Below are 102957 nucleotides of genomic sequence, written 5' to 3'. Positions count from 1 at the left end.
ATCAAAACAAAAAAAGATGGACGAGCTCCTGTTATGTCAATGTGGCGATTGTGGGAAACGATTCAAATCTCAATATTTTCTTGCTCGGCATCAAAATAAAAAAAGACCATGCATTGTAAGGAATCTGTAGGCTTCCACATTAATAATTCAAGATGAATGCTTATCCTCAGGCGAACATGAGGCGGATATGGATGCGTTGGCGCGCAGCTGGAGGCTTGCGCGTTTAATGGCGCGCATCGGCGGGCAGAAAGTGCGCGCGAATCCGTGAAAAAGTTGGTGGACAGGTCCGGATTTTTTAAAATTTAGGACCCATGAAAAAGAATAAAAACTGCCGGGATGTGGGGAAATGAACACCGCCGAAAGCCAGAAAAGAGGCTAAAACGCTGCTGCATGATGCAGAACGGGAAAAATCACTAAAACAGCGAAAATGGATGAATATTCGCGCGAATGAAGATACTAAAAATGAGAGATTTGCCCCTGAAACTCTGCGGAATCCTGCGCGAAGATGAGAATTTGTCGCGAATGAAAAACATGATGAAATATGAACCTCATTGGATTGCAAGGAAAAGCAAAATAGAATACTTTTTCGCTGATTCGCGCAAGATGAAAGGAATAGTCGCAAAAAATAAATGGATTAATGCGAATTTCGGCTATTTGTTCGCAAATGATGCGCAAATCCGCGAAAAGCGCGCGTTGTCGCTGAAATTTATTCTTGTGTTTTTCTTTTTTGCTGAGGATATGACTGGATGATAATTGAATATTAGTAAGTAATCTATTCTTCTTGATTAAGCTGGCTGATTGTTGGATAAAAGAGCAAAAATAGAAAAAATGGATAATATTTGGCGATTGACGCGCGAATTGATGCGAAAAAGAATGTGTGATTTCGTGAAAAAAAGTTCAGACTCAGCCGGGGTTTTTTAAAATTTCGGACCCATGAAAAAGAATAAAAACTGCCGAGAGGGTAAGTAAATGAACACCAATAAAAGCCGAAAACACTGTGGCGCGATGCGGAGTGGGAAACACATGCCAAATGATGAATATTCGCGCGAATGAAGATACTAAAAATGAGAGATTTACCCATGAAACGCTGTGGAATCCGCATTAACCGCAAGAATTCGTCACGAATGAAAAACATGATGAAATATGAAAGGCAATGAATTGGCGATGAAAAGCAAAAAGAAGCGAAAATAGAATACTGCTGAAAGATTCGCGCGAGAAGAATATGGAAATTAGAAATTGGCGCGAAAAATAAATGGATTAATGCGCGCAATCATCGCAGAGTGCGCTCAATTGCGCGTTAGTCGCCTAAATTTATTCTTGTTTTTTTATTTTGCGAGAGAAAGGACTGAGATGATAATTGATTATAGTAAATAGTTATTCTTCTTGATTAATGTTTGCTGGATGCTGAGTAAAAGAGCAAAAAAAGAAAAATGAGAATAATATTTGGCGATTGATGCGCGAAAATGCAGATGAATTGCGGATAAAAAAGATAATTGATTATTGTGAAAATTATGCTTGAGGCGCTTCATTTTGCGGATCTATTGCAGTTTGGATTACTGATGGTTCAATTGCTTCCTCTTTCGCTACGCTAAGAATAGTGTGTTTACTCACACAACTCGTATCACACCCATCGTAGCAAATGTAGATAACTTCTATTGGCTGAATATCTGCAATATCGCGTTTTATTTCAGCAGCCAGTATGTTAATAAGTAATTCGTGGCGAACTTTCGGAGTCATTTTTTTAGCGGTAGAATATTCGGCAGAATATTTATAATCGTCCGGATTATAGCGAATAAAAATTGTATGCATTCCTAATCCATTGGCAATATTAACCATTCTGGCTTGCTCGCATTCGCAAGGATAAGAGTCATGTTGATGTTCATCACATTCGACAATTACAAAATGTGTATCAGCATCAAATAGAAAATCGGGACGCTCTCTTCCACATACTCCATGGTCAATTGTTGTGTCAGTGGATTTCCATTTTTGTTGAATATCGATTGGCAAGTTTGCTTTGAGGTAATCTTCTACTTCTTTTTGTTTCATAAGATGAGTAGATTTGACGCCGCTGCCGCAAAATCGGCAAAGATTTTGTTCATTAAGAACGAATGATATGTTGCAGGATTTACAAACTCTCTCGGCTAAATTTACCTCAGTTGGAATTTTGTGCTGCTCACAATGCGATGGAATGTCATCCGTTGGATTACCATATTCGGCAAGATTATGATGGCAAATATCACATTGTTTCATCGGTTGATTAACCATTCCGGGTTTACGATGTTTTGCACAATATTGCGGCAAAATCCCGCGGAAATTAAAATTCGCACGAGTCGAACATTCTGGGAAAACGCAAAATCCATGTCTTAAATCAATCATTGCTGCATTCGCATGAACCTTGCACTTCGTTGGATGTTTATCCAAAATTAGACCAAAGGTCGGCTGCTTGCTACATCCTGGAAAATCACAATGTTTACCAGCTATGTAAATCATCATTGCATCAGCATGGGCTTTGCACCTCGATGCTCGTTTGTCTATCGGTAATCCGAAACTGGGTTGCGTGATACATCCCGGAAAACCACAATGCTGACTTTTTACATCGCCCATTGCAGCATCGGCGTGAATTTTACATTTCGTCGGATGTTTATCATTCAATAAGCCAAATACAGGTCGTGTCGTACACCCAGGAAAATCGCAAAACGCATGTGTGATATCAATCATCATAGTACTGGCATGAATTTTACATTTCGTCGGACGTTTATCAGTAAACAATCCAAAACTGGGCAGTATATTACACCCTGGAAAATCACAATGTTTATGAGCGACATCAATCATGGCGGTATCAGCGTGAGTTTTACATCTTATCGCTCGCTTGTCACATATCAATCCGAAACTTGCCCGTTTTTTGCACCCTTTTACATCACATTGTGGCATAGCTTTATAATGAACTAAAGCGAAGTTCAAATTTGTAGAGCTATGGCTCTCTTTTGACGCATAATGAGTCACGTTATACAATCCAAAGAAAGCTTAACAATTATAAACTGTAACAAAGAAAAGACACTGAAAATAGAGAAAAAGAATTATCGTAGAATGATATTCTATCCTTTTGAAAAGCTGATACCACTTTCAATAAGGATGACAAATTTTAACGGATTGTTCGCAAATGACGCGAATTGGCTGTATTTTATCGCCGAGAATTACATATATATTTTTTTATTTTGCGAGAGAAATGACTGAGATGATAATTGAATATCAGTTAACTATTATTTCTCCTCGATTAATATTTGCCAATTGCCGAATAAAAGAGCAAAAAATAGAAAAAATGAGTAATATTTGGGCAATTATGCGCACAGTGGCGCGAATTGTGCCATGAGAATAAATCGAAAATTATGCTTGGGGCGCTTCATTTTGAGGATCTATTACAGTTTGGATTATTTGCGGTTCTATTTCTTCTTCCTTTTCAGTGCTAAGGATGGTATGTTTACTCACGCAACTTACATCGCATCCATCGTAACAGACATAAATAACTTCTATCGGTTGAATATCTGTAATATCACGTTTCATTTCATCGGTTAGCGCACTGATAAGCAAATCGCGGCGCACTTTTGAAGTCATTCTTTTAGATGCAGAACATGCCGCAGCATATTTGTAATTATCCGGATTGTAACGGATGAAAATTGTTGGCATTCCTAAACCATTAGCAATATTAATCATTCTTGCTTGCTCGCATTCGCATGGATAAGCATTATGCTGATGTTCATCACATTCAATAATCACGAAATGGGAATCTGCATCAAATAGAAAATCTGGACGTTCTTTACCACACGTTCCATGGTCAATCATCGAATCCGTCGATTTCCATTTCTGTTTGATTGTTTCTGATAAATTGGCTTTGAGGTAATCTTCTATTTCTTTTTGTTTTACGAGATGAGTAGATTGAACTCCACTGCCGCAAAATTGACAAAGACCTTGCTCGTCGAGTACAAATGATATCTTGCATAATTTGCATATTCTTTGGGCGAAATTTACTTCGATAGGAAGTTTATGTAACTCGCAATGAATCGGGACCTCGCTTTTTGGATCTCCATATTCTGCAAGATTACGATGGCAATCATCGCATCGTTTCGTTGGTTTATAGACCATTCCTAATTTACGATGTTTTGCACAATATTGTGGACGAATTCCGCGAAAATTAAAAGTCGCCATTGTCGCGCATTCTGGGGAAATACAATATGCGCTCGATATATCAATCATTTTTGCGTCAGCATGTACTTGGCATCTCGTCGGATGTTTATCACTTATTAAGCCAAAGTGTGACTGAGTGGTACACCCTTGAAAATCACAGTGACGACTCACGATGTCCAACATCGAAGCATCGGCATGTAACTTACACTTCGTTGGACGTTTATCGGTTATTAAGCCGAATGATGGCACTGTTGTACATCCCGGAAAATTACAATGTTTACATGTAGTATTAATCATCAACGCGTCAGCATGCCTTTTACACTTCGTCGGACGTTTATTTCCTGGATGACCAAAATTAGGATGCTTGGTACAGCCCGGAAAATCACAAAGGCGACCCCTTAAATCCACCATCGCTGCAGTAGCATGAGTTTTGCATTTATTAGGACATTTATCGCCAGGTTTACCAAAATTCGGATGCTTGACACAGCCTGGATAATCGCAACGTTGGCTGGCGATATCTGACATCGAAGCATCTGCATGCGCCTTGCATTTTGTTGGGTGTCTGTCACCCGGTTGCCCAAAATAAGGATGCTTAACACATCCCGGGAAATTGCAATGTCTGCATGTAGTATTAATCATAGATGCATCAGCATGGGTCTTACACCGCAATGGTCTCTTATCGCTTGCATGCCCGAATGAAGGTATTGTTGTGCAACCCGGAAAATTACAATGAGGACTTGCAATATTAACCATTGTTGCACTTGCATGTGCTTTACACTTTGTCGGATGTTTGTCCATTAACAAACCGAATGCGGGACGCAATTTGCATCCTGGGTGATCGCAATGTCGACTGGCGATGTCCAACATTGGCGCATCCGCATGCTCCTTACACTTCGTCGGATGGGGATCACCCATTAATCCAAAACGCGCGTGTTTTAAACATCCCGCTGCTTCACATTTGGGCATCTCTCTATAATTGTTGGAAATGAATTTCAAATTTATAAGGCAACGTTATCTGCCGATAATTCACGTGCTAACGATATATCGTTAGATTGCGCAAAATAGTGAACAGGACATAGCTTGCATCCTTCTTTTGAAATTCTTATATGCCATTAATATGGAATGACTGAAACTGCGAAAATCCAAAGTCCCAATACTGAGCAATTCAAGGCACTCCAGCAATATATCATCTCAAAATCGCAACAAAGAGATAATCTTCAGCCGCCATTAACATTTGCCGAATTAGAATCATATTTTACAGATGCGCCGCATTTGCTTCAAAATGTCCACTATGAACCGCTCCATTTATCTCACGCAACACTGCATTTGGGTCAATTGAAATTATTTCTAAACGAATTGAGATTTATTTCCCATGAAACGAAAATAACTCGGCAAAATCGCGATTATGATTTTATATTCTATGTTGGCAGCAGTCCGGGCACGCATTTAAAAATGCTTGCCGATTTATTCCCAGACATTCGCTTTATTTGCGTCGACCCGGCAGAGCACAATATAAAATATTCGCGCAGCTATAACAGTTTACCATATTGGCGCGCTGATGTTAATGATCCGCAAATTTGGCGTGATAGAGCATCCGCAGAAAATCCGCTCTTTTTGCGAGAATCTCTTTATTTTCGCGTATCGCAAAAAACAGCATTTCCAAATGCATATATTCGCATGGTTAACGATTGTGGTAAAATAGTGAATATTCAAAAAAGAGATGCCATATCTTCTTCGCAATTATCGATCGATTTAATCGGTAAATGGATCGTTGCTAATATTTCTCTATTGCGCGATTTTCGCTTTCTTATAATCGAAATGCCTTGTGATGAACAGCTTGCCAAATCGCTCGCTTTCATTTCACAACAACCAAGAATAAATACTCTTTATATATCCGATATTCGCACGAATCTATCTTCGCAGTGGATTACTGAAATGATTGCCGCCGCGGAACCAATCGCAACATCTGCCGTTGATATTGCAGAACGAATAAAAGCGCTAAATCTCCTAAAAACCGGAAAGAATGCTTTGGAAAAAGTCTCATTTCCTTCTGAATCCGATATTTTGCTAAACAACATCCAGCAGCGTTTATGGCTCATTCAAATACAGCCTCGCGTTGCTATGCTTAAATATCATCCGCCTTATTTTACGAAAGAAACTCATGAATTAGACGCACTTCATTTGAGACAGTTTTTCACGCAATTCGCTCTTCCGCGACAACTATTGCAAAAAGCAATGGAGCAGATTCCAAATTATGATCCTCTTGCTGATTTCGATGCTGCGCAAGATACGCAGCCATTTTTCCATTCAATCGACCTTCAGGCATTTGCCGGCGCGAATTCGGGAGAGACTCGCTTAATTCTTCATCGCGACGAATGCGATAATTACAAAAAAAGTATTACAATTTCATCTGCGAAATTCGAAGGCTATCTTTACGCCTTTAACCGGATTCGCGATATGGCGTATTTCTCTTCTAACAAACCGTATATAGATTTATCTTTAGGAATCTGCTGTTGTGCGGATTGCACGAATATGGTGCGTATATTTCGCGAATATTTGACTGCACATTGGAATATTTCTTCTGACGAAATGGCAGACACAATAAAATCACTCATATACGACCTAATTGTTGGCGACATGCATCGCTCTTTATCCGCCGATAATCATCCATTCGCTTTTCGCGCATTTAATTCGCCGACTGAATATTTCCAAAGAATAACCGCATTGCGATCTATTGAATTAATTCGCCGCTCTCCATGAATATTTCCGAAGAAGAATAATCAAAAGGAATAGGTTTTTCTCTCGCAGTGCGCGGAATATATGGCGATTGTGGAAGTGGCGGAATTTTAATCGTTTCATCATGCAATAATTGCTTCTTTTTTGTTAATTTTGCGATCTGCACGGCAAGTGATGTATTTTCGGCGCCAAAGACACGAATGGATGGGGCAAATATACTTTCTGCGAATTCTTTTTCTTTATTCGCGGCGGCATATCGCGTTTCGGCGGCGTTGATAATTTTCAAAATGCCCAAATAATAGTTTAAATAAACATTTGCCGACGTGCTCTCGAAATCGCCTTTCCAAGCGAGATATTTTCGCCGTACATATTCCGCAATGAAATATTTCAGTATTCCTTGGATTGATGCGAATCTCACCTTTTTTTCACCGATAGATACCGAGCATTCGCCCATTAGGCGCTTATCCAATTCATGCGCGACAATTCGTGTTTTACGATTCGCGCTGGTTTTTCCGAAGAATTGAAGGAATGCTTGTCTGTTAATTGATGCATCTTCTTCAACAAAACGCGCGAAATTCATCGTCACAATATCTGCACAAGGAATACCACTGCGCAATTTCAGATGCACATCATCTTCTCGCGCGATATCCGCGGCAATATTCGCGAATTCCTCGGCAAATTCGCTTTTGCCGAATTCATTTTTAATTTCTTCTTGTGCTGCGATTTTCCACAATGCGAGGGCAAACACTCCGTATGCGATCGAGTCTCCCATTAATGCCCGTGGAATGAGAATAGTTGTCATTTTCTGTTGCGATTCCGCAAGAGAAATAGTACTAATCGGAAAATATCTATTAAGGATATTAAATCTCTCTATGTCTTTCGCCCAACGATGGAAAACAACTTCTCTCGGAGCTTCATCGAAAGGGTATGTGAGACTACTATGTTGGTCGATCCTGTGAACGATTGGAGCGATCACCCGAATGCCGTCATATTCAATTGTCGGATAATTGTCGAATAATGTTTTCGGCATATATGCAATATCGGCGACCCATAAATTGTCTCCTATGTCGATTTTCATTGCGCGCGTATACAACGCGCGAATGACGCGAACTCGCTGGTATCCGCGCATAAATAAAATGTCAGCCAATTCAATTGCATCTGCAAAATGAGCTGGACTAAAAAAGTCAAAATCAGGAAAAGCACTATCTTCATATAATTTTGTGCCTTTCGTTCGCAACGCGTAATCCATTGCTTGCCCGCCGTAGAGAATCAAGCCTTTTTCCCGAATGAATGTTTTTACTACGTCAAGAGCATCAACCCATTCTTTGTAATATGTTCTGTGAATCCAATCTATATTCTCGATACTCTTTACTCCAGCCGATTTTAATGCTTCGTAGCAATTTTCGATTGAGCCGCCAGTTATTACTGCACATGATTCATCATCCATTATATTAATGCCGAATACGCGTTAATCCAATTACAAAAAAATATCACGAGAAGAATTACGCTTGTGGTGCTTCATTTTGTGGATCTGCGGCAGTTTGAATGACCGGCGGTTCAATTTCTTCCCCTTTTGCGGCACTAAGAATAACGTGTTTGCTAATTCCGCTCGTATCACACCCATCGTAGCAAATGTAGATAACTTCTATCGGCTGAATATCCGCAATATCGCGATTTATCTCGGTAATCAGCGCGCGAATGAGCAAATCACGGCGTACTTTTGGAGTGAAATTCCTCGATGCCGAATATTCTGCTGAATATTTATAACCATCAGGATTATAGCGGATGAAAATTGTATGCATTCCTAATCCATTGGCAATATTAATCATTCTGGCTTGCTCGCATTCGCATGGATAAGCATTATGCTGATGTTCATCGCATTCAACAATTACGAAATGGGAATCCGCATCAAAGAGAAAGTCCGGGCGTTCTCTTCCACATGCGCCATGATCGATTTGTATATCAGTGGATTTCCATTTTTGCTGAATATCAATTGGCAAGTTTGCTCTAAGATAATCCTCTATTTCTTTCTGTTTAACAAGATGAGTGGATTGAATTCCACTGCCGCAAAATTGGCAAAGATTTTGTTCATCGAGGACAAATGAGAATTTACAGGATTTACATACTCTCTGGGCAAAATTTACTTCGGTTGGAAGTTTATGCAATTCGCAGTGAGATGGAATTTCATCTTTTGGATCGCCGTATTCGGCGAGATTGCGATGACAAATATCACATTGTTTCGTCGGATGACAAACCATTCCAGGTTTACGATGTCTTGCGCAATATTGCGGTTTGATTCCGCGCAAATTAAACGACGCGTGAGTTTGGCAATTGGGAAACAAGCAGCGTTTGCTGACAATATTTAACATTCCGGGCAATTTATGAACACCACACATAGTTGGTTTTTTATCGGTTGGCATACCGAACGTCGAATGTGATTGGCAATTGGAAAACGAGCAGTGTTTGCCAACAATATATATCATTCCTGATAATTTATGAATACCACACATAGTTGGTTTTTTATCCTCGCGCATTCCAAATGATGGCTGCGTTCGACAATTGGGAAATGAGCATTGCCGGACGGCAATATTTACCATTCCCGGTAGTTTGTGAATAGCACACATTGTCCGTTTTTTATCTATGGGCATACCGAACCCCGGTTGAGTTTGACAATTCGGAAACGAGCATCGCTTACTGACGGTATCCAACATTTCTGGTAATTTATGAACAGCGCACATGGTTGGTTTTTTATCTACGAGCATACCGAATGATGGTCGAGTCTGGCAATTAGGAAAGGAACATCGGTCATGTTGAATATCGATCATCCCCGGTAATTTATGAACGCCGCATCTGGATGGCTTCAAATCGGTTGGTAAACCAAAGCATGAACAAGTTTTGCATCCTTCCGCATTGCATTTGGGCATCTTTCTATAATCATTATAAATGAAATTCAAATTTATAAAGAGGCATAATTTTCATTATTCACATATTTGCGCGTAATTCTTACAATTTTTGTACCAACAATTGTAATCCGTGCGAATTATTCCTGATAATTTCCCCATCCATCACGAACAATATGCAAATACCGACGCAACAGAAAAAACAATCTTCCTCGCGTATTTGGCATAAATTTGCCCAATTGTGTGCACATGCTAATGGCTCGCCAATTCTCGCACAAATCAAATAAATCAGCAAGAGAAAAACCACAATCTGTATCGTAGCATGTTTTTTATCGCGCAAAAATGTGGAAAAATAATCGCGCTCACACATTATTTTCTTTTTGGATTAAGATACTCTCACCCGAGAAATATTTAAATATTTTATATTTTCCTATTAGCGGTGATGGTCTTTGGTTGTCGCAGGAATTATTTATTTTTTTCCCCAGAGTTATGCGTTTTGGGAAATGTTCTACAAATCTGAGAAATGCAATATATCACTTTTTGGTACACTTTTCATAAATGTATTTTGTAAGGCTCCCTGCCCAAAATCCATAAAAATAATTGTTGCGAATATTTTCACAAATCCAAAAAAAATATCATGAAGTACCAAAAGAGTCAAAAGAAGATTAATCATTCTTCCACTCAAATGTGTGTTTTCTAATGAGATTCATTTCCATTATATAATTGGTGGATGCGTTCCGCTACACTTAATCCTAATTTTCGACTCGCACTTATCTGAATTCCAGCAAGAACACTTGCCGGCGCGTCCGCCAATAAGTCATATTTATCTTTAGTCGCGGCAACAATTGCCTCAGCGCCTTTTGCTGAAATCCCACGTACTCCTGCTGCAATGAATATCGCATGATTCGGGATTGTAATTAATCCATCACGTAGCATCTCTCGAATTGTTTTCTTTGTTGCGAGTAACTTATCGGCAGATTTCGTGCCAATTCGCGGCAGCGAGCATAGAGCTTCTCTAAATAAAACAGTCTGTTCCACGCGATGCGCTGCGCCAATTTTTTTCGAATCGATATTTCCGATATAATCGTGCACATTTCGCAACGGCGTTTTGCACAAATTCGCAACGCTCTGCATCATGCGGAATAATTTTGCCGCGGTATCCGCAATATTCAAAGAATATATTGCGCCTATATCATCGCGCAATGCCATATGGAAAATTGCCGATTCAATGGTTTTCCATTTAATTCCACTAATCATGGTCTCAGGATCCGATGGCAACACACCTTCAATCAGAATAAACGCCCGCGTGATAAATTCCGATTTACCCGTGTAACTCTCGCGAAACGCGATTAACTTTTCGCGATTTTCATATCTTCCATCTTTGAACGAATACGCGAAATCAATGAGCGATTTTCTTTCGATAATTGCGATCGGAAAATTTCCGACCACAATTATGAAATCTCCGGCGTATAATCGCTGAGCAACTGTCGGACAATCAGTAATCGAGCCGAACGCGTTTTGAATATCTCTTTCTCTTGTATCGATAATTAAATAAACTCCCGTTCCATTCTCATCGAAATTTATTGCCGAGGTTTGCGCACTCGCAGTTGCTGCCATTTCCTCTTTCTCAAGAATATATTGTATTTCTGCTTGATATATACAAAATATGGAATATACTCCAAATTATGAAGAGAGAGACATTCATCAAACTGTTTCCGATGAACCAAAGATGCGCGATGGCGCGTATGTCGGCAGTTTGCCTTCATATCGTCTTACAGATAAATTCGAATTCACTTCCATACCAGACGCATATGAATTTAGCGATTACGCACGCCGTACTGTAGCTGATCGTCGTCCGGATGCCCCGCTTTTCGAAGATGAAGCCCCGAGAACGCGCGCTGGAGTTACACGAGGATTAATTGACATTTACGCTACAGGATTTCGCAATGGTGGTGATGCGCCAGCACATCCGGAAGTAAATCTCTATGAAGTAGATCGCGATGAACGAACTACTACAGGCGATCCAAATATGTTTATGATGGCACAACAATCCAAAATTCGCTCCCAATATGCGCGCCTCGATTTTCAAGACGAAACCACGCCACAAACATCAGAAGCGCATCGAGGAGAATGCCGTGAAATTGCAGACCGCGTTGAAGCCGGAAAACGCGCCCATAAAACGCTCGTCGTATTTTCGCCGGCAAAAATCAATCAGCAGCGTTCCTATCGCCCCGCTGGAGTTAAAGAAGCGTTAGAATTAAAGCATTCACTTCGTGATGTATGCCGTTTCGGTGGTCTTCCCGATGCGCCGAGCCAAGGAATGCGCGCGGATGGACTCCCGGGAAAAATTCATAGCGCACTAACCGGCGTAGATGGTGAAATAATGATTTCTGATGTCGCAGAGGAACAAATCAGCCCCGCATCTGCAAAAGATTCGCTCAATAAGATGATTGCCGCCTACGCAATCGCCAATGAATCAGAATTCGGTGGTCAAATCACCACGCAATCGCGCAAACACGCAATCGCGCGGATCATGCATTGCACTGCATTAGGTATTCCGCCTGTTTCTGACCAACCTGCCGCAGAAATAGACCCAGATGCGCAATTATTCCACAAAAAATCAATTCCTCTTCCTCGCGATATTACATCAACAGCGCGCCTTGCAGCGACAGATGCTCAATTCGCGCAACAGCAATTTCTTTCGAGACAAGTAAAATCCAGCGCGCCACCAGAAGATGTCACCGCAGTTCAACAACAAGGAGAAAGAGATGGTTTAGTCGCGAATTATTATGACGAGGCGAGATTAATGTACAGTCAATGCCACGACCCTTCAATTGCCGATGCGTCAACAATCGCGCAACAAACTGCGCGCGATACGCCGCTCGCCTCTCCATTCGAATCGCGCGAATTGCCAAAAACTGCATTGCCGAGCCGCAATCCAACAGAACTCGCAATTGCGCAAGAATTAGATGCAATCGCGCAGAGCGATTATCAGATATTTTCATATTCCGGCGCGAAATGCCCGCGCTTTACTCCGGCATCTCAACAGCCAGTAGATTTCGACAAAGATGCGTTTGGCGATGATTCCACTTATTCCGCGCGAACAACATCTAAGCAAAAGCCGCGTCACGGCTTCGAAAGCCATCTCGCAAAGGGCGGCTGCTCAACAGAAGTTGAATTTCTCGATTTCGACACAAAAAAAGAAAGACACATTGCGCCGCTCGGCTCAAAATATACGCCGCGCCACACTCTGCGCGAAACGCAGGAAACCGCCATTTTCGCCAGCGACGCATAATCGCGCGCGAATCAGCAATTCTTTTTTTGCGCATCCACATCCAAACAGCGGACATTTTTAAGCGACGAAATCCGTTTATTATAAAAATGTCAGCGCCTCCAAATCCGCAATCATACAATTTGAATCTTCGTTTGCGCATTATCGCCGCATATTTCGCCGATAATTACTATAATGATATTTATCTTAGCGCAAAGAGAAGAGTCGAAGAAGGGAAATACGATTCATTAACTGACTCATATACGACTCTTATCGGGTGTTATATGCGCGGAATCGCAGATATTAAGAATTACAACTCTATTGCGAAGAATTTTCTTTCGTTCTATCACGAAAAGTTGCGCTTTGAATCCGTTTCACTTTCGGATGTCATACATAGCACTATCGTGTATTTCGTGCCGGCAGAATATCATGAGAGTTTGACAACTGCGCACAAAGATAAACTTTTTTGCAGTATGTTCACCAGCACCGCATTATTTCTTGGTAAACTTATTATCGATACGAAAAGCATTCTCGAGTCAATCATCGACGACCATAAAAACGCCGCGAATATAGACTTTCTGACGCAAAAAGGAGTCGAACATCTCCAGATATATCGCTCGAAAGTCTATTCTGATTTTGTAAAACAAAACTTACCGCCAAAACTCCAAGAGAATCGCGTCATTCCTGTGGAAATGTTCGAGAAACTCAGAAGCGAATTAGTCGCTGTTCTTAAGTCAAAAACTGCAACAGAAGTTAAATACGAAACACTTCTGCGACAATTTGACGCCGTTCGTCCTTTGATTCGCACGCAACAGGATTTAGATGACTCCATGCGCCGCACTGAGAAAATCGAACAAGAGAATAAAGCACTCAAACGCGCGATTGAGGATAATCGCCGCGAAATTGAGGCGCTTCGCGGCGAACGCGATGCATTGCAATTGAAAATCGCAACTGCAGAAGAAAAAATACAATCCGCCGAAAAATCGGCAAATCGCCACGATAGTGAAACGAAATCTCGCCAAAAGCGCACAAATGCCGCCGCGCCGCCAGAAAACGTCAATCCTCCACAAAAAGAAGATTCCGCGCAAATCGAAGAATCGCATTCTCCTCTCGAACCAGAAATTCCCCGCGGCAGTGTTTCCAAAGAAGAAATTTCCGAAACGCCGAAGGATATTTCAATAAGCGATATTCCGCCAACGCTCGACGATGCCATCCCGCAGAGTAAAACGCCGCAAAGAAGGCGCCGTGGTCGTGCCGCCAAATCTCAACCAGAAATTAAACAAAAAGAAGAAGACTCCGCAGATTCATCGATTATTGCGGCAGAAGAAGAAAATCCACCGCCGTCATCGCCACAGCAAATCAGCGATAAAAACGCGCGAGATGATGAATCTTCATCGAGTAGCGACGGCAGTGATACAGAAGAGTAAAAAACATTTCTCTGTGCCTTACATATATAAAAAATGAATATCCCTGCATTTTTCGGCGGCGCAATAGATACAATTTCGCGCATCAATGTCGCATCGAAAATATTCGACAATCCGATTTATGTTGCGCTACTCATCACAATAGTTATAATTACTATCTTATATTTCACTCTTCAGCCCAAGGATTCACGCAATAATGGCGGCGAGTGGGTTATCGGCGATTCGCGCTATTCGCCGCGATTATTGGGTTTACGCGCGTTCATCTATTCATTCATTTCGTGTGTTGCGATTTTCTTCTTGTATCATCGCTATCAAATGAAGAAATCCGACTCATCATCGCTGAGTTCAATGGAGTCTCAATTATTCACTGGCGGAAACGCGACCTCGCGCAGTACTGCTCCCGCTGATATTATTGTACCGGTAGAAATTCGCCAATCGCCGAATTTAGTTATATAAACTTTCCGCGCTTGAAATTATAAAAATGGCGGCGAATGAACAGATAACTCCGATGATTGAGGACTTTTTTTTAGATAGACTTAGCACAATTTACGGTATAACTGGCAAAGGCAAAACAACAATGATAGTCCATATCTTGAAAATACTCCAACCATTTATCTACACTGGCGTTGTATTTTCTCCAACCGACGTCGATAATGGCAATTATTCGCGCTCTCTATTTCCGCCAGCTCTCATACACAAAACACTCTCAAGAGAAGCCCTCGAGAGCATTTGGAAGCGCCAAACAGAATCGATGGAGATTTATCAGATAGTTAATAATTTATCTATTCTTGATGGATTCGCGCGCAAATGCGGCATCACGGCGCAAGAATTGGCAGCAATTCGTGAATGCGACGTGCAATTGGAAAACGCGCTTCGAAAATTAGACAAGAAGGATACAAGTTATTCGGCAACATCCGATCGATTGCGCGAACATGTGAATAACGCGAAAATCAAAATATATAAAAACGTAATTCGTTCTCGCGCGCGAATGTTGCCGCAAGAAGTAATACAGCAAATGACGAATGATGAACGCATTGTTGCGGATTTTCTCGATTTCAATCCGCGAATCATCATTGTCTTTGATGATTGCTCTACTGAGTTGCAGCATCTTCGCAAACTCGAAGTTGTTTCCGATTTATTCTTCAAAGGAAGGCAAAAAAAGATAACAGTTCTTCTTGCGCTTCATAGCGATAAATGCATCGAATCCGAACAAAGATTAAACACTGGCGGAGCGAAGATTTTCATTGATGATGCAACTGCGCGGCGTTTCGTCGACAAAGAAACAAATGCAGTTTCGCCTGAAATCGCGCGAGAAGTGTTGCGCCTCTGCAAAATAAATTTCGTAGAAGGCAGTTATAAGAAAATCCTCATAACGCTGGATGGGCGAGTTCTCACTGTGCAAGCGAATACGTATGAACCATTTTCTTTTGTTTCGAACGAAGTGCGCCAAGCGATAGAACAAATCCAAAAAAAAGGCGATGAGCGAAAATCATCTGGCGCGATTTATCGCTATTTGCAGCAGCGCAAAAGATAAATTTGCACGCGAATTCGCAGAGAATTATTTTTTAGCAATTTGTTCGTATGAAGCACTTGCGCTTTCGGCGTGCTCTGCGGCGATTTGCCGCGCTTCACTCATTGCCTCAACGATTGCAGCGCAATGCGCAGGCGCAGAAACTGCAGCCGGTGTTTCTCCAGGCTTATCTGCTTCAGTGAAGAATTGCGAGCGCTCCAAACATGGATGCCCTTCTTTTCCGACAGCGCTCTGATACACATCCACTGCAATGGCGTCTTCCGGCACTTCGAATTGCTCTTTCACGCGCGTTGCAGCGTAAAGTTGCTCTTTTTCTTCGCGCGTTAGTATTGATTTTGCCCCGAGTGCCTGCACATCCTTCATCGCCTTACGATATTCATCCAATTCCTTTGGCGAAAGTCCTTCTTCGCGAATATTCTTGCGAACTGCTTTTTTGACACTTTTCTTCATCAATTCTTCGCCAACGCGGTGGTCTTTTTCGATTTGCGTCACCAACCGCTTTAGCACTTCTGTATTCTTGTTGTAGAAATCCAATCGTTCGCGATTTTGCTTAAATGGTCCAAGAAGAACGACTTTTCCACTCGGAATAATAAACGCATCGGATGTGAATTCCGCATCATGGCGAATGATAAATTCTCTCGCTTCTTTATCGGACTTGAACGCATCGTAGAAATTCACAATAAATTCAATATCCGGCGCGTCAGTGTAAAGTGCGGATGTTGCGGCGCGCAATTGTTCGTAATGATTTGTCAGATAGCGGTCGTAATTATAGAACGCTTCTACTGGCGGATGTACCTCATTTGCCGCAGTTAAATCATCTTCTATTTGAGGCAAACACCAAGAAAGAGAATCAACAATCCGCGTTATCTCCGGCAATGTGTTTTTCGCGCAAGGAATATCAACGCCTGCCACTATTTGTGAGCGCATCCACGCACTCATTCCACTTGCTGCCTGATAAACGCATTTCGCCTTCGAAACAATTTCTGCACTATCGTGCACGCGCACCGCATCAGCGATTTTCGCCGCAGTTTCGGGCGATTGCGCGATTGGCTTCGGCTTATCAGCCGAATCTTTCCCAGCTGATGAATCATCTGGCAATTGCGCCGCCGCGACAGTCATTCGCTCGCGAATCTTTTCATTTGTATCGTCTTTTGGCGCGCTTGAGCCAGTTGCCGCGCGAACATGAATATCAGGATTAAAGTTGAAATAATTATCTAAGAATCCCTTTACGATTTGCTTCGCCCCATTGGACAACAGCGGAATCTTCTTGTCACGCTCTTCGGTGAGTTGCCGCTTTATTTCTGGGTCGTCGCATTTATTGATGCGTGCGTTCATATCAGTTTCCATCTCACTAATAGAAACAGGAACATATTCATCAGCAACACGATAAAGATAGCCAATCAGTGCCGTCATCAACAATCGCCGCATGTAACTTTCTTTCATGTTAGTGATGCTCATCACGCCGAATTTTTCTTGCACAATCGGAATTGTGTACGGATTGATAAGCTTTTTTCTCACTGCTGAAATATCTTCGGCACTCATTTCTTGGATTTTGCTCGGCTGCGCAATGATTTCGCGCGCCATTGCCGTTAATTCTTCTACTGATTTCTGCTGCGGTGCCGCCATTTTTCCTCGAAGTTATAGTTAAATCTTTCTTCAGCTTTAAAAATAGATTCGGCGAAAAATTATACGAGAGGAATACTCGCGCGCGAATGGGAACACTTAATGCTTCGAGTATATCAGTATGTGATAAATATGTCAGCGAGCGAATTCTCCTCATTATCGCGCTGGCATCGCTCGTAGATATGCTGTGGAAAGAACTTTTGCGCATCAGCGAGATAGATATTATTTATTCTTTGATTCTATCTCCGAGAATTTCCGCTCTTCTTGAACATACGCAGCAACTTCGCAATGAATATCAGTTCGCACAACTCGAAATCATGGAAATGGAAACGAACGAATCGCTGCAGGAAAACAAATTCAGCGAATCTTGTGCCAGTTCGCGCGATTTTGTTGTATCATACACGAACTACATGTCTCGCCTCAACTTTGACGCGCTTTCCTTCGAATGCACGAATATCGCAGAAGAAGTCCTAAAAATAGCAAACAAACTCATCGCGCAAAAGCAACTTCTTCCTGGCAATATAGACCACTTCATTCGCGGCATCACAGATAGATTAGAAAGTCTTACAAAGGTGAAACATTCTCCGCAAATGGTAATCCGCGATAATCCGACCATTTGTATCAATTGCGGTTCTGCACTTCAAGTTATGCCAGATACGAGCGAAGCTGTTTGCCTTAATTGCCATCGCATCACTCGCATTGTTGGGACAATTTTCAAAGAAGAACAGCTCGCCCAAATGGAAACGCCGAAAATGAGCAGTGGGCGTAATTTCATATATTTGCGCCATCTGAAATTCTGGCTGGACCATCTGCAAGCCACAGAACGCTTTGATTGCCCGATTGCCGATATCCGGCGTATTGACGCTCTTGTCGCGAGTGAATACGATAATCGCATCTATCTTTCTTGTGAAGCAGTGCGCAGATATTTGAAACTTCTCAAACTCACGCATTATAATGACCACGCGCCATGGATTACGAAGAAATTAGGCGGACAAGCCCCGCCAATTCTATCTATGGGCGAAATTGAGACAATAACGGCGGATTTCATTGTGATAATGAGTCTATATGATAAATTATATGCAACTCGCCGAAATCGCCCATATTATCCGTTTTTCATCGGCGCAATCATCGAAATGCGTTTTTCGCCGCATTCCAGCGCGTATCGCATTTTAGATTACATTCATCATCAAGATGCGACAACTACGGCGAAGAATGATCATTGTCTGCGGCAGATATGCGAAAGTGCACCAAAAGAATATGATTTTCATTATCAGCCGTGTATTTAATCAATACAACACCCGCGCAGAATAAATATATAGACTTCTATTTTTTGATGTCGACTCTACCATCCGGGCTTATAAATCCAATTCTCGTAATAAGTCGCGATCAAAATGGGCAGCCGTATGTTAGCGGCATTATAGTGGAATCCATTTTGACAAACTCCTCAACAACAGACACTCTTACTATTCGAAATGAGATAAAAGAAGTCGTGCGTTTCGCGGATGAAGCGCTTTTGCCTCAAACGCTCCCGAATGGAACTCTTTATGCTCTTGGTTTTCGTAGCGACCCCACAAGTGGATTAAAATGGACTGCTCCTGGCATTTATACATTTTACGCAGGAAATATTCAATCGCTGCAAATTGTTCCTGGCGGCATTAGGACAAATCTAATTGAATCATTTGACCCAGCAATCCCTATTGTGATTCATGGCGACCTTGACTTTACTGGCAGTGATATACGAAAACTCGGATTACTTTCATTCGGCGCTTCTGAAAATGTCGTGCAGAGTACATTCGCCGGCACTTCAATCGCGCAAGCAGAAATAGAAATTCTCGAAATAACGCCAGCGATTGGAGTTATAGTCATTTTCTTCGTAGATGCGACTGTAGCTTTCGCGAAGGATTCTACAACGAGTGGCAGAATATCAGCAACTTATCGCTATGATTCGCGGATTGTCGTTACGCCGAGCACATTATCCGCATCAGTGCTTTCTACTGTTGGAGTTGTCACTGATACTCTTCTTGAAGCGCGCGTTGATGCTCTCGGCGTATTTCGCATTTTCGCAAAAAATAATGGAGCAGAAGCCGCAACAAGTTGGTCTGCTGATTTTCGCATTATGCATGCTGATTTGCCCTTGCCGGCACCGTAATGCAATATATTGCAATTCCTCTTCTTTTTTTGCGCCAGCGAAGCGATTCGCTCACTGCGTGAATGCGCGAAATTCATCCAATTTCTCGCGCTCTATGATATTGATGGCGCAATGGTCGATTGCCGCATATAAATCCGCTATCTTTCCATCATTTGCGATAATATTATTCCAAAGAATACTCGCATCTGAATTTCTTTCGAGCCAGGCATCATCTTGCGAAGAAACAACCCCTCGCTGGATTTTGATAAGATATCCGCCGGCACTATTAAAATCGTCTACCGCGCGAAGTCCGCGTTCCGCTGCATCAATTTCGGATTTCGGGGCGAATAAATCGGCATCCCAAAATGGAAAACCGCAATTTGATATATATTCTATTTCGCTTCTTTGCAGTACGTCACTAAAAATAAATCCACATCTTCCTTGATTTTCACGCACTTTGAATGATACAAACACATGCGCACATTTAATCCACACATATTGGTCGAGGAATTGCTGTGTTGCAGTTTTTATAAGTTGCATAAAATGCCCTCTCGTGGCAGCACTGATTGTCGGCGCTAATTGCGCCAAATAGCCAATCAACTCCGGAATATGCGCGTATTTCGCGAATATGCGATTTAATAGACTCAAATCCAGCGTAGAAACGTCGAATTGCGCATCGTTTTCTTCGAAATATTTAGAACTCGACGAAGTCTCGACCGCGCAGCGGGAACTGTGGCGGCATAAAGTCCCGCATACTGCGCGTAAACTATCGTCAAATGATACTGAATACCATGTGATATTTGGCGCGTGCTGCGTGAGGAACTCATAAAGATGTTTCGCCGCCGTAGCTTTTCCGCTTCCAGCTTTACCGCTAAAGCCGATAAACACTGGCAATTCGTATTTTCTAAAGAAAGACTCAACCATCGGCGTGATTCTACGCAAAAGATGCCGAACTATAAAGAGAGTCACATTATTTCAAAAGAGAGAATCGGCGTCATTCGCCAAAGGCACGAATTCGCGACTTTTCTCTTTTGAAATACCAGCCGTAAGAGTATAAGGGGAATCGGGCGAGCCATGCGCGATAATATTCACCCCTATATCGAAGTTTAATGTTAACCAAACCAACGTCGCTTTCGCGCCAGATAAGAGAGTACGAAGAGAGATTAAATTCAGAACAGCCAAATATTCAAACATCCGATGCAAGCGACGAAATTGAGAAACAGATTCTTATTATTCAAAATCAATTTGATGCAAACATTCAGCGCAAACGCCGCATCGAATTAAAATGCCAGCAAATCGCCGCTAAATTTCTATTCCTTTGCGAAAATGGTGATCCAGATGGCTTACTGCCAATTATTTGCCAATTCGAAGACCGTTCTGGCATCGATTTCAATGCGGGACTCAAATTAGCGGCACGCGGTGGCTATCGCAATATTGTCGTGTTATTGATTAACAACGGAGCAACGGATTGGCTCGGCGCGATGATTGAAGCGCAATGCGCTGGAAACACTGATATCGCAATGCAACTCGCGGAAGGATTCGGTTCGCGCTGGAAAACTCTTTGCCCACAAGGAATGAATGTCACAGAACATTTCGCCATGTTGAGTCATCAAAAAAAATGAATTTCATCGCGTAATGCGAAATGCAATTTCGAAAATATCCCCAGTTTCGCAGTTAATCACTGGAATTTTGCCAATAAATACGAACTGCTCTTCAATACGAATAATTTGCGGGTTCGACCAATCGAAAATAAATCCCCGATTTTTTTCTTCGTAATATTGAGTTAATTTCACAGTTATGTATGTCCAAGGCGATAAAGTCTCATCAATAGAGATTTTCCCGACGCGCCCCGAGTGATGATATTTTTTCGTCGCCATTTTATATTGTTAATTGTAGGCGTATGTAATTCAATTTTCCTTCAGCCTGTCTGCGCGCTTGCGTTTCGGCATCCTCAACAAAGCCGATTTTCTTAAATGCCGCGAGAGATGCATGATTCGCAGTATTGATATCCACGATAAAGCGCGAAATCGATTCATCGAAAAACCGATTCTCGGCGACCCATTGCGCGAATGCGCGAACCAATTCCGCGCCAATACCGCGTTGGCGCTGTGATTTTTCGACAATTACATGCGCTAAATAAACGATTCCGCTTTCTTCTTTGCTAAATGCGTTTGCCGTCAAGAAGCCCGCAAATGTGTGCGCATTTTCCGAATCAAGAGCGAATACGAACAACATTTTATCCCAATACTTTCGCGCTTCTTTTGCGAATATGTCAAAGGAAAAGCGAATCCGCGGATAAAATTGCTTATAGTATTCATTCATATTCTCGAATAACTGCCGCGCGAGAGACGGATTTTCGCGAATAAAAGCGATAAATTCTGGCAGATTGAAAATCTTGTATTGCATGGGCAGAACGCGACTTCTCTATTTTTTCAACTTCGATTAATTCAATTTGTTGCTTTCAATATAGTGAGTATGGCGGCAATCGTTATTATACTTGTTATACTTATTATCTTAATCTTATTCTTTGCATCGCTCAATTACAAGAAAAAGCGAACCATTGGTAAATTGATTCACGCGTGCGATTCGCGCGATGGGCGGCGACAGTTTATTCATGATTTTCGCGACACACGCGAGCGCGACGCGCGTTTTATTCGCGCTGCTGCATTGGCACGCGAAGCTGATGATGCCGAAGATGCGCTCGCAATAATTCGGCAAGAAAATCGGCATCATACCGCATTTGCCGCGCCGGAACGCATTGCCGCAGAACAAAATATCGCGCATACTCTTGCAAATATTGTCGCTGCAGCGAATGGCGCGTATGAAGAAGCAGTGGAATTGCAGCCGCAAGAAGAAGCTCGCCTTTGGCTCGACCCCTTTGGGGGAGATAATTTGTTCGATGAAGATTTTATTGCCCGCGTAACGATGGATTTTCGCGACCGCTGGGGAATTGCACAAAATGAAGATTGTGTTCCACCGCCAATTACAGATGAAAAGGCTCGCCGGTGGCATGCAGACCCGCAAAATGTCCATGATTCTTGTGTTGCCAATGCAATGGCACAAAATACAGAATATATTCTCAAAACAAGCCCACATTCGCTGTCTAATGACCAAGCTGAAGCGCAAATCCATGGAATAATCGCGCAAGAAAAAGATGCGCAAACTCGCGATAAAGCGCTAAAAACTCTTACCATTGCGACAACGAATACCTATTGCCATAAATTTGCCGCGCAAGAAATGGATTTACTATCTGCGATTTACGAGCGCTCAAAATTGCCAGAAAATAGCGCGCAATCGGTGGAAATGCAATCGGCGCTTGTCGGCGCGATGGCGGATTGCATTGAAAACGGCGATTCGAGTGTTTGCCAAATTGGACGAATGGAACGTTATATTTCTTCTCTTGATGTTCTCGACCCAAATATAAATCTCGCAGTTCCGCTTGATGCATATCGCAAAGAAATATTTGATTCCGCCGCGAAAATTGTAGCGGATATCGATGCGAAGACGGCGAATCCGGCGGCGGATTCGCCAACAAATTCCGGCAATGAATCCGCCGCAGAAGAACAAAAAAAGCAAGCGATGAACGCGCTTGTTGATAGTTATGCCGACAAAATTCCGCAGATGCATCTCTCAAAACTGCGGAAAGACTGTTTGGCAGGAATCTGAGATTTCTTCTTTGTATCGAATCATTTCATCATGCACTTTGATAAAGAAATCGCCGAAGGCTCCCCCGGAGGGGTCGCTGCTTCGCAGTGCTCGAGCGCTCCGCGCGAAATCTGGCGATACTAAACCACCTTTATCGTCTATCATCTCGAGAAGACGTTTTCGCACAGATTTGCCCATTTGCGCGAAAACTTTTTTTGTTGCCGATTCGTCATGCTCAAAGATAGATTTAATTATATGAAATTCAGTAATTGTTTGCGTCGTATTAAAACTCACTATCAGATACGGGCTGATGAGCCAATCCAGCGTGTCTTTAACGAATTCTTCCGGCGATTTTCGCGTAACTCGCAGCCAAATATTTATCGCGATGTGAATAAAATGCTCTTTTCGTTGATAATTTTTCATCTCATCGATTACTCTAATGTATCCACGAAAATTGAGCGTGAAACTATCGTCATTTTGCGGCGCCGTCTCATTTTCGTAAGTGCGCTCCAGGAATTTCGCCAGAATTTCATCACAAAAAGGAATAAATTTATCCAGCGCTTTATCCAGCAAACATGCAAGCATTTTATTGCCAATGGGGTATCGAACCTCCAAAATTAATTCAGCAATACTTGCAACGCGCTCTGTTCGTTCATTTTCGCTTGTTATTATTGGATAATGTCCGTAGCCGATATTCCGCAATAGAATTTTTAATGATTTTTGCCGCGCGTGGTCAATATGCCATAAATCGTCATGTAAAATTTGAACCCCGTGAAATGAATTTCTCTTTTCGAGTGTGGTGAGGAGTTTGACTGCAAACCCATTATCCGTCGGCGATTGCGCCATTGTATATACTGCACTGCGAAGTTTCACTTGGCTTCGCAAATCCAGTGATTATCTCCGCGATTTCCTGATTTCCTGCGATTAGTGCAAATGGACTATCCTCGGAGCATCGCAAAACGCATGCGCAGCGAAATAGTTCTACTGCGATAAAATAAGTCTCATATTTTGCAAATTCTTCATAATACCATCGCCGTTTGTTCATACCTTTCATTATCTCAAACGCGCTTTTATCGCTGTATTCAACTTTTTTGAAGGGCGAATATTTTCGCATTATCTCAAATTCCACAACACTGCCGCATGCCAAATTGGATAATATGACACTCCATAAATTAAAAGGCTCAAATGAAAGACAGCGTATTAAATCCGGAAATAATGGCGATTGCTCATTACCAAGCAAATTCAGCGATGCAAGTAAAAGATGGAGTTGGTCGTTTCGAAGAATAAATAGTCCACGTCTATCGCGCGGTAAAAATTGTATAATTGCTAAAAGAAGATGTTTATGAATCACAGATTTCATTCTGTTGATACGCGCGAAAATAATATCTAAAATAGAAGTCTGCGCAACGATACACGCGCATTCCGCGACATCATAATTAAGAATGAAATTAAATTCCGCCACAATATCGCCTTCATCTTCATCTTCTTTCTGAAATTCAAGGATGATAAAATATTTTATCACATAATCAAGAATAACACGATAGAACGAATTTTGCAGAACCCACACGAATATAAATGCTTTTGCGATGTTCGGTGACTTTTTGTAAAAATGACTGATATAATATGGAAATGTATACTGAGGCGCATCATGATTTAATAAACTTTTGCAATACGAAATAACCGCTTCTTCTTTGTGTGCGGCGATACATTCGATAATATTCTCGTGGAATAAAAAACCGCCTATAACTGTTTTCGCTATTATTTCAAGCGTGACAATTGGAATGGCGTTTTCCTCTACGAGACGAATAATTATCGGTAGAATAATTCCGTGATCCTGATGTAGCGCGCGTTCCAAGGCATGTGCATTTTCTTGCGCAGCAAAAATCGCCGTTTTCAAATCTGGCAAGCCATCTTCCGGTTCTGGAAGAATATTTATTGCTTCTTCATCATTTTCTGATGTAATGACGAATTCCCCCATATTCTATAAAGAAGGAAGAACATCATTTCAAAAAAACTTCACTGGCGGCTCAAATTATAGCGAAAAGAGCCATTATTCGCCGCCGAAAAAGATACTTTTGCCATACGTTTCGCGCAACATTCGCGCCATTCGCGCAGATTGCGCAATGAGCGCAGGGTTGCCAAAATCCGCGAATGATGCGAATTTGCCGCCGAGGTGTCGCATTCGCCCGCGCGTTAATCCGCTTTCGCGCAATAATTCGCTTATCTTTTTTTCGATTTCCCATTTCTCTGCGAATTTATCGCCATTCACGCGCCAAACAAGATATGCAGCGAGAAAAGATGGATAATTCCTCGGAAATTTGCCAACATCCATCATTTGCTCGAAAGCGCGAATTGAATCGGGAATAGTCATCCATCCGAATAACGCAGGATGAATAAATCTAAGAGAAGCGCAGATTATTGACCACAACACGCACGTTCCGCTATCCCAAAATGAATAATCAGCGCGTTGCATGGCGTGTTCGGCGGAGCCTCGCTCGCTGCGCGAGTGTTCAGCGCCATCATGCGAATCATTGCCCAAAATATCGCAAAGAGAAAGAAATTCCGCACCCTCGGCAACATTTCGCGCTAATTCGCGCACAATTTCGCGTAATGCGCGGTATGCGTGCGAAGTGATAAGCGGATCAATATGTATAATAGTAAATGCGCGTGATGATGAAGTGTCGTTTCGCCGCAAATAGATGGAAGTCATATGCCCAGCATTATGAAGATGCCCAGCGAGAAGAATGCACTCCTCCCTCGTATCTTTATCCGCGATAAATTCATCAATCGCCGATTTAAGGTCTCGCGTAGCGCTCGAGCCTTTGGCGAGCTCCCGCGTTGTGGGTGATGGCGCGAAAATGGCAATATCTATGACTTTTGGATGAAAATATCCACTTGGGATTCCGAGATTTTCATATATCGCCGGCAAAAATTCATCAAGAGATGGAGTCATTTCGGCATATTCATTTTCTTGAAAGAAACGCAGAAATCCCGCCGGCAATTTATCTGTAAATCCGGGAATAACAATATCATCACTCGGCGAAAATTGTTTCGCCATTTCAATCGAGGGATAGGAAGATTTTGCCATCGGCTCGAATAATGCTTCGCGTGAGTTTTATATAATATGGATCTGTTATTTCGCGGTGGCGCGAATGAAATAAATACTGCTATAATCGCCGCTGCATTTGCACTGGGTCGCGAATTGCCGGAAATCGCAGTTCAGCGAGAATCGGGCGATAAATTGCTGCGCTATCGCCCAGAGCGCGGAATTGCGCTCGATAGATATGAAAAAATTCAATTAAATAGCACGTGGTATCCAATATCGCTGACTAATCCGCTTTCTCATCGCGATATATTTCGAAAATACACCCCTGTGAAAAAGTCGCGCACAGATGCGTCGCACGACGATAAAATTCGCATCGATGAATGCATGCGCGCAATTGGCGAATTTCGGAAGCGATTCGAGAAAAGCGCTGATTGGCAACTTTTTCGCAATGAAATGCGTTTGCTCGCCGATTCGGCGCAAATGAAAAGCGCGATTGTGAATACGGTTTTATGCGCATCACTTGCAACGCAGACAGCATTATTCGCGCCGTTATTCGTCTGCGGAAATTGCAGTGGAATTTTGCAACTTTCTAATTCGCTGGAAGATTTCTTCGCATTAGCGCCTGATCGCATGCGATATGCGCGATTATTTGGCAGTGATGCAGCGAAAAAAAGACAGCTCATTGCATCCGCGAATCAGGCGTTTTTCTTGATGAGTGCTGGCGGATTCGCGACATGCGCGTGAATTATTGGATTTTATTCGCCGTTTCGCCCGAAAAGAAGCGGAATGTGCCACTTATTATTTTTTGAGCAAAATACTCGAATTTCTTCTCTTGTTCATCATTTTGCGTCATCGGCGGATAACAGAACATCCAGTTATCCACTCCGAAATAACTCGGTGCGAGTTGATTTCTTTCCAATGTAACCACGCTATTATTCGTTGCGTCCATATCTAAAATAAAGACCATTGCCGCGACTAATAGCCAATATTCTTCGCGAAAAAGCGGCAAGAAAAATTGCCAGTTCTGGTTCATCATGCATGAAAGTCTGCAAAACGCACTAATAGCTGGGTATTCGCTCGTTGTTTGGCAAATCACGATATCAGGCGGTAGTTTGATTTTAAAATTGCCGCAGTGGACGCAATCTGCGGGGAGAGAAACGCCGACATATACGTTAATAGTAAAGTCTGTCGGATTGAACCATACGCAAACATATTGAGAGAATTTGCCATAAGCACAAAGAAGAGTTTTTGACAAATGCGTTGATTCGCGCGATATTTCATTCACCCTTAAATCCCTCGGCGGAAGATGCAAAACGATATGCGAGTAATTCGGCGAGAAATCGGCATCCGCGGGAATAGAGAATCCGTAGGATGTCATCTTTTTTTATAGGATGTATTCTTTTCATCCAATTATTTCAAAAAAAAGAATTCCTCGCGAATCGGCACAACTACAAAGTGGCGAAAATAGCTTTCACGCAGCCTTCTATGTGCCGAGGATGATATTTCTCTGGGCGGGAAATACTGCCGCTATCTGGATTACATGCAAGAACCAGTTGCAAATTGCGCATATAGCGCGCATCATCGCGCAGAGCATTCCCCATTTTCGCGCCGATAACCGCGCCAACAACTGCCGCATTTGTATCAGAATCCGTTGATGGAAATGAGACAACCCAATCCATTGCGTCACTCATCGAATTGAAATACAGCGTTGCATATATCGCACAATAAATAGCATGCGCATAGAAGCTTTTATTTGATACCATATCGCGATTTGCGCGCGCTGTAGCCTGCACATATGCGACATCAATGGCATTATTGCCAGTTTTCGCGAAACACGCGGCGATAATCGTTTCCATTCCGGCTGTAATGTGATCGCCTCGAAGAAGAGATTTTAAAAATAATGTATACGCTTGTTCAGCAGCGATGCATTCTGGCGCTGGATTTGTTATTGAACAATCTTGTGCCGCAATAGAATCGCTGTCGCGCAAGAGCGCGATTGGTGCGCATCTGGCAATCGCCGCATTCGATAACACTCTTTCTGGCGCGAATTTTGCGCATCGCCGATTGTATCCGCCCACCGTTTTCACTCTTTGAAATAAATTTCGTGCATTTACATCGACAAAAGGCGTTTTGCTATTTGCCCATTCCATATATGCGCTAATTGCATATTCGCGCGAATATATTCCTCCTCGTTCTGCAATGCCGCTCAATAATATTATCATTTGTTCTGTTTCATCGGAAACTTGCCCACCAGCGATTAGCCGATTTCCTTGGAAATGCGAGTGTAAATCAAATCCACCTTCATCTATATCTATGAGTACTGGGCGAATTCGCTGTCTATCGTGTTCAAATGGCAATCCTATTGCATCGCCAACAGCTAATCCATAAAGCATATGAAGGCATCTTTCATAGTTCGGCATTGAATCGCGCGAGCTCATTTTATATTTTCGTAACACTCTACTTTCAATTTTAAAAATACAATCGTACGCCATATATAAACTCTCTTAAAGAATGAGCATTGCTCAAGTCGAACGGTGGCGTGAAATCGCGTCGGAAGTCATCAGGCAGCTATTGAAGCCAATATTCAAGCGCGCGCCTGATGCAGAAAATAAGCCGCAATTGGCAATCGATGACAAGCGCGATGTTCTCTATTTGGGCGAACGCATGCAGCATTCTTTCGCATTGTTGGGTATGCCGCCGCATTTGCGCAAGGAGTTGGCAGCATTCCATTTGCCATCAATGGAATCCACTACGACAGCTGATTTAATGGCTTTTATCGATGATAAGCACACTCCACTTTATCTTATCGCGCAGGGAACGATGGCTGCGATGGCATCGATGTACAGTGAGCGCGAAAACATTTTCAATCTTTGGCGTTCCATTGTTAGTCCGGCGATTGCTTATTTATCGCAATTCCCGCTCGACCCCACTGCGCCAGCGTATAATGAAGACGCGCTTGCTGGTGTTGTGCTTCCCGGCGATAAGAAGCCAAACGAAGAAGCAAAAAGGAATTAAGAGAAAATTAACACGAAGAAAAGGACAAAAAATAACACTGCGAAGATTGATTATTTTTTTTCATTATGCCGTTTTCGGCGAATTACCGCCACTGTTTCGCCACAAGAGAATCGCCGCCGTAATAATTACAATGATGACCAAAATGAAGATGATTGCGAAAATCGCGATTTTCTTTCGTTTCGCAGATGCCGCATCCGCATCCGCATCCGCATTAATCGCATCATCTGGCGATGTTGATGGGCTCGGATCGATTATTTGCGGTATTGGAGTTGGATCTGTTGGGGTTCGACCGCGGTTTTGCGATGGCGGTGGTGGGTCTAAATATGATGGCATTGAGCCGGAATCTTCATTGCCGGTGTCCACTGGAGGGTCTACGGTATTTTCCGCGTTTCTTTTTGCGATTGCGTTGTCGATATTTTGAGTACATTCCATTACGCTTGACGATGTTGTGTTTACTTTTCCTGCCGCGATAATGTCCTGTGTTATCGTTTCCTGTACGCAGATTTGGCAATTCATCGAAGGCGGCGTAATTAATTCTGGCTTCGGAATTGTTTGTTTCGGCTCTGGGTCTGCTTTGCGTTCATTGTCTATTTGAGCCTGAACCAAGAAATATGGATCCGTTTTCCATTGATACGTTTGGCAAACAGATGGGTTAACGGCAATTTCGCCACACTTGCTTCCAAATCCGCAAGTCGTGCATTTTACTCGCCATTCTTTATCTGGTTCTCCCCAAAGCCACCATGCCCAAATAGAATCGTCGAGAATCGAACAATCAATAGGACCGGCAGGAAAATTCTGAGCCCATATTTTGTAATCGCCGGCGTATCGCGATTTATTTAATCTCTCAAGACGATCTGCTTCGCGCATTTTCCATTCATTAATCAGCATTTGCTCGGCATTGTACGCGTTTAATCTGCGCTGGTAATCTTCATATATATTTTTTATCCACACCGCATATTCGCCACAGTCTGTTTTCGCTTTTATGAGGTCCTGCGTGGGAATATCATCCAGGCTCTGCATTTTGCAAATGGACAGTCGATTATATTTTCCTCGAGGCAAAGATTTATCGGAAATATATACGCAATGGATAATGGCTACGCGCTCGGATTGATTATCATCATTATTGTGTTGCTGTACTATTTGCTTCGCTCAAAAAAAGAGAAATTCGCAACCCTCGAAGAAATCGCGCAAGCAGTCGAGCAATCGGCGAGAAGCCCCGATGAATATTATCTATTCAGGCGATTAGTGGGCGAATCCGCACTGAGCCGCGATAATTATGCGCAACTTTTGGACATTCTCCACTCGAAGGGAAAAATCGCAGTCGAAGATATCATTGCGATTACTGGCAATAAGTGATGTGGTTCCGTATTGGGTTATTTTTTTGAAACAATTCAATGAGCTAAATATATAAGACAATGCCTATCACTGGCGCGTCAGAATGCCCGGAATGCGGAACTTTCGCATATATTCCATTTGAGGGGCACTGTTTCCGATGTGTTTCTTGCGGATTTACTGTCTGCGGTTATGTGCCACGCCCGCAAATCATACAACCAGCCGAAGGCGTGATCGCGACGCGGGAGCCACTGTCTGTGGCATCTTTGCCAGATGATAGCACAACTAATCGCGCAAATTTGCCAGGAATCACCGCGGGAAATTCTGAGCAATCGCGCACTGATTCACCATGATTGAGACATTGGATAATTTCGCCTTTTTTTGAGCAAAAAAAGACACTTCATCGCATAGTGAATCGCGCGATTAACGCGCTGCCGTTTCCGCTGGTGGCTTTTCGGCACTCGGCGGATTTGCCGCACGCGAACGTCCACGATAAATAATGATTCCTACAATAATGACAATTATCGCGATAATGACGAATACTCCGATAACCGCATACGTTAGAAAATCCATCGGGTTAATCCCTGCTTCTGCATATTGGTCTACTGCAATGCCAGTCTTCGTTGTATTTTCGCCAACCATTTTCGCATAAACTTCAGCGAATTGGTCGGACACTTGTTTCGCAAGATATGAAATTTCCACATATTGCGATGATATAATATTGCAATCGCCGCCGGAAAGAATGTTGCTTATTGATTGCGAAGAAAGATTCTGAATATCGCCAGCGAGCGATGTGAATTGCTGATAAGTGACTTTATTTCGCATTTCATTGACGAGCCGCGTTTTAATTTCTGTTTCTGTCTTATTAACCGCCGCCGCCATTTGGAATAATTTTTGCTGTACTTCTTGCTTTGAAGATACTGCATCATCAACCGCATTTGTCAGCATTGCTGTGTAGTCATCAGCTCCTTTCATCTTCGCGAGTTGACTGATATTAACGCGAATCTTTGCGATTTGCGAAAGATTACTATTGAAATCGCCGGCGCACGTGATATTCGAGATAGATATTTTTTGCGCAGAATTGAGAATTGCAGATGTGTTTGTCATTTGTGCCCGAAGACTCTCATTTATCGTAGAATTCACCGATTCTTGAAATAATTTTGCCGTGTTTTCATTCGTTGTGCCACAATCTCCAGCGATTCCAAGAAAACAGAAATGTTCTTTGCGTTCGCCATCATTACCTGCGGTGATGGGCTGGCTTCGCATATTAAAAAACGCATTTACGGGATTTTGCAATCCCATTTGCGCAGTTCGCGCATCGTGGTCTTCGAGGCGATATGCAGATGCCATGGATTACTACAAAAAATCTGCTATTGTTTGATTATATATAACCACAATAAACAAAATGCAGATTGGCGTAATATTGGCGATTATCGCGGCAATCATTATCGTGATAATCATTATCGGTGTTATTGTCGTAACGGCAATAATGCTAAAAAATAAACAAGATTTAGATTTGAAGCAGCAAGAATTGGAGAAATCAAAACAAACCGCCGATTGGCTCGAAGAAATGGCAAAACAAAGAAAAACCGAAGAAAATGTCATAGTATAAAATGACGGCGCGATTCTCTTTTTTTGCGATTTCGTATTCGCGATTTTGTGCCGGAGTGTCGTTGATGATTTGCATTAGTATGCATTTCGCGCGAGAAAATATACCTCGAAGAGAAAAAATATCACTCATTCTTTTTTGAAATGCTTCCAAACTAATATAAACACTCGGCGATAATTGTGAATTGATTCACGCGGATATTGGCATTCGGCGGTGCTCTAAATTCGGCAGCGCGATTATAAATATACGAAAATGGAAAATCACCACAGACGTCAAGAAATTGCGATTTTTCTCGAACAATATCATCCGAATGCGTCACAAACAGAGCGCGAATTTGCATTGCTCGGCGAAATGCCAGATTGTTCTGGCGGTTTGCCGGCAACTTCTGGACAAAGCATAATAGAAAGTAATTCATTCTTCTCGATAATGCCGCGAGCGATTACTGCTTTCGAGAAGACAGCAGCTATCCGCATATCTATCCCGACAAATTTGGGACTTCTCGCGCCAAATGTCATGCAAAGAAGAGGGATTTATGCGCAAATCGCAGCGATTGTCGTGCCGACGCTTGTTATTATTCCAGATAATCAGATTTTATTCGACCGCGCGATTGATATTCTTCGCCACAATTCAAGCGCGAGAAATATGAAATTCTTCTTCATCGCGCGAAATACATATTTTAGCTGGCAATTGTTCGGCAGATGCATGGATAGCGATATTCATCGCAGCAATCAAGTCGCGCTTTCGCAAAGCGATTGTTCATCGATTGTTTCTTGTGCCATTTACCAATCCTCAAGAGGAGAAATCGTGCGCGATGCAGAGTCATTCTATATTATTGCGCTTTCGCGTCGCGATTGCGGTGGCAAACAAATCACAGTCGAAAGCATCTTTAATGCTATCGCGCCGAAAGGCTTTTCTGCACCTATGCGGATTGCCGCTTAAAAAGCAGTCAAAGGGGTTTTTCGCTGTACCAAAGGAGTCGAGGCTTCAGCCGTTCTCTTTTTTGAAATCACGTCATCGCATATTATAAGCCGCCAAAGTGTTCCGAGTGGGCAATATTGGTAGATTAAAAGCTACGCGAAGTGGAAATTAGTAGAAATGGCAGTTTCCAATGCCGCATTAAATTTGTTCGACATCATCGACGATAATACAATCGCCCATATTTTTGAGTATTCAAGTGTCGCGGCGCGCTGGGCATTATCGCTCTCTTGCAAGCGAATGACGGATATTTTCCGCGCGATTTACGAGCATCTTTGCGATGAATGTACGCGAAATCCAAATGATTATTTCAAGCGCGAAATCGCCGACCAAATGTTCCGCGAAGGCGCGAGAAGTGATTCGCCGGGATTGTGTCGTTATGCGCTCGCAATTAGCAAGAGGCAAATAAATAGGACGGCGATGATTATTGAGGCAATAGCTTCCAGAAATCCTGAGATTATCAACATTATTTCATCTGGTGGTTTTGGACTATGTTTCACGAGTGTGCGCGCAATTGTGCAAGATATCGCGCGCCATATTCGCGTATTTCCTTCGGATACCGAATACACGATTTACGAATATTTGAAACAAGAATTATCCTCTAGCGAATTTCCGACATTTCAAGAGATTCAGCAGTCGATTCAAATCGCACTTTGCCGCGCTGGGCATATACTTCAAGCAAAGAATGGAAGATGTATTCATGCGCCAGAGGAATTATTTCATTCCGCAGCACAATTCGTAGATGGCAATCCGCATGTTATGAAATTAGAAGGAATATACACATCACATTCGTATGGAATCATTTCCCATGGGCAATTTTCATCGCGGTACGATGGCTGCAAAACATTCTGCAAATACGCGCGGAAATATCCGATTTCGGAGGAAAGCATTTCGCAAATCGTGAGCGAATATTGGGCAGATATCAAGACATATGCCGATTCGCTTGTGCAATTCGCAGTCCGCATTGGAAGATTCGATTTATGCCGCGAAGTTTTCGCGAATTCGCGCTATCTATGCAGCAAGAACGCGATTACTAATATTATGAACATAATTATTTGTTGTGGCAGATGGAGTATTTTGCATGAATTATCAGCATTTATGCGCGAACATCTTCTTGGACATTTGCAATCGGGGTCTATCTGCCGGGCAGTTAATTTTAGCAGAACTGTAAGTATCGGAAAAACACGCCGTTTTCAATTGAAGCAAGGCAATAGTGATTTAGGCTTTTTAGCCTTAATTTCCCATCTTCCGCGAGGCGATACATTTAAGCTGCGCGATAAACTCATCGCCGAATTTTATCCTTGTATTAGGCAAAATATTGAGCAAAATGAAATAATAGTCGCGTTGTTACATGAAAGCAGTTTATCGTATTCTATGTGGCGCGGTTATGTGGGCGCGGCAAGTGTTCCAAAAGGAGTATCTACTTCGCTAAATTCATCGGCAAAATTGCGCGCGAGTGGCGGTGCGATATCGCATTGGCATATGGCATTTATTGCGGGATTGTATGGAAATTCGGTATTACTGCAGGAAGTTTGCAGTTTATGTGGAGTTGTTATCCATATTGAAAGTAGTTCTGTATTTCGATGCATAACGGGTGGTGCATATGACGCAGTAGAAACGCCAGAAGTATCTTCTGCTGGGCACGCCGAAGGCGTGCAATCTGCGAGCGATAATGCGCCGTCTGCAGAAGAAGTAAAAAAACCAATCAAAGAAAAATCGCCAATATGGAAAACTTACGAGGAAAGAGCCAAAGCAATGCGAAAGGCGACTGCGGTGCTGAAAGAAAATCGTCTTCCTACGTGGATATGTGATGCTGTATTTTGCGCATTTGCTGCGCTTGGCAAAGTCAGGTATTGCGAATTATTAATTTCTGGGAATTATGTTACGGATTTTGCCGGCGCATATTATTGGGCTTCGAAATTTAACAAAAAAGGAGTATGTCGTCTCATTTCGCAAATAGCGCCGAACATCGTAAAAAAACCCACAAAGCTGCTCGTAAAGTCCGCGAAGTCCGCAAAACTCGCAAAGTCCACGAAATCCGCGAAATCCACGAAGTCAGCAAAGCCAATGGAGGATGAAACGCCTTCATGCGCTGCAGCAGCGCAAGACCCAGCAGAAGACCGCGATTTTGACCTTTCTTGGCTTCCGCCATTGGGCAAAAAAAGAGCAACTCGTGTTGCATCCGCCAATAGTGGAGAATCATCCAAATAAAAAAAGAAATTTCATCACTTAGATACAAATTTAAAAACTCGCATTACCATTTTTTTGTGCGCGAATCTCAATTACTCGCAGTTATTCCAGTTTCGCCGGCGAAGTTTTGCCTTGCGGCGCATTCGTTCGCACAGCCGCGCAACCAAATAATGCGATTTGGTGCATCAAAGCCAATGTGCTCCACAACGCGTATCATTTCGGAAATATCCAAATGAAATAAACACGCGATTTCTATGAAGGCTTCTTTCTTTTTGTGGAAATACGATGCCCAAAGTAGACTCAATGTTACATGCTCTGCGGCTTTCATTTCTGGCGGCAGTGCGGCGAATTGTTGCGCAACAAAGCGAATAATATCTACATTATTGTAAATACTCGCATTCCAAAGTGCGCAAAGCCAGCGAATACCGCCACATGGCGCGTAGTATTGCACCGCATGTTGAACAACACTTAGTTTATTAGATGCTGCGGCAAAATTGAGAATCGCGCTGACATCCAGTGAAAGATTTTCAATGCGAATGAAGTTTTCCACTGCGGCAATAATTTCTTCATTTCCGCCTGCGTACGCACTGTATAGAACATCATCCCATTCAATTCCGCGCCATACAGCAGATACTGGCGAAGCAGAATGGAGATTGCCCAAAAGTGCACCAATCCGCGCGATATCTCCTCTTTTACATGCGAGACGCAGACTATATCCCACAGCGTCCGGTTCATTAGTTTGCATTATGCCGCACAAATATTTTGCCGACACACTCCTCGCGGATGGTGCGCGATTGACTCCTTTTAGTTTTGCAAGAAGAGGAACACGTTTCTCTGCCATTTTTGTTTACATTCATACCAATTTCAAAAAGAAAAGGCACCTATTGCTTTGGGAAGGCTTCGCCGAGGCTTTGCTGAGCTTTTCATAAAGGGCGCAATAATAAGCGGCATCCTTTCGAAAAACTGAATTCCGAGTAAGTATAATACAAAATTGATATAGATACTTAAAGAAAATATTGAGAATGGCTGCGAAGCCTGTAGCTTTAAGCACTCGCCATTTGCTCGATGCGCTCGTCAATTCATGCGAAAAAAGCGAAGCTCGGCAAAGCCTCACTGCTGAAAGCAGTACACTTCAAAGGGATATCTCCGATGATAAGCACGCGCCGCGGGAGCGAGCCATTAGCGAGCACTTGCGTAGCGAGCGTGTTCAAAAAGTAGAAGATGCGCCAGAGGCATCTCAAAGTCCAGATAAAGATGTCGCAGAAGAAGGAGAAATTCCACGAAGTGGAAGCCGCTCTACTGAAAGTTCTGGCGGAGCCATCGAAGCTTCGCCGAGTTCAGACGAAGAAGCACCAAAATTAACTCAGCGTTCTACCAGAGGTGTTGGGACTTTGCCGAGCTCCCGCTTCGCGGTCGAGGCTCCGCCGAGCTCCTCCTCCACCGGAACACTGCCAATTTTGATGAACGAAGAAGAAAAAGCTGAGACTCTTAGAATGGAAGACGAATTACGCAGACGTATGGAGTATAATCGCGAAAAAAGCGGATTTCGCGGACGCGGTGGGCATAGAAAACACTATGAAGAGCAAATGCCTCGTGAGCGAGGCTTTACGGAGCGCGAATCCCAGCAACGCCCCGATTCCTCTACTGCCCCACAAGAACAGCATTTGCGCAGCGAGCGAACCTCCGAGCAACAATTTCGCAGCGGACAAGTAAGGCATTATCATCCGCAAGAGCACTCGCGCAGCGAGCGAACCTCTGGCGAGCGGCAATTTAAGGCGCCGCAATTTTACCAAGAACAATCCGTGCCAATCTCGAAAAAAATAGGACTTCCTCTTTCCGCAGCAGAACAACAGGAGGAAATTACTAAACTCGGGCGGATTTTGCAGCAAATGTTGTTAATGCCAGGATTTGGCAAACGTGGTGCAATAACGATTGTCGAGATAAATGGAAGCAAACGACTTTTCAATATACCAGAGCCTCAAAATAAGTATTCTGTCGAAGACTTTTATCATTGGATCCAGAAAATGACTCGCTGGTTGAAAGTTCGGTCGATTGGCTATATCTTCGTAGAGGAGCCCCTTACAACGCTATTATTCATAGACTCGGCAGAATAAACACAGCGCGAGCACATCAGCGACTCTATCGCTTGCTTCGCCGCGATTGGATGTGATTCTTTTTTTGTACAAAAAAGAAAGGACGCGGGGTATTGAACAATCGTACGTATACTCATAATCAGAAACGGGGTTCGTTGGGCTCAGGGGAATCAGCGCCGCGTATTATACAAATCACGCGGGGATGATTTTTTTCGCAGTGGAAAATACTCCACATTGCACTGATTCCTCCTTATCATCGACACAGATTACCTTATTGCACGAAATGAATGCAATTGGCAAACCGAACTTTTTATAGATGAAATCCGACAAGAATGAAGCGCTTACGAATTTAATATTCTGTGGCTTCGTATATTCAATAATCTGGCTGCTGCCATCGAGGGAATAAACAATGAACCGGAGTTTTCCTCCTGTTGCCGCAATGTACGCGACATTGCCAAGAAATTTCATAAATTCGTCCATTTTGCTGCTAGTTGATTTATCAGCAGATATTCCGCGCGGTACTTTTGGATGAGAAACGCCAACGGCACCGAGGCTCGCCGCAGGCTCGACACCTCCGGTGGAGCTTTGCCGAGTGCGCCTAATGTACGATTGTTCCGCAGAAGTACCATAACGCTCACTTGCATAACGAGTCCGCCGAAGGCTACGCAAAATGGGAGCCTTCGCAGAGTGTTTCACAGGAGAATCGTCCACTGATGGCGCTGCAAATCTGCGTTCCATTTTTGGCGAAATCGGTGAAGCATCGGCACCTCTGGTAGAACTCGCGCGATAATCATCTTCGTAAGATGAATAATCAGAATCTGATATCACTTCACTGCTCGAAGGATATTCATCTCGAATCATATCGCGAACAGAATATGGATCTTGTGGGCGTTTTGCTGGGAGGTCACATCTCTCTTTTTCGCCAACAATTTCGGACGGTACGAAAGATTCCAATTCCTCTTCAGTTGCAAGTGGCGGAGGAACTATCGCGCATTTGATGCGCTTGCTTGAAACTTGTTCCAGAGAATCGGCACAAGATTTTGTTTCCGCGATATACACTGGCGTAAACAATGACGGGTCGCATTCCACGGAATCGCATTTTTTGGAATATTCGGGACACTTAATCGCATTTGCTGATTTCTCAGCGAAATGGGATTTCGAAGGAACATACGCATAGCGGGTGAGGCTTTGAGCATATTCCCACAGGGACTGAGCTCCCGCTTCGCGGTCGAGGCTTCGCCGAGCTCCGCCAGAGGCATCGAGGCTTTGAGCCGAAGACATATTTACCAACGCACAAGCCATCAAAAACCGCCTTTATAAGGGGGTAGCTTTTGGCTAAAGAGTTGAGAACACAATAACAGGCTGAATATAATAATCTTACTTAACGAAATTCAAAAAGTGAAATTGGAAACCTATAATATCAAGAGAAAGGCTTAGCAACGCTGCGACACTTTAGTGAAGCTCGGCAAAGCTGTGAAGCGCTTTCACTTTTAGGAGTATCTAAATATAGAAGCAAATGCCAAATATCATGAAATCTGTACTACGACAATTGCGGTCATTTTTGACTTTCACGCCGGCAAAAGTTGGCGCTGAAATCGGCGAATCTCGCGGCGCATATGAATTTCATCTTTGGTCATTCCATTTTGCCGATTCCGGGGATGTTGAAAAATTGCCCGGTAATTCTATTGGCGACGCATTTAGTTGGGGTTATTATGCAAATGGCTTCATGAATCGCCGCATTTTCTCGCCAGTTCTTCTCGCAATCGCGCAGTGTATTATTATTCCATTCGCATTCTCCTTGAGTAATTACTTAACTGCAGTATTAATCGTGTTGGATGTCTTGCCACTTTTGCTTATTTGCGGAGAATCGATAATCGAATTGGCGCGTTGTGCCCGCGGAACCGCGGAAAATCGCAGAGTCGATTCATTTTCAAGAGTGGCAGCATTCGCGCTCGCGTGGTTCGATATTGCATGTGAAATCGCCGTCGGCATTATTGCAACGATATTATCGAGCGGCAAACCTGCAGAAACACTTTTCTTCGGGGCATTGGCGTGTAGAGTCTATTCAATGCATAATATGAGACTTCCGTTTGCATTTCAGGTTGCAGGTATTTTCACAGTTACAATTGCGAATGTCATTTTTGCCTGTTGCGCATCTGGCTTCACTGGCGCAGATAGAGTTTTCGTGATATTTTCGGCTGTTGGTGTAACACCATGTATGGCATTTATGTGCTTTATGGCGCTACATAGTGAATTTTACGAATTTATATCTTGTGAGATTCTACGCATCAAAAAAGAGCAACTATCTGCGGCTAATAGAAATTTCCAAAATCTCATTGAAAAATCAATGCCGAATCGCATAGCGAAGAAAGTGATGCGCGGAATCATTAATCATCAATCGCCGCATTTCCACGAGAGCTGCCCAAATGGCGGAGTAATGTTCATGGAAGTTCTATTTAGCGACGCAGTATTGCCGGAGACTTCCACGCGAAGTGCCGCATCGGGAATGCGAAATGCTGCAGCAACATTAGAATTCGGATGCGTATCAAATGCAAAAAAAGAATTCGATTTGTTGCTTAATGTCAAGGCGTATTGCGAAGAATGCGGAATAGAATCAATCAAAATATATAATTCAACATTCCTTATTGCGGCAGACAGCCTTATAGAAGCGGATAATGTGAACGCATTTATCGCGTTGGTTCAATATATTCGGCGCTGGCTAATTGCGCGAGAAATACACAATGGCACTATAATCCGCGCTGGGATTTGCTGCAATGGGTTTGTCGGCGGAATTGTGGGCACTTCCATTCTTTGTTACGATATTTGGGGCGATTCTGTAAATGTTGCTGCGCGTTTGATGCGTGAGGCAAAAAATAATGAAATATGCATCGTTTCGCAACATGATGACGAATTGCCAACGGACGTGTTGACGAAAATGTCGCTCAAAGGAAAGGGCGAAGTTGAGGCATTTCGCGTGGATTTGACGAATTTTCCCGATGCGCGCCCAAATGCGCACAGTGATTCGTATTATCAAATTCACGAAGTTAGCAATTCGCCAGGCACATCGAGTCGCGATTCTATTTCAGAAATTGCGACAATTTCATCGCCATATTGGAGCAAATCAAAAAATAGCATTACGAATGGATGGTGGTCGACGCAATTATCCTCGGAACTTCGGCAGCGAATGGTAAAAGGAAATATCGATATCATTACTGCGGTGATTACTACATTGGGATTTTCATTCACGCCGATAAGCGGATTTATAAATGGCGAAGTGCAGAAATTATCAAGTGTTCAGCAGGCAGTTTTCGCAGCTCTTATTGCGACGACCGCGATTCTCTTTGCGAGTGCGCCAATTTATCTTCGCTGCGGCTCTCGCGCAAAGCAAACGCATGAAGTAGATAAAAATACTTACTATGGCGCGATTGCTTACACAATGTATATCATGCAGATTTCCACGGCGTGTTCTATCGCTTGTGTCATTGCGGCTATATTTGTAAAATCGCCAATTTGGGTTTTCTACGATTGTATTCTCATTACAACGCAAATCATCCCCGTGAGCAATTATTTCTTCGCGTTGATTATCATAAATGTCCCGACTATTGTCATTTGTTTCGCCGCCGGTGTACCAAACAAAGAAATATACGCAATATCAGTATTAACTGCATGTCTTATTGATGCGCTAAAAATGATTCATGCCGCGCGTTCTACTGAGACCGCTCATCTTGTTCGGCGTACATCCGAAGCAGAAGCGCAACTTCTTCTCAAAACAAATGAAAGTTACGGCGAATTATATGCGCAAATGGTGCCAGCGCGAATGGCACAATACATAGAAACAGAAGGCTCAACTTGTCTCGAATTGGGCATCTGTTCAGTGCTTTTCGCCGATGTTGTGAATTTCACTGGGATTTGTTCGCGCGTTTCGCCAGTCGATATCGTGCAAGGCGTGAATGAAATTTTCTCTCGCTTCGATTCGATACTTACAAGCGCGCAATTCGCAGGTCGCATTGGCAAATTGATTACACTCGGCGATGCTTATGTCGCTGTGTCAAATATTTTCGATATCACGCGCGACCACGAAATTGCTGTTCTTGAATTCGCGCATGCAATTTTGGACAATCTTCGCAAAAAAGCGATTTGCATCGGCGGATTGCCAATAGAAATTCGCGTTGGAATTGCGAGCAGCAAAATGACAATCGTCTCAACACGGAGCAATAGAAATGGTTGGTTTTATGGATGCAAAGGAGATGCTCTAAAAGAAGCCGAATATCTTCAGGCAAAAGCGCCGATTGGCGGAATTGTGGTGCATTTTTATGGTGGAACGGAGATTCAGATTCCGCCGGCGAATATCGCAGAAGATATTAAACGCGTCTGCGCTGCATCGAAATTGATGAGATAAGGTGCAAAAAAATAAAATCTTCAATTTCCACTAAACACCTTCTTTTTTGCTACTTTTGCATCTTCATACCTCATAAGTGCAAAGAGAAATCATTCTCTTTGCGCGATTTATGAGCACCGTGCGGAATTTCTCATAGATTGCCAATTCCCAGAACACCATATGCCCGCCATTGCCCCAGATAATCATTTCCTTATCTGCGCTTGGCATTGCTGCAAAACCGTCGATTGTCGATGGCAAATCAATAACTTTTTCATCGTAACCATTCATGACGAGCATTGGCACATCGACATCAGTGTGTTCCCAATCATACATGATGCGCGAGAAATTCGAGAAATCAACCTTGAATGGTCCAATCGGAACAAGGAAAGTATGCTCGTACATTTCATGCTTGAGTTCTGAGTTGAATTCCAGGTCGTAATTTGTCATCTCATTCTCGAGTTCCGCAAATGAATCAAGTGCGAGCGTGTCGTTAAGAAAAAGCAGCGGAACTGGTAGATTGTCAACCGGAAAAGATGCCATTTGTTCCAACATTGGCATGAATGAAAGTGCAAGCGATGAATAAGGACCGCCCTGCGCGATTGTTCCACACAATTTGTTGCGCATCCCGAGAGTGCGTTTAACGCCGTGGCGCGAATTATAGCGGATTACAACGTCGCCGCCGAGAGAATCGCCGAACATCACAACGCCGGGCGCATGCGGATTCATTTGCAAAATGTGGTCGACTGCGATTTCTGTATCATTAGTCATGCTCTCAATTCCGAAGAGAGAGCCATTTAGCGGCGATGATTCAGAACTCATTCCGCGGAAAAGAGGCGCGTAAAATTGTATGCCATTCATTGCGAGATAATCCGAAAGAAGAACTCCATCTGGCGACATGATAATCGGGCGATAATCAGAGCCGGAGCCAGAAATCAGAATGAAAATTGGGTCGGTTGGATGTTTGTACACATGATACAACTGAATCCATTCTTGATGCCCATTCAGCGTGAAATTGAGCATTTCCAGCGGCGGATGGTGAAGATGCGTTGCGGCGCATGCTATGATGAGCGCGAATAAAACAACGGAGATTGACTGCATTTTTCTTGATTGATGATACACACAATGCTCTGAAATGCCGTATATATGTTATGTGTCGCTTTTTTTGAAAAGAAAATTAATTGTGGGAATCCTCGTAAGAAATCGCTCGTCAACTGTTAATTTCAAAAAAAAGCAGCTGTAGAATTATATAACGCGGATAAATGTCAACAATTGATAGTATAATCCTCGAATATCGCAGCACTCAGGCAACACTTGGCGTGAGAGATGGCACGCTTACATTTGCATCGCCGATTATCTTTGGCGAATCAAAGCAGCCGATGCGCGTGCGAGTGTTGAAATGCGTTTTGCCGCGTTCAATTCCGAATGTCATTAATTGCGGAACACTCAATAACCGCACAATTCGCATTTCGAATAATGGTGGCGTTGGATGGACGACACTTACCATGAGCGCAGAAGTTACAAATTATTCTTTGTTAATCGCAGCTATAAATGCAGAAGCTGCCGCACTTGCATGGTGGGCAAATCCATTATTCCCTGGATTTTCAATGACGCTAAATGGAATAACGCGAAGAATAACTATCACACTTGATTCTACAAAATTAGCCGCGCCAGGGCAATTGGGACTCGATTTAGCTGTGAGCGATATTCATACAACACTGGGATTCACGGTGGTATTATCATTCATCGTTGATGGCGCGTTTACAGGCGACTCGGCGGCATTATTGAACTCTTGGGGCGTTTATCTTGATTCGACATTCAATAACACCGTAATTCGCATTTCGAATAATGGCGGTGTTGCGTGGCAGGCGATCGCACTAACGAGCGGAACATATAGCCCGGCATATATAAACGCGGCAATAAATTATGTAGCGGACTCATTAGGCTGGTGGGCTGATAGCACTGACCCTGGATTCAGTCTCGCGAAGAATTTGGCAACACAAGAAGTATATTTGACAATCGATTCTACAAAATTAGCCGCAATAGGACAGCTCGGAATCGATTTCTCGCAATCAGATATTGCATACACACTGGGATTTAGCGCTACGCAAACATTTATCGCAGATGCCACAGTTACTGCGGATGTGCCATCTCATCTTGATACACAAGGACAAGTTATTAATCTCCAAATAACAGGATTAGGGCGTCTTCGGCTCGAAAATAGCGCAAGTGATAATACGCTCGTTACAATTCCGGTGAGTTCCAGCGCGATTTCAACGAGCGATTATATTTATCCTTCGGGTGGAGTTGCCGCGACTGCAGTGGAATGTTTGGTTCAGCCTACAGTTCCGGCTCTCAGTTTTACATTTATTAACGCAAGAGGAAATAATGCGCTTTTCTCGCTTGGTGATGCAGTTGTCGAGATAGAGTTAATACGATAAAAAAGACACTGAACGTATTTCATGGATAATTAATATAATGGCAACAAAAAATAGTGATGACACTCCGACGCATCCGCCGATATCATTCACGCAGAAATTCGCTGCGAAAATAGATAAGCCGCCGAATAGCCGGGATGCTGCGCAGTATTCGCATATTGTAAAAGCTGAACCACAAGGTGATAAATCCGCGATTCATTGCGCAGGAAATTCATGACGATTGCGAATTATACACTTTTTTTGGGCAATTAATCAATATATAGAATACCGCGATGATTCGCCCGAGCGGATTAGAATCGAGAACAGCAAAAGCAAATTATTGCGCATTGCCACCACCAGGTTCTGCTCGTGCTGCGCAAAATATCGTTGATTTACAGCGCCAACAACGGCGCGAAATAATGCAGCGTAATGTTGCACTTCCGGCGACTGGTGGTGTAAAAAAAGGCGGCGAAGCGCGCAAACAGTCACCAGTTCTCGCTGTAGATATGCATCAATATTTAGCCGGAATTGTCGCCAAAGATGAAATAATTAAAGACGCCGGCAGTGATGAGCCGATGGCACCGCCTCCAGTTCCACATGATGAAAATAATATCACAATTCATCTTCCCGCAGTAACTCTTACTCCAGGTTCAGGAACAGAAGATATTTTAGTCAATTTCGATTTATTTTCTTTGAATATATTTTCTGGATTGCCAGATGGCAGTTGCACAGTTTATACGGGTAGTGTATTGAGTGGCTTGAGTTTTCAGCTCGACCGCATAATCGCCATCAATATTAAAGAGTTTTCTATTCCGAAGGTATTCAATGTTGCTCAATATGGTGCAAATTTTGAGTTGGGAACTGACCCATTGGCAGCAAAACGCGTCTATCTGCAGTTCATAAAGATTTCCAATAATCAGGGCTCAATGCAGCTAAAAATGCAGAGCGGTGCAGTTGTCTATGCGCAATTCGAATTCGTCGTGGATAATCTGGATGACGAAATAATTACACTTCGCCCATTGCGCGATACATTTTTGCTTCCACAGCCTACCGCAATGCTCGATGATTTATCTTTCCAACTTTGGTATCCGGATCCATTGCTCAGAAATGATATCGCGCGTTTGGCGATTCCGCCGGCGCGAATCGCATGCACATATGGCGGCATTGATATGCTTGATAATCGCTATACTTGGTTTAATGTGTTGGATATGCAATCACTCTTGGCGATTATCCCATATACTTCTGGCATAACCGTAGACGTGATATTCGAATTGGTCGCTGCATCACCGCTGACAACTCTTTTGACGCGCCCTGGTGGATATAAAGTCGATAAATATCTCTTTTTACCACTCTCTTTTCGAGTAAATGTCGATGTGACAGGTTTAGCGCCGCCTCCAGTTGTTGGAGAGGCATTCACTTGCGTTATTGCGAAAAACCGAATCGCATTCTCACTGCGATTTACTCGCTCAACGCAGCAGGCAACCACCGAGGCAATATTCACGCATATATAAAAAAAGAATTTGCGAGTATGTTAGCGTGTTTATTTTTTTCGAAAAAAATAATCTCCTCACGATAAAATCTTTTACATAACAGTATTAAGATTGCACCAATGACCTTCATCGTCGAATCCCGTACCGCCCCATTTCGCGGCATGGTCTGCGCCACAAACAAGCGCCGGCGTTTCATCGTTGAATTTCGAAATATCGAGTGTCGACAACCCGCCACCCCATCCTTCGCAATTCATTTTATCTGGGGCATAGCAACGGCGAACGCCTTTTTCATCGGTGCCGATAATAATGCCCTTTTCTGATTTCTTCCATGTGATTTTTGGCGAACTACTCTTCAAGAACCAATATCCTCCGCCGAGGAGAAGAATCAAGAGAATAATCACGACAATGATGATAACAATCTTATTCATTCTTTTGAACTGCGACTATATATTGTGACAAAAAAGAAATTTCTTCGCAAAGGAAAAATCTCGTGCGATTTATAACGACACATCCGGATTACACCAATGATTGGGCTTCGTAATCCCCGTATTTCCCCATTTCGCCAAGTGATCCGCACCGCAAACGAGTGCCGGTGAGTCATCATTTAACGCTGCGGCATTAACGGAAAGCGGGAACGCTGCCGCCGAGCCATTACAATTCGTTTTATCCGCGGCATAGCAACGGCGAACGCCTTTTTCATCGGTGCCGACAATCCAGCCGAAACGCGATTTCTTCCATGTGATTTTCTTTGAGCCGCTCATCAAGAACCAAATTCCTCCGCCAAGGAGAAGAATCAAGAGAAGAACCACAATAATAATAATCACAATCTTATTCATTTTCCTTCGTTATATATTGGCGAAAAAAATAAAATCAGTTTTTGCATTTTCTTTTCGCTTCAGTATCGATTTGTTGCACCGCAGAGATGCTGAAGAGTTACTCGTCGATGAGTTCATCTTCTTTATCTTCATCGCACGTGCTGGGCACTTGTGAATTGAGATCCAATTCGCAATCGTCGCCATGCTCGACACTTTGGATATACATCCAACATTCGAAAATGAACGTCTCGTCTGTTGGAAGAACGTGCAGCGCTTCAGTTAGCCTACATAGTTTGGACTTGCAGAATGCATTTGTTGTGCCTGGATAACACTGCAGATGCTTTCCGCAGTATTTGCAGCGGCGGTCAATTTTAAACCAATCTTGAGGATTTTCATCTTGCGTAATTATCGCACATTCGGCGTACTCAGTGGAGACTGAGCGACATTTGCGCGAAGGAAGAAGAATTGGCGAATCTTTGACCATCAAAGTGCGCGGAGCAGAACGAATGTCTTGCGGAACGCGCGGAGGGCGGGTTTCATGCGATGGTTCGCGAAAATCCTGCGAAACGCGCGGAACAAATTCAGCGCGAGGCGCATGAGGTTTTAATTCTTCGCGCGGAACGCGCATATAATGATGACCCTGTGTGGGCGCGTGCTTTACATATTTCGAAGAAGAGTCCATTTGTTGAGTTTAAATGCTTGTATTTAGCCTTGCTAAACACGCGTTGAATGAATTTATATGTGTTATGATAATCTATCAAAACGAGTTTCAAAAAAAAGATAACAGTTCATTCCAACAGTATTCGGCAAAATGCACGAATTCTTCTTATTTAACAATGCCACGCCAATCTTTCCGAAGGACGCGTTGGGGCTTTGCCGAGAGTCTCACGAGTTGTTACTGCTTCACCAACCTCATTTTTCTTATCAACAACGAAACCCTGGGGTGGAATCTTCGCATGTCTCAAAACACGCCTAACGACGTTCCTCCACGTTCCGGCTGGATTCGATATGGCTTCAGCTTCATAGAAACCAAACTTTTCGAGTAAATCGCGGGAAATCCATTTCCTGCCTTCCATGAGGCGTTTGCGCATATCAATCAGCGTGTTATCTTTCGGATTAACATCCAAAAGCGAGAGAATCATGCAATCCCCTTTATGGTGCAGGCACCATTTCTCCGCACCTTCGCGGGATTGAATTCCGCAATCACAATGCGAGCATTGGCGAAATATCTGATATTCTCCCGGTAGTATCCCGCGAAAATTTGCTGAGTGCAATTTCGCTAACGACTCTCCAATTGTCACACAAGCTTCAGGTTTTTCCATCTTGAGTTTATAACTGTTCCTTGCTTTGAACACTGCTTTTAACTGATTTAGTAATACGAAATTCAAAAAAAGAACCAACGTCTAGCTAATGAATAGCAGAGCTCGGCGAAGGCTCCCCCGGAGGGGTCGCTGCTTCGCAGTGCTCGATAGCTTCGTGAACGCTTTCGTTCAAGCTACAATGCTATGAGGCATAACGCGTTTCACACTTTCCGCATATTTCGTATGCGGAAGATGCTTATGCGCTGCATGCCTTTTATATTCGTAGAATAGTCCTTCAACGCACTCGGCGAATGAAGGATACAGACGGCATTTCTCGTTTTTACAGAACAAGTCTGGCATACAATCAGTGCGGAATAAATGCTGGTCGCAGAATCCACAAGTTGCCGAATCTACTTCAATCCAAGTAAGATTCTCAGCTTTGAGGGGAAAGTTGATTGTTGCCATGAGTTTATATGCCGAAGCGTATGTCGCTCGGTTTAATTGCTGTTTTACACTGCCTCTTTAACTGATTTACAGAAACGAGATTCAAAAAGAATAGCTTTGCCATATACTCATTTAGCGCGATTACAGTGGCGATGAACGACTTGTAGGTTTTCAGGCGTTGTCATGCCGCCCGACGAGTACGGAACGATATGGTCTCCTTCCGCATCGCCAATATCGACCGCAATTCCGCAAATCGCACACATTCCGCCTTGTAACTTTAATTTGCCGGCAATCAAATCGCGAGAAAAACACCGCTTCGTATCGAATTCCTCAAGAGAAGAAGTAATTATCGCATCGATATAATGAATCAGCGCGCGAATGAATTTGATTCCTCTATCGCGCTGCTTCAATTCTACACACAGATTTTGTTTTTGCAGAAGCGTGCGAAACTTTGCCGCTAAATCAACGCGCGCGATTCGCCGAAACTTTTCTTTGTTATGAATCAGCGCCGCGCATCTGGCGACAATATACAGAAAATGTTCATGAACAACCAATCCTTCGAGATTTTCGCCCTGTTCGCCGCGAAATATGCCGATTTCGCGCATGTCGTCAGCGTAATTTCGCATTTTGATAAGACTTTCTTTGATTTCCGCGGCGACTTGTGGCGTAATTTTCGCGAGATTCGCATTAATCCAGGCTTCGAATACACCTTCGCGGCGCGTTAAATCGCGAAGAAGAGGGTCACGATACACGGCAATTATGATGACGAGTCGTTTATCTAATTGCCCGCGCGCAATATTTGCGCCGCGCGCAATTGGCGAAGTCGCTGGAAAATCGCTTCTGCATTCCGCGAGAAATTCATAGAAATTCGCGAATCGCACGCGATTGAGTTCATACGAATTAAGCGGCTTTGATGCGCCATTAAGCAGTTCGTAAACATATTGCAATTGCGCAGGAGATTCGCGATATGCCTCTTCCAGATGATTCGCAACTAATGCGTAATTCCAAATCTTCTCGCGCAATTCTACAGGCAATTCGACGAAGCGTTTGCCAGCAAGCGCGCAATATGGCGACCATTCAACAAATTTGCCAAGTACAAATCCATCATCTTTGATAAAATCGAGTATATTACAAATCCTATGCATGCCATCGATGCATTCTATGGAATGTGCCGTAATGTTGGGAATGAACCAAATAGGATTCATCACACGACCCAAAAGAATAGTTTCTATTAGCGCAGTTCGCGCCCTGGAATCCCACGGTTCATATGCGCGCTGATAATATGGATGAATATCAATGAAGATTTTTTTATCGCGTTCGGCATTTACGCGCGATGAATAGCAATGAAGTTCGCGAATCGTTATCTTTGTAATTGCTGGGATATTTGGTTTAATTTCGGCTGCCATTTAACAGCACCGTATTCAGTTTTATTTAGTTATGCTACCTTAATTTAGAATAATTAACTATCTTTGCTATAATGGAGACAATTATAGCCGGCGTTGCTGGGGCTGATGAGGATAAAAAATACGAAGTATGTGTTTTGATGCGCGATTTGCGCAGCAATCTCGCGAAAGTGAGCCTTCGTCTTCCGCAAACATTCGGCATCAGCGATAGTGAATATGTGCTCTGCGGCACAACACAGCGTTTATTTTGCTTTCGCCCGAAATTTTGCAATGATTATTGGGCAAATCGTGAAGTCGTTGCGATTATTCATCAAGATATTCCAGGCATTGACTTTGATTCAGTAGATTTTGACGATTGGTCTCTTTCATTGAAGGGGGACTCACGCGCGAGCGAAGCAAGTGCTTCATCTCTTTTCAATGCCCCAATTTGTTAATCGCGGCTATTATCCGGAAACCTCTATTTCGCGCATGGATTTGCCTTTGTTTCCGAATGATTCTAAGAGAAATCGATGCAAAAAAAGAATCACCTGCGAATATTTATTCGCGAATGGATTTATAGAATGAGTTTGAAATGTTTGTTTTGATTTTTAAAGAATCAAAGAGAAATATTTCAAATAAAAGCGCGTTGCGAGGCAACATGCTTTTATTTTTTCTTATGATTCAGAATCGCAAGAGGTAGTTTCAAAATTAGGGGGTTGAAAGGGACTTTCGCTTCTTCTCCAGTGCCAGAATCGCTGATATTCGCCCACTTTTTCATCGGAATCCGCGTTTACTTTTTCCAATAGCTCATCCGGAATTCGCAATTCGCATTCGAGGCTAATTATCTGAGCGAATTTTACGCGCCTGCGCATCCAAGAGTGTAAATGCCATGGTTCGACATCTTTCGCAGGACCGAATTTTAAATATGTAAACGGCATTTCATTTATGTAAACTATCATCTCGTTTTTGAAATCACACGTGCGAAGCGTTCCAATAATAATTTCCAGACTCTCTTTGAGAAGTTCGAATTCCTCTGGGTCTTCTGGAGGTTCTTCTGGCGCGGCATAATTCGGTATTACAATTACTTCATCCACTGAATCGCACGGTGTTGATTCACAAAATGGACGTGCCAAAGGCGAACGCGCATGAGTCGAATGCATATTTCGTGTGCGCACCGAAGGCAAATGTGCATGTGTCTCCGAGGAAAAGGAATCGTAAAATGATAAATCCGTATCACTTTTGCGGTCAGATATGATATGTGATGCATCGGAAAATTTGGTGGAGCCGCGACCACTTCGTTGGAGTTGTCCAGTTGCGCGCCGATGATATTTCGCTGTGATTGGCGAAAAATGGGAAACAGGTTGTGGTTGTGCTGGCGGATGCAGTATTACAACTTCCGAATATTTCATTTTTGATACTTTCAACGATTCGCGCACCGTAGCGGAAGATTTAACGGATGCGTGAGTGCGAATATGTGTCGACGTGCTTGCTGCATGGGATTGTTCTTCATTTTGTGGTTCGCTGCAATGCAGAACGCGAGTTTCTCGCAATAATTCCGCATTTCTGCAATCTATAATCTCCGGCGAAATTTCTTCGCGCGGCGAATCACTGCGCGTTTTCGGTAAATCTTCTGCATCGCAGCTGAAGCTCAAAGGCGATACTTCGCATTGCGAATATTCTACTTCTGTTACTGATTCATCACTTGGGCTTTCCAAGGAAAAATCTTGCTCCTGTGTTGCGGCTTTGTCTTTGCGCTGGATTGAATCTTGAATTGGCGGCTCACTTAATGCGCGCTTTGCAGAATCACGCTCATTTTGCGACGATGCCCGCAGCGACTCGCTGTCTATTTCCGCATCACTTGAAAATAATTTGCGTTTTGACTCACTTTCAGCTCGCCGAAGGCTCGACCCCTCCGGGGGAGCTTTGGGAGATTGTTCAAAAATTGGCATCTCGATCGGAATATCATCTTCATCCGCCATATCGCCCCAACTCGGCGAGGCAGAAGCCTCTCGGCGGATTGCCATTTTTTGAGCCGATGTTGTCGCTGAGTGTTGTTGATTTATTATTCTCTCTTGAGCGTTTGATTTTTATAGAGCGTATTGTTTTTAATGCCAATGCCAAAATTCAATTTTTGAAGCGAAGAAGAGCTCCCCCAGAGGGGTCGATGCTTCGCCGAGCTCGGCGAACTCCGAGCATCAACACCTTTGGCGGAGTTCGGCGGAGCCTCGACCGCTTTGCGGGAGTTCGCCGAAGGCTCGAAAGAGGGTTGCAACTTGTAACAAAAAGGTTGATATTTCTTGAAAAGAGTCACCATAAAACGCATTTATGTAGCTTCTCCTTCTCATCTAAATGTATTCATTTATCTTTTTTATATACAAATGAGCCAGCTTTACAGTTGAGCAGTATGCAAGTCCTGCAGGATATAATCAAGAAACAATCTACCAAAACATTCGGCAAAACACGAAAGACTCTTCCCCCGCAAAATGTAGAATACCAGAAGACATGGTTTAATATTTCAGAGACGAATTTTGCTACAAGGCAGAAAAATCGTATTAATGTCAGCTCGCAATTTGAGGCGAAAAAAGACGAACTGATCCGCTGTAAGCAAGTAAGTTTGACACTAAACGATGACCAACGGGAAATAATGTTACGATGGATGTACGCTTATGTCCAGATGTATAATGCTACAATCGATTTTATTAATACAGCACAGCCGAAAACTATATCATGGATTCGTATTCGTACAGACAATCTGAAAACCAAAAAAGAAGAAATCCGGCTAAAATCCCAACATCCGCGTTTCATGAAAAACACGAAAATCGTTGCGCACTCTCTTGATGGAGCAATAAAACTGGCGTGCGCCAATTATAAATCTGGATTATCTAACATTCGCGCAAAGAATATTTCTCATTTTCGGATCAGAAAGTGGCGTGTAAGCAAAAAACACTTATTGATCGATATTGAATCATCATATTTTAGGAATAACACTCTGTGTGAAAAGATATTCGGCAAAATACAACTAACTTACAATAATCTGCCGTTTGAAACCAGCCGAATAACGTCGGAATGCAGGGTTTTATTCAATAGGATTTATAATAATTTTACGCTTCTTGTCCCCGAATCAATCACGGCAGAAAAAACAAAGGCTGATTGCAGCATTATTGCACTCGATCCAGGATTGCGGACTTTTATGACCGGTGTGTCGGAAAAAGGCTCTGTAGCGATTTGTGGCAAAAAACTGGCATACGATAAAATTGGCAAACAACTCAAGAGGATCGATAATGCTAAAAAAGTCTGCGAATCAAAAAAGAAGCAACAAAGAATAGAACGTCGTTGCCATAGAAAGATTGAAGGAATGATTACCGAGCTGCATTGGAAGACTGCTAAATATCTTACTGAAAACTATGAAACGATTCTGATTGGCGATTTAAGTGCCAAAGGGATTTCAAGTAATAACATTCAGGGAGGTATTTCCGATAAGTCTAAACGCATTGCTTATGCTCTTTCATTCTTTAAATTTCGCGAAAGATTGGCATTCAAATGTCAACAATATAGCAGGAATTTCACTGTTGTTGACGAACATTTTACTTCAAAATTGTGCAGCCACTGTGGCGAATGCAAAAGTAATCTCGGGGGGGATGAGGTTTACAATTGCGCCAACTGCCATTCGAGTATCGGCAGGGATGTTAATGGTGCTCGCAATATATTACTTCGATGTATGGCATAAAAAATAACGCCATGCGTTCGGCTTGTTACAAGTCGTCAAAAACTTGCTTATTCACGGGAGTTTGCTAATTAGCCTTTATAGGCTGAAAGGTGAACGAACGGATAAGCCTCGGATAGTTCTTCTTTTCAAGAAATATCAAGTTCGATGTAACGGTTTGGAAATTTATCTTTTGTTCATCGTAATACTTAATAATCCGCCGATAATCGCATTCGAAACTAAAATATAATTCTGCGGCGATATCGCGCTGTTCCGCAGTATTGAGACCTGCATAAGATGCGATATATGATACTGTATGCGCGTCAATTTTATCATTAAAGGAACGACTTCCGAATAATTTAAACTCTAATTCCATCAAATCTCGCATAAACTGCGGATTCGGAAATACTCGCGGTCGCAGTTTCAAGAGATAAGCATACGCATCGTTGAGTTTCATTCGGTGATATATCATCAAATAAGCAATAACTATCGTCGGGGAACGGCTTATGCCGGCTTGACAATGAATTAAAATATTTCCGACAGTTAGTCTTCGCGCGATTATTGCCGGAATACATTCTAAATAATCCAATATACTTATGAACTCATCTTTGATATCGAATTTATACAAATGAATATCCGGCGAGAAATCTGGTGTTCGATAGTTACACTCACTTGCCACGTTGATTATTGTTTTGACATTGCTCGTAAGCAGCGTTTCGCGATTCATTTCCGATATTCCGCATAATACGAGATAATATTTGCTTTCTGGCGTGTTTAATTTTGCCGGCACTGACATCTTATATCGCCGCGGTTAATTATCTTTCGGATTGAGAATTTCAAAAGAATAGACTTCTTCTTTGCTTCGGGCGCACTATATTTTGATACGATTTACTGCATATTCGCGCGCATTGTCGCCAATCGTTTGTATGAGTTCACCTTTATTTTCCCGGAAATATTTCAAATATGACAACGTGCAAAGCAACTATCGAAGAGAAATAATGTGCGCACTTGGTGTTTGGATAGAAGTAGAGTTGTTGTCTTTTTGCTATTATTTCTCAAAAAATAGATATGAATTTGGCAAACAATGCGCGAATCATGGGGAATTGCCAATAACAAATGATAGAGGTGAAACTGCTTCAAAGTCCTTTTGGGGGTCGAAGCGACGCGTTAGCCTCTTCAAAAATTGAATTCCCGTATTTCCTAAAACATAATAAACAAACAAGCTTAAACACACGAACTTTTACTCATAGAAAGAATGCCTGCTGGACTTGTTACGCGCACGGGAAAGAAATCTGGTACGAGCACTGCAAAGAAAACCCCTCGCAAAACTGGGGATTCAACGGCTGCGGCTTCAAGGAAGAAAGCAATTAGACGCGCAGTCGAAGTCGTTCCGACGATTAATAAATTCTATCCGCTGTTATTCCAGAAGGCTTTCCTCGCCGCAATCGCAGACCTCGCATCAGCGGAGTTTAAAACCAAATTTCCAAATTCAAACTTTGCTCATTGGAATGATGATTTATCGAATATCATCACAAAAATAAGCGACGAGCCGAAAGCAAAATCGCTGATGAGCATCGCGCCGAAAAGTTGCCCGGCACTCGTGCGTTTCATGGAATATCTCCATAATGAGCTCGCGAATCAAATCGGTGACTGGCTTAATGACAAAAACGAAAATATACTCGAAAGCGCGAAAGATAATTCTGCGCGATTGATAGCCGCGCTTATTAATATTGGAAATAAATTCACTGCATATGCAGATGAACTTCATGCATCGCGCGTTGCTCAATACGCCGATACAAATGGTTCATCGGCGGTTATCATTAAGAATTTCATGCATGATGAATTGACACCAGAGCAAATCGCATCACCGAAAATCGGGATAATTGCGAATTTACTCGTCATTTTAGTGAAATATTTGGCGATGTCTTTCGCGCAAATCACAATTGTCAATCTTGATACTTCGCCAATTGGCGATTTGAAGATTGTGCAGGTCGCGATTATGCTCGGATTGCCAATGGATTCCCTCTCGGAATATCTAAAACAAACCAGCGCAGATGCAGCCGCTGCAAAGAAAGCGAAAATTGATTCAGTCGCTGCACCAGCGGATGGTGCAGCTGACGCATCTGAAAGCGCTTCGGCAAATGAATTGTCCGAAGAATCCAAAGAAGCATCCAAAGAAAAACCCAAAGAAAAACCCAAAGAAAAACCCAAAGAAGAATCCGAAGAAGCATCCAAAGAAAAATCCAAAAAAGAATCCAAGGAGGCATCCAAAAAGGGTTCTGAGGAAGATTCCGAGGATGAGTCCAAAGAAAATGACTCCGAAGAAGAAAAATAAACGCGCGCGTTCACAGCGCCTCAGTTGAGATTACGAAAATATTTTTTTCAATTTTCCGCCGCAGCGGCGCTTTCCAAATCATAATCTTTGTATAATAATGCGACGACTTCGCGTTTTTTCGCGTCAAGAAGAATCATTTTCCCGCGGGAAACATCCAGTCGCATTTCTGGCTGTTTTGTTGGTAGCGGAAATATACCCGCATTGTCATCACAATGGAAAGAAACGACCGCTGTTTCGCCGCGAACCACTTTTTGCGGTACGCACACAGTCATAGGAATTGGCGCGTCATTATCCACGCAAATACTGCCGCGCATCGAAATGTCAAACAAAGAAATGCCACTATCCGGCACCAAATAGAGAATCAGCGAATTCAGCCCTGCTTCTTGGCAAAATTCTGGTGGTGCGCACCAAAAGCCTCCGAGGCACGCTACGCAAAGCGCTTTATTGCGCGAATGGTTGCGCAAGATGAGAATCACTAATAAAATGATAACTATAATCAATGCGATAGTCAAGCGCGACATTATATATTATTGCCACGGTGAATTATCTATTTTAGAGCCGCAAATGTTGATTGTATACTACTTGCCAATGCCGTGAAATTAAGCCACACATGGAATAATGCAATCTCAGTTGCATCGTCGGCAGGTATAGATGGCGAGAATGGCGCGCTTTCTCTTGCGATGTCGGATTGACGGTGGTTGGCAATTTTTCCTTTGGATTTCCATTGGATTGATTACTAATTGCCGCGCAATTTGGTAATTGTGGGAGTTATTCTTGTGCGGTGGCGATTTTGCACAATACTTAAAATATTGTGCGAAGTCAATGTTGCTCGAGTCTTAGTGCTGATTTCGCCAATATTCGCATTCCAGTCACGATGCGAATATTATTAATCGCGTAAAGCTTTTAGGAGTGGCGGCTTTAATGCGCGAGATGCGGGATATTTGTCAGACCTGAGTAGGCGACGAATCGCTCGAAAGAGAGATTCTGGGATATTCCTTAGAATATGGGTTTGTATATTTCGCTGACTATTTTTTTGCGCGCTTGTGCAAAAAAACGCGATTCGCGCGAACTGCGAGTGATTAATGTTTCGCTTTTCTTTTCTTTGAATATGATTTACTTTGAGATGCCGATGCCGACGCTGCTGCCACAACTGCGACTGGCAATTCAGCCGCGCCATTAATGAAATCGCTGCTAAGAATTTCATCCGGTGTTGCTCGCACAGTGTAATCATATTTCAATCCCATCTGCAGAAAATCTACAATTCGCGCGAGATTCGCATCGAGAAGAGTATAATTTCGGCGGATAAACTCGCTCAGTGTCACTCTTTTTATTCGCTGATGATATCGCGGCAGTCCATTGTCAAAGAGATTTCTCAACTCATTATTGAGCATTTCGTCTGGCGGCGTGCCTAAAAACTTATAAAATAGAACAAAATGAGCATATAACTCATCAAATGATATATCAGCAGTTTTGGATGACGATTCATCATCCATAGATGAATCTTCCGAATCAGCAGAACCTTCGGCTAAGCCCTCTGCAGAGCCTCTGGTGGAGTTTTTCTCGCTGCGCGAGTGTTTTGCAGACTTCCCCCCGTCGTTTTCACTTTTCTCGCTTTGCGAGTGTTCATCGAATTCAGAATCGTGTTCACTCTCTTCTTTGATGAAAATCCCCTTAATATAATCATTATCGAAATAATCGAGATTGCTATCATTGAATACATCGAATAAATCTTCACCAAATAAGAGGACAAATACAACGAGCATCGCCGACCATATATCAGTTTCGAAGGAATATCTCCTCCCGAGCAGAATCTCTGGCGAAATATATGGCATCGTGCCGACATGCATACACGCCGGGCGCGGCAATTCTTGCTGAGCATGGTCCGCAGATTTCTCTTGTGCGCTTGTATCGAGTAATGATGATGAGCCGAAATCACATAGTACAATATGGAAATCTTCGAGTCGCGTACATTCTGAAATCGGCACCGTTAAGAGAACATTTGACGGCTTTATATCTGCGTGAATGACTCCACTCTTGCGCAAATATTTTAGCGCGTTGAATAATTGGCGAGATATATGCGCGACTAATTCATGCGCTGGCATCTCATTTTTGTTCGCTTTCTGATACTCGCGCACAAGAGTACTAATACTTTGATAATAGCGCGGCATGATGAAATATGGGATTGGCGGATTATAATGCCTATCATCGAGGCTCATTACATCGCCGGCAATATAGCCGCTTTGGCGAATTTTCGCAATATTATCATGATTTAGATGCGCGAGAACGCGCCGCTCATTCTCGAAGGAAAAAGTCGAATTCATGTAATATTTTACTGCGACTTTATCTTCTGCTAATCTCGCTGCATATACATCGCAAAACGCTCCAGCGCCTATTTTTCGATGAATTTGGATACTCGGGATAATCGCCGTTAATTCACGCGACATGTTGTCGCTTTTTTCCGTTGCCATTTTGGTGAAATTGTGCTCGCTGAAGGCTCACACGCTACACGGGTACTGCTATTGAAAATCGCCGATTCAGCTTTAAGAAAAAAATAATATTTCGACCGAGAATAATGCGAAAAGCGAAATTTACTTGCTTGCTGCTGGAATCGTCAATGAATAATGCTCCAGTAAGTTCCCAAATATATGTTTCGATTCGATAATCGCATCATAGAATTTAAGAATTGTTCCCTTTTTGATGCGGTCCGCAGCCGTCTCAATGTCGCGCATCGTGATGCGAATATTTTTTGCGCAGATAACGAACCATATCGCGCCGAGTACTTTGCTCGTTAATTGGCTTTTGCTGCATACACTACGGAGCGCGGCGAGATTTACGATATCGACGATAAAATGCAAATACGCACCAGTAAAACCGGGCGAGATTTCCTCGAGACGAAGTGTCTCAATAAAGCGCCGCGTATGCTGTTCCGCAAGCGGAATATCGATTGGAAAATCTGTTATGCCTTCTTCTTTAAATCCGCGCAGAGTGCTATCGCCTTTCGAGAATCCATCAGTTGTGAGACCCATAAATTTCGCGATTTCTGATTTTGTGCGAACAGTGCCATTACGAATATAAGCGAAATAAATCAAGCCGGCAAGAAGTTCGCTTTTGTTTTGCCCGCGAAACACGCTTCTCGTGCCAGTTTGCGTGAGTTTGCGTTGGATGCTCAAATATTCATCGGCAACAGTATTTAGAAGGGCTTCAGAAAATACATTTCCATGCATTCTATTTTTCTCGAGCAATTCATTTAGGAGTGCTCTTCTTTGCGTGTCAAATGCGCTCCCAGAGCAAACAAAATGATGCCCGCCTGTTGTTTCAATAAGTGTGCTCGTTGTATCATCCTGCGACTCCACAGCTGGTCCTGCGTTTTCATGTATTTGCCCGCATTTTAGGCAAATATATTGATGCCGCCTCATATCTAATTCCATGTTTACTCCGCACATCGCGCAATAATTAGCAGCGCTTTCCAATACGCCGCCGGCTGGTACTTCTTCGCGTGCGGCGAGAATTTCCTGGGTAAATTGCTCAAATTCATCGACTTGTTGCGGGGCTTCAGTGATGCGAGGTTTTCTTGTCTTTGATGATGTGGTGATTGGTTGTTTATCTGCGGCGGAAGTTTCCCGAAGGGGCTGAGGCTCTGCCATTTGTAATTAAACAACTAAAATAGCAGGTTATTCTATATACTTTAGCCAAGTTGCTAATTAATTTTAGATAAGCGTTTGCTTTCGGCTTACCTCCTTTGGAAAGTGCGCTAAAAAAATGAAATGATGCTTTCTGCTAATCAACACTATTATGCCGTGCTCTTTCTGTAGAAAACGTGGGCACAATATAAGAACTTGCTTAGCGTATAAACTGAATTGCGCCAAAAATACACAAACTCAAAATGCGAACTCGCGCGAAGCGTTCGAGCCTTCAGCGAGCGCGCAAAGCGCGAGCTCCCGCGAAGCGGTCGAGGCTTCGCCGAGTCCTTCGCAAAATACAATATCGCGCCCACATAGCCGCGGCGGGAATAGTCTTAAATCTGGCAAAACTTACGAAGAGAAAATTGCAGCACAATTAAAAACATGCAAATTTAATGGAAAACCGCTTCAAGTCAGCGAAACAGCCGGCGCATCCGCGACGAAACATGATATAGATTTTGTCGCGGATGGCATTGTTGTATCGCTTGAATGCAAAAATGGTGGGGCATTCGAATGCGGGGGACGATGTCTAAAAGTCACAAATGGCAAATTAATCATTCGAGAAGAATGCCTCCATCAGCGAGTCCTTGGCAATTATTGCCCATTCGGCGGCAAAATTCCTGCTTTTCTTCGTGGTGACAAAACGCTGAAAACGTGGGCAAATGAAAAACAGCAATTCAGAGATGAATATATTAAAAATCTGCCGACAAACGTCATGTGCGAATATTATAAATCCAAAGGCGTGCATTACATCCAAATTGCGGATAGGGGATTGTTTCGCACAGGCGCGGATATTCTCAATCTTGGCGTGCCGACAATCGCGTGTGAAGTAATAGTGCGCATTCGATGTAAACAGCATTCCAGTTCATCAATGCCATCGAGCGTACAAGCGTCATTTGTTTTTAACAAAAAAACGATTCCTGTCTCGCCATTTGATTTAGTTTCGAATATTCCGGAGAATTTACGGAACAATGATAATCTCTGAAGATTTCTTATCTTTATTCATGCCGTAAGACCAACTTACTTCAAATATCTGATGCGTGGAATATAAATCGCGAATGGATTGACAATCATTATAACATAATATCCAATCGTTTCTTTTTTGTAATGCCGCTGCAAATTGTGCGTGGTCGAAAGATGAATGTAAATCGCCGTCTTTACCGTAAAGATATTGCTTTTGAAGATAGTAAGGCGGGTCGGCAAATACAAATGAATGCTCAGTTTGTGGATGCGCTGCAAGAAAATCAACACCATTCGCACAAGAAAACTCTATACCCGCGAGATTCACGCGGCGAATTGCGTCAATCGCGGCTGCATTTAGGCGCCCTTTTGCTGCCTGCGCAGAATATCCACCGCAAAATGTTGAACCACTAAATGAGGCACGATTGATGATGAAATATTTCGCGGCGGCGATTTCGGCGGAATGAAGTATGGGCTGCTCTCCATTTTCTGTGAATAGGGCACGAATGGCAGCAAATTTAGCTTTGCTTATCGGCAATTCAGTGCTCACTTTTTCGGCAACTGATTGCGGATTTGCCGCGATTGCGCGCCAAAAATTAATTAGCAAATCGAACGCATCGTTCGCAAATACGCGGTGTATTCCATTCGCGAGAAGAAATAATTCGAATGAGCCGCCACCAAAGAATGGCGAAATGACTTCAGTGCGACCGGCATAAAATCGCTGAACAAATTCGCGAAGAATACGAATTGCGCGCGTTTTGCCCCCGGGATAGCGCAATGGCGATTTATTTTTTGCGACCGCGATTGGCAATGCAATAGTAGATGGTGCGCTGCAAATTAATGTTATAAGCTCATCTTTTCTTTTGCGACTATATCCTTTTATTCCGCGTTCTCGGCATATCGAGATAAGCGCGGATGTAGTCTTATCTTTGTATTGATTCTCATCACTGCACGCCGCCATTGTATATTATTTGATAGAGCGGCATTCAATTTATCGCAAAAAATAGTATTAAGAGTCTCCTCGGAGAATACTCGAAATGAGCCGTGCATATTCTTCGCTCGCGATAAGCGCAAACGGGCAATCCGCCGCAGAATTATCGCCAACAATTTGCGCAAAAATCGAAAGATAGACTGCGCGAAGAGTGTGGTGTGCTGCGAATGTGTAGATTTGGCAATACATTTTATCCCAGAAAATGTGGGATGTTTCCGCAGACATAAGCGGCATAATGTTTTGCATCAGCGTAAGCGCGCTTTGTCCGTATAGATCTTTTTCGAACGGCGAAACATCATTCTTAATAAGCCAATCAATTGCTGTCTGCGTTTCTTGCGGAAATCTTATTTGAATATTCTGGACAATTATTCGCCATGCATTATGGGTCAGCGGGATATGGTATTCGCCAAATAAATATGCGGTTTCCGGCATATAAACAAGCAAAGTAGATATACTCTCGCGATTATAATGAGCTCGCCGGAGGCTCGACCCCTCCGGGGGAGCTCGCCGGAGGCTCGACCCCTCCGGGGGAGCGGTTCTGTGTTCGAGGAATTCCGAGATATCGCCATCTAAATTGCAAACACACGAGAAAATTAAGTGAAGCATTGTAAAACATTCATTTGGTTGTAGCTTCGAGCCGGGTCGCCAGAATCCCGTTGCGAGCGTGTCAATTATTATCGGTAGAAAATCGGCATTCCCGAGCATATTTTTGAATTCTTGAGTATTCGTCAATTGCAAAAAGTAAATGGTATCACACAGATTAAATGGAAGTACAAATCCTTTTTTTAGTGCTGCGCATCTTATGGCTTCTTTAATCGCGCAAAATGGGTCTGCTGATTGCGGAATCAGCGAATGCATCACTTCCGCATATCTGCGCCAAAATGATTCATCTTCTGTGTTATGAAATGCGTAAATAGTTCTCTGATTGTCTGCAAGTAGCGCCTTTAAAATCCCTGAAAATAATAGGTACGTAATTCCATCGGAATCCACTTTAGGAAAATGATAATCCGAGAGGAATTTGAAGAAACACATCGCAGCTTCGATTCTGTCTCGTTGACCGCGAACACATAATGCCACGAGAACCAATGTTTTACATTGGCGAATACTGAGTGGGCAATTAACAGTGGCGAGCACATTCTGAACTGCTAAATAGTCTCGCAAAGACAACACTCGTGCTTTTGTGATTCGTTTCGCAATTTTGCTGTCTACGCGATCAAACGCATCAGTCAAGATTTCAATGACGAATTTCAATATCAATGGATTTTCTGGCATTGGAAATATCCGTACAAGATCTTGATGTCTGGCGTAAACAGGCAATGGATCGATACGATTGCGCGATCTATCGTGCCAGATATCATCGCGCTCTTCATCACTCATCCCGCGCTATTGATTTGATGCCGTTTATTTCAAAAAAAAGTAATAATGAGATTGGCATCATTGCGCATTGGATTCGCCGATAATGATGCCAGAAATGAGTCGCGCGTATTCTTCGCCGGCGATTAACGCAAAAGGGCAATTTTTACTAATGCGCGCATTGGCAATCTGCACGAAAGCCGCAAGATATATTTCGCGCAAAGTAAATCTCGCAGCGAGTGCGAAAAATTCATCATCCAGTGCAGCAGATTTAGACGATTTCGTCGCGGAACTTAGCCGATAGTGCATGAGTTGCAGCGCGCTTATTCCAGCTTCATCTTTTTCGAGCGGCGAAATTTCCGAATCAATAAGATAACGAACTATTTCTTGCGTTGAATCGTCCCAATCCTGCAGAATTACTTTCTGCCAAATACAGTGTCCGGCAAGCGGAATATTGTTAACGGCGAATACTCGAATCAAAAATGGCATCTTGTCAACGAGTATCGCGATATCTTCATAACTACAATTCATTGCAAGCAAACCAATGTCATGTTTCTCATTCTTAATAACACTAATAAACGCGGTTAACATCTCCAGACATTCTTCTTGATCCAATTTAGTATTCTGCTGGAGGAACAAAGCAACTGTATGGAAAAGCTGCGGCAAGAAATCCTGTGCGGCTATGGTACTGATTAATTCTTTTCGAAATGTATTATACAACAATGTGACAATGTCGCTCAAACTAAATGGCAAAACAAAGCCAGCTGCTCTTGCTGCGTATGAAATCGCTTCAAAAAGTAAGTCTTTTATGGTTGCGAGTCTCGGAAACATTTTGAGCACCATTGCGATATAATCATCCCAGAAACGAAAACCCAATCTTTCGCCATTCTTAACTTCGGTAAAATAAAAATATGTGTTGAGTGATATGCATATTTTTGGTTCTCGCATGCATACACGCGCCATATTTAGAAATAACGCTTCAAAAGATAATTTTGGAGTGCGAAATACCTCGAAATGATAAAATCTCAATGCTGCTTCGATTCTATCTGGCATTTCAACGCATAAAATTGCGTCCATTAACATTTGAAGCTGATTATTACTAACCGGACATCCAAGCATGGCGATAATATTCTGCATTGTTAAGTATTCTTGTAAAGTCAATAGTTGCCGTTCTTTGAGAAATTGTTCAATATCTCGACCAACGATGCGTTTATCTTTGTCACACAATAAATCAATCACGAGTTGTGTAACATATTTATTGTTCTCCGAGGCAGGAATGAAAGATCGGCTCAACCAAACACTCTTAGCATAAAAGTCAAAACTAATGATTTTACTACCCATTGTGCTTTATTATGCGTTGAGTTATTTCAAAAAAATAACATTGCGAATATCGCACGATTAGATAATATCGGCATCAAACGAGGTCCGCAATGGTATTCGCGTATTCTTCGCCGGCAATTAATACAAATGGGCAATCTTCGCATTGATTTTTGCCAATTTGCACGAAAACAGCCGTGTAAATTTCACTGAGAACATATCGCGCAGCGAGTGATAAAAACTCGTTTTCGAGCTGCTCTACAATTTCCGACTGTTTATGCGGCGAATTTTGAAGGCGCGTCCACTCTGCCGGCGTTTTAATCTGCCGATAACGTATGAGCTGCAGCGCATTAACGCCAGTATCATCTTTTTTGAGCGGCGAAATGCAAGAATTGAGAAGAGAGCGAACAGTTTTCTGTATTTCGGCACTGCTCCAATCTTGTAGCATCATTATTTGCCAAATGTTGCTTCCTTCGATAGGAATATGGTTTGCAATGAATAGATTGACTATTGTCGGCATTTTATCAACGAGAATTGCGATACTCTCGCGGTTATATGTCGCTGATGGTATCACACCAAGAACCCCTTTGATAATATTGATTATTGATTCAATTAACGCAGCAATATCCATTGGGTCTAACGCGTTTTCTTGCCGGAAATATGCCGCGAGTGTATCGAATAATGTTGGCAGAAAATCATCCGTCAGCACCATATTTGTTAATTCTTCTACACTCACGATGCGCAATAATGCAACCACATCATGCAAGCTAAATGGAAGGGCACATCCTTTCGCTTGCGCAGCACAATGAATCGCATTAAAAAGTACGTCTTTTACAGTCACGAATCCCGCATGCCCGCGTACATAATCAAGGTAATCACGCCAGAATTTATGACCAATGATTCTACCTTTCTCCACGGAAGTATCTTCTACATATGTTTTAAAAGAGATGCAGCTTCGCGGTTCATTCTCATATTGAAATAAGAGACCACGAAAAAGTGCGCTATTGGATTGGCGCGGCACATATCGCGAGAAAAATCTATAAAGATGCATTGCCGCCGCGAATCTATCTGGCATATTGACACTCAATACTGCGCGTAATATCGTGTACAAACTATTAGAGTTTAATTTGCATCCAACCATCGCGATAACATTTTGAATAGTTAAGTATTCTTGTAGAGATAACCATTCTGTAGTGGAATACTCGCGGCATGGATGCTTTTCGCGTGAATATGGCGTATTTGTCAACACCTCGAGTATGAATTGCGCAACGTGAGGATTACTTGCAATCGGCTTAAATGGTTTTTCTGCCCAATATTTGACGCCGACCGCTCTAAAATCGATACTTTTGCCATCTGCCATTGGTGCTTTTAATCTTAATGGTATGGATTTCAAAAAATGAATTCCACATCCATGAAATAAAGGTTGCTCAAAAATGAGCCAGAAAGTCTATCTCGAGAGCATAGAACGCGCTGAACAAGAAAAGCGGAAATATGCAGTTTCAGTGGAATGCATTTACGCTACAATCGGCGATGATATTCTGAAGACATTTTCGGCGCGACAATCAGAGCGCGATTGCATAACTGCATTTCAGTTAAAACTCATACATTCAGGATATAAAGTTGAACCTCGAAAGCCGGTCGGCATCGTAGCCAGTAAATCTGCGGCGAGTGAATTTATTTTCAACTGCGGCATTCAATCATATGAGTGCATTATTGATTATATCATTAGCGGACAAGCAGTGAAACACACAGTCAATACGCTAACTTATATTGCCAAAATCACAACAACACGCGACGCGGCTTTCAAAATTCACGCGCATGTTGGTCTCATTTGCGCAACTATTCTCGCGGAATACAAAATCGCCGGCATTGTTGCGCTGCCATTTGATAATCTATTACAAAGATATAAACTCATATGCATTTCGCGCGCCGATGGAAGCGAGTCATGCGCGACGATTATATTGGCATAATCGTTAACAGTACTTTTTATCCGCGAATTTCATTTTTTTGAATTGGCAAAAAAGAGGCGAATTTTATTGGAATGAATATTCGCTCAACTTAGCAGGCAAACACGCTAAATTTGCGGCAATATTGTGCGCTACTGTGTCGCCACATAATTCGCAATCATAGCGCGACACATAGCAAATTAACCGCATTGCAACAATTTTATTTTCTCCGACAAATGCGGAAATTAAATCGTCGCCGAGATATTCGCGTAAAAACATCGCAATCTCGTAGGCAATAAATAGTTCGTTTGTTTGACTATTACTGTTTTTGTCACGCAATTGGACGAGTTTTGGTAGAAGCCGATCTAAATCGCGCATGTGTGCGGTACTCGTTACTTCGCTTTTGTATATCATGTCAGCCGTCGCATCATCGAGAAAATTTCGAGCATCGCGTGTTGTCTTAAACTGTATTAATTTGGTTTCTAAAACCGCGATAAATGCCGCAAAACACTTTGATTTGTCAAAAACAACCCCAGCAAAGGAGACTATTTGCCGGCATTCAATATTGACAGCCATAAAAATACGAATTAGATTCGTAAAGTTAAATAAGCGCGCTCGCGAATTATCGCCGAGTTGTTCGCAAATCGCGTCTATTTGGCTTTCTGCGATTTGAAAATCACAACGTTGATCCAACACAGGTGTCGAGCGCGCCTGTTCTGTGATTGCTATTCTTTTTATTATACCTCCAATGCTGATTTCGAGTAACTGTGATGGAGCAGCGGTGCCGAGGTCCTTTAAAACCGTGTATAATTGAAACGTGGGAATATAGATTTCGCGCAGAATCTCAATGAAGTAATTTTCGATCATTCTGTCAATCGCTATTTTCCAGTTGCGACAAACACAGCGACAATTAAAAATGTCCCGCATTTTGGTCCGAAAGTCCCGAATGAGGATACTTGTTTTCGCGCATTTACTCTCATTTCCAGCGAGATTATCGAAAATTATTTTCCAAAGGAGCGTATTGCTGAAAAGTTCATCCATTCGCAATAAATATCATATTTTTTGTGGGAATACAATTCAAAAAAGAAGATGAACTCATTCCGTCTTCGAAATCGCAGCTTCGCCCGGCTCTTTCTTCGAAATCGCAGCTTCGCCCGGTTGCTTGTGCAATTCCGCGATAATATCGCGAAGATAAACCAGCTTATCGAATTCATCTGCAACTTGCGCGCGATGATGCTGCCGCATTCGTTCGCTTTGATCACTGGCGCACAAATGAATGCATCGATTCATGATATCTTTTTGTTGAATTGTCTCCAGAAACGCGAGATACATGTGCGCGTCTAATTGCGTATTTGCGGGCGTTGTCAGTACGTTATGATTGCGATGTTCCTCAACATTTTTTAGTATTTTGGCAAATATATCATTCGTAAGAATGTAAAGTAATCCATGAAAACGACCAACTCCCCCGGAGGGGATGTTTCGCAGAGATGCAATTTCTTTAGTGACGAGTTCACAGCGATCATGATCTTTTTTTGTTGTTGTGATTTCGCCACTAAAAATTTCTTGTAAAACGAGCGCGGCATTGCCGAATTTAATAGAACGAAAGCCGGGGGTGTGCCAGAATTTAGTGACAATGTCTGCTGAATCCATTTCATTGGCGAAAAGTACGCGAATCATTTTTTGTTCGTCCGGTTGTTGCGTATTAGATTTAGCCCGATATCGTTCTCGCAAGATTCGTATTCCATCTTCTAATGGCAAAGTACAGAATTTAGACCAAAGATTCAAATTTGTTAAATGATAATAAGTCGCGAATGTTGGCGGATAAATGTCTATGGTAGTTTTTATGCGATGTGTTCTTTTGACTGGGAAGCGTATGCGGAATGTCACTCCTTTCGTTATGTACTTCATTACTCTACTAAAAGATACGCCGACCGTATGGAAATCTAAATGTACGAAATCAAACGAAGAAAGATCAACAATACATTCTAATGCAGGTTGTTCGGCGGGGTGCAATACGAATGAATACAAATGCCCATCGCGATACGCATACCGGCAACAATCTAAATCGAAAGTGCGCAAAACATGTGTCATAGATGGTGAATTAGCGAGAATAATTTGAAATTTTGAGTAACATATTTCTTGATTTAATTCCCCCATATCATCGCAACAATCCATGCGATTCCAAATGTGAAACGTCAATGAATGCTCGGTGATGAGCGCCGCGCAAAATACATGGGCATTGATGTCTTTATTGTATTTTGTAATCGCCGCATCGATTGCGGTTGCCAAAATGGTGGCATATTCTACGAATTGGTCCTGCGATTTCATTCCGAAAGGGAAGAAATCAATATCGTCATATGGAATGTATGGATTGTCGGCAAAATGTTCGCCAAATAAGTGAAGCGCATATCCGCCGGCGATACAGAAATGCTCCCAGAACTTCCGTGGAAGCGAGCATATAATATAAGATTCAATTTGCGCGAATAGTACATTTCGGTCTATACATTGTGCGGTGCCTTCTGATGTCACACGAATCTCATTTGCTTCAACAATCTCAATTTTAAGACAATTCGCGAGCGGATAATGTTTTGAAGGGGGTTGTTTGCCGAATATGTCAATCGCGCCTAAGTCGAGCAAACGGCGATCATTTGGCAACGGGTGCGGAATAAATTTCATCGTATCGCTGCAAATTTGCCGAAAATGCAGAATATCGCCAACAACGAGGTGTTTTAAAATCTTCTTGCTTAGAAATTTATTGCTGAAAATCTCTAAGAGTTGCTCGTACGTTTCCGAAGGCATAGGGACTTCGGCAATTCCGCAGAGCTCCCCCGGAGGGGTCGAACCTCCAGCGAGCTCCCGCGAAGCCTCGATTGCAAAGCGGGAACTTATAGCAGCCATAGCCGTTATTCTTATTAACACTGCTTTTCAAAAAAAACCATCTACCTATAAAGCATCGTAAAATCTTCCACGATGTCGCACACGTGGTCTATGGTAGCGTCATTTGCGCGCGCGGTACGTTCGAAGTTCGGCGAAGCCACGACAGCGAATTGCGAACTCCCGCCAAAATGATGGAGTTTCTTCTCACATGCGAGAAGAAAATTAATAATGTCGCCATTATTTTTAAGCTCGTAACAGCATGCGAACTGGATGATCATTGATGGTAGATCTACATCATCTTTTCTACCATAATTAGAGTAACCGAACCGAGAATAAAGCGAATCCATTTTATCATCAGCGTCCGATATTGCGAGTCTGCGTAGTGTTTCCGAAGTTGGTGCGTCCGCGAGGCAATCCGCAGGAAGGCTCTGGCAATAAAGCCGCATCACAAATAACGCAGGAGAACAATTTTTACTATGACACGCGGCTACGAAAGATTCGCGAAGGTCATTATTTCCGCTCCATTCAATTGCAAGGGCGTGCATGTCGCTACGTTCGGATTCCACCGCATTGAACAGCATACCATTAAAATCATTTGCGCCCCATTCCCGCGCGAGCAATACGAGCTCTTTATTTCCATCATACGTTGCGGACAATAGCATACTGTTAAAGCAAATAATACAATCCTCGTATGCGATTTTATCTTCAATTAACCAATCTCGTGCAAAGCGGCATAACCGCTTTGACTCGCGAAACATAAGTTTATAATCTACTTTGCCGCGGATCCATTTTCGCGCAAGAATGCATGTTTTCAGATTCCCGCATAACATATTATTGAAGTTTAATGGTAAAATTCTGTTACCTAATTCTTGTGCCCACTCCTTGATGAGCGTACAAATAATTTCGTTATCATCCTTCTTCGCGGCGACTGAAAGTAATTCATCGAGAATGCTGCCATTCTTCGCGTATTTAGGACTAAAATCACCAGCTTCGTTTATCCAACTCTTTGCAAGTACAAACAACTCAATATTTCCGTTCGCAGCAGTAATCATTGCCATTTTTTTGATATCTCGTGCTCCCCATTCTCGCGCGAGAATGCAGAACTCGGCGAATCCTCCTCTAATTGCGCCGAACAACATATCATCAAAATCTCCGTACCCGTTATCAATGCGACGTCTATCATATTCGCTCAGTTCGTTTGAGGGATCGTCATGCCAACTTTTAATAAGTTCGCATAACTCGCGACTTCCGCCTTCTGCGGCACCGCCAAGAATGAAATTATATGACATACTTTTATCGCAACTGCACCGGTTTCCCTGGCACGTTGCCCATTCTCGCGCGAGAACGCAGAACTCAATTCTGCGTTTCTTCGCGGCAATACATGCCATCCAGTCAAAATGGCTCGGGCACCAATGGCAATACCGAAACGCATCAGATTCTTCACACCATTTTTTCGCAAGCAAGCATGTTTCCATCTGCCCATATTCTGCCGCGCAAAGCATCATTTCGATAAAATCAAACGCACCATGATTTTTTGCAATTACACAACGCCCAATTTGTCCACATTGCGCGGCTTCAAGCAAAAGGGCATTTGCCGTAAATTTAGTTGGTGCTGGAATGCAATCGCGAAATACTTTGCAAACTTCTCGAAATTGGCACATCTCTTCGGGATAACCCCAAGAATAGATTAAGTGTACAACGCTTTCATCTAAAGTGTCCATTTGCTTTTTATAGTTCGGTAATGGCAGCTTTCAAAAAAGTGAATCGAACAATACCAAATAATCAATATACATGCCGACTATCTTCGAGACGATATTCACCGGAGTTCCCAAAGCGTGGATGGACTTATTCACGCAGCCGCCATTACGCGGCTTCTTTGCTGAAGCAGTGAAAAAATCACTTGCCGAATGTGGCGGAAATTCTGCGCAATTCGCGCCGGCAGTGGGCAATATTCTCGCGGCGTTTCGCGCAATTGAGTCGCCAGAAAATGTGAGAATCGTTATTTTAGGGCAAGACCCTTATCCGAATGATACAGCGATGGGTTTGGCATTCGGCGTGAAATCGGGAATGCCAATTCCTCCCAGTTTGCGAATGATTTATAATTGTTTACTCAAAAAGAGTCTTATTCCCGCGATTCCACAATCTGGCGATTTAATGCCGCTTGCTCGCCAAGGCGTTCTTTTGCTTAATACTGCGCTAACAACGCGGAAAACACAATCTGCGGCGCATGTCACATTTTGGCACCCATTTACAGAGGCATTTCTTAGTAAATTCTCGACAATCAATCACGACTGCATTTATTTACTTTTCGGTACAAAAGCGCAAGAATTCGAATCTTATTTGATAAATGTGCCAATTGGACTTGTTTTGAGCTGGGGACATCCGTCGCCACTAAATCGCGATAATCAATCGCCAGATAATCCGCGGTCATTCGTAAATTGCACGTGCTTTTCTCGCGCGAATGAATTGCTTATTTCGAAAGGATACGCGGCAGTTGATTGGGATATTTCACATCAACAGCCAGTCCTCGCGAATGTCGCAAGTGATTGCGCGCCATCGGCAACCGATGACGCACCGAGTGCGCCGGCAAATACTGCTGAACATCTTCTCGCGATTGAATCACCCACTATCGCGCCATTTACTTGCGTCACTGGCAAATATGATGACTCAAAATTCGCCGGCTTCGCTGGGCAAAATTTTATATTCACTGATGGAAGTGCGAGTAAGAATGGGCGCAAGAATTGTGTGTCTGCTTATGCGTGTATCGTCGTGACGAATAAACACGCAGTTTATGAAACTGCCAAAGTTGTGCCAGGGGATGCGCAGAGCAATAATCGCGGCGAACTTCTCGCCATTTTCGCGGCGCTCAATTGGATCATCGAGAATGCCGATGAAATTGCCGGAGAAGTCATTATCGTATCAGATAGCCGCTATTCGATACAATGCATTTCTGTTTGGGGCGATAAGTGGCTCGCTGATGCTTCAAAGGCGGAAGACAAAAAGAATTTAGATATCATTATGCCTGCAATAAGGCTGCGCAATAAGATTCGAGATGAGCTTAACATTAAATTAACATTCCATCATATCGATTCGCATCAGCCGGCGCCTTCATCGGGCGCGAGCAATACTGATATTCTGCTATGGTACGGAAATGATATTACCGACAAACTCGCGCAGGCGCAAGTGCGCTAAAGAGCTCCCGCGTAGTGGTCGAGGCTACGCCGAGCTATAATCTTTTTTTGATTTATCGCATCTTATTAAACAAAGAATGGAGCACCCGCAAATCAAGCGAGCCCTCTTCGAGCAGCTAACGCACCCAATTGCGCGCTTTTCCCCAATAGAGGAATATTTTCTCACCATAAAGAAAGTTGGAATATTAGAGCGTGGCGCAACCGAACTATTAAGTCCATGTTCGTCGGATTCCAAATCACATGGAAAATATGATATCGGTGCCATCGCGATGGAAGATATTGTAGGCAAAGATTTTGCAGTCGCGTGTGATTTTATTAAATGTACAATTACCATAAACGCAATCATAGATGGACTACGCCAAACAAAGGACGATGAGTACACAGAACTTATCGGTTCTATAAACGAAGAAGCCGAGCTGCAGCAACAATATCATCTTGTTGAAACCGCGAATAAAAAAGTGAGTAATAGTAGTCCCAGTAAACACGCGTCAATCCTCGAATTTATCGATCGCCATCCAGAAATTAAGCACAATATCGAAGAGAGATGTTCTGCAATATTCACGCCGACATATACATCGACGAACGGAGTGATTTACATAAAATCGCCAGAGAAGAATCAAACCGCACTATATTTCGGCATTAAATTCGATTCAAACGCTCCGCCATTTTCGCTCGCCGAATTGCTCTGGATTTGCGGATCATTGCACAATTACCGTATGAGGTTCGAAATGAAATACGCTCTGGAGGATGATCGTTACATTTATAGTCCATCTGGAGTTGTATACACTGGAGTGCCGACAATACTGCAACTCGCGAGCGGCGCGATTCTCTTTTCGATTGGTAAACAGTGATAACTATGCATATCGCACGATTACTCTCGCAAAATTATTTTTTTGAAATGCTGCTATTTATAGAACAAAGGATGGAGCAGTTATTACTGGCGATACCGCGATTCTCATTAGTGAAAGATTATTTTCTCGATACAAAGAAAGTTGGGATAATGGAGAATGGCGCGACTGAATTGTTGAGCCAGCGCTCATTGGATCCAGAATTACGCAAAAAATACGATATTGGTCCAATTCCTATGGGTGATATTGCGGATAAAGATTTTACAAGTGCATGCAATTTTATCAAATTGGCGATTATCGTGCGCGAAATAAGTCTCTCAAAAGAGGATGAATTCGCGGAACTTATCAACTCTATAGGAAATGAAACCAAACCGATGCAACAATACCTCGTTGGAATTACCGATAAAAAGGTGCGCGGTTGTGATCCGGGCAAACGCGCGAGAATCCTCGAATTTATCGGTTGCCATCCGGAAATCAAACAACACATCGAAGAAAAGTATTCTGTCATTTTCGCGCCGATTTATGCGCCTTCAAATAAAATGATTTTTATAAAATCGCCCGAGAAGAATCAAACCGCGCTGTATTTCGGCATTAAATTTGATTCAATCTCCCCGCCGTTTTCCATTGCGGAATTACTCTGGATTTGCGGCTCTACTCATGATTGTCATGCGAAATTCGAAAAGAAATACTCTCCCGCGAATAATCGGTATATATTCAGCCAGTCGGGAATTGTTTACACTGGAGTGCCGACAATTCTGCAACTCACCAGTGGCGCAATTCTCTTTTCGATTGGTAAGCAATAATAACGCCGCACATCGCGCGATTATTTTTTTTGAATTGCTGTTCCTTATAAAACAAAGAATGGAATGCCAACAGCAATCATTTTCATCGATAAAAGAATATCCACCGGGCACAACGAAGATTAAAATCATGGGACAGCTGTTATCTCCGATACCGCGCTTTTCCTCGATAAAAGAATATTCACTCATAAAAATGGAAATGGGGACAATTGAGCGCGGTGCGACAGAATTGCTGAGTCCATCATTTATTCCGCCGCTGTGTACAAATTTTAATATTGGCATCGTTGCAATGGAAGATATTGCGGATAAAGATTCTACTTCCGTATTCAAAGCTATTAAAATGGAAGCCATTATGGGCGTTGTTACTGAAGCAATTTCTTCAGAAACGAATATCGTGAGGTTGAGTGAATTAAAAAACTTCGAAAAATTCATGGATCGCGAAACACAGCAAGCACAACAATATTTCGCTGGGATTGACGATATTATTCCCGCCGAAATTGCATATAAAGGTGATCCGCTCGATGGACGCACTCAAGTTGCCGATTTTTTCAAACTCTATCCTGAAATCAAGCGTTGCGCGGAATTAAGATACGCGAGTATTACAGCGCCAACTTACGAGTCTTCGAATGCAACAGCGATCATCAGACTCGCAGGAAATAATGGGCAATCGCTGTATTTCGGCGTCACATTTAATTCAAACTCTCTGCCATTCTCTATCGCTGAATTGCTCTGGATTTGCGGAAGTGTTCACAAGCATTATCTCGAAGGACGCGAAAAGAAACACAAACGCGCGATTAGAATGTGGGAAATTTGCTATAGCGGCGTACCGACAATCGCGCGTTTGGCAGATGGCACGATTCTATTTGCGATTCGCGACCACAACTAATTCATTCGAAGTATTGCGGTTATTTTTGAATTACCGTTGTTCATAAAATAAGAAATAAAGCATTCGTATAACAATGCAACCAATTCCACGTTTTTCACTAATAAAAGAATATTCGCAAAAGGAAATGGAAATTGGAACTATTGAGCGCGGAGCTCGCCGAAGGCTCGACCCCTCCGGGGGAGCTTTCTTCCGAAGACGCGCGCGCATTGCGTAAAACAGTTTCAGTTTTAATCAAATTTAATCCGGATATCATGCAAAAAGTAGAGAAAAAATTCGCAAATTTTAACGCGCCGCTTTGCGAGAGTTCGCGATTCACGACAGTCATCTTGCGGACAGATGAAGGTGATGAGATGTTGCCACACTTCCGCATCGAATTAAATCACGCAGAACCACTAATTTCCTTTGCCGAATTATTCTGGATTTATGTTTCGATTCGGGTAAATTATTACTCGAATCGCCCAAATATTCATCGTACAAAGAAAATATTCGATCCGAGCTATAATTATTATAGTGGAAAACCAACTATACGCTTGCTATCTGATGATACTATTCTCTTCGCAATGGATGAATATTAAAATCAATTATGGCGCAGCTTCGCGCGTTTATTCTCTTTGAATTTTCATCGCGCGTTTCGCTAAATTTTTTTCTTGAAGAAATACGCGCGGTAAAAAAATAAAATCACCGCCATTTTCATGGTTTCGCTCGGAGCAATCGCACATCCATTCAACAGCGGGTCTTATTTAGTAACAGTTTTTCTGAAAGTCGCACAGTCACGGCGAGAATTTGCCGATTGACTACAGCGGTATGATTACACCGACCGCATTTTGCCGCCAAATAAAGATTGCCGCATGAATCGCGAACAATTAATTCGCTGTAGAGATGCGTTTTATGCGGTCGTCGGTGCTCGCTGTGAATTTATTAACTATTTCTTTTATAGGAAAAACATTCTATCAGTATTGACAGCAGAACGCTGGTATAAATTAGTGATTTGCGCGGATGCGCTGTGTTTTTCAATTGTGATTCACACGAGCGGCGAATCTGGTTTTACATTTGATAATCGCGCGCTCGAGCGCGCATTCGATACGAAATTTTCTTCTTGCGCAAAACGAATCCGCACAGTTTGTACGATTCAGGAATGCCCGAGCGGCATAACAGCGGATCAATTGGCAACAGTGTGACAAAAAAATGAGCTCCCGTGAAGCGATCGAGCCTTCGGCGAGCTCCCGCGTAGCGATCGAGGCTTCACCGAGCTCTTATTGCTTTTTTCTCAGGTAGTGTACCAATAAGAGCCGGGAACGTTTGCCTGTTGTGATTGCATTGTAAGATATTTCGCGGCGGCAGTATGGTGACTCCGTAAAACGTAATTTATCAATACACGAAATCGATAGCTCGTTAAATATCCTAACGAAATACCCATTGGCACGAGTAATTTGCAAATATTAATGCAACAAATTCCATCTTGTGAATTTTCACAGCTAAAGAGAGCCGGATAATAATCCTGTGGCAAACGCGGTAAAAAGCGCGCTACAAATTCAGTTCGATGTTTTCGCAACGCATCGATAATACATTCCCAGATTTTCTCATTATTTGGATTCGCGACACTAAAATCCATTCCGCAAATTCTATGTTTCCACTTTTGCCGAAAGCGCCAATATTGCGAATGACTTTTGGATGAGCTTCGATTAACTTTTTTGCCCACGTAATATTCCCAATCCTGCATATACCGCGAAATGCCCGTTTCCATTTTTTTGTTGGCGGAAAATATCCTCCGGCGCATCTTCCCTCGCAGAATTCCCTTTGGCAAGTGGCTTTTGCTCTCACTTTTCCATTGCTACAACTTGAACTGTATATCCGTGCATATATTTTTTGCGCCGCCGATTCGCTGAATCCGTGTTTCGCAAGATGATACGCAAGACGATACTGTGCCAACGATTTGCATATTGGATTTGATGCGCTTAATGATAAGACTTTTTCTATGAGAAACGCATTCCCCGCGATGAACGCATAACGCGCGATTCGCGAAAATGATTTATCTGGTCTATTGTAATTTTGCATGAATAATGTGGTGAAAAATAGTTCGACAATATCATCGCGCCTCGCTTTGTATGCACCGCGGAGAATCGCGTATTCATATTCGAATTTACTAATCACGCGAATATCTTGCGGCAATGCGTATCTGCCGATATTCTGCCAATCGCGGTAATCCGCGTCGTCTCCCTGCGCGATTGCAATCAATCGCTTACTACGCGAATCAAGAATGGCATCAATTATTCTTCGAATAGTGCGCGACACTTTGCTACAACGCAATAATTCGCGCGTATCGAGATTTTCGAAGATAAGCGTCAAAGGATAATCATCAATTATTTCCATTTCTTATTATTCTCTTAGACTCGCACCCATTAAAAAAAGAATAACAACAAAATATCGTGAATCGCCGCGATTCGCAGCGGAACATGGCGATTACGTGGTTTTGCAAACTGAATGCAAGTAATTTATTATCGCGCTGTAGTTGCATTGTGCTGCGAGTTCCAATATTCCGCTCGTGGAGATAACTTTCGCAGATATCATTCTTGGAATGATGAATTTGCAAATATCGATATCATGCAATAGAAATCCATATCTTAATATTGGATGGCGAATTACATTCGGTAAAAGTTGAATCACATATTCTACGATAGCGAAATGATGTTTCTGTATTGCGGTTATAATCATGTGTGTTAATCTATTGGAGTCTTGCAAGTGGATGTATAAAAACCACTTAACAAATTCTATACATCCACTCTTACCAATTATATAGTAATATAGTAATGACTCGCAACAATAAATATCGACGCAGTAATTTTCACCAATCTGCACTGCCCATTCAATATTTCCACTTCTGCAAATGCCGCGATACAAACGTTTCCATTCTCTTGTTGTTGATGGCGGACTATCGTGCGGCAAGAAATAGCCGCGGCAGCCTATTCCTTCGTAGAAATTCTCATGAAAATTATCTCTACCCCCACATATCTTTCGCGCAGACTGTTCATCGTACCCATATTTTGCAAGATGATATTCTAGGCGATAATACGCACCCGCAGAATATTCAGTATTTCTGGTGGTAAGGTACGTTATTTCATTAATAAGAAAAGTACTTTTTGTGCGATACGCATATCGTAGAATTCTCCTAAGTGTTGCGCTGGACAAATTTCTATCGCGAACACCAGTAAGAAACCACCGGATTATATCCTCGCGCTTCTCTGCATATGCGCCGCGAAGGATTTCGTACATAAATTCATCGCAAATATGCAGAAGCGTAATACTAATTAGCGTGCAATGTCTGCCGACATTTTGCCAATCAAGATAACTTGCCTTATCACTCTGCGCAACGGCGATTAGTTGTTTACTGCGAAAATCAAGAATGGAATCAATTATCCTTTGAAGCGACTTAGACACTTTGCGACAGCGTATCAATTCGCGCGTATCGAGGTTTTCAAAGATGAGAGCTGTAGGATAATCGCCAATTATATCCATTCTTGATTTTTAACTCTTTGCTTAATTCAAAAAAAGATTTACTGCGAACTATCATTCAATGATTGTAAATAATTTGCCACGCTGGGATAAGCGCATTCAGACGAAAAGCGCCATATATCGTCCGAGGAAATAAATCCCGCAGATATGCATTTAGGAATGATGAGCTTGCAGACATTAATATCACGTAAAATCAGTCCGTCAATTGATAGCAGACGATAATATTCTATCGGCAAAAGCGAATCGATATACTTCACAATTGCAAGATGATGTTTTATTATCGCGCTTTCCATGCAATATAATTGACCGCCAAATTCAATTGGCTGTAATGAGAAAAACCACTTGACGAGTTCGACATTTCCGCTCTTACCAATCGCATGGTAATAAAAATCTGGTTTGCAAAATAGAATGTCCGAACGGCAATTGTCGGATATTAGCTTTGCTAGTTCGATATTTCCGCTTCTGCAAATGCCACGATACAGATAATACAATAATATTCCCTCAGAAGGACAATTGGTTGGTAAACTTCCTCTGAATCCTATTCCCTCGAAGAAATTCTCTCGATGAAATGCTCTTCCGCATATTTCCCGTGCGGAACGCTCATCAAATCCATACTTCGCGAGATGATAATCCAGATGATAGAAAATTCCTCTGGAATAATTGGCAACTAAGAGCGAAATCTTATTTTTAAGATATTCACTGTTCTCGCGATATGCGTACCGCGTGATTCTCTCGAATGTTTTTCCGAAACACTGTCCATTTACATTAGCGAGAAATAATCGCACAATATCTTCTCGCTTTTCGGCATATGCGCCGCGGAGAATCTCATATTTGAATTCATCGCAAATGTGCAATTGTGAAATACTCATCGGCGTACAATATTTGCCTACATTCTGCCAATCATGATAGTCCGCGTTATTTCCCTGCGCAATGGTGATTAGATGTTTACTGCGCAAATCGAGAATAGAATCGATTATCCTTCGAAGCGACTTAGACACTATGCGACAGCGTATCAATTCGCGCGTGATGAGATTTTCAAAGATAAGTTTAATGGGCTCGCCATCGAGCGTATTCATCCTTATTTTTTGTTACGCACAATTCAAAAAAAATAACAACAAACCATCGTTAACCACACTGCAAGAAAGTTTATAGTTGCGGAAATAGCGCCTTTCCGCAAGTTGCAAATGGATATTTCTTGATTGCTCGGTAATCGCGATCGCGATTGGTCGCTTACTGCGAGCGCCGAGCGAATGCGCATTACTTCATCTATAATCCTGTGCCAATCGCGGCAAACATGGCGAAGATTCATCAGCATTTTGACACCAACGAAAGAAAATATCGCCTGTAAAACATATTCCAATGGTTGCTCTATTTCTGCCATTTATTATTCTTGATATGCGCTTTTCAAAAAATAAATGAATATACGTCACTGTGCGAAGTGATTTACTCTTCGAAATTCTTAATCATCTCCGAAATCAAACAGATGCAGTCTTTCGACAATAGCAAGAATGGGCTTCTCGCATCTTGTCGCGCAAGTGCCGCAACGCAAACTTCGCGAAGACAACAACTCGCGGCGAGATTCTTAAACGCAAGATAGAGAAGATAACTTCCTTCTGAAAGGCGGTTAAATTCGTCCGAGTTTTCTTCCGCATCCGCCTGAGTCGGATATTGCGCAGGAAATGCAGCGAACGGCTGCGTATACTGCAGCATGCCAAATGCGTGAATGCCATTTTCATCTCGTTCTAACGGTGAAATATTGGCGGCAATGAGCTTTTCGACCAGTTTTATCGTCTTGGCATCGTGCCAGTTGTGCGTCATGATATAATTCCACGCATGCGCGCCATGAATCGGAACTTTATTCTTGAGGAACAGCTTGATTATGCCGGGATTTGCGCAGATAATCGCTACGATGCTCTTGCGCGAATATTTCGGCTGCGGAAAATCGATGACTACTTCCTCTTCTTCGCCATCTCCATCAATCGCACGCTCGCTATATGGATGCTTTTTAAGTCCGAAAAGATAATAGAGAATATATTCGCATCTACCGCCGTTTATTTGACCCAGCCGCAATTGTTCCGCGAGCCACTCCACGACTTGTGTAATATAGCATTGTGTGAATAAACTTTTGACTATTTCTATCTTGTCAAACTCACAAAGTATCACCATTGTATCATATGTATCGAACGGCAAAATTCCGAATTTTTGCTTTATTGCTTGGAGGAATGAATGTTTCAGAAACATAAATAAGTCTAAACCGCTATGTGTAACTTTTGCCGCTGCGATATATGCGTTCCAAAATTCGCGCTTTGGGCAATTCGATTTTGCACCATTGTAGAAATCACGAAGGTCCAGTGGTTTGTATTCTTCTTGTTCCAGTGATTTTCTAAGTTGCCGGAATAGATATGGCACGACATCAATATTTGGAAAATGTGATGCAAGTTTATAGAAATGCATAGCCGCTTCAAAACGATGAGAAAGATTCACAATAGTCGTCGCAGCGCAAGCAACGCATATAAACTGCCAAGATATTGCGCTTCCGGCGATTTGCGAAAATATCGTCTGTAAAGCAAGATAATCCTTAAGCACAAATGGAGAATCTTTTATTGACTTCATAGCGGTGTCAAATGATTGCTGAGTTATTTGCCTCGTTGCGGTTAACCACGCGGCAAATTTCGGAAACGCCGCGTTGGTTGGCGTATATGGGGGAAACTGCCTCATCCTGGGCGAAACGGTTGAATACTCAATCATGTCGAAACTCCTCTTCATCTTGGGCAAACTCCCTTCTTATTCTTTTAGCGACTGATTTCATTTTTTGAATTTCGTATCGAAATCAATCAAACAGAACAGCCTTTTAGCAGAACGCTAATATAAACTCAAGCGAAGCGGAGCCCTCTGCGAGCTCGGCGAAGCCTCGACCGCTACGCGGGAGCTCAAAAATGAGTGAATTAAGTCTACAACTGCCGCAAGGATTGGATAAGGAACGCGCATTAAGCGGCGAATTGCAGGCGCATTATATTTCGATTGTCCGCACAAATCCGCAACTCGCAGTGAAAAAACACGCCTCTCGTGTGCAGCATATTCGCTCATTCGGCGCAAGATTATACGAAGATATGATGTGTGAATTGGTGGAATCCGGCTACGCGTATACTATTGCCGTAAAAATTGCGGAAGAGTTCGTATACGCGTTTTATAACGCGCGGATTGGTTGCTTTGAAAAATCGCCAGTTGCCGCGGCAATGAAAGCCGCGATGGATGAAATTAAAAAAGAAGAAAATACAACAGTGGTTTCCGCTGCGAAAAAACAGAGTCTCGCGAAATTATACGGAAATCCACAGCCAATGCCGGGATTCAGGAAAATCGCTAAGAAGAATTAAAATTCTTTTTTTGTGAATTGGTTCCGCCGAATCAAAAAAAGAAATTACCGCGGTCTATTAATTAATCTTCCAAGTGAATAAGCGTACGCTCATCGTCTTCAATTTTCGTCGCGTCATCCTCGGCATCAAATTCATCATCAACGTCAAATGCATCGAGGGATAATGGGTCATCCATTTCAGGATTGAAATCTCGTTCGCCTTCATCCGCATCGGAAGTATCCAGCGCATCTGGAATTAAATTCGCGTCGCGCGTTTGGTCTTCTGCATTTACCGCTGATGTTCCGCGCAATAGTGTTGCAGCTTCTTTTTGCACTAAATCTATGCTGAAATATCCGGGTTTTAGACTTAATCTTTCCGCGTCAATAATCGTGTTCATCGTATGTTCAGCGAGCATTATCACAGCGCGCACGGCTAAATCTCGCGAAGAAGAATTTTGCGCGGCATTTGCTGCTATTTCGCCGCGACCAGCATGTTGTGCTTCTGGCATCTTCTTTATACTTTTAATATTATTCAATGCGTCGCATATTAGTTGCAAAAGAAAATCGGCAACTTCACGCGGTTTACGTGTTTCATCGATATATGTAAATGCCGGAGTGAGCGGAATCGTCCCTGGTGGAAATACTGCGGCAATTGGCGGAATTGCGGATTCAACCGTTGACTCAAATTTCGGCTTCGAAATATTCAACTTTTCTAAAATACTAATGACCCAATTTGGCGACTTTGCGACATTGTGGAGATTCGAAAGAAATTGGTAATCTGCGCAAATGCGCGAAACATATCCGCGAAGGATAAAAATGCGGCGGTCGTAACGATTTTTCGGCTCTGGCGGCACAAATTTGCCGGATTCAATATCCGCGAGCGTTTGTCCATTTTTCGCGCCGAGACTCGCGATGAATTTCTGGCTGACTCTGAAAAGTTCGCCGGTGCGGATTATTGATTCGTAATCGAAAGTCCAATTTTCCAACTCTTTGCTTGGTGCCGGCTGACGTACATTTGGTGGAATTTCCGGCTGCGGAGGCAAAAGGGGCAATTTAATGAGTACGTCAAATGAAACGCGGTTGTTTTCGAAATATTCGCGCGATTGTGCGGAATAAATGTCCGCCGCGAATTGCGATGCGTATCCGCATTTCGCGCATGTTCCGCCGAGGCTTTGCCGACTTTCATGCAGCGTTCCGCGCGGACAACGGATTTCGAAGAAACTATAGAAATTACGAATGATAAGCTGCGTGTCCAATGCGGATTTGACCTTTTCTTGATTTAGGCTTTCGCGCTTCGAGCGAAGAATGCCACAAATGGAACATTTTTTATCGACTATTCGCATATACGTTTCGCCAACTTTCTCGGAACCATCTTTTAGAATCGAAATTCCCCATTTATGCGGGCGCCCAAATTCATCGAAATTGAATGATGGCGCCGGAATTATGATTCGCGATGAGCGCCGCCAATATTTTGGCGCAATTATCGCAGAACGTACCATTGTCGGCTGCGCATACCGTCTATCGAATATATTATCCGCGGCGCGGCTAATATCATAAACCGCGGAAAGTCGCGAATAAAAAGATGAATATCGCTGTGATATTACTTCTGTGGGCGTTTTATCTTTTTTGCTTATCACTGGCACTTCTTCGTAATGAGGGATAAGATAAAGCGCGTCTCTTATTTCTTCGCATAATAATTCGAAAGAAGCATCTGCGATTTTCGCGTATATTTGTTTAATATTCGCTTCATTTCCGAGCGTGGCTTCGCCGAGAGATTGTGCGTCTTTTTCGGTAAGTGTGGGAATTTTTTTGCATGCAGTATGAAACACACTGACTATTGGCTGTGGTTCACCGGCGGCACGGTCGCGTGCATTTTTCGCTTCTTTTGCCGATAATTGTCGCAATCGCTGGCGAATTCGATGAGCTGGATCGAGTTTTGCGCGTTCTAGCGGCGAAAGACTTTCCAGCGCCATTCTATGATGCAAAAGATAATCTTTCACAGAGCCGATTACTTTTTCGAGACTTTCTGAACTCGGCATCCTAAGTGTTTTCATATCGAGAGTCATTTTCTGGAGATAACTAAAAATAGGGTCTTCGAGTATCGCGATTGTCAGTGTTAAATGCTCACTTTTTGGAATATCTGTCGCCGTGTCGATAAGCCCAGTTGCGCCGCGCTGGCGAATTTGCTTATAAACTTCGATGATGCGCATTTGCAGCCAATCTGCCGATGCGCCAGGAATCTCGCGAAGTACAATATTTTTCGCATACAATACTCTGTCTTTAATGAATTTCAGCAGCACACCAATCGCATGTTTATCTATTCCTCGCGTATTTCCGCGCAATATCGGATTTCCGCGTTCATCAATCGGGATAATAATTTCTGCCATTCGCGGAATGTTCACAACAAGAAAAGAGATATAACAGAATAAGTAAATGATAGTAAATAGTTGAACTTTAAGGCGCTTTTCTTGTGAAGAACTTGTTTTTGCTTTGCCAATTTCGCGCTCAATATCTTGGATAAAAGGATAGACATTCCGCGCAATACTACGATAAAAGCGAATAGGGTCAAGAACACTACGCAGTTGGAAATATCGCGTGATGCCCATCAACTCGCCCCAAATTATTTCTTGCAATTTCTCATCGCGAATATCACTTTCGCCGAAATTCGGGTCGTCTGATTTGTCGTCGAGAAGCCGCGGGTCTTCGATTATTTCGCCACAAATTCCGCATGCATAAATTTTGTAATCCTGCATCCAGACAATAAATTCGCGCATCTCATTGCGGATTTGCATCGGATTCGGGCGTGTAAGCATTTCCAATTCAATTGCTTTTATTTGATGCGGACATATCAAAGGAAGACCACATTTGCGGCAAGTATAAATTTCGCGCGCCGTTTCACCGCTCTTCGATTTGATGTATTCGCGTTTGAACCGCGATAATAATTCTTCGCGCGCTGGAATCGGCATTTTCCCTGCGCGAATGCGCGAAATGATGCGCAGATGGTCGCACGTGTTCGAAATTAATTGCTGGAGATAAACTTTCTCTCGCGCGATTTCCATTTCCACGAGTTTTCGTCCCTTTGGCGGTATTCGCGAGAGCAATTCTTCCGCATCGTAAAATATGGACGAAGTTGCCGCTTGGAGCGCTGCCGGACCCAGCGTTTGGCGAATAATAGAAATTACGTGCGATATTTGCCCATCGCGAATGATGGCACTTTGGCGCAATCGCGAACGTAGCGACCGTTGCGCATTGTATTGCGCAATGTGCGAAAGAAATTCCTCTACGAAAATCTCATTTTCGCGCGTCAACTTCTTTGAGAATAGCAGCAAATAGATAACAGATAAATATCCCATAATGTAAAGGTCGACTTTTGTGGCAGTAGAAATACTCAATTCTTTCTGATTATCGGTCGCGAAAAGTGGATAAATCCCCAGCTTATCGCAGATGTCCAAGAATAATTTTACTGCGCGATTCTTTGCCGCGATATCGGCGCGTTTATCGACGACCAGAATTTCGGATGACACAATCGCCGGCTTCTGTATTATCGGCGGTGCGAAATTCGCAATTGTCAGCGCGACTATTTGCTGATTGGCAAGATTATAAAGTCGCAATACCGCCGCGTAAATGATATCTACAATTTCCAAGAAATTCTTCTTTGGATAAACATCGACCAGCGCGTTGGAAGTTGTCGGAACGAAAATATGACCATCAAATGCAAACGGAACGACGTATTTTCCGAAGAAGTTGGAAACAAGCACATTCGGTACATAAATGCCCAAAATAAAAACACTCTCATTGCGCGGAATCATCGTGGGAATTAACGCGCGTGCCTGTGTTTGTTTAATGATTGCGGGAACGCGCGTATTGAAGCGAATGGCAAAACTCATTTCGTCTTCCGGCGCGGCATGTGATGCGCGCGAAACCGCAGTTGGTTTTTGTTTGCGATGCAATGCCTGCGGCACTTCTTTTTCGGTAGAAAATTGGATAAGCGGATAAATAGGGCAAACAGATTGACTAATAAGAATAAGTCGCCGAAGAAGTAATTCTGGCATTTTAGGCTTGCTCGCAGCGATTCTGTAATTATTATCACCGTCGACTAATTCGCCCATCGAAAGATAAAGCGAAATAAGCGATTCATCTTGCGCTGCGGATTCAATCGCTTCTTCGATGAATACGGCTCTTTCGTCTTTTGTAAGGGAGTGCAAATAAACTGCTTTAGTGGCATCGGATTCCACAATTGTAATTTGTTCTGATGGAATAAGAGATTCATCCATAAGGGATTTGGCTATTTTAGCATTCACTATATATTAAACGATGACTGTATCAGAATTATATCGACTTTATAATAGTCTTTCATCGCTTCCTATATATCGTAGCGACCAAATAGCAATATGGCGGCAAATAGTGAGACCAAAGATAGTAGCCAGATTGTAGAACATTCCCCCGAAGCAAAAATCCAGCAAAGTACTCGCGTTGTGGGTGAGGCTTCGCCGAGCACCAACACTCCCGCGGAAATTACTGCCGCAGCGCAAGAGAAAATTGAAAAACCCACAGAAAAATACACAGAGAAACCAATTGAAAAACCAACAGAGAAGCCCGCAGAAAGTACAAGGGTAATCCACCAAAAATACGCGCAAAGCGGGCGAACACAGATGGGCGACTGCGCACCAGCAGAGAGAGAAATTCGGCAATATTCGTGCGTATATCGCGCACGTCCGCGCCAGCTCGCCTTCGGCTCGACCGCTACGCGGGAGCTCCCCCGGAGGGGTCGAGGCTTCGCCGAGCCGCGAATATTTGGCGATTTTTCGCAACAAAAAGAAAGTCCGCGCGGAGTGGCGCCAGAGGCGGCACGTTCGCAACGCGCGAATTTTTATCCTTCGCGCGGTTCGTCTCGCGAGGGTGATTTTCGCCGCGGAAGAAGCTCCCCCGGAGGGGTCGAGCCTTCGGCGAGCTCGCGCAATATGCGCGGACTTTATTATGTGAACAGTATGCCGCCTGTTGCGGATGATATTCAATGTGATGATGATGTTTTCGATTCTCCAGCGCAGCAAATCCGCGAAGCTCGCCTTCGGCTCGACCGCAACGCGGGAGCTCCCCCGGAGGGGTCGAGCCTTCGGCGAGCTCAGCAAAGCCTCGACGCCTCCGGCGGAGTACCGAAATCGACTGAGGCTGAAAAAGTCCCAACTGCATCATCCCGCGGCAATTTCCGCGGAAGATCGCCTTATGCACATCGTGCGCGCGGCACTCGGCGAAGCCTCGACGCCTCTGGTGGAGCGCCGCGTCACAATGCGCGAGAAATGCGTATTTCTCGCAATGAGATTGTTAGCGAAATATCTCTGCCGGAATTCGATAAACTCGCATCTCTTCCTGAAATTCTCGCAAAACTCTCGGAGAAAGCAATCGCGGAACACGTATCATCGCAATCGGCATTCGCCGGATTACTTATGACCGCTCTGAATCCATTGGGTCTCCTTATCAAACACGAACCAGCATTTACCAGTGGGTTAGTTTCAATTACAATCGATCGCAAAAGCTGCAATTTCGCTTCGAAAATTTGTCGCGCGACAAATGGCGTCGTAATTGACATTCACGATTATTCTTGTAAGATTCTCGCGGCGCTCCCAAGTGAATTGAACTCATCACCATCGCTAAATAAAGTGTTTGGCAATCTCGAAAAATACGATATTTTCGAGGCGAAAGACGGAACAATCGTGACACTTTATTACGATATTCGTGCCGGTAGGTGGCGAATTGCGAGCAGTTTCGCCTTCGATATTTCTACGTACACGTGGATGGGTAATAAGACGTATGCAGAAATTCTGCAAGATGCGTGGAGTCAAATGCAATCGCCCACTACTTCCGGAGTTTCATCTTTCTTTAGTGCGCTTAACAAAGAAAAGACTTATGCAATTGGCATTCATCACCCAGATTTTCATCCACTGTACAACGTTACGGAATCTGAAAATAAACCTCGTAACTCCTCTGGAGGAGCCGAAATTTGGATCGTTGATGGTCCCGATATTCCCGGCATTACGCGGCAACAGCCGATAAATCGCGCGGATACGGCGGAATCGATTCAGCATATTCTCTCATCCGCGCTAAATAAATTCCTCACAACGCGCGCTATACATCATGGCTTTGTTTTGCGGGCAAAGCCAGAATTCGAAGAAGAATTGGGCGCCGATGCGAATGTCTGTCTCGAGAGTTCGCTTAGGCGCGCAGTCGTCAAACATGTCTACGATATTCCGCGAGAAATGACTATGCACTTGGATAATACGACGCGGCTGAATTTTATGTCTCTTAGGGCTTATTTGAATCCAACTGCGCATAGCGAATTCCTCGTGCTATTCCCACATGCTGCCGAATTTTATGCAAAAATGGATTATATCATCGAGCGCATAAGTTCAATTATTCTTGCGAAAATGCGCGCAACTGGCGATGCCGCGGTGGCGACATCACTTAGCGGCAGTGCGCCGAGCGATGAAAGCGGCGTAAAGTTATTCGGGGATAAATTTACGAGCGTCGTTAAATCCGCGGAAATCGCGGCGAATAATTTCTTGCATTCATTCCGTGCTGCGGATATAAATCCATTTAGCCAGGAATCAACCGGGCTTCTGCGCGATTTGCAGATCGGCACAGAGCGGCGCGGCGAATATATGCGCTTCATGGACGTACTTTAATTAAAGCGATTACAAATTATCAACCCACCATTTAATCCATCATTTAACCCAAATTTCAATTCAAATCCACAATTATCTAATTTCCAATTATTTTTTTGCTTCATCCTTGCGAGCATTATATACGCCGACGCATTATTAATAAACAAGAAATGGGAAGCATTTATGATTCGCGAGATGCCAGTGGAATGGCGCATTTTATGTCGCGCGCGCAACATGAGCGATTTTGCCCGCGTAATTCTCCTCGAAGCTTATTTGACGCGGCAGTTGTTGATTGCCCATTCGCAGAAAAAAGCCAAGTGCGCACTGATGGGCAATCGTGCAGCGAAACGCTGCGCGGACCTGATTTTAGTGAGCATCAATTTTACGCATTTCGCCCTCGTGGCGTCGTGATTCTCGGCGCGCAAGGAATAAGCAACATGCGCCATCTGAAACAAGAGCTGGCGAAATCCGATGCGTAAAAAATGAATTGACACAATCCAAAAAAATACTTTTTTTGATATTTTAGTATTTTTTTGGATTGTGTCAATGCAATTATTGCAATGACGCGCAGTATCGTCTTATTGGTACTGCTCTATTTGCGATTCGCAAATTATATTGCGCGCACATTAGTGCAAACGCCGGGATATTGTTTTACGCCGATTTTGTTCTATGTGAACATCGGGATATTGTTTTACGCCGTGTTTGCGCGTTGATATATTTCAGCGTTATGATGCTGTTGCAATTATAGCAATTTGAAATTCGAATCTATTCGGGCAATAATTTAATTGATGCGCTGGTATTCTTCTATAAGAAGAATGTCTGATAAGAATTTGAATTTGTCGAGCCCATAATCCATTATTTGACGAGCCAAAGTCACTATCTGGGGGATCGCTTGTACTCATTTTTTATAGAGGAGTATTCCTAAAAGCTGTTATATATATAATACAGTTTGTCTGAATTCAATTTTAATGAATTCCAAACCAGAAAAGCCCGCCTTCAGCTCCCCCGAAGAAAGCACCGCATTGCGGTGCCCGACACCTCCGGTGGAGCTCCCGCGGAGCGGTCGAGGCTTCGCCGAGCTCGCTTTCGGCTCTACCGGAGGTGTCGCCGCTTTGCGATGCTCGACCGCTACGCGGGAGCTTGCTGGGGGAGCTGCCAAGTCAGAGTATAAAAATGCGCATACTGATGATATCTCATCGAGTAAAGCGCCCATTCCTGACCATACCACAGAGAGTCCCCAACAGAAACCACTAGAAAACCAATTAGTAAATGCCGCGGAATTGAAAGTTATTAAGTATTCATTTCGCTTATTTCCATTCTTGGAAGGAAAAATTCCACGAACGCGAAGCAATTTGACCCAAACAATCTTTTCGGCGGCGCATGCGGAATTAATCTCCAGATTAGTAAAAGAGCAAGTAGAAAAAGTACGCGCGATTATTACAACAGTGACGTTCAAGATAGGCGATGAGCCGCGAATATGCGCTTTAATAGTATCAGCCGCTGATAATGAAAAACAGGAGACGAATGATTTGTTTGTCATTTTCGGTCCATCTTTCGTTTCATTTGATGGTGAATATCGCGATATTGTGCTTCCATTAGAAATTATCGACCGCGTAAGAACGAAACAAACTGATTTTTTCGAAAGCGTTGAAGATTACTTATTGCCGCGTTACGCGAAGTTTATCACAACCGACTTCTCATTCCCAACGATTATCCCGCGACAAACGCGAGATTTTCACTTTACAAAAATGAATAATACGCGTTTGGTTCCACATATGTTCTGTTTTTATTGGATGATAGTAATGACGCGTATTGTTGAGCAAGATACGCCTCGCCATCTATCGCCGACACATATGAATTTTTGGATGAAAAAAGAAAAAGATATTGCGAAATATCGCGAGTTAATGGGGAAATATTCCATAAATGTGGGTGAATTATTTGTATGGAATTTTATGGATGATACTGTGTTCGGAAATTGGACATTTGGTCGACCTGTTGGCGCGAAAATGGCGCCGCTCGCGGTTAATGATATTCGGTTCGTAGGCAACGTGCGGCAAAAAGTCTGGCGGGAAGTATGGTTATCGCAATTATTCTCGCGATTATCGCGGAATCTCATATCTCCTGCGTTTTGCTTCGAAGGCGGATGGTTCATTTCGTATCCTTTTCCTGTTTCGAATTTTGAGAACCGCCAAATGCATCAGAAATTTGAATATGGGCAAGTCGCAGACACAATGGTGTCCGCACTGCAGAAATTAGAAACCAAGACATATCACGAGAAGAAATCCGGGGAACTCGCAGTCAGCTTGCGCATTCCTAATTTCGAGAAAATCGCAGATTCGCTGATGGGCACCGCGCAATTTATTCACAACAATGCGCATATGACGAATGTCGTATTAGTACGAATGATAGAAAATGCCAAAGTAACGACTCGCAGTGCGTGCCATTTAATGCCAGATACACCATTTGGAAATCCTTTCCACGATTATCATGATGCGATTAGAGTGTTATTTGATTATATTTATGCTTTTTATTTGATGAATGAAAAATTCGGCGTTATACATGGCGATTCGCATCTCGATAACATCGGTGTTTCTCGTTGTCGTGGGTTAAAAGAAGCCACTGATGTGAAGACGAAATATGTTGTTTATCGGCTTCCCAACGCAGTTTTTAGATTTAAGAACCCCAGGTACTATGGACAAGTATTCGACTTTTCTCGTTCGATTATAACAGACAAAACGCTGCAATATTCTGACGACCCATCAATAATGCTATCAGAACTGCAATCCGAGCAAAAAGCCACTTGCCAACGCATTCTATATAGCGAAGATGCATATCCAGCGATTTTCAAATATCATCGCGAATTGATTCCAATCCTCGAGCATAATTTCGATTTATTCTTTAAAATATTCTCTGTGATTGACCCATATCGCGTCGCTCTTTCTATTCGCACCAATTTGCTTACAGAAGATGGCGATGGGCGAATTCGCGAGACAATTGACCCTGCGATTTTCCATACTCTTGATAGGATAATAGACTTCTGCGAGACAAATATCTCCGTAAATGTGCTCGATTTAGTTGCAGGCAGAATCACATCTGCACGAGACTTACCTTGGCCAAATTTGCAATTGTTGTCTATGGTCTTCGGCGATTATATTATTGAAGAATCAACGATGGTTCCTCAAAATGAGGGCGAATTCATAACTGAATATTATGATTTTGATTTTCCGGAGATTTATCTCGCGCCAATGAAGCCAATAAAAGACAATCCGGACTATTTCGCGCCGAAGATTCGCGACCAAATTGACTTAAATTATCTCGCATCGAGAATTCAGAAGCTTGACGCAATTGAGATAAAGCCGCTTTACGAAGATATTGCGACTCTAACAAAATAACAAAAAAAGATTTCGCATGGCGTAATGCTGCATGTGTTGTTTTTTCAAGAAAAGATGCTCTTTTCGGTAGGTTTTTTACTCCGTATTGGGAGATTTCTCATCGGGTTTCGCATGAGCATCGCCGGACTTCTGCTTTTCGTCCATTTGCGATTTTGATGCCTCGGCTTTCGGTTTTTCATCCTTCTTTGCCGCGGCTTCGCTTGGCTCCTTCTTCGAAGTCGCTGCTTCGCTTGGCTCCTTCTTCGAAGTCACGGCTTCGCTTGGCTCCTTCTTCGAAGTCGCTGCTTCGCTTGGCTCCTTCTTCGAAGTCGCTGCCTCACAAGACTTCTGTTTCTCTTCCGCTTTTGGTTTTGCATCTTCCGCTGCTTTGCAAGGCTTCTTAGTTGGCACAGTAGTTGGCAAATTCTGGAGCACAGCAGTGCGATAATTTGCTACACTCGCGGGAGCATCTTTTTTCTCGGTCGGAGTACTATCGAATTCGTGCGAAGTGCTCGAGGCTACGCCGAGTTCCAGCGGAGTCGTCGAGCCTTTGGCGAGTTTTGCAATTTTGCGTTCGACTACGTTTTTATGCGGAAATATTTTCAGCGGTGCAGTTTCGCTCGAAGCTTCACCGAGACTTTGCCGAGCCGCGCAATGTGCAGCTTCTTTCGGCTCACTTTTGCACGGCGACAATGCCGGCGAGTGAAGCGCGCAGAGGAGAACTCCTGGACGCACGAGTTCGGTACAGCGAACACCAAAATAATATTTTCCTTCGGGAGCTTTTCCGTTCCATCCGCATATGCCAGATTTATCGTCAATTGTCTCCAATTTTATAAATCCGCCCATCGCGGGATTTTCTTCTGGTTTCTCGCGCCGCACATCGGTGCGTATTTCTTTAAAAAGTGCGAGTGTCTGCTGTTCAGCATTTTGGCGCTGGGTTTCTGCGTCGAATAGCCGCTGACGCAGTGTTTCACACTGTTCCTGGAGATTATAACGGGCATCAATCATGTCTTTATATGATTGATTTGCCACATTGTATGCGGCTTCCGGAAACTCGTCAGCTTTTCCCTGCAGATAATCGTGCGCTTTCCGCATTTCTACTTTATCTAAAGCACGCCATGCCGCGGAATTCTCATCTTCATACCTGCGCGAATACCTCCGTTGCTGGTCTGCCATGAGTTTATATTTAATTTTTTCCTGCTTGATGAATGAGTAATACGTTTTTCAATTTTTTAAGAAGGGGATTACAGAGCTCCCGCGTAGCGGTCGAGCCGAAGGCGAGCTCGCCTTCGGCTCGACCGCTACGCGGGAGCTCTCCCTTTCTTTTTGAAGTCCTTCACCATTAGAAATATAAGGGCATATACCAAGGGAAGCAATCGGGAATAATGCGTTTCTGCAGTTGTGGCACGCGAATGGATAAATCCACGATTGGAGATAGAATCGAATTCGATTGCCCGCGTTGCAAGGTAAAAGTCGATGGTACGGATGCCGATACGCTTATGTCTACAACGCTTGTTGGTGATAGGGAAACCGATGATTTATTTAGAACAATGAAAGAACGCGCGCCATTCGACCGCGCGAATTATTCGGTTGAAAAAGCATGCGCGCATTGTGGCAGACAATATATGACAATTATTCGCATTGGCACAGCGGAACGCGTTGCGTATCTTTGCGCATGTGGCAGTGCTACCGCGAGCGAAAAAATAGAAGCCGCGAGCACTTCGCCACCGCAGGGTGTGTAAAATTACTGCGATGTTGCTGGCACAATTTCCGCGGAGACATTTTCTTCTTTTTTGCGCGCGAATATCATCTCGTTGGGCGACCATAATTCAACGAAAATACGCCGCACTGGCGGCGAGAAAATCAATTCTTTGCCAACTTCCCTGCGAATTTTAAGCGGAATTATGCGCTGCTGGAGCTCCATTTTCGCGAGTTCAATCGCAGTGTATTGCTTTGTTTTGTCGTATTTTGCCAATATAGTCCCAGTTCGCGCAATTTGGTCAGAGCGAATGCTGAGTACTTCTGCCATTTCATAAAGGCTTAAAACATCAGAAGTTTGGCGTTCGTCATCAGGCACAATAATAATCTTATCTTCGAAATCCCGTTCTTCTCTTGTTTTACGAGGAAAAGCGGGGATTTTCGGCACTTCTTCTTCGGCAGCGGATTCGTCTTCATCTTGGGATTCCGCTTCGTCTTGCGGCTCTCCTGGAGTTGTCATGCCTTCGGCAAGTTCTTCCAATTCTTCACCTTGCGGCAAATCCTCCTCGGACTCATCGTCATCTTTCTTCTCCGTTCCGCCGAATACGGAAACCGCAGGCGTTATTGGCTCATGCGAAGCACTTGAACCATCCTCCGCGATGCTTTCAGCGATTGATTCATCGCTCGAGTCTTCATCGGGCAAGAGAGACATTTTCGCTCGTAATAAATTGCTTATATATTACAGAATTACGAATTCAATTTATAAGTCTCCGCGCAAAAATGGAATCAATCGTTTTTGTCCTTATCCGCCTATTTTTTGCAATTATCAGAATTTTAACAACAACCTCAACCGCGATTCTCCAATGGAAATTGCGGCAAATTTCGCCGCGAGCTCGCCGAAGGCTCGACCCCTCCGGGGGAGCTTCGTGCCAGCAAATCGCCGCTGCGTTTCTCGTATTTGATGACTCTAATATTATTGAGTGCGGTGAAATTTGCAAAACTCTCGCTTCTGCGCGTCAGTTTTCACCGTCCGCAATTGAAACATATCTATTTAAAATATTTCACACAGATCCTGGAGATGCGCCGAAACTCCTCTGGGTACAAATGCGCAATGGCAGTGTTTATCGCGCTAAAATCGCACCTACACGCAATCATACTTGGAAAATAAAAGTTATAGACAAATTGTCCGCTGCCAGCGTGCTAAAAATGCCCACTGATTAATATTTGCGCATAAAAACCAATTAAAATTTACACTTCCCTATATATAAAATCCGCCACATGGACTCGGGCATCGCGGGATGCCGAGCGACCTGTAAAAACATTACCAGCTTATATGCACGAGAATTAGATAATTTTCTATCTGAATTTGTGCTCCAGGCGAGCACAAATCAGTCGCCGGAGCCGTATAATATTATTAGTGTCTCGGAAAAAGCAAAGTATTTTATCTCCGGAGATGCAGATATTCGGCGCTTCTTTTCGCTCATGGATAGATGCCGCGAGGATGAAATTATCATGCATTTGGCAGAACATCAAACAAACGCAGCAAATGGATTAATGATTGACCTTGACAGATATCAATTAAGCCCCAAACGAGTGTTTACTGATGAAATTCTTACTATGCTTTCGGATATTCTTGGAAGCGCTGTTGCGAAAGTCTTAGATATTACTGAAAGAAAGGGCGACCGCTCATTTCACGTATTCTTCATCGCAAAACCCGTTGTTGTTCTCGATAAATTTAAGACAGAAAGCGATCCACTGCATCGGCAAATCTATAAGGATGGAATGCATATCTTGCTGCCAGAATATTGGTTTGCTAAAAAGATACGCCGCCAGATTATTGCGAATTTTAAAGAAATGATTGTCACTGATGAGCTCGTGAGTGAAATATTAAAAGCCGATGCCGCAGATAGCGAAATCGGGCAAATGGTCGACGGAAATGCCGCGAGTGTGCCGAATCATTTCTTTGGTTCGTGCAAAGTAGGCAAAATTCCATACCAGCTTGTTAGTGTTTCAAGGATAACAATTATGGGCTCTCGCGTACATTCTGAAAGCATTGAAATCACGAAAACCGGCACTCAAATAACACTGCGAGGAATTAAATCAACGATTCCAGCAAATATCAGTCTTGCATATGAATTAAGTTGCTGTTTTAGCCTCGTTCCGACACAAGATTTCGCTGTTTGGCTAATCAAGCGCGAACCCAAGTGCATCGAAATTGCCGCCGCAGCCGCGCCATTAATCTGCGGTGCTGCGACATCACTCGATGCGCAAATCAGCATTGAAGAAGATTTTTCATCGCCTGAAATTCGTCGCGACTTTGCGTCTTTTGACGAAGAGCGCGCTATCATCGCCGATGAAATCCGCCTTTTGGAGAAAAAATCCGAGCATCTTGCATTTATCAATCGCCTACTTTGGATTCTCGACATATCTTACGCATCGGAATACGAGAAATGGTTTAAAGTACTCTGTATTCTTGCGGAAGAAGGCTCGAAAGCCGAAATAATAGCGCGATTTTTCAGCATGCGATGCAAAGAAAAATATTCATACAGCGGCTTCATCAAAGTGTGGGACAGCATTCGCAGTCGCCAAGCAGTACTTCCGCGCGAAGGAAAATTGAGCATCGGCTCACTTATCTTTTGGGCAAAAGAAACTGATGAGAACGCATATAAAGAGGCACTTCTCTTGAATGAGGAGCAAACAGTAGAGCAAATGATATACAAGAATGATGGTTTTCTTGGGCATTCACATTTTTCGGAGTTACTGTGCGGAAATGTTCGCAATATGTATGTCGTTGATGCCGATTCGCAAGGATGCGCACCACATACATGGTTTGAATTTGTTATTGACCCAGCAAAGACTCAAAAACACGGCGAGCTTTTTAAATGGCGGCGATTATCAATTCCTCATGCATTGTTTATCTACATTGCTTCACATTATAGTGAAGTACTGGATCGCTGTTCTAATCGTCTTCTTGAAGCGCGCGATTCGTTGATTCATCAAAAAATAGCCGAACAAGATGAAAATCGCATCAAAGAATTGAATAGGCGAATAAAACGCGCAGAAACAGTCATTGGAACGACTGGAAAGACAAAAAAACAACTCGCATCGGAGCCATTCCGCACCAGCGTTATTAAAGACACAGAACATCGTTTGGCGGTTCGCAACTTTGCCGAATCGCTGGATGCAGACCCAGAGATTATCGGAGTCGGCAATGGTATATTGCGAATCCGCAATCCAGTGCAACTCATATCCGGTTTCCACGAGATGCGCGTGATGAAATTTACGCGGGCGGATTATATTCCTTTCGATGAGAACAATCCACAAATTCGGCATTTGCTCAGTGTTTATCATCAAATATACTTAGAAGATGATGTATTTGAATTTATGCTTTGTTATCTTTCCACATGGCTCGACGGGCATGACGCGGCGCGAATATTGGTACTTCTTGTTGGAGGTGGCAAAAATGGCAAATCTTTCTCCATGCAAATGGCGCAAGCCGCACTTGGGCTCGATTATGTGAAAACACTCAAAATGCAGCTTTTAACATCAAACACAGAACGCGCGGAGAGCGCAAATTCGGCATTCATGCAACTCGATGGTATTCGGGGCGGTTATTTCGATGAAGCCAATGCTGAAGAGACGCTCAATATTGCACGAATTAAGAGTATCGTGTCGCCCGGGCATCAATCCGGACGAGAATTATTCTCACCCCAGAAGAATTTCAAAATCATAGCGAATTTATGCGCGTTGTCGAACTTTGTGTTTAATGTGCCTACAACCGATAACGGTACGTGGGACAGACTTCGCCTTTATAATAATAAAGCGCGATTTGTGCCGCATCCGGATCCACGCAATCCAAATGAGCACAAAGAAGATATTAATTTAGTCAAATTGAAGATTAATGACCCCGCGTATCAATCGGCAATGCTCTCAATTTTGGTACACTATTATCAGATTTTCCACGATAAATATGGCGGCGATTTTGCGAATATTCCGACGCCGACAATCGACAGCGAAACTGAGGAATTCCGCAACAGAATGGACCCAGTAAACCGCTTTATCGCAGAAATGCTCATTTTCGCGCCAAATGGCGTTGTTATTCCTCTTGAGCGAATTGTCAATCGCTACCAATCGGAGCGCGCAAAGACGAGCGGTTCATCTGAACGCGGCGATGCAGAGAAAATCGCGTCATTATTCGAGAATTCACGCATCCATAAGTTGGTTTTCGCCGGTGATGATGGCAAGAAATATGTTCGTCATTGTCGCGTCAAAGAGCGATTCGAAGATACACCCGATGTCGGCGAATCCTCATTCACGCGCACAACGAATATTGAATAAAAAAACAATCCCTCTTCCTTCTCTTCCTTTCTAATTTTTTTGCGCCGAAATTATATCACGACTATTTTCCATGGCTTCTTTGGTATTTGCAGCACACCATCGCGCTGATTGCCACCGGCGGCAATGCGGGTGTGACTTGGCATACTCATTTGCATCTTGGCGGTGAAATGCTGCGCAAAATCGCGCGCAATGAGCAAATTTGTATCCACAACAATTTGTTCCCCGCTGCAGAAAAACGCATTCTGATGCGCGATTATATTATCCATGAATTTTTCTTGTTGTGAGTAGTCGCACGTTGAATAATATATAAACTAAGAAATGTCTTGTATCTCGCGTATATTTACGCTAGATGATTATCAAAAAATGAGATATTGCGGAAAACCGAATGTGGTATTATTTATGAAAAATAGTTGCCCCGCGTGCAGCATGATTCGCGGCGATGTTGCGCAGCTGAGCTCTACATGGCGCGGAGTTATTCATTTCGGCTGGATTATTCTCGACGGCGAAAAACGCCCTCTTATTAATCCCGCGGATTTCGCAGTTTCCAGCATACCGTCTTTTCTTTGCTATGATGCCGTTGGCAAATTTGTGAAAATGATAATCGGCGCAGATTTAGAAGGTTTGCGCGATATTACGCGAAATTTATCGATAATGCCGATTATGCCGAGGTAAAAAGCGAAATACTTCTCTATTTTGCGAATCCAGGGTCTTCCGCGATAAAACCATCCAAACTGGATACTTTCATCGCCGTGACAATCATCGTCACTTTTTTTGGTGAATTATGCGGAAAAAGCGAATCAAAGAGAAATACTTTCGGCGGATTTGTTAACTTTGGCGGACCGACTATTAGTCCACTGCGAGTACGATAATCTTTGTGCGCAGTTTCGCTGCGATTGTGCGCTCCCTCCGAGGGATCGAGCCGAAGGCGAGCGATGTTCATTTTGTAGCCTTCATAGAGGCAGCGTTTTAAGCGAATTATTGCCGCGAGAAGCGCGATATTATCGCGAGAAATTGGCGATGCAATTTTCTCGCCGAAACATGCGTCAATTATTCCACTATTTTTGCTAATATGCATCCTTTGCGCCAAAAGCGCATTCGTTATTGCCTCGCGCGCAGTCAAAATATTTATAATTCCACTGATATTTATGCGAAATGCCGCGCACCATTCTTGAATTGCGTCATTCATGCGCTCTGGCGGACTTCTGGCGATATATTGCTTCAATGAATAGATAATAAATACTATATCCATAAACTCGTCGCCAGATATTTCTCGCATCTTATCGAATGCGGAATCATCCTCGAATATATCGGCGTAAATGCGCGTGAGCGAATCGCGTTCAATCGCGGATTGCGGTTTGCCGACTTCGGTTTCCATTAATTCACTTGCTGTCACAGATGTATACGCGGCGATATCGATTAATTCGATAATTGAAAATTTATACGCGTATCCGGCAAGAATCAACCTTACTGCTTCTGGCGAGCAATTCGCGGATGACAACACCTCATTCGCAAGTCTTCCCAATCGCGTGATGCCCAATTTCGCCAGTGGAAATGTGCGCATCGGCACGCCAAATAAATCTTGCGAAGAGGCTTCGCTACTCGTTTGCTCTTTATTTTTGCTAATAAATGCCTCTGCATCCAACTCGAACGGCGGCGCATCAAAGCTAATAAAGCCGAGTAGTTGCATTTTTTCTAGCGCCAAATGAATCGCGTCCGGCGATGGCATATCAAGCATAGATAAATCTGAGACATGGAAATATGCGGTTTTCGGCGAATGATTCTGTAGGAATTTTGCCTTTTGTTGCGCAATAATGATATGCAGTATAATTTCCGAGATATCGCCCACGACAATCTCCGGCAGTTTATATGCCGGCAGCAATTCGTCAAACACCCTCTTGCTATAGAGCGGATAACAAACCCCAGGAAATTTGCGCGCGCAACGTCCGTATCGTTGCGTAATATTCGCGATGGAAGCGCCTTTCGTAAGCAGAATTTTCACTCCATGTCGCGGATGAAATTCGGTTCCTCTGTCAAACCCCGAATCAATTACATATTTTAATTGGTCGAGTGTTAATCCCGTCTCCGCAATATTTGTGGAAAGAATAACTTTTCGCGAAATTGGCGGTGATACTCCATCGCGAATCAGGCGCGGATGACGGATTTGCGCGTGCGGCGTTTCAAATGCGACGAAATCGGCGGTTTTCAGGCGTTGCGATGTGCTGTCGATTATTATTGGCAAAATTGCATCGCCAAATTTGTCAAAAAGCTGACTTTCTGCTTTTTCTACTATCGCTTTTTTTGCGTCTGCTAATTCGGCTTTCCCTGGCAGAAACACGAGAATATCTGCGCGATTCGCATCTTCTTTCGGCGCTAATTCCACAATGTGCGCAATTGTTTCTGCGATTCTGGCGGATAGATTTTTTACTGGCGCTTTTCCCCAATCCCATTCGGTTTTGCGAGGGTATGATTGTCCTTCGCAAATAATTACGTTACTCTCGAGTGTTCCCCCGAAATACGCGAGCATGTGAGTTGGCTCCAATGTCGCGCTCATCAAGAGGAGAAATGGGCAACGCGGATTATCCTTTTGGCGATTCAAGAATGAATGCATCATAGAAATCGTCATATCTGTTGTTAAGTCGCGCGTATGTACTTCATCAATGAGAATGTATCTGTATCGTTGAATAATTTCGTCATCTGTCAGCGTTTGCAGTTGCATTAACAATGTGCCGACTGTTAGCGAATGGAATGCATAACTTTTCGGGCGAAGTTTGTTATATTTCGTTTCCCAGCCGATAGTTTCCCCGAGGCGCAAAAATGAATAAACGGGAAGCGAGATAATCCCCAGCACATTCATAATCGCCGTTAGACTTCGTGGCTGCGTGCATGCGATTCCGCCGGCGCGCACTATGCGCTTCGCTACAAGGTCGTGATAAATATAGCTGGGGATAACAGTGCTCTTTCCCGATGCGACTCTGCCAATGACGATTAACACGCGATTTGCCAATCCAGCGCGCGATTCGCGCTTGCGAAGCCAGTCGAGAATATAATCTATAGGAATAATGTTATCCAATTTGGCTTGCTCTTCGACATTATTTGTCGTGGAGCGTAAATTGCCTTTATCGAGAAGAGTCGGCATTTATATTTGAAGGCGCGATTGTTTTTTAATGTCGCTTAGCGGCGTCTTTATTTTGAAATCGTTTTTTATTGTTATATAGTTGCGTATTCGCGCGATGGCGACTTCGGTGGGCAGTGGGCGAATTGAACTCATTCTTGGAAATATGTATTCCGGCAAATCGTCAGAGGCATTTCGCAGAGCGCGCCGCCATCAAATCGCCGGCAAACGCGTGATTGTCGTCAAATATGGCAAAGATACGCGCTATTCCGCGACTGAATGCGCAACGCATGATGGCACAACAATGCCAGCGATTTCTACAGGAAGAGAAATAACAGAAAGCCTAATCACAAAATTGATACATGACGCGGATGTGATTGTCTTTGATGAAATCCAATTTCTCTGCGGCATTGCAAGCGCTTGTGAGCAACTCGCGAATGCTGGAAAAATCGTAATCGCCGATGGGCTTGACGGCGATTCGCGGCGCGAACAATTTGGCGAAGTATTGAAATTAATTCCAATTGCGGATGATTATCAAAAATATAAAGCCGTTTGCCATTTCTGCGGCAATGACGCGGCATTCACTCTGCGTATTGTGGAATCCGGTGCGCAAGAATTAATAGGCGGAATCGAGGCATATCGCGCTGCATGTAGACAGTGTTTTCTTGCGAAAGGAAGTAAATCTCTTTCGAGTTCATGAAAAGTATTACTTCAGCGATCGATTGTCGCGAATTCGCGCAAAAAAGAAGTTTTTGCTTAAACGATTTATTTTTTGCTTGTATCTTGATTAAATCTCGTTTATGATTTGATTCCGCGCGAACAAATAATAATCCAAGCGAATCAAGAAGAAGACAAAAAATAAAATGCCGATAATTGCGGCTTGGCGCCATCTCGCACTAAGAAAGAATAAGGCGCCCGAATTTCCCATAATTAATGCAGACGTCGATTAACGCCTGCTTTCCGAGTAATAATTGCGTGTCGATATATGGCGAACTCGGCGAAGCCGCGACCCCTTCGGGGGAACTCGTAGATACATCGCACAGATGCAGTAATTTATCGAATATGTGGTCAATCGCGCTGAGAGATTTGCCGGTCAGTTGATATTCTTCGAACCTTTCTTTCGTCGCGAATTTGATGACTTCTTCGCGCGTTGTTGCTTTTGGAGTCGTTTCTTGAAAATCCGGTGCGCCGTGACGGCGATTATATTCGAGCGTGCGTTGAATGCCAATTACGCCAACAGCTTCAATACGGTCGCAATAGCGAACCCATAATACCCATGGATGTTTCATGGCTTCGGGCGGAATCATATTGCCATTTTTGCTCGCGGAAACATAACTAATCCACCGACTCACGCGACTCGCGCGCTCGCAAGAAATGCGCGTTTCAAGAAATTCCGCGGCATTTCTTGAATTTTCTTCGAAATATTTATGGTCGTCAACGTCGTGTAGTAATCCAGCGAGCAATAAATCTGTCTTTGTCTGATTATCAAGATTAAAAATGGTATCTGCTTCGAAACAACGCCTAATATGATTTTCTACGGCAATAGCATGCTTGATTGCGTGCGATTCATCAATACCGTGTGCCGAGCAAATACCTTTTACATATCCACGCGCATCGTTCAATAGCGGCTCTTCCATGGCGAATTATATCGTACCTTCTTAATAATACGAAAACGAAGTTCAAAAAAACGATTAATGACAATTCCGTGCGATTTGAATTATTTTTTTGAGAAGTCATTTGTTCTTCTACAGGCTTCTGTTGTTACTGGATTAAATATAATATAAAATTGAATTTCATTTAACTGATTATAGAAGAATGCCAAAATGTACGACGGAAAATTGCGGAAAAAGGGTCGCAACTTGTAGCAAAAAGGTTGATATTTCTTGAAAAGAATTGACAATAAAATCTATCCACATGGCTTTTTTCCTTCTCCATCTAAATGTAGATGGGTATATTTTTTTATAGACAGATGAGCCAGTATGCAAGTCCTGCAGGATATAATCAAGAAACAGTCCGTCAAAACATTCGGCAAGACACGAAAGACTCTTCCCCCGCAAAATGTAGAAAGTCAGAAGACGTGGTTTAATATTTCAGAGACGAATTTTG

General features: G+C 43.1%; 88 protein-coding genes and 3 pseudogenes. 41 read left to right on the top strand and 50 right to left on the bottom strand.

Annotated elements, in window-relative coordinates; all coding sequences use genetic code 11:
- Positions 1 to 462 precede the first annotated feature (462 nt).
- Positions 463 to 750, top strand: coding sequence for a hypothetical protein (locus M0R33_RS15650; RefSeq protein WP_292571203.1), 288 nt, complete (start codon positions 463 to 465; stop codon positions 748 to 750).
- Positions 751 to 1509: 759 nt separating this feature from the next.
- On the opposite strand, the gene M0R33_RS15645 is transcribed toward M0R33_RS15650, so the two are convergent.
- From M0R33_RS15645 to M0R33_RS24445, 4 genes and pseudogenes are all read right to left on the bottom strand, one after another.
- Positions 1510 to 2832: a hypothetical protein gene (locus tag M0R33_RS15645; protein ID WP_292571200.1), complete on the bottom strand. Its 1323-nt coding sequence runs from the start codon at positions 2830 to 2832 to the stop codon at positions 1510 to 1512.
- Positions 2833 to 2931: pseudogene (locus M0R33_RS24450) on the bottom strand (hypothetical protein); the annotation flags it as partial.
- Positions 2932 to 3384: 453 nt separating this feature from the next.
- Entirely contained in the window at positions 3385 to 4707 is a 1323-nt protein-coding gene (locus tag M0R33_RS15640; protein WP_292571196.1) for a hypothetical protein, read from the bottom strand.
- Positions 4708 to 5148 (bottom strand): annotated as a pseudogene (locus tag M0R33_RS24445) (hypothetical protein); the annotation flags it as partial. It lies immediately after the preceding gene.
- A gap of 156 nt (positions 5149 to 5304) precedes the next feature.
- Between M0R33_RS24445 and M0R33_RS15635 the strand changes: the two are divergent.
- On the top strand, positions 5305 to 6942 hold the full coding sequence (locus M0R33_RS15635) for a hypothetical protein (RefSeq protein ID WP_292571193.1): 1638 nt from the start codon (positions 5305 to 5307) through the stop codon (positions 6940 to 6942).
- On the opposite strand, the gene M0R33_RS15630 is transcribed toward M0R33_RS15635, so the two are convergent.
- The 3 genes from M0R33_RS15630 to M0R33_RS15620 all read right to left on the bottom strand — a co-directional run bounded on the left by M0R33_RS15630 (position 6914) and on the right by M0R33_RS15620 (position 11435).
- Complete coding sequence (locus M0R33_RS15630; protein ID WP_292571190.1) at positions 6914 to 8365, bottom strand: hypothetical protein; 1452 nt, start codon at positions 8363 to 8365, stop codon at positions 6914 to 6916. The two genes, M0R33_RS15635 and M0R33_RS15630, sit on opposite strands and share 29 nt — an antisense overlap.
- Before the next feature lie 55 nt (positions 8366 to 8420).
- Entirely contained in the window at positions 8421 to 9842 is a 1422-nt protein-coding gene (locus M0R33_RS15625; RefSeq protein ID WP_366044023.1) for a hypothetical protein, read from the bottom strand.
- Between the two features lie 672 nt (positions 9843 to 10514).
- Positions 10515 to 11435, bottom strand: a complete 921-nt coding sequence (locus M0R33_RS15620) for an ERCC4 domain-containing protein (protein ID WP_292571186.1) — start codon at positions 11433 to 11435, stop codon at positions 10515 to 10517.
- 49 nt (positions 11436 to 11484) lie between these two features.
- On the opposite strand from M0R33_RS15620, the gene M0R33_RS15615 reads away from it, so the two are divergent.
- The 4 genes from M0R33_RS15615 to M0R33_RS15600 all read left to right on the top strand — a co-directional run bounded on the left by M0R33_RS15615 (position 11485) and on the right by M0R33_RS15600 (position 16047).
- A complete protein-coding gene (locus M0R33_RS15615; RefSeq protein ID WP_292571183.1) occupies positions 11485 to 13113 on the top strand; it encodes a hypothetical protein in 1629 nt (542 codons plus the stop codon).
- Between the two features lie 86 nt (positions 13114 to 13199).
- Positions 13200 to 14516, top strand: a complete 1317-nt coding sequence (locus M0R33_RS15610) for a hypothetical protein (RefSeq protein ID WP_292571180.1) — start codon at positions 13200 to 13202, stop codon at positions 14514 to 14516.
- Between the two features lie 33 nt (positions 14517 to 14549).
- Positions 14550 to 14969, top strand: a complete 420-nt coding sequence (locus M0R33_RS15605) for a hypothetical protein (RefSeq protein WP_292571177.1) — start codon at positions 14550 to 14552, stop codon at positions 14967 to 14969.
- A gap of 52 nt (positions 14970 to 15021) precedes the next feature.
- The gene (locus M0R33_RS15600) at positions 15022 to 16047 is read left to right on the top strand and encodes a hypothetical protein (protein ID WP_292571174.1); all 1026 of its coding nucleotides are present in this window, start codon (positions 15022 to 15024) and stop codon (positions 16045 to 16047) included.
- 24 nt (positions 16048 to 16071) lie between these two features.
- Here the strand turns inward: M0R33_RS15600 and M0R33_RS15595 are convergent, their stop codons facing one another.
- Entirely contained in the window at positions 16072 to 17670 is a 1599-nt protein-coding gene (locus tag M0R33_RS15595) for a hypothetical protein (RefSeq protein WP_292571171.1), read from the bottom strand.
- Positions 17671 to 17756: 86 nt separating this feature from the next.
- Here M0R33_RS15595 and M0R33_RS15590 point away from each other — a divergent pair, with 86 nt between their 5' ends.
- Positions 17757 to 18953 (top strand): hypothetical protein, encoded by a 1197-nt coding sequence (locus M0R33_RS15590; RefSeq protein WP_292571169.1) that lies wholly within the window; start codon positions 17757 to 17759, stop codon positions 18951 to 18953.
- A 146-nt stretch (positions 18954 to 19099) separates the two neighbouring features.
- A complete protein-coding gene (locus M0R33_RS15585) occupies positions 19100 to 19816 on the top strand; it encodes a hypothetical protein (protein ID WP_292571166.1) in 717 nt (238 codons plus the stop codon).
- Positions 19817 to 19867: 51 nt separating this feature from the next.
- On the opposite strand, the gene M0R33_RS15580 is transcribed toward M0R33_RS15585, so the two are convergent.
- Complete coding sequence (locus M0R33_RS15580; protein WP_292571164.1) at positions 19868 to 20719, bottom strand: hypothetical protein; 852 nt, start codon at positions 20717 to 20719, stop codon at positions 19868 to 19870.
- Between the two features lie 185 nt (positions 20720 to 20904).
- On the opposite strand from M0R33_RS15580, the gene M0R33_RS15575 reads away from it, so the two are divergent.
- The gene (locus M0R33_RS15575) at positions 20905 to 21417 is read left to right on the top strand and encodes a hypothetical protein (protein WP_292571162.1); all 513 of its coding nucleotides are present in this window, start codon (positions 20905 to 20907) and stop codon (positions 21415 to 21417) included.
- Positions 21418 to 21420: 3 nt separating this feature from the next.
- Here the strand turns inward: M0R33_RS15575 and M0R33_RS15570 are convergent, their stop codons facing one another.
- Positions 21421 to 21672 carry a hypothetical protein gene (locus tag M0R33_RS15570; RefSeq protein ID WP_292571159.1) on the bottom strand — a complete coding sequence of 84 codons (252 nt, stop codon included), beginning with the start codon at positions 21670 to 21672 and terminating at the stop codon, positions 21421 to 21423.
- Position 21673: 1 nt separating this feature from the next.
- On the bottom strand, positions 21674 to 22201 hold the full coding sequence (locus M0R33_RS15565; RefSeq protein WP_292571156.1) for a GNAT family protein: 528 nt from the start codon (positions 22199 to 22201) through the stop codon (positions 21674 to 21676).
- A gap of 69 nt (positions 22202 to 22270) precedes the next feature.
- Between M0R33_RS15565 and M0R33_RS15560 the strand changes: the two genes are divergently transcribed.
- On the top strand, positions 22271 to 23461 hold the full coding sequence (locus tag M0R33_RS15560) for a hypothetical protein (protein WP_292571153.1): 1191 nt from the start codon (positions 22271 to 22273) through the stop codon (positions 23459 to 23461).
- Here the strand turns inward: M0R33_RS15560 and M0R33_RS15555 are convergent.
- The 3 genes from M0R33_RS15555 to M0R33_RS15545 form a co-directional block, all read right to left on the bottom strand.
- The gene (locus tag M0R33_RS15555) at positions 23426 to 24286 is read right to left on the bottom strand and encodes a hypothetical protein (RefSeq protein ID WP_292571150.1); all 861 of its coding nucleotides are present in this window, start codon (positions 24284 to 24286) and stop codon (positions 23426 to 23428) included. The two genes, M0R33_RS15560 and M0R33_RS15555, sit on opposite strands and share 36 nt — an antisense overlap.
- Positions 24264 to 25418, bottom strand: a complete 1155-nt coding sequence (locus M0R33_RS15550) for a hypothetical protein (RefSeq protein ID WP_292571148.1) — start codon at positions 25416 to 25418, stop codon at positions 24264 to 24266. Before M0R33_RS15550 ends, M0R33_RS15555 begins: the two co-directional genes overlap by 23 nt.
- A 72-nt stretch (positions 25419 to 25490) precedes the next feature.
- Positions 25491 to 26528: a hypothetical protein gene (locus M0R33_RS15545; protein WP_292571145.1), complete on the bottom strand. Its 1038-nt coding sequence runs from the start codon at positions 26526 to 26528 to the stop codon at positions 25491 to 25493.
- A 36-nt stretch (positions 26529 to 26564) separates the two neighbouring features.
- Between M0R33_RS15545 and M0R33_RS15540 the strand changes: the two genes are divergently transcribed.
- Entirely contained in the window at positions 26565 to 27230 is a 666-nt protein-coding gene (locus M0R33_RS15540; protein WP_292571141.1) for a hypothetical protein, read from the top strand.
- A gap of 1 nt (position 27231) precedes the next feature.
- Here the strand turns inward: M0R33_RS15540 and M0R33_RS15535 are convergent, their stop codons facing one another.
- On the bottom strand, positions 27232 to 27771 hold the full coding sequence (locus tag M0R33_RS15535) for a hypothetical protein (protein ID WP_292571138.1): 540 nt from the start codon (positions 27769 to 27771) through the stop codon (positions 27232 to 27234).
- Between the two features lie 163 nt (positions 27772 to 27934).
- Positions 27935 to 28978: an ADP-ribosylglycohydrolase family protein gene (locus M0R33_RS15530; RefSeq protein WP_292571135.1), complete on the bottom strand. Its 1044-nt coding sequence runs from the start codon at positions 28976 to 28978 to the stop codon at positions 27935 to 27937.
- A gap of 19 nt (positions 28979 to 28997) precedes the next feature.
- Between M0R33_RS15530 and M0R33_RS15525 the strand changes: the two genes are divergently transcribed.
- Positions 28998 to 29501 carry a hypothetical protein gene (locus M0R33_RS15525; protein ID WP_292571132.1) on the top strand — a complete coding sequence of 168 codons (504 nt, stop codon included), beginning with the start codon at positions 28998 to 29000 and terminating at the stop codon, positions 29499 to 29501.
- A gap of 63 nt (positions 29502 to 29564) precedes the next feature.
- Here the strand turns inward: M0R33_RS15525 and M0R33_RS15520 are convergent, their stop codons facing one another.
- Complete coding sequence (locus M0R33_RS15520; protein ID WP_292571129.1) at positions 29565 to 30521, bottom strand: hypothetical protein; 957 nt, start codon at positions 30519 to 30521, stop codon at positions 29565 to 29567.
- 63 nt (positions 30522 to 30584) lie between these two features.
- Here M0R33_RS15520 and M0R33_RS15515 point away from each other — a divergent pair, with 63 nt between their 5' ends.
- Positions 30585 to 30857, top strand: coding sequence for a hypothetical protein (locus tag M0R33_RS15515; protein WP_292571126.1), 273 nt, complete (start codon positions 30585 to 30587; stop codon positions 30855 to 30857).
- A gap of 399 nt (positions 30858 to 31256) precedes the next feature.
- Here the strand turns inward: M0R33_RS15515 and M0R33_RS15510 are convergent, their stop codons facing one another.
- Positions 31257 to 32183, bottom strand: coding sequence for a hypothetical protein (locus tag M0R33_RS15510; protein WP_292571123.1), 927 nt, complete (start codon positions 32181 to 32183; stop codon positions 31257 to 31259).
- 55 nt (positions 32184 to 32238) lie between these two features.
- Here M0R33_RS15510 and M0R33_RS15505 point away from each other — a divergent pair, with 55 nt between their 5' ends.
- The 3 genes from M0R33_RS15505 to M0R33_RS15495 all read left to right on the top strand — a co-directional run bounded on the left by M0R33_RS15505 (position 32239) and on the right by M0R33_RS15495 (position 35628).
- The gene (locus tag M0R33_RS15505) at positions 32239 to 32445 is read left to right on the top strand and encodes a hypothetical protein (RefSeq protein ID WP_292571121.1); all 207 of its coding nucleotides are present in this window, start codon (positions 32239 to 32241) and stop codon (positions 32443 to 32445) included.
- A 249-nt stretch (positions 32446 to 32694) separates the two neighbouring features.
- Positions 32695 to 33381 (top strand): hypothetical protein, encoded by a 687-nt coding sequence (locus M0R33_RS15500; protein WP_292571118.1) that lies wholly within the window; start codon positions 32695 to 32697, stop codon positions 33379 to 33381.
- Between the two features lie 156 nt (positions 33382 to 33537).
- Positions 33538 to 35628 (top strand): hypothetical protein, encoded by a 2091-nt coding sequence (locus tag M0R33_RS15495; protein WP_292571115.1) that lies wholly within the window; start codon positions 33538 to 33540, stop codon positions 35626 to 35628.
- 67 nt (positions 35629 to 35695) lie between these two features.
- On the opposite strand, the gene M0R33_RS15490 is transcribed toward M0R33_RS15495, so the two are convergent.
- Positions 35696 to 36448, bottom strand: a complete 753-nt coding sequence (locus M0R33_RS15490) for a hypothetical protein (protein ID WP_292571112.1) — start codon at positions 36446 to 36448, stop codon at positions 35696 to 35698.
- Positions 36449 to 36629: 181 nt separating this feature from the next.
- Between M0R33_RS15490 and M0R33_RS15485 the strand changes: the two genes are divergently transcribed.
- A complete protein-coding gene (locus M0R33_RS15485) occupies positions 36630 to 37721 on the top strand; it encodes a hypothetical protein (protein ID WP_292571111.1) in 1092 nt (363 codons plus the stop codon).
- A gap of 171 nt (positions 37722 to 37892) precedes the next feature.
- On the opposite strand, the gene M0R33_RS15480 is transcribed toward M0R33_RS15485, so the two are convergent.
- Positions 37893 to 39002 carry a hypothetical protein gene (locus M0R33_RS15480; RefSeq protein ID WP_292571109.1) on the bottom strand — a complete coding sequence of 370 codons (1110 nt, stop codon included), beginning with the start codon at positions 39000 to 39002 and terminating at the stop codon, positions 37893 to 37895.
- 214 nt (positions 39003 to 39216) lie between these two features.
- Between M0R33_RS15480 and M0R33_RS15475 the strand changes: the two genes are divergently transcribed.
- Complete coding sequence (locus M0R33_RS15475) at positions 39217 to 42099, top strand: adenylate/guanylate cyclase domain-containing protein (RefSeq protein ID WP_292571107.1); 2883 nt, start codon at positions 39217 to 39219, stop codon at positions 42097 to 42099.
- A gap of 63 nt (positions 42100 to 42162) precedes the next feature.
- On the opposite strand, the gene M0R33_RS15470 is transcribed toward M0R33_RS15475, so the two are convergent.
- Positions 42163 to 43197 carry an alpha/beta hydrolase gene (locus M0R33_RS15470; protein WP_292571105.1) on the bottom strand — a complete coding sequence of 345 codons (1035 nt, stop codon included), beginning with the start codon at positions 43195 to 43197 and terminating at the stop codon, positions 42163 to 42165.
- A gap of 140 nt (positions 43198 to 43337) precedes the next feature.
- Here M0R33_RS15470 and M0R33_RS15465 point away from each other — a divergent pair, with 140 nt between their 5' ends.
- The 3 genes from M0R33_RS15465 to M0R33_RS15455 are packed head-to-tail and all read left to right on the top strand — an operon-like array spanning position 43338 to position 46003.
- Positions 43338 to 44516: a hypothetical protein gene (locus M0R33_RS15465; RefSeq protein WP_292571103.1), complete on the top strand. Its 1179-nt coding sequence runs from the start codon at positions 43338 to 43340 to the stop codon at positions 44514 to 44516.
- Positions 44517 to 44553: 37 nt separating this feature from the next.
- Entirely contained in the window at positions 44554 to 44730 is a 177-nt protein-coding gene (locus tag M0R33_RS15460) for a hypothetical protein (RefSeq protein WP_292571101.1), read from the top strand.
- Between the two features lie 55 nt (positions 44731 to 44785).
- A complete protein-coding gene (locus M0R33_RS15455) occupies positions 44786 to 46003 on the top strand; it encodes a hypothetical protein (RefSeq protein WP_292571099.1) in 1218 nt (405 codons plus the stop codon).
- A gap of 71 nt (positions 46004 to 46074) precedes the next feature.
- Here the strand turns inward: M0R33_RS15455 and M0R33_RS15450 are convergent, their stop codons facing one another.
- The 5 genes from M0R33_RS15450 to M0R33_RS15430 form a co-directional block, all read right to left on the bottom strand.
- On the bottom strand, positions 46075 to 46410 hold the full coding sequence (locus tag M0R33_RS15450; RefSeq protein WP_292571097.1) for a hypothetical protein: 336 nt from the start codon (positions 46408 to 46410) through the stop codon (positions 46075 to 46077).
- 69 nt (positions 46411 to 46479) lie between these two features.
- Positions 46480 to 46818: a hypothetical protein gene (locus M0R33_RS15445; protein WP_292571095.1), complete on the bottom strand. Its 339-nt coding sequence runs from the start codon at positions 46816 to 46818 to the stop codon at positions 46480 to 46482.
- 97 nt (positions 46819 to 46915) lie between these two features.
- Positions 46916 to 47479 (bottom strand): hypothetical protein, encoded by a 564-nt coding sequence (locus M0R33_RS15440; RefSeq protein WP_292571093.1) that lies wholly within the window; start codon positions 47477 to 47479, stop codon positions 46916 to 46918.
- A 148-nt stretch (positions 47480 to 47627) separates the two neighbouring features.
- Positions 47628 to 48185: a hypothetical protein gene (locus tag M0R33_RS15435; protein ID WP_292571091.1), complete on the bottom strand. Its 558-nt coding sequence runs from the start codon at positions 48183 to 48185 to the stop codon at positions 47628 to 47630.
- A gap of 485 nt (positions 48186 to 48670) precedes the next feature.
- The gene (locus M0R33_RS15430; RefSeq protein ID WP_292571089.1) at positions 48671 to 49948 is read right to left on the bottom strand and encodes an HNH endonuclease; all 1278 of its coding nucleotides are present in this window, start codon (positions 49946 to 49948) and stop codon (positions 48671 to 48673) included.
- A 71-nt stretch (positions 49949 to 50019) separates the two neighbouring features.
- On the opposite strand from M0R33_RS15430, the gene M0R33_RS15425 reads away from it, so the two are divergent.
- A complete protein-coding gene (locus M0R33_RS15425; protein ID WP_292571087.1) occupies positions 50020 to 50379 on the top strand; it encodes a hypothetical protein in 360 nt (119 codons plus the stop codon).
- A 219-nt stretch (positions 50380 to 50598) separates the two neighbouring features.
- On the opposite strand, the gene M0R33_RS15420 is transcribed toward M0R33_RS15425, so the two are convergent.
- A complete protein-coding gene (locus tag M0R33_RS15420) occupies positions 50599 to 51948 on the bottom strand; it encodes a hypothetical protein (RefSeq protein WP_292571085.1) in 1350 nt (449 codons plus the stop codon).
- An 11-nt stretch (positions 51949 to 51959) separates the two neighbouring features.
- Between M0R33_RS15420 and M0R33_RS15415 the strand changes: the two genes are divergently transcribed.
- Positions 51960 to 53651: a transposase gene (locus M0R33_RS15415; RefSeq protein WP_292571083.1), complete on the top strand. Its 1692-nt coding sequence runs from the start codon at positions 51960 to 51962 to the stop codon at positions 53649 to 53651.
- 64 nt (positions 53652 to 53715) lie between these two features.
- Here the strand turns inward: M0R33_RS15415 and M0R33_RS15410 are convergent, their stop codons facing one another.
- On the bottom strand, positions 53716 to 54354 hold the full coding sequence (locus M0R33_RS15410; protein ID WP_292571081.1) for a dual specificity protein phosphatase: 639 nt from the start codon (positions 54352 to 54354) through the stop codon (positions 53716 to 53718).
- 528 nt (positions 54355 to 54882) lie between these two features.
- Between M0R33_RS15410 and M0R33_RS15405 the strand changes: the two genes are divergently transcribed.
- Complete coding sequence (locus M0R33_RS15405; RefSeq protein ID WP_292571079.1) at positions 54883 to 55962, top strand: hypothetical protein; 1080 nt, start codon at positions 54883 to 54885, stop codon at positions 55960 to 55962.
- Positions 55963 to 56009: 47 nt separating this feature from the next.
- On the opposite strand, the gene M0R33_RS15400 is transcribed toward M0R33_RS15405, so the two are convergent.
- The 3 genes from M0R33_RS15400 to M0R33_RS15390 all read right to left on the bottom strand — a co-directional run bounded on the left by M0R33_RS15400 (position 56010) and on the right by M0R33_RS15390 (position 59606).
- Positions 56010 to 56483, bottom strand: a complete 474-nt coding sequence (locus tag M0R33_RS15400; protein ID WP_292571077.1) for a hypothetical protein — start codon at positions 56481 to 56483, stop codon at positions 56010 to 56012.
- 558 nt (positions 56484 to 57041) lie between these two features.
- Complete coding sequence (locus tag M0R33_RS15395) at positions 57042 to 58430, bottom strand: protein kinase (RefSeq protein ID WP_292571075.1); 1389 nt, start codon at positions 58428 to 58430, stop codon at positions 57042 to 57044.
- Between the two features lie 120 nt (positions 58431 to 58550).
- Positions 58551 to 59606, bottom strand: coding sequence for a hypothetical protein (locus M0R33_RS15390; protein ID WP_292571073.1), 1056 nt, complete (start codon positions 59604 to 59606; stop codon positions 58551 to 58553).
- Between the two features lie 148 nt (positions 59607 to 59754).
- On the opposite strand from M0R33_RS15390, the gene M0R33_RS15385 reads away from it, so the two are divergent.
- On the top strand, positions 59755 to 60627 hold the full coding sequence (locus tag M0R33_RS15385) for a hypothetical protein (RefSeq protein ID WP_292571071.1): 873 nt from the start codon (positions 59755 to 59757) through the stop codon (positions 60625 to 60627).
- Here M0R33_RS15385 and M0R33_RS15380 read toward each other — a convergent pair.
- From M0R33_RS15380 to M0R33_RS15365, 4 genes are all read right to left on the bottom strand, one after another.
- Complete coding sequence (locus M0R33_RS15380; protein ID WP_292571069.1) at positions 60604 to 61563, bottom strand: DNA adenine methylase; 960 nt, start codon at positions 61561 to 61563, stop codon at positions 60604 to 60606. The genes M0R33_RS15385 and M0R33_RS15380 overlap by 24 nt on opposite strands.
- A 48-nt stretch (positions 61564 to 61611) precedes the next feature.
- Complete coding sequence (locus tag M0R33_RS15375) at positions 61612 to 62970, bottom strand: hypothetical protein (protein ID WP_292571067.1); 1359 nt, start codon at positions 62968 to 62970, stop codon at positions 61612 to 61614.
- Positions 62971 to 63027: 57 nt separating this feature from the next.
- A complete protein-coding gene (locus M0R33_RS15370; RefSeq protein ID WP_292571065.1) occupies positions 63028 to 64287 on the bottom strand; it encodes a hypothetical protein in 1260 nt (419 codons plus the stop codon).
- A 73-nt stretch (positions 64288 to 64360) separates the two neighbouring features.
- Positions 64361 to 65656 carry a hypothetical protein gene (locus M0R33_RS15365; RefSeq protein WP_292571063.1) on the bottom strand — a complete coding sequence of 432 codons (1296 nt, stop codon included), beginning with the start codon at positions 65654 to 65656 and terminating at the stop codon, positions 64361 to 64363.
- A 40-nt stretch (positions 65657 to 65696) separates the two neighbouring features.
- Here M0R33_RS15365 and M0R33_RS15360 point away from each other — a divergent pair, with 40 nt between their 5' ends.
- Entirely contained in the window at positions 65697 to 66233 is a 537-nt protein-coding gene (locus M0R33_RS15360; RefSeq protein ID WP_292571061.1) for a hypothetical protein, read from the top strand.
- A gap of 63 nt (positions 66234 to 66296) precedes the next feature.
- On the opposite strand, the gene M0R33_RS15355 is transcribed toward M0R33_RS15360, so the two are convergent.
- From M0R33_RS15355 to M0R33_RS15345, 4 genes and pseudogenes are all read right to left on the bottom strand, one after another.
- On the bottom strand, positions 66297 to 67076 hold the full coding sequence (locus tag M0R33_RS15355; RefSeq protein WP_292571060.1) for a hypothetical protein: 780 nt from the start codon (positions 67074 to 67076) through the stop codon (positions 66297 to 66299).
- Positions 67077 to 67136, bottom strand: a pseudogene (locus M0R33_RS24440) (F-box protein); the annotation flags it as partial. It abuts the gene before it with no gap.
- A 168-nt stretch (positions 67137 to 67304) separates the two neighbouring features.
- On the bottom strand, positions 67305 to 69107 hold the full coding sequence (locus M0R33_RS15350; protein ID WP_292571058.1) for a hypothetical protein: 1803 nt from the start codon (positions 69105 to 69107) through the stop codon (positions 67305 to 67307).
- Positions 69108 to 69148: 41 nt separating this feature from the next.
- On the bottom strand, positions 69149 to 70807 hold the full coding sequence (locus M0R33_RS15345; RefSeq protein WP_292571055.1) for a hypothetical protein: 1659 nt from the start codon (positions 70805 to 70807) through the stop codon (positions 69149 to 69151).
- 70 nt (positions 70808 to 70877) lie between these two features.
- Here M0R33_RS15345 and M0R33_RS15340 point away from each other — a divergent pair, with 70 nt between their 5' ends.
- The 6 genes from M0R33_RS15340 (at position 70878) to M0R33_RS15315 (ending at position 75989) form a co-directional block, all read left to right on the top strand.
- Positions 70878 to 72278: an RNase H family protein gene (locus tag M0R33_RS15340; protein ID WP_292571053.1), complete on the top strand. Its 1401-nt coding sequence runs from the start codon at positions 70878 to 70880 to the stop codon at positions 72276 to 72278.
- A gap of 76 nt (positions 72279 to 72354) precedes the next feature.
- Positions 72355 to 73128, top strand: coding sequence for a hypothetical protein (locus tag M0R33_RS15335; protein ID WP_292571051.1), 774 nt, complete (start codon positions 72355 to 72357; stop codon positions 73126 to 73128).
- 5 nt (positions 73129 to 73133) lie between these two features.
- Positions 73134 to 73928 carry a hypothetical protein gene (locus tag M0R33_RS15330; protein ID WP_292571049.1) on the top strand — a complete coding sequence of 265 codons (795 nt, stop codon included), beginning with the start codon at positions 73134 to 73136 and terminating at the stop codon, positions 73926 to 73928.
- Complete coding sequence (locus M0R33_RS15325) at positions 73894 to 74811, top strand: hypothetical protein (protein WP_292571046.1); 918 nt, start codon at positions 73894 to 73896, stop codon at positions 74809 to 74811. Before M0R33_RS15330 ends, M0R33_RS15325 begins: the two co-directional genes overlap by 35 nt.
- A 131-nt stretch (positions 74812 to 74942) precedes the next feature.
- Positions 74943 to 75386 carry a hypothetical protein gene (locus tag M0R33_RS15320; protein WP_292571045.1) on the top strand — a complete coding sequence of 148 codons (444 nt, stop codon included), beginning with the start codon at positions 74943 to 74945 and terminating at the stop codon, positions 75384 to 75386.
- 273 nt (positions 75387 to 75659) lie between these two features.
- The gene (locus M0R33_RS15315; RefSeq protein WP_292571043.1) at positions 75660 to 75989 is read left to right on the top strand and encodes a hypothetical protein; all 330 of its coding nucleotides are present in this window, start codon (positions 75660 to 75662) and stop codon (positions 75987 to 75989) included.
- A 346-nt stretch (positions 75990 to 76335) separates the two neighbouring features.
- Here M0R33_RS15315 and M0R33_RS15310 read toward each other — a convergent pair whose 3' ends face one another.
- The 5 genes from M0R33_RS15310 to M0R33_RS15290 all read right to left on the bottom strand — a co-directional run bounded on the left by M0R33_RS15310 (position 76336) and on the right by M0R33_RS15290 (position 81069).
- Complete coding sequence (locus M0R33_RS15310) at positions 76336 to 77181, bottom strand: F-box protein (RefSeq protein WP_292571041.1); 846 nt, start codon at positions 77179 to 77181, stop codon at positions 76336 to 76338.
- A gap of 90 nt (positions 77182 to 77271) precedes the next feature.
- Positions 77272 to 78324 carry an F-box protein gene (locus M0R33_RS15305; RefSeq protein ID WP_292571040.1) on the bottom strand — a complete coding sequence of 351 codons (1053 nt, stop codon included), beginning with the start codon at positions 78322 to 78324 and terminating at the stop codon, positions 77272 to 77274.
- 38 nt (positions 78325 to 78362) lie between these two features.
- Complete coding sequence (locus M0R33_RS15300; protein WP_292571038.1) at positions 78363 to 79397, bottom strand: F-box protein; 1035 nt, start codon at positions 79395 to 79397, stop codon at positions 78363 to 78365.
- 23 nt (positions 79398 to 79420) lie between these two features.
- On the bottom strand, positions 79421 to 79702 hold the full coding sequence (locus M0R33_RS15295; RefSeq protein WP_292571036.1) for an F-box protein: 282 nt from the start codon (positions 79700 to 79702) through the stop codon (positions 79421 to 79423).
- 62 nt (positions 79703 to 79764) lie between these two features.
- A complete protein-coding gene (locus M0R33_RS15290) occupies positions 79765 to 81069 on the bottom strand; it encodes a hypothetical protein (protein WP_292571035.1) in 1305 nt (434 codons plus the stop codon).
- 188 nt (positions 81070 to 81257) lie between these two features.
- Here M0R33_RS15290 and M0R33_RS15285 point away from each other — a divergent pair, with 188 nt between their 5' ends.
- Positions 81258 to 81695: a hypothetical protein gene (locus tag M0R33_RS15285; protein WP_292571033.1), complete on the top strand. Its 438-nt coding sequence runs from the start codon at positions 81258 to 81260 to the stop codon at positions 81693 to 81695.
- 61 nt (positions 81696 to 81756) lie between these two features.
- On the opposite strand, the gene M0R33_RS15280 is transcribed toward M0R33_RS15285, so the two are convergent.
- Positions 81757 to 85947, bottom strand: a complete 4191-nt coding sequence (locus M0R33_RS15280) for a hypothetical protein (RefSeq protein ID WP_292571031.1) — start codon at positions 85945 to 85947, stop codon at positions 81757 to 81759.
- A 117-nt stretch (positions 85948 to 86064) separates the two neighbouring features.
- On the opposite strand from M0R33_RS15280, the gene M0R33_RS15275 reads away from it, so the two are divergent.
- The 3 genes from M0R33_RS15275 (at position 86065) to M0R33_RS15265 (ending at position 91724) form a co-directional block, all read left to right on the top strand.
- A complete protein-coding gene (locus M0R33_RS15275) occupies positions 86065 to 88353 on the top strand; it encodes a hypothetical protein (protein ID WP_292571029.1) in 2289 nt (762 codons plus the stop codon).
- Between the two features lie 162 nt (positions 88354 to 88515).
- Positions 88516 to 88743 (top strand): hypothetical protein, encoded by a 228-nt coding sequence (locus M0R33_RS15270; RefSeq protein WP_292571027.1) that lies wholly within the window; start codon positions 88516 to 88518, stop codon positions 88741 to 88743.
- Between the two features lie 557 nt (positions 88744 to 89300).
- A complete protein-coding gene (locus M0R33_RS15265; RefSeq protein ID WP_292571025.1) occupies positions 89301 to 91724 on the top strand; it encodes a hypothetical protein in 2424 nt (807 codons plus the stop codon).
- A 75-nt stretch (positions 91725 to 91799) separates the two neighbouring features.
- Here M0R33_RS15265 and M0R33_RS15260 read toward each other — a convergent pair whose 3' ends face one another.
- Positions 91800 to 92879 carry a hypothetical protein gene (locus M0R33_RS15260; RefSeq protein ID WP_292571023.1) on the bottom strand — a complete coding sequence of 360 codons (1080 nt, stop codon included), beginning with the start codon at positions 92877 to 92879 and terminating at the stop codon, positions 91800 to 91802.
- Between the two features lie 236 nt (positions 92880 to 93115).
- Between M0R33_RS15260 and M0R33_RS15255 the strand changes: the two genes are divergently transcribed.
- Positions 93116 to 93445, top strand: coding sequence for a hypothetical protein (locus tag M0R33_RS15255; RefSeq protein ID WP_292571021.1), 330 nt, complete (start codon positions 93116 to 93118; stop codon positions 93443 to 93445).
- A 2-nt stretch (positions 93446 to 93447) separates the two neighbouring features.
- On the opposite strand, the gene M0R33_RS15250 is transcribed toward M0R33_RS15255, so the two are convergent.
- Positions 93448 to 94113, bottom strand: a complete 666-nt coding sequence (locus M0R33_RS15250) for a hypothetical protein (protein ID WP_292571019.1) — start codon at positions 94111 to 94113, stop codon at positions 93448 to 93450.
- Between the two features lie 68 nt (positions 94114 to 94181).
- Between M0R33_RS15250 and M0R33_RS15245 the strand changes: the two genes are divergently transcribed.
- Together M0R33_RS15245 and M0R33_RS15240 are read left to right on the top strand one after the other, a co-directional pair.
- Complete coding sequence (locus M0R33_RS15245) at positions 94182 to 94622, top strand: hypothetical protein (protein WP_292571017.1); 441 nt, start codon at positions 94182 to 94184, stop codon at positions 94620 to 94622.
- A 57-nt stretch (positions 94623 to 94679) separates the two neighbouring features.
- Positions 94680 to 97739: a PriCT-2 domain-containing protein gene (locus tag M0R33_RS15240; protein WP_292571015.1), complete on the top strand. Its 3060-nt coding sequence runs from the start codon at positions 94680 to 94682 to the stop codon at positions 97737 to 97739.
- Positions 97740 to 97789: 50 nt separating this feature from the next.
- Here the strand turns inward: M0R33_RS15240 and M0R33_RS15235 are convergent, their stop codons facing one another.
- Entirely contained in the window at positions 97790 to 98005 is a 216-nt protein-coding gene (locus M0R33_RS15235) for a hypothetical protein (RefSeq protein WP_292571013.1), read from the bottom strand.
- A 160-nt stretch (positions 98006 to 98165) separates the two neighbouring features.
- Between M0R33_RS15235 and M0R33_RS15230 the strand changes: the two genes are divergently transcribed.
- Positions 98166 to 98411, top strand: coding sequence for a hypothetical protein (locus M0R33_RS15230; protein ID WP_292571011.1), 246 nt, complete (start codon positions 98166 to 98168; stop codon positions 98409 to 98411).
- A gap of 16 nt (positions 98412 to 98427) precedes the next feature.
- On the opposite strand, the gene M0R33_RS15225 is transcribed toward M0R33_RS15230, so the two are convergent.
- Entirely contained in the window at positions 98428 to 100875 is a 2448-nt protein-coding gene (locus M0R33_RS15225) for a helicase-related protein (RefSeq protein WP_292571009.1), read from the bottom strand.
- 79 nt (positions 100876 to 100954) lie between these two features.
- On the opposite strand from M0R33_RS15225, the gene M0R33_RS15220 reads away from it, so the two are divergent.
- Positions 100955 to 101551 carry a hypothetical protein gene (locus M0R33_RS15220; RefSeq protein WP_292571007.1) on the top strand — a complete coding sequence of 199 codons (597 nt, stop codon included), beginning with the start codon at positions 100955 to 100957 and terminating at the stop codon, positions 101549 to 101551.
- A gap of 196 nt (positions 101552 to 101747) precedes the next feature.
- Here M0R33_RS15220 and M0R33_RS15215 read toward each other — a convergent pair whose 3' ends face one another.
- Positions 101748 to 102488, bottom strand: coding sequence for a hypothetical protein (locus M0R33_RS15215; RefSeq protein ID WP_292571004.1), 741 nt, complete (start codon positions 102486 to 102488; stop codon positions 101748 to 101750).
- Positions 102489 to 102957: the final 469 nt, after the last annotated feature.

Source organism: Methylomonas sp. (assembly GCF_023228165.1).
In the GTDB taxonomy this organism is placed as follows: Bacteria; Pseudomonadota; Gammaproteobacteria; order Methylococcales; family Methylomonadaceae; genus Methylomonas.
This window is presented reverse-complemented; position numbering and strand designations above follow the sequence as displayed.

Coding starts and splice junctions, on each gene's coding strand:
- M0R33_RS15275 (WP_292571029.1), top strand. CDS start 86,065: ATGGCGGCAAATAGTGAGACCAAAGATAGTAGCCAGATTGTAGAACAT.
- M0R33_RS15525 (WP_292571132.1), top strand. CDS start 28,998: ATGAGCATTGCTCAAGTCGAACGGTGGCGTGAAATCGCGTCGGAAGTC.
- M0R33_RS15245 (WP_292571017.1), top strand. CDS start 94,182: ATGGAATCAATCGTTTTTGTCCTTATCCGCCTATTTTTTGCAATTATC.
- M0R33_RS15265 (WP_292571025.1), top strand. CDS start 89,301: ATGAATTCCAAACCAGAAAAGCCCGCCTTCAGCTCCCCCGAAGAAAGC.
- M0R33_RS15495 (WP_292571115.1), top strand. CDS start 33,538: ATGGCAGTTTCCAATGCCGCATTAAATTTGTTCGACATCATCGACGAT.
- M0R33_RS15600 (WP_292571174.1), top strand. CDS start 15,022: ATGATTGAGGACTTTTTTTTAGATAGACTTAGCACAATTTACGGTATA.
- M0R33_RS15510 (WP_292571123.1), bottom strand. CDS start 32,183: ATGGCATCTGCATATCGCCTCGAAGACCACGATGCGCGAACTGCGCAA.
- M0R33_RS15340 (WP_292571053.1), top strand. CDS start 70,878: ATGCCGACTATCTTCGAGACGATATTCACCGGAGTTCCCAAAGCGTGG.
- M0R33_RS15520 (WP_292571129.1), bottom strand. CDS start 30,521: ATGCAGAGCCTGGATGATATTCCCACGCAGGACCTCATAAAAGCGAAA.
- M0R33_RS15225 (WP_292571009.1), bottom strand. CDS start 100,875: ATGCCGACTCTTCTCGATAAAGGCAATTTACGCTCCACGACAAATAAT.
- M0R33_RS15650 (WP_292571203.1), top strand. CDS start 463: ATGAGAGATTTGCCCCTGAAACTCTGCGGAATCCTGCGCGAAGATGAG.
- M0R33_RS15255 (WP_292571021.1), top strand. CDS start 93,116: ATGGATAAATCCACGATTGGAGATAGAATCGAATTCGATTGCCCGCGT.
- M0R33_RS15565 (WP_292571156.1), bottom strand. CDS start 22,201: ATGCAATACAAGATTTTCAATCTGCCAGAATTTATCGCTTTTATTCGC.
- M0R33_RS15215 (WP_292571004.1), bottom strand. CDS start 102,488: ATGGAAGAGCCGCTATTGAACGATGCGCGTGGATATGTAAAAGGTATT.
- M0R33_RS15280 (WP_292571031.1), bottom strand. CDS start 85,947: ATGGATGAATCTCTTATTCCATCAGAACAAATTACAATTGTGGAATCC.
- M0R33_RS15490 (WP_292571112.1), bottom strand. CDS start 36,448: ATGGCAGAGAAACGTGTTCCTCTTCTTGCAAAACTAAAAGGAGTCAAT.
- M0R33_RS15260 (WP_292571023.1), bottom strand. CDS start 92,879: ATGGCAGACCAGCAACGGAGGTATTCGCGCAGGTATGAAGATGAGAAT.
- M0R33_RS15515 (WP_292571126.1), top strand. CDS start 30,585: ATGGATAATGGCTACGCGCTCGGATTGATTATCATCATTATTGTGTTG.
- M0R33_RS15315 (WP_292571043.1), top strand. CDS start 75,660: ATGAATCGCGAACAATTAATTCGCTGTAGAGATGCGTTTTATGCGGTC.
- M0R33_RS15440 (WP_292571093.1), bottom strand. CDS start 47,479: ATGGACTCTTCTTCGAAATATGTAAAGCACGCGCCCACACAGGGTCAT.
- M0R33_RS15400 (WP_292571077.1), bottom strand. CDS start 56,483: ATGTCGCGCTTGACTATCGCATTGATTATAGTTATCATTTTATTAGTG.
- M0R33_RS15430 (WP_292571089.1), bottom strand. CDS start 49,948: ATGGCAGCCGAAATTAAACCAAATATCCCAGCAATTACAAAGATAACG.
- M0R33_RS15235 (WP_292571013.1), bottom strand. CDS start 98,005: ATGGATAATATAATCGCGCATCAGAATGCGTTTTTCTGCAGCGGGGAA.
- M0R33_RS15310 (WP_292571041.1), bottom strand. CDS start 77,181: ATGGAAATAATTGATGATTATCCTTTGACGCTTATCTTCGAAAATCTC.
- M0R33_RS15450 (WP_292571097.1), bottom strand. CDS start 46,410: ATGAATAAGATTGTTATCATCATTGTCGTGATTATTCTCTTGATTCTT.
- M0R33_RS15465 (WP_292571103.1), top strand. CDS start 43,338: ATGTCAACAATTGATAGTATAATCCTCGAATATCGCAGCACTCAGGCA.
- M0R33_RS15335 (WP_292571051.1), top strand. CDS start 72,355: ATGGAGCACCCGCAAATCAAGCGAGCCCTCTTCGAGCAGCTAACGCAC.
- M0R33_RS15485 (WP_292571111.1), top strand. CDS start 36,630: ATGGCTGCGAAGCCTGTAGCTTTAAGCACTCGCCATTTGCTCGATGCG.
- M0R33_RS15610 (WP_292571180.1), top strand. CDS start 13,200: ATGTCAGCGCCTCCAAATCCGCAATCATACAATTTGAATCTTCGTTTG.
- M0R33_RS15395 (WP_292571075.1), bottom strand. CDS start 58,430: ATGGCAACGGAAAAAAGCGACAACATGTCGCGTGAATTAACGGCGATT.
- M0R33_RS15615 (WP_292571183.1), top strand. CDS start 11,485: ATGGAATATACTCCAAATTATGAAGAGAGAGACATTCATCAAACTGTT.
- M0R33_RS15350 (WP_292571058.1), bottom strand. CDS start 69,107: ATGGCTGCTATAAGTTCCCGCTTTGCAATCGAGGCTTCGCGGGAGCTC.
- M0R33_RS15360 (WP_292571061.1), top strand. CDS start 65,697: ATGAGCCAGAAAGTCTATCTCGAGAGCATAGAACGCGCTGAACAAGAA.
- M0R33_RS15550 (WP_292571148.1), bottom strand. CDS start 25,418: ATGGGGGAATTCGTCATTACATCAGAAAATGATGAAGAAGCAATAAAT.
- M0R33_RS15455 (WP_292571099.1), top strand. CDS start 44,786: ATGATTCGCCCGAGCGGATTAGAATCGAGAACAGCAAAAGCAAATTAT.
- M0R33_RS15540 (WP_292571141.1), top strand. CDS start 26,565: ATGGATCTGTTATTTCGCGGTGGCGCGAATGAAATAAATACTGCTATA.
- M0R33_RS15420 (WP_292571085.1), bottom strand. CDS start 51,948: ATGGCAATCCGCCGAGAGGCTTCTGCCTCGCCGAGTTGGGGCGATATG.
- M0R33_RS15530 (WP_292571135.1), bottom strand. CDS start 28,978: ATGGCGTACGATTGTATTTTTAAAATTGAAAGTAGAGTGTTACGAAAA.
- M0R33_RS15390 (WP_292571073.1), bottom strand. CDS start 59,606: ATGGCAGAGCCTCAGCCCCTTCGGGAAACTTCCGCCGCAGATAAACAA.
- M0R33_RS15630 (WP_292571190.1), bottom strand. CDS start 8,365: ATGGATGATGAATCATGTGCAGTAATAACTGGCGGCTCAATCGAAAAT.
- M0R33_RS15560 (WP_292571153.1), top strand. CDS start 22,271: ATGGCGGCAATCGTTATTATACTTGTTATACTTATTATCTTAATCTTA.
- M0R33_RS15635 (WP_292571193.1), top strand. CDS start 5,305: ATGACTGAAACTGCGAAAATCCAAAGTCCCAATACTGAGCAATTCAAG.
- M0R33_RS15620 (WP_292571186.1), bottom strand. CDS start 11,435: ATGGCAGCAACTGCGAGTGCGCAAACCTCGGCAATAAATTTCGATGAG.
- M0R33_RS15590 (WP_292571169.1), top strand. CDS start 17,757: ATGGGAACACTTAATGCTTCGAGTATATCAGTATGTGATAAATATGTC.
- M0R33_RS15605 (WP_292571177.1), top strand. CDS start 14,550: ATGAATATCCCTGCATTTTTCGGCGGCGCAATAGATACAATTTCGCGC.
- M0R33_RS15575 (WP_292571162.1), top strand. CDS start 20,905: ATGTTAACCAAACCAACGTCGCTTTCGCGCCAGATAAGAGAGTACGAA.
- M0R33_RS15570 (WP_292571159.1), bottom strand. CDS start 21,672: ATGGCGACGAAAAAATATCATCACTCGGGGCGCGTCGGGAAAATCTCT.
- M0R33_RS15375 (WP_292571067.1), bottom strand. CDS start 62,970: ATGAGTGATGAAGAGCGCGATGATATCTGGCACGATAGATCGCGCAAT.
- M0R33_RS15640 (WP_292571196.1), bottom strand. CDS start 4,707: ATGTCAGATATCGCCAGCCAACGTTGCGATTATCCAGGCTGTGTCAAG.
- M0R33_RS15295 (WP_292571036.1), bottom strand. CDS start 79,702: ATGGCAGAAATAGAGCAACCATTGGAATATGTTTTACAGGCGATATTT.
- M0R33_RS15285 (WP_292571033.1), top strand. CDS start 81,258: ATGAGTGAATTAAGTCTACAACTGCCGCAAGGATTGGATAAGGAACGC.
- M0R33_RS15240 (WP_292571015.1), top strand. CDS start 94,680: ATGGACTCGGGCATCGCGGGATGCCGAGCGACCTGTAAAAACATTACC.
- M0R33_RS15410 (WP_292571081.1), bottom strand. CDS start 54,354: ATGAATCGCGAAACGCTGCTTACGAGCAATGTCAAAACAATAATCAAC.
- M0R33_RS15270 (WP_292571027.1), top strand. CDS start 88,516: ATGATTCGCGAGATGCCAGTGGAATGGCGCATTTTATGTCGCGCGCGC.
- M0R33_RS15625 (WP_366044023.1), bottom strand. CDS start 9,842: ATGCCCAAATGCAATGCGGAAGGATGCAAAACTTGTTCATGCTTTGGT.
- M0R33_RS15505 (WP_292571121.1), top strand. CDS start 32,239: ATGCAGATTGGCGTAATATTGGCGATTATCGCGGCAATCATTATCGTG.
- M0R33_RS15475 (WP_292571107.1), top strand. CDS start 39,217: ATGCCAAATATCATGAAATCTGTACTACGACAATTGCGGTCATTTTTG.
- M0R33_RS15425 (WP_292571087.1), top strand. CDS start 50,020: ATGGAGACAATTATAGCCGGCGTTGCTGGGGCTGATGAGGATAAAAAA.
- M0R33_RS15545 (WP_292571145.1), bottom strand. CDS start 26,528: ATGGCAAAATCTTCCTATCCCTCGATTGAAATGGCGAAACAATTTTCG.
- M0R33_RS15645 (WP_292571200.1), bottom strand. CDS start 2,832: ATGATTGATGTCGCTCATAAACATTGTGATTTTCCAGGGTGTAATATA.
- M0R33_RS15460 (WP_292571101.1), top strand. CDS start 44,554: ATGGCAACAAAAAATAGTGATGACACTCCGACGCATCCGCCGATATCA.
- M0R33_RS15305 (WP_292571040.1), bottom strand. CDS start 78,324: ATGGATATAATTGGCGATTATCCTACAGCTCTCATCTTTGAAAACCTC.
- M0R33_RS15445 (WP_292571095.1), bottom strand. CDS start 46,818: ATGAATAAGATTGTGATTATTATTATTGTGGTTCTTCTCTTGATTCTT.
- M0R33_RS15405 (WP_292571079.1), top strand. CDS start 54,883: ATGCCTGCTGGACTTGTTACGCGCACGGGAAAGAAATCTGGTACGAGC.
- M0R33_RS15230 (WP_292571011.1), top strand. CDS start 98,166: ATGATTCGCGGCGATGTTGCGCAGCTGAGCTCTACATGGCGCGGAGTT.
- M0R33_RS15480 (WP_292571109.1), bottom strand. CDS start 39,002: ATGGCTTGTGCGTTGGTAAATATGTCTTCGGCTCAAAGCCTCGATGCC.
- M0R33_RS15380 (WP_292571069.1), bottom strand. CDS start 61,563: ATGGCGGCGTGCAGTGATGAGAATCAATACAAAGATAAGACTACATCC.
- M0R33_RS15250 (WP_292571019.1), bottom strand. CDS start 94,113: ATGTCTCTCTTGCCCGATGAAGACTCGAGCGATGAATCAATCGCTGAA.
- M0R33_RS15300 (WP_292571038.1), bottom strand. CDS start 79,397: ATGAATACGCTCGATGGCGAGCCCATTAAACTTATCTTTGAAAATCTC.
- M0R33_RS15580 (WP_292571164.1), bottom strand. CDS start 20,719: ATGGTTGAGTCTTTCTTTAGAAAATACGAATTGCCAGTGTTTATCGGC.
- M0R33_RS15370 (WP_292571065.1), bottom strand. CDS start 64,287: ATGGGTAGTAAAATCATTAGTTTTGACTTTTATGCTAAGAGTGTTTGG.
- M0R33_RS15355 (WP_292571060.1), bottom strand. CDS start 67,076: ATGATCGAAAATTACTTCATTGAGATTCTGCGCGAAATCTATATTCCC.
- M0R33_RS15415 (WP_292571083.1), top strand. CDS start 51,960: ATGTTGTCGCTGAGTGTTGTTGATTTATTATTCTCTCTTGAGCGTTTG.
- M0R33_RS15500 (WP_292571118.1), top strand. CDS start 32,695: ATGGAAAATCACCACAGACGTCAAGAAATTGCGATTTTTCTCGAACAA.
- M0R33_RS15290 (WP_292571035.1), bottom strand. CDS start 81,069: ATGATTGAGTATTCAACCGTTTCGCCCAGGATGAGGCAGTTTCCCCCA.
- M0R33_RS15385 (WP_292571071.1), top strand. CDS start 59,755: ATGCCGTGCTCTTTCTGTAGAAAACGTGGGCACAATATAAGAACTTGC.
- M0R33_RS15330 (WP_292571049.1), top strand. CDS start 73,134: ATGCATATCGCACGATTACTCTCGCAAAATTATTTTTTTGAAATGCTG.
- M0R33_RS15345 (WP_292571055.1), bottom strand. CDS start 70,807: ATGGACACTTTAGATGAAAGCGTTGTACACTTAATCTATTCTTGGGGT.
- M0R33_RS15555 (WP_292571150.1), bottom strand. CDS start 24,286: ATGGCGCAATCGCCGACGGATAATGGGTTTGCAGTCAAACTCCTCACC.
- M0R33_RS15595 (WP_292571171.1), bottom strand. CDS start 17,670: ATGGCGGCACCGCAGCAGAAATCAGTAGAAGAATTAACGGCAATGGCG.